The following is a 115,343-nucleotide window of genomic DNA, read 5'->3' as shown; positions in this document are numbered from 1 at the left end:
CCTGCACGCTCCCCTTGTTGAGGGTGATGTAGGACCAGACTTCTTCCGTATCCTGCCCTTTTTCCTTCAGAAGCTGCTGCAGGTGGCGGTTGCGCACCGTGAAGGAGCCGGAAAGGGTTTTCTGCAGGAACACGTTCGCGGCAATCGGTTCAATACCGGGGCTGGCATTGCCCGCGATAATGGAGATGGACGCGGTGGGGGCAATGGCCATCTTGTTTGAGAAGCGTTCCTGAATGCCATATTCGGCGGCATCCGGGCAGGCGCCGCGCAGGTCCGCCAGCTTGCGGGAGGCGGCATCGGCCTGCTCGCGAATATGCTTGAAAATCTTGCGATTCCAGACCTTTGCGACCACACCTTCAAACGGCACATTCTTGCTCTGCAGGAAGGAATGGAAGCCCATGACCCCAAGCCCGACAGACCGCTCCCGCATGGCGGCATAAGCCGCGCGCGCCATTTCCGGGGGAGCGCGGTCAATGAAGTCCTGAAGCACGTTATCCAGGAACAGCATCACGTCTTCAATAAACTGCGGGTTCTCTGACCACTGATCCCATGTCTCGAGATTCAGGGATGAGAGGCAGCACACCGCCGTCCGCTGCTTGCCGTGGTGATCAATCCCGGTCGGCAGGGTGATTTCCGAGCACAGGTTGGAGGTTTTCACCTCAAGCCCCGCCAGCTTGTGGTGTTCGGGACGGGCGTTGTTCACGTGGTCGGAATAGACGATGTAGGGTTCGCCCTGCTCCATGCGCGCTGTCAGGATACGAATCCACAGAGCGCGGGCCGAAACCTTGCGGATCACGGAATTATCCCGCGGGGAGAGCAGGCCCCATTCCTCATCCGCTTCCACAGCGCGCATGAAGGCATCAGACACCAGCACACCATGGTGCAGGTTCAGGGCCTTGCGGTTGGGGTCCCCCCCGGTGGGGCGGCGGATTTCCACAAATTCTTCAATTTCCGGGTGCCAGACCGGCAGATACACCGCAGCAGAGCCACGACGCAGGGAACCCTGGCTGATGGCCAGTGTCAGGCTGTCCATCACGCGGATGAACGGAATAACACCGGATGTCTTGCCATTACGGCCGACATTTTCCCCAATGGAGCGGAGGTTGCCCCAGTAGGAGCCAATGCCGCCGCCCTTGCTGGCCAGCCAGACATTCTCGTTCCACAGCCCCACAATGCCTTCCAGACTGTCACTTGCTTCGTTCAGGAAGCAGGAAATCGGCAGGCCGCGTGTTGTGCCGCCGTTGGAGAGCACCGGCGTTGCGGGCATGAACCAGTGTTGGCTCATATAGTCATAGATACGCTGTGCGTGCCCGGCATCCGCCCCGTAATAGGAGGCCACACGCCCGAAGAGATCCTGATAGCTCTCATCCGGCAGCAGGTAGCGGTTATCCAGCGTGGCCTTGCCAAACGGTGTCAGCAGGGCATCCCGCGTGCGGTCAACCCGCACCTGATGGTGGCCGGGCAGCTGCACCATGTCTTCCAGCTTGCCGGGCTCAAATAGGTCCGCTTCTTCCCCGGAGCCAGACATGGAACGACGGCTTTCATTTTCCTGAACGTCGATCAGACTCATGGTGACTTGCTCCGGTTTATGCATTGACGTGATCTGTCGTGAAGGGGCGAAGCCGCAGAAAACCGCGCTCCAAGTCGCGCCGCCTGCCTCTGGACCTCACTATATGTCGCGTTCTTGCGACATATATGCCCCCATATCTAGTGATTTTTTTACACCCTAACCTTTAAAAAAGGCTTGTGTTTGAAAAGATGGCAGTTTTTGCCGATCATAAATTGTTTCAGGCTCTCCGGGATTTTTTTCACCCTGCGTGAATCAGCCCGGACGCTTCCATACGGCGCCGTGATTCCGTGATGCCCTCCGCCACGGCCAGTGCGGCAGCCAGCGCCCGCCGCCCGGCGCGGGCATCCACCTTCACCGGGGCGCCATCCAGGCAGGACGCCACAAAAGCCTCATGCTCCGCAAAGAGAGAATCATGATCTTTCCATGAAATCGCCTCCCGGCGGAATCCTCCCGTGCCCGGCAGGGGCAGGCCTTTTTCCCGGCCGATCATGGTCAGTTCGCGTTTTCCGAAATCAGCAGAGAGATAGCCTTCCTCTGAAAACAGCCGCATCCGCCGCTCTGTCTTCAGGGAAATGCGGCTGGCGGTAATGGTCGCCACACAGCCGTTCTCAAAGCGCACACGGGCATTGGCTATATCTTCATACTCCGAGCTGACAGCCGCCCCCAGCGCATCAACCTGCGCAATGGGGCTGTCCACAATCGCCAGAACCAGATCGAGATCATGGATCATCAGATCCAGAATTACGGAAACATCCGTGCCACGCGGCTTGAAGGGGGCAATCCGCGTGGCCTCAATATAAAGCGGGCGGGTGATTCGCCGGGTAATTGCCTCGTGCTCCGCCGAGTAGCGCAGCAAATGCCCCACCTGACACACCAGACCGCTCTGCTCTGCCAGCGTGATCAGAAAATCCGCCTGCTCCAGCGTAGCCGCCACCGGCTTTTCCACCAGCACATGTCTGCCAGCCCGCAGGGCCTGCACAGCCAGCTCGAAATGATATTCCGCCGGGGCCGCCACAACCACAGCGTCACACACCGCCAGCAGTTCCTCCACTGAAGCCATGGCCGGGCACCCGGCTTCCCGCGCGACGTCTGCCGCCCGCCCTGCATCCGGGTCAAAGAGGCCAACCAGAGCCTCACGGGGCACATCTCTGACCTTGAGGGCATGATACCGGCCAAAATGCCCAGCCCCGATCACCCCAACCCGCAGAGTTCCATTCATCTTTCAGACCTTCCAGACCTGCTAGCGCACCATTGTCCGGCCAGCGGTAGCAGCCTCCCGCAGAAAACCCAAACCCTCTTCGCGTCAGCCCCGGGCAAAGCCGCACTCTGTAAAAAAACCATAAATTTTTCAGCCTCCGCCCGACTCCGTGCCCGAAAACCCGATACCCGTATATTTCGCCCTGCACGGCAGGGGTCAGGCCGGACGGCCCTTGCGGGAATGTGATGCAACCCCGCCACTCCGCCCCATCAAATCCCCCGCAATACGCCTGCATCTGGCCGGGAAGTGTTGCATCACGGGCCGGGGAACGGCATGGTCCGGGCGACAAAAATCGATTGATCAGGTGAGAATGTATTACAGCCGCCTCAAGATGGCCTCGGTACTGGGTGTGTGCCTTTTAGGGCTGCTGCTCTGCCTGCCCAATGGTCTGCGCAACCCCTTCCCCTCCATGCCATGGCGCCAGATTCATCTGGGGCTGGATCTGCGCGGCGGGTCCTACCTGCTCATGCAGGTTGATCTGCAAAGCCTGACGCATGACCGGTTGCAGACACTGGCAGACAGCACGCGGGAAGCCCTGCTGAAATCCCAGCTTGGCTACCGCAACATCACCACCAACGCAGAGGCTGGCACAGTCTCCTTCACACCGCGCGACCCTTCGGAAACCGAGGCGGACCTCGCGGCTCTGAACAAACTGCCGCGTGTGGTCCCTAACGAGTTTTCCGTTCAGAAACAGGATAGTGGCGGCATTGTCCTCACACTCTCGCCCGAGGCGCTGAAGGCGCGGGCACGGGAAGCTGTCACCCAGTCCATCGAGATTGTGCGCCGCCGTATTGACGCCACCGGCGCGGTGGACCCGGAAATCACCCGTCAGGGAGATGACCGCATTGTGGTTGAGCTGCCCGGCGTGAGTGACCCGGAACGGATCAAGACCCTGCTGGGCACCACCGCGAAAATGACCTTCCGTCTGGTGGACCCCAATCCGGCCCACGCAACGGCTGCTTCTCCGGGCGTCAGCCTGCTGCCCATGTCCTCAGAAGGAGATGGCCCGCCGCTCCCGGTTTATGACCATGTCGATGTGGATGGCACGGACCTGACCAATGCAGGTGCCGTCATTGATTCCCAGACCGGCGAATGGGCCGTGACCTTCACTTTCGATTCCGTTGGCACCCACGCCTTCTCCACGGTCACGCAGGCCAATGTGGGGCGGCGCTTCGCCATCGTGCTGGATAACAAGGTGATTGAAGCCCCGGTCATCCGCTCCCCCATTACGGGCGGAAACGGGCAGATTACCGGCGGGTTTGATGCCCAGAAAGCGACAGACCTCGCGCTCATGCTGCGTGCGGGCGCCCTGCCCGCTCCGCTGAGCGTGATAGAACAGCACACCATTGGCCCGTCTCTCGGCGCGGATTCCATCAAGGCCGGCATGCTCAGTCTGGCGGCAGGCTTCATGCTCGTCATCCTGTTCATGGCGCTGTTTTACGGTCGCTTCGGCTGGTATGCGAACATCGCACTGCTGGCCAACCTTGTGCTGATGGTCGCCATTCTCTCCCTCTTTGAAGCCACCCTGACCCTGCCGGGCATGGCCGGGATGCTGCTGACACTGGGGATGGCGGTGGACGCCAATATCCTTATCAATGAACGCATCCGGGAAGAGGTGGCACGGGGGCGCACTCCTCTGGCGGCCATGCAGGCCGGGTTCGAGCGCGCCACCTCCACCATTGTGGACAGTAACGCCACGGCCCTGCTGGCGCATGTCATGCTGTTTGTGTTCGGCACAGGCCCTGTGCGGGGTTTCGCGCTGACCATCACCATCGGAATCGTGACCACCCTGTTCACGACTCTCCTGCTTTCCCGACTGCTCATGGTCCGCTGGTATGCGCGCACGCGCCCGACCAGCCTGCCTGTCTGAGACGAGGCGCTTATGTTCGGACGTCCTCTCCTGCGTTTTGTACGCAAGGATACTCACATCAACTTCATGCGCGGGCGCTATGCGGGGCTGATTGTCTCCGCGGCGCTGTCTCTGCTCTCCGTTGTGCTGTTCCTGCATCCCGGCCTCACGCTGGGGCTGGATTTCCGCGGCGGCATTGTGGTGGAAGCCAAAACACCCGGCCCGGCGGACTTCGCCAAACTGCGTTCCGCGCTGGCCGCGCATAATGTTGCACACGCCTCCATCCAGTCCTTCGGCGCGCCGGATGACGTACTGATCCGTCTGGATGCGGGAGACGCGCAGAAAACCAACGCCATTGTGGACACCGTGCGCCACGCGGTGGCGGAAGCCCAACCCGGCACCACCGTTCTGCGGGCGGATGCCGTCGGGGCGTCTGTCTCTGCCGAACTGTTCCGGAATGGCATGCTGGCTCTGGGCCTGAGTCTGGCGATGATTCTGGGCTATATCTGGTTCCGCTTCGAGTGGGAGTTCGCCCTCAGCGCCGTGATCACGCTGGTGCTGGACCTGACCAAGACCATCGGCTTTCTGGTGATTACCGGCTTTGAGTTCGATCTGGTCATGGTGGCGGCCATCCTCACCATTCTGGGATATTCCACGAATGACAAGGTGGTGGTGTATGACCGCGTGCGTGAAAACCTGCGCAAATACCGCACCATGCCGCTGCGTGAACTCATTGATCTTTCCATCAACGAGACCCTGAACCGCACACTCGGCACCTCCTCCACCGTGTTTCTGGCCTCCCTGCCGCTGGCCCTGTTCGGGGGCACTACCCTCTCCGGCTTTGCATGGACCATGCTGTTCGGGATTGTGGTTGGCACATCCTCTTCCATTTTCATCGCAGCCCCGCTGCTGCTCTTTATGGGTGAAGGCCGCCTCAAGCGGGATGCCAAACCGCCGGCCAAGTAGTCGGCCGCACACCACATCCGCTCACACGAAAAAGCGTTCCGCACCCTCTGCTCGGAACGCTTTTTTATCGGTGGAGAATCGAAAAGCGGGAAAACGCCTCGTCAGGCCGCGTTCTGGAGAACCTCTAGCGCCGCACAACTGAAGGAGGCGCAGGATCTGGCTGCTCAATCACGGCCAGAAAATTTTCCATGGCCCGACCCGCATTCTGCATCCCTGCGCCGGACGGGCTCTGCTCCGCCGTCAGGATTGCCGCCAGAGCCGCACGATCCGCATCAACAAGCTGAAGCAGCCGCCCGGACGGCACACCGCCGGACATGACCTGCCCCCGGGCCATACCGTTGGCAATAATATAGCTGTACATCAGTGTGCGGGGGGTGGGGTTTATGGCCACCATGCCGGCGGAAGACTGGCAGCCTGCCAGAGCCACAAGGCCCGCAAGCCCGGCCACCAGACGAAAAAAAACCGGAAATCCAGATACGGGACGCGTCATGAAACGAGCCTACCCCATATCTGTCTTTCCGGGAAATCCCCTCAGCGCCCCAAAAAGCGCATCAGGGAGACCGCATCAGCTCTGGCCTGACGAACCAGACCAGCACTGCGCAGACTGGCTTTGACCAGACTGCTCAGCCAGAGCGCTGTCAGACCTTGCGGGCTGCCAGTTCATCACGGATCTGCTCAAGCAGGATTTCCGTTTTGGTGGGTTCCGGCGGTGCGGCAGGTGCTGCTTCCTGCTGTGTGTGCAGGCGGCTCAGAATCTTCACGAACCAGAAAATCACCAGCGCCATGATCAGGAACTGGATAACCGCATTGATGAACAGGCCAAGGTTCAGCGTGACGGCACCCGCTTTCTGGGCTTCCGCCAGAGTGGCGAAGTGTTCGCCCTTCAGCGTGATGAAAAGATTGGAAAAATCAATCCCGCCAATGATCAGGCCGAGCAGCGGGTTAAAAATATCCTTCACCAGACTGTTCACAATGGCCGTGAAAGCCGCACCGATGATGACACCAACGGCCAGATCAATAACATTGCCGCGCATGATAAACGCACGGAATTCGCCCACCCAGCCGGGGGTGTGCACATGAGATTTAATGTCGGCCATAAGTTGTCTTATCCTTATTCGCAGGCAGAATATCTGCTCTTTATCCAGTATGAACCCTTTTTAACAAGTCCAAACCGCAACGATTCGTGGTGATTCCTCACCAGACGTGCTTTTACAGCCGCATCAACGCAGATTTTGTGCCTGTTCAGACCAAAAGCGGCCCGGAAGACTGCATGAGTTGTTGATCCCTCCTGCACAGACGGCTATACGCACTCGCACGCATAGCCCGGTCGGTATCGGGACAGCCTTTTGAACGGAAAGACGCAACATATGAAACCCGGCATTCACCCTGACTACCACGAAATCACCGTCATCATGACCGATGGCACCGAATACAAAACCCGCTCCTGCACCGGCAAGGCTGGTGACACGCTCCGTCTGGACGTGGACACGAAGTCTCACCCGGCATGGACTGGCGTGCAGCGTATGATGGACACCGGGGGTCAGGTTGCGAAGTTCAACAAGCGCTTTGCTGGCATCGGCACGCGCGCAAAGGGCTGATCCCCCTTTCCCGGACTGACTTGATCAGACTGGTTGAAAAATCCGGAACCCCGCCCCTTGAAACAGGGGGCGGGGTTTTCCACGTTTAGCCCAGAGGCAAGTGCCCAATACCGGGGCTTTCCTCTTCACCCTGCCGCTGCAGCCCGCCTCAAGGGGGCGCATCACGGCAAGACCTTGCTGAACGAGGAGGTTTTTGAACCATGAGTTACGATTTTGCACCGCTGTTCCGCAGCGCCATCGGGTTTGACCGGCTGGCGCAGGTTATGGATACAGCCGCCCGCACCACCGCCAGCCCGAGCTACCCGCCTTACGATATCGCCAAAACGGGGAGCGACCGTTACGCGCTGACCATGGCTGTGGCGGGCTTTGGCCCCGATGATATTGAACTGGTTGTGCAGGATAACACGCTTGTCGTGTCCGGCCGGGTCAGTGAACCGCAGAACGAAGGGGAAATCCTGTATCGCGGGATTGCGCGCCGCGCCTTTGAACGCCGCTTTGCGCTGGCGGACCATGTGGAAGTAACCGGTGCCGACATGAATAACGGACTCCTGCGCATTTCTGTTCGCCAGATCGTGCCGGAAGCCCTCAAGCCCCGCCGTATCCCCGTATCCTCCAGCTCTTCCGGCACTCTCGCCGGCAGCTTCTCCGGGCCGGAGGCGCACACGGAGCGTTCCGGCACTCCGGGTGAGGCCATCCCGCCAACAGCCACCGGCACCCAGCCCGCCGCGGCCGCGGCGTAATCACGCGTTAAAGAGCGGGAAAAGGAGGAACCCCGGTTCCTCCTTTTTCCAATGAGCACATTTGCTGCTTGACCTGTGAGGGACGCTCCCCCCATATCGTCGCCACAGATGCGCGCCGGCAGGCACGCGGGCTTTCGGAATGGTTTCCGGACCGTCCAGTTTCTCCGGTGCCTGCGCAAGCGCCGACCGACCGACAGGATGGAAGCAATGACGACCTTACCGCTGATGCCCAAGGCCACCGCCGTGTGGCTGATTGAAAAAACCGCCCTGAGCTTTACTCAGATTGCCGAGTTTTGCGGCATGCACCCTCTGGAAGTGCAGGCTATTGCCGATGGTGAGGTTGCTCAGGGCATTGTGGGGTATGACCCCGTTGCCAACCACCAGCTCAAGCTGGAAGAAATTCACCGCTGCGAGGCCAACCCGGACGCACGGCTGAAAATTCTGGCTACCAGCAACCCGGTCAAGCGCCGCTCCAAGGGCGCACGCTATACGCCTGTTGCCAAACGGCATGATCGTCCGGATGGGATTGCGTTCCTGCTGCGCAACTTCCCGCAGCTGAATGATCTTCAGATTGTCAAACTGCTGGGCACCACGAAAGACACCATTGCCAAAGTGCGAGACAAGCAGCACTGGAACACGCCGAACATCAAACCGCGCGACCCGGTGACCATCGGCCTGTGCAGCCAGATGGACCTGAACGCCGCAGTCAATGCCGCCACGGCACGTCTGGAGCGCGACGGGCAGGAAATTCCTCAGCCGCCGCCGCTGGATATTGCGGATATGATGGGTGCGATGGAACACGCCGAAGGCGAAGAGTAATCCTCGCGCACTGGCCAGCCTTGCGCTGGCCAGTGTCCTTTTCAGGCCAGAATGATACTCACTTTTGTTGACCGCCTTTCTGGCAGTCTTTCCGGCGATTTTCGGAAACTCTCTTCGTCAGCAGAGAGGAGAGAAAGCCCGCCTTGCCCTGACACAGGGCCAAAAAGCGGGCCATGGCTCAGGCAGAAAGGCGCTCTATTTCTTCCTTGATGCGCAGCTTCTGCAATTTGAGACACATCAGAACACGTTCATCTGGCTTGGGTCGCCCACCTTCCGAAGAGATCTGCTTGTCGATCCGTGAGTGGCGGGACTTAAGACTCTCAATCCTGGACTGGTAGGTCATTGACTGCCTCCATTCGGTTGATGGTCTCCTCACGCTAGCGCACTCTCTCCGCGTTTTTTCATGTTATTTTCACAATCCCGACAATTCAGGCATGCATTCGAAACATATCTGAAATTTCTTTTTTTGCCGCTGGCCTCCGTGCCACGCATGCGCAAGACTGAAGGCCGCACGTTCTGGCAGGACTCTGGAGAAGCACACGGCAAACGCCGGTGCACAGCCGGTCCACCCGCCACGCAGGAGAGAGAAAGCACCATGCTGAAAGACCGCGATTCACTACTCGGCCAGCTCCATGAACTCCGCAGTGAACATCGTGATCTTGATACCATCATCAGTCGGCTGACCGATGGAAGCGTCCTGACAGACCAGTTACAGCTTCAAAGACTGAAAAAACGTAAATTACTGCTCCGTGACAGAATTACACGGCTTGAAAGCGAACTGATCCCCGACGATATTGCCTGACCTTTTTCTACAACCGGATAGTGCATCACCGTGAGCGAAACCGCCCCCCTGCCCTCCACCCCGATTCAGGACGCAAACCTTGCCCCGAAGGTCGGCATTATCATGGGCAGCCAGTCGGACTGGGAGACCATGCGCCATGCGGATGCCATCCTGACAGAAATGGGCATTGCCCATGAAACCCTGATTGTCTCCGCACACCGCACGCCGGACCGTCTGGCGGACTACGCCAGAACTGCCGCAGGCCGCGGCCTGTGCGTGATTATTGCAGGCGCTGGTGGGGCGGCCCATCTGCCCGGCATGTGCGCCGCATGGACACGCCTGCCCGTGCTGGGCGTGCCTGTTGAATCCCACGCCCTGAAAGGCATGGACAGCCTGCTCTCCATTGTCCAGATGCCCGGTGGTGTGCCCGTTGGCACACTGGCCATCGGGGCTGCGGGCGCGAAAAACGCCGCCCTTCTGGCCACCTCCATTCTGGCCTTGCAGGAACCGGAACTGGCCGCAAAGCTGGAGGCATGGCGCGCTGTGCAGACTGCTTCCGTCCCGAACGCCCCGCTTTCTGAAAAAAAGTAATGTCAGCCTCCTCTTCCCGCTCTTCTTCGTCCGGCCTCGGGCCGAACGCTGTTATTGGTATTGTCGGTGGTGGCCAGCTTGGCCGCATGTCCGCCATGGCGGCCGCCAGGCTCGGCTTTCGCACCCATATTCTCACGCAGGAGGCAAACGGCCCGGCCGCACAGGTTGCCCATGCCGTAACCCTCGGCGCGTATGAGGATCACACGGCGCTGGAAGCCTTTGCCCGCGCGGTGGATGTCGTCACATTTGAATTCGAGAATATCAGTGCTGACGCGCTGGATTGCCTCGCACAGCATTGCCCGGTGCACCCCTCCGGCGCCATTCTGCGCATCAGTCAGGACCGGCTGGCCGAAAAGACCTTCCTCTCGAGCGCGGAAATCCCGCTGGCGCCCTGGCATGCCGTGACAGACCACGCCTCCCTGCACGCCGCGGCAGAGGCGCTCGGTTTTCCCTTCATCCTGAAAACCACCCGCAACGGGTATGACGGCAAGGGACAGGCGCGGGTTTATGAGGCCGCCCAACTGGAAGAGGCTTTTGCCTCCCTCGCTCCGCACCCGCTGGTGGCGGAAGGCATGGTGGATTTCGCCTGCGAACTCAGCGTGATGGTGGTGCGCGGTACAGACGGCACGACTCGCTGCTTCGCCCCCGGCCTCAATCATCATCGGGACGGGATTCTGGATCTCACGCTGGCCCCGGCTCCCGTACCGCAGGAAACAGCGCAGCAGGCACAGGCCCTCGCCATCACCATTGCCGAAAAACTGGATCTTGTCGGCATTCTGGGTGTGGAAATGTTCCTGGACCGCTCCGGCGCCCTGCTGGTGAACGAAATGGCTCCGCGCCCGCATAACTCCGGCCACTGGACCATGGACGCCTGCCCGGCGGACCAGTTTGAAATGCATATCCGCGCCGTGGCGGGTCTGCCCCTGCCCCCCGCCATCCGGCATTCCGATGCCGTGATGAAGAACCTCGTCGGCCCGGATGATATGGCCCTGTGGCCCCAGATTCTGGCGACACCCGGCCTCCTCCCGCATTTATATGGCAAGGAAGAAGCCCGTGACGGCCGGAAAATGGGCCATGTGAACATCCTGTTCCCCTGTGGCAGCCTGCCCGGCGCATTGGGCATTCAGGATGCCCTCGGCCCGCTGGCCACCCGGGCGGAGGAAGAACAGGAAGAGGACTGCGCCTGAAAACCGCACCTGCGGGAACAACACCGGGCAGGCTTAAAACAGACCTTCCTCTTTCAGGCTCAAAAGCTGGCCGCCGCCGACAATCACGTGATCCCAGATGGTAATCCCCATAAGGGTGGCGGCCTGCGCAATGCGCTGTGTCATGAGAATATCATCCTGTGAGGGAGATGGGTCCCCACTGGGATGATTGTGCACCAGCACAAGAACCTCCGCCTGAAGTTCCAGAGCGCGCCGCACCACCTCCCGCGGGTAGACGGGAGTGTGGTCCACGGTCCCACGCCCCAGCATTTCATCCGCCAGCAGATGATGGCGGGCATCCAGAAACAGCACGCGCACCTGCTCCACCACCTCATGCGCCAGCATGGCGCTGAGATAGGCTTTCAACTGGGCACGGTCGGCCAGCACGCCTGTGCGCTTGAGCCGCACACGGTGCAGCCGCAGCCCGGCTTCCTGCACCAGCCGCAGCGCAACATGCAGGGCCGGAGCCTTTCCCAACACCTCCTGCATCTCCTGCTCAGACGCTGAGAGCAGGGCCGCCAGAGACCCGAAGCGCCGGAGCAGAGAGGCCGCCAGTGTGCCCGCATCGGGATGCCGGGGGGCCACCAGCGCAATCAGTCGGGCCAGAATGCTCTGGTCTTCCACCACATCGCCAATAAACAGCCCCACCTCCGCCAGACCAGACATCAGGGGCGGCATCGGCACAGAGTGCGCAGGCTGCGCATCCAGCGTGCTGAGCGTGAAGCCCGCCATATCGGCCAGCCCGGCCTCTGCTGTGCTCCGTTTTGCCTTTGAGCGGCGGCTTACCATCCCTGCTGCTCCAGATGCCGGAAGCTCCGCCAGCGGCGGCCTTTCAGCACCACATGATCATGCATGGTCACGGCCAGCAGGGGGGCGGAATGGAGCAACGCCTGCACCAGCGGCGCATCATGCAGGAGCTGGCGGTCAGGCTGCACATCCGCCCCGGCCAGCCGCACGGTAATCAGGGAACAGGCATGCAGCGCCAGCGCCCGCTGCATGATGGAGGAGACAAGCTGAGGCACGGGAATCCGCTCCTTTTCCAGCCCTACCTGAGCACCTCCCTGCACGCAGGCCGGTGGGGGCGCGCTCATCCCCTCAGGGGCCGGATTTCCCTCTGTTTCAAACCGCTCTCCCGTCTTGAAGCGTTCATCGGCCAGCAACTGGTTTCGGCTGTCCAGAAACAGCACATGCAGAAAGCTGGTGGGCGCATGGGCCAGATGCGCCGCGCAATAGGCCAGCAGCTTATCCCAGCTTCCAAGGTCAGTCCGCACGGGGGCCTTTGGGGCCGCCAGACGGTCCGCCGCCAGAGGCACAAGCTCCAGCAGTTCTGCATTGGCCCGTGTGGCCCCGGCCGCCTTCAGCGCCTCCGCAGGGGCTTCCAGCACGGCCGCCAGAGAGCCGAAATGGGTAATCAGCGCCTTGGCCAGCGGTTTTGTATCCCGCCGGGGCACGCCGGGGAAAAGCAGCATTTCCAGCAGTTCATAATCCGCCAGAGACCCCGCTCCGGCTGTCAGCACCCGCGTGCGCATCCGCTGCCGGTGCCCTGTTGGGCCGGTGGAGGAAAAGGATTGTTCCTCTCCCGTTCCAAAACGGGTCGGTTTTTCTCCTTTTACGGAGGACACCATGCCACTGCTCCGATTGGCCTCAGGCTTTCAAGACTATATAAGGGTGAAGTGAACATGTCCGAACACCCTTCCTCCGCGCTTTTTTCATCATCTCCTGATCAGGGCGAGTCCTATCTCGCACGCCTGAACCCTGAACAGCGCGCCGCCATTGAAACCACGGATGGCCCCCTGCTGGTTCTGGCCGGTGCGGGCACAGGCAAAACACGGGTGCTGACCACACGCTTTGCCCATATCCTGCTTACGGAACGCGCCAAACCCTGGCAGATTCTGGCCGTTACCTTTACCAACAAAGCCGCCAAGGAAATGCGTGAGCGTGTCTCCCTGCTGCTTGGCAGCCCGGCGGAAGGGTTATGGCTTGGCACCTTCCACGCCCTGTGCGCCCGGATGCTGCGCCGCCATGCCGATTATGTGGGCCTGAGCAGCAGCTTCACCATTCTGGACACGGATGACCAGCTCCGCCTGCTCAAGCAGGTGATGACACCCTGGCAGATTGACACCAAACGCTGGCCTGCTCCGGGCATTCTGGGCGTTATCCAGCGCTGGAAAGACCGGGGCCTGACACCCGAGCGCGTGACCGACGCCGAAGATTCCGATTTTGCGGATGGCCATGTGCGCGCCATCTACACCGCCTATCAGGCCCGGCTGATCCAGTTGAATGCGTGTGATTTTGGAGACCTGATGCTCCATGTCACGGAAATCCTGCGCACCCGCCCCGATGTTCTGGCCCAGTACCACCGCCTGTTCCGCTATATTCTGGTGGATGAGTATCAGGATACCAACACCATCCAGTATCTGTGGCTGCGGCTGCTGGCCCTCAGGCCGGGTGAGCCCTCCAACATCTGCTGCGTGGGGGATGATGACCAGTCCATCTACTCCTGGCGCGGGGCGGAAGTGGGCAATATCCTGCGGTTTGAGAAAGATTTCCCCGGTGCGCAGATTGTCCGGCTGGAACGCAACTACCGCTCCACCCGCCATATTCTGGGGGCCGCTGCCGGGCTGATTGCCCATAATGATGAACGGCTGGGCAAAACCCTGCGCTCCGGCCGGGATGATGCCAGCGGCGAGAAAGTGCTCGTGGTCGGCGTTGGGGATTCGGATGAAGAAGCCCGTGATGTCTGCGGTATGGCGCAGAAAATGCGGGCCGAAGGGCACTCCCTTTCGGAAATGGCCATCCTTGTCCGCGCCGGGTTCCAAACCCGCGCCTTTGAAGAAAAGCTGGTTCAGAGCGGCGTGCCCTACCGCATTGTGGGCGGGGTGCGATTCTATGAGCGCGCCGAAATCCGTGATGCGCTGGCCTATATGCGCGTTCTCAACCAGCCTTCGGATGATCTGGCGTTTGAACGCATTCTCAACACCCCAAAGCGCGGCATGGGGCCTGCGGGGGTGCAGAAGCTGCATGCCGCCGCCCGTAGCCGCCATATTCCCCTGACAGCCGCAACACAGGCCCTGCTGGCGGAAAAGGAACTGAAGGGCAAAACCGGTGATCTCGTCAGGGCGCTGATGACAGCACTGGACACCACGCGCGATATCCTTGCGCGTGAGGGGCATGTGGTGGCGGTGGAACACCTGCTGGAAGAAAGCGGCTATCTGGCCATGTGGCAGGCCGATACCTCACCGGAAGCGCCGGGGCGGCTGGAAAACCTGAAGGAACTGGTCCGCGCTCTGGCGGATTTCGGCACGCTGGGTGAATTTCTGGAACATGTCGCGCTGGTGATGGAGCATGACGAAAATGCCGGAGATGCCCGCATTTCCCTCATGACCCTGCACGGCGCGAAGGGGCTGGAATTTGATATTGTCTTCCTGCCCGGTTGGGAGGAAGGCGTGTTTCCCTCCCAGCGCACGCTGGATGAAGGCGGGCTGAAAGGGCTGGAGGAAGAGCGCAGGCTTGCCTATGTGGGCATTACCCGTGCGCGCAAACATGCCCTGATTTTCCATGCCGCCCGGCGGCGCATCTACGCAAACTGGCAGCCTTCCATGCCCAGCCGCTTTCTGGAGGAACTGCCGGACGAGCATGTTATCCGGCATGAAGCGCGGGACACCCTGCATCGCGCCCTGCGCTCCGCGGACTCGGTTTTTGCCGGGGGTGCGCCACTTGTCGCCCGCAGGCGGCGGGACCCTCTGGCTGAACAGGCCGCCTCCTTCCAACTGGGAGACCGCGTGCGCCACCCCAGATTTGGAGAGGGCATCATTGTCGCAGCCAATCATCATCATGTTGATGTCGCCTTTGAAAATGAAGACGGCATCAAACACCTCCAATCCACTTTTTTAGAGAAGCTTTAATGGCCGTTGCTCCCCGTCGTCACGCCTCCGCTCTGGAAACGGTTGCGGTCACCGTTCCGGAATCTGCTGTCGAATCCTATGAAAATGCCATCGGCAGCGTCTGCACCACGGTTGGTATTTTTGAAGCCAATCCGGAAGGCACCCTCTGGCGGGTAGAAGGCGTAAAAGACGTCGGGCACCGGGAAGATGATCTGGCCACAGCCCTTGTTCTGGCACAGCTCACCTCTGGCGTGAGCGCACCGCTCGAACGCAGCGCGACGGAGGCCGAAGGCTGGCTGGCCCGCACCTATGAATCCTTCCCCGAGCAGGATGTGGGGCAGCGTTTTGTTATCCGTGGCACCCACCTGCCCGATGCAAGGCACCCCACCCGCATCGCGCTGACGCTGGATGCCGGAGTGGCCTTCGGCTCGGGCGAACACGGTTCCACACGGGGCTGCCTGCGTGCGCTGGAACGCATTGCCTACCGCAACCCGCGCAACATTCTGGATCTGGGCTGCGGGTCAGGCATTCTGGCCATGGCCGCCGCGGCCCTGCTGCACAAAAAGGTGCTGGCGGTTGATATAGAACCCTGGTCCGTGCGCGTGGCCGCGCAGAATGCAGAGCGCAACGGGCTGGGCCGTGCCCTGACATGCCGACTGGGCAATGGCTGGAGAACCCCGGAAATTCGCCACACCGCGCCGTATGATCTGGTGTTTGCCAATATTCTGGCCCGCCCCCTGTGCCTGATGGCCAAAGATCTGGCCCATAATCTGGCCCCCGGCGGCACGGTCATTCTGGCGGGCCTGCTGCGCACCCAGATCCGCATGGTGCTGGCCGCGCACCGCAGGCTGGGGCTGGTGCTGGAACACACCTTTACGGAAGGGGACTGGGCCACACTGGTCCTGCGCCGCCCCTCCGCGCAAACACACTGAACCCGACGCCTGCATGACACCTCATGCAGGCGTTTTTTACAATTGCCTTTCCTCAAGACAGTATTTGTGAGGCCTGCCATGCCGTCCGCATCCGCCACCCGTCTTGCCGCCCTGCGTGCGCTCCTGAAACAGAATGGTCTGGATGGGCTGATTATCCCCCACAGTGATGAATTTCTGGGCGAATATACTCCCGCCTGTGCGGACCGTCTGGCCTGGCTGACGGGCTTTACCGGCAGCGCCGGCATGGCGCTGGTGCTGGCAGAGTCCGCCGCGGTTTTCTCGGATGGACGCTACATCACCCAGATGGACCAGCAGGTGGACAGCACCTGCTGGGAACGCCAGCACATCCACCAGACCCCACCCCCGGCATGGCTCGCCCGGAAGGCCCCCGCTCACGCCCGCATCGGGTATGACCCGCGTATCATGAGCAGTGCGGAGCTGCGGCCTTTCACGCATCTCTCCGGCATTGAACTGGTCCCCACCGCTGAAAACCTGACAGACGCCCTGTGGGCAGACCGCCCGGCCTTCCCCGCCGCCCCGGCCAGCATTCATCCGCTGGTTTATGCGGGCGAGAGCTCACACGACAAGCGCACCCGCCTCGGCCATGCTCTGGCTGAAGCCGGACAGGCCGCCGCTGTCTTGAGCGATTCAGCTTCCATCGCATGGCTGCTGAATATCCGGGGCACCGATCTTCCCTGCACTCCGGTCGTTCTGGCTTTTGCCGTGCTGCATGCCGATGCCTCGGTGGATCTGTTCATTCAGGCCAGCAAGATCCCGGCAGATGTGCGCGAATGGCTGGGCACGGATGTGCGCGTGCACGAGCCGGACACCATGGAAACCATACTGGCCACACTCGCCGGCAAGACCGTGGGAGTGGACCCGGCCAGCAATGCCATCTGGTTTACGGAGGTGCTCCGCCGCCACAGCGCCATCGTGCAGGAAAGCCCGGACCCGTGCCTGCTGCCCAAAGCCCGCAAGAACGCCACGGAGCAGGAAGGCGCCCGCAAGGCCCATCTGAAAGACGGCGTAGCCCTGTGCCGCTTCCTGCACTGGTTGAGCACGGAAGACGCGCGCGGCACGACAGAGCTTCAGGCCGCCAGCAAGCTGGACTCCTTCCGGGCGGAAGGGGCTGACTACCGTGGGGAATCCTTCCCCGCCATTTCCGGCGCGGGGCCGAATGGTGCCGTGATTCATTATCGCGTGACACCGGAGAGTGACCGCCCCCTGAATGCGGATGAAGTCTACCTGATTGACAGTGGCGGCCAGTATCCGGAAGGCACAACGGATGTCACCCGCACAGTCTGGACCGGCCCCAACACCCCGCCAGCCCGCCTGAAGGAAACCTTTACCCGCGTGCTGAAGGGCAACCTGCGCCTTGGCCGCGCCCGCTTCCCCACAGGCACCACCGGCCACGCGCTGGATGCCCTGGCGCGTTATGACCTGTGGCAGGTCGGGCTGGATTATGATCACGGCACCGGCCACGGCGTTGGCAGCTTTCTCTCCGTGCATGAAGGTCCGGCCCGGATCGCCAAAACCCCCTCCGCCATTGTGTTGCAGGACGGCATGATTCTCTCCAACGAACCCGGCTATTATGAACCGGGAGCCTACGGAATCCGGCTGGAAACGCTGGTGCTTGTGCGCGAGAGCGCCGGAGAGAACCGCCCCGGCCATGTGTTTGAGACGCTGACTCTCGCTCCTTTTGACAGAAACCTGATTGATCCGGCCCTTCTGGGGGAGGAAGATGCTCAGGTTCTGGATGCCTACCATGCACAAATCATGGCCCATATAGGCCCTCACCTGCCATCTGATGCCAGAAACTGGCTGAAAACCGCCTGTGCGCCTCTCAACAGAGCGTGAGAGAACCTGATTATCGCAACTGGTCACGCAATTGGGAATCGCTTGCCTGGCCGAAGAAGAGCAGAAAAGCTGCGAAGTGAAGGGAGCTTCCAGAATGACGACAGACAGCAAAACCATCCCCGCCACTCTTATTGCCGGTGACGGGATCGGGCCTGAAATTGTTGAATCAGTTACCGAACTTCTTGATGCCGTTGGCGCCCCGTTCCAGTGGGACCCCCAGCTTGCCGGCATGGCCGGGGTGGATGCGGTCAATGACCCGCTGCCCAAACAGACCATTGAGAGCATCCGCCGCACCGGCCTTGCTCTGAAAGGCCCCCTGACCACACCGGTGGGTGGCGGCTTCAAATCCATCAACGTCACACTGCGTCAGGAGTTCGGGCTGTTCGCCAACCTGCGCCCCACCAAGACGATTGTGCCCGGTGGCAAGTTCGACAAGATTGATCTGGTCCTGTTCCGTGAAAATCTTGAAGGCTATTACGCAGCCATGGAACATTATGTTCCGGTTGGGGATGACCCGAAGGGTATTGCGCTCAGCACCGGCTTCAACTCCCGTGCAGAGTGCCGTCGCATTGTGAGGTTTGCTTTTGAGTATGCGCTCAAGAACAACCGCAAGACGGTTACCATTGTTCACAAGGCGAACATCCTCAAACTGCTGACCGGCCTCTTCCTTGAGGAAGGCCGTAAGGTTGCCGAGGAATATAAAGGCCGCGTTGCGTTCAATGAACGGATTGTGGATGCCTGCGCCATGCAGCTCGTCATCAATCCGTGGCAGTTTGACGTGATTGTCACCACCAACCTGTTCGGTGACATCCTGTCTGACCTCACGGCTGGCCTTGTTGGCGGTCTGGGCATGGCTCCGGGTGCCAACATCGGTGAAAAAGCCGCTGTGTTCGAAGCCGTGCACGGCTCCGCACCCGACATTGCCGGGCAAGGCATTGCCAACCCTCTGGCCCTGCTGCTGGCCGCGGTGATGATGCTCCAGCATGTCGGCCGTCAGGATCTGGCAGACCGTATCGACCTCGCAATCAAGAAGGTCATTACGGAAGGCAACGTCCGCACGAAAGATCTGGGCGGCAATGCCTCTACCAAAGATCTGACCGCAGCCCTGAAACAGCAGCTCGTCTGAGCCGCCCTCAGGCCGACGGGAGGCCGGGTTTTACCCGCCTCCCGTTTTTTCTGGCGGTCCTGCCGCTCAGGCTACAGTTTTTTTCACACCTGTTCCCGTGCCGTGCGTATCATGGGCGGCATGATCCCGAGCTTTTCCGGCCACTGGCCTCTCCTGCCCCTCTCCCCCTCCTGCACACTCACCGTCACCACACATGCTCCACAGCATACGGCGGACATTGAGGCGGAGATCACACGCATCTGGGCGGCGGCCTGCCAGACAAATCCCTCCCTGTTCAACGGCTGCGTTTTTTCAGCAGACCGCGTGACCCGCACAGCCATCTCCGGCCACTGGACAGATTACCGCTCCGTTCTGGCGCAGATGAAAAACCCGGCCCTGTATCCGCACCTTCGGCTGCAACCGCTTGCCGTCATCGGCCTGCTGGAAACGCCTGAAGGCTACGTTCTGGGCAGGCGGCACCCTTCCTCCCTGTATCAGGGGAATTTCTGGCAAAGCCCCCCTGCGGGCAGCATTGAACGGCGCGGAGAAAGCACCGCCGTCAATCTCGCCGAACAGCTTCTGGCAGAAGCCGAGGAAGAACTTGGCCTGACCGCCGAAAGCCTGCATGTCGGCTCCCCGCGCCTGATTGCCCGCCACCCCGGCACCCGGATTCTGGATATCGGTATCCCCATGCGCACCCCGCTCTCTTTCAGTGCCGTAACCGCCTGCTGGGAAAGCTCGGCAAATCAGGAATATGACCAACTGGCGCTGGTTCCACCCGCCGAGATTGACGCGTGGCTGAACCGCACTGACCTGCTCCCTACTTCCCGTGCCTTACTGGATGCCACCCGTTCATGACATCACACCATCCGTCCACATCCAGCCGCCCTGTTAAACAGGCAGCCCCAAGCCCCGCACTTGTCCGGATTATCGCCGCGGCCTGCGGGCTGATCGTTGCAAATCTGTATTACGCCCAGCCGCTGGCTGGCCCCATCAGCACCGCACTGGCTCTCCCGCAAAGCCAGTCCGGCTTGATTGTCACCATCACCCAGCTTGGATACTGCCTCGGCCTTCTGCTGATTGTGCCGCTGGCCGATCTGCTGGAAAACCGCAGCCTGATTGTCTGGATGACACGCCTTGTCATGCTCGCCCTTCTGGCACTGCCGTTTGCACACCACCCGCTGCCCTTCCTGCTGGCCATCGGGTTGATCGGGGTTCTGTCTGTTGCTGTGCAGATTCTGGTGCCTCTGGCCGCCGGCCTCGCGCATGAAGGCATCCGGGGCCGTGTGGTGGGCAATGTCATGAGCGGCCTGATGCTGGGCATTATGATGGCCCGCCCCGTGTCCAGTTTTGTGACCCAGTTTTCGTCCTGGCACGCCATTTTCCTGATCTCAGCCGGGATCATGCTGGTGCTGTCCATCCTGTTGCAGCGCGTTCTGCCGCAGCACAGGCCAGCCACCAAAAAACACTATGGCGCGCTGCTCAGCTCAATGGTGGCGCTGCTGCTCACCACACGGGTGCTCCAGCGGCGGGCGTTCTATCATGCCTGCATGTTCGGTGCATTCAGCCTGTTCTGGACCGTAACGCCCCTGCTGCTGGCGGCCCCGCCGTTCCATTTTTCTCAGGGTCAGATTGCACTTTTTGCATTCGTTGGTGTGGCCGGAGCCATTGCAGCCCCCATTGCCGGGCGCATGGCCGATAAAGGCTGGACATGGCCTGCAACACTTGCCGCCATGGCGCTGGTCTGCCTTGCCTTTCTGGTCAGCCCGCTCATGCCGCAGTCCGTTTTTGTACTCATGCTGGCGCTGGCGGGTATTGTGATTGATTTCGGCGTAACCGCCAATCTGGTGCTCGGGCAACGCGCCCTGTTCATGCTGCCTGCGGAAAACCGCGCCCGCCTGAACGGGCTCTACATGGCGCTTTTCTTTCTGGGGGGAGCGGCGGGATCAGCCCTTGGAAGCTGGACCTATGCACGCGGCGGCTGGCCGCTGGCCGCCGCTGTGGGGGCAGCCCTCCCAGCCCTCGCGTTTGCCGTCTGCCTGACTGAACGGCGGCGGTAGAGGCTCTCAGGCTCGGGATTATTTAATCTCGAGCCCGATCTGCTTGATATCGTGGAACGTGATATCCGGGTTCTGTTCCTGTGTGCGGCGCATCATGAAGGCTGAAGAGGCGAGGAACACCGGATCATCATCCAGATCATCCGCCATGGCGGAGCGGTTCACCATGGAGAAGGTTTCAATTTTCTCACGCGGCCCCGTAACCCAGCGGGCCAGAGAAAACGGCACGGCATCAAACCCGATCGCCACCCCATATTCCGCCTTCAGGCGTGCCTGAAGCACGTCAAGCTGAAGTGTTCCCACCACACCCACAATCGGCTGTGCGCCATCCTGCGGCTTGAAGAGCTGCACCACGCCTTCTTCTGCAAGCTGGGTGAGCGCCTGTTTGAGCTTCTTGGCCTTCATCGCGTCATCCAGCCGCACGCGACGCAGAATTTCCGGCGCAAAATGCGGCACGCCGGTAAAATTGAGATCTTCATTTTCTGTCAGCGTATCGCCAATGCGCAGGGTGCCATGGTTGGGAATGCCCACCACGTCCCCCGCGAAGGCTTCCTCCGCCAACTGCCGGTCCCGCGCAAAAAAGAACTGCGGTGTATGCACGGCAAAGCTCTTGCCGGTGCGGCTGTGGCGCAGGCGCATGCCGCGCGTCAGCCTGCCGGAACATATCCGGGCGAACGCAATGCGGTCCCGATGGTTCGGGTCCATATTGGCCTGAATTTTAAAAACAAGCGCGGTCATCTCCGGCTCATCCGCCTTCACCGTGCGGGTTTCCGCAACCTGGTTCCGCGGAGAAGGCCCGAACGCCACCAGCGCATCGAGCAGGTCCGTCACGCCAATTTCCTTCATGGCGCTGCCGAAGAAAACCGGTGTCAGATGCCCGGCATCAAAAGACTCACGGTCGAAGCTGGGCAGGGCGGCTTCCGCCAGTTCCAGTTCCTCAAAAACCTGCACCACCCGTGGGTCGGACTGCGGCAGGGCGTCCTGCGTATGCAGTTCCTTTGTCCGCAGGTCGTACGTCCCCACAAACCCGGCGGCACGGCCAACCGGCCATGTGGCGGGGGCCGTATCCAGTGCGAGGGAGGAGGCAATTTCATCCATCAGCGCGAACGGGTCCTGCGCCTCACGGTCCATCTTGTTGATGAAGGTGACAATGGGGATATCGCGCAGGCGGCAGATTTCAAACAGCTTGCGTGTCCGGTCTTCAATACCCTTGGCGGCGTCAATCACCATGACGGCGGAGTCCACAGCCGTCAGGGTGCGGTAGGTATCTTCCGAGAAGTCTTCATGGCCCGGTGTATCAAGCAGGTTGAAAATACAGCCGCCATACTCAAAGGTCATAACGGAACTGACAACGGAAATCCCGCGCTCACGCTCAATGGACATCCAGTCAGACCGGGTACGCCGCCGCTCCCCCTTGGCCCGCACGTTCCCTGCAAGCTGAATAGCCCCACCGGCCCGCAGGATCCGTTCCGTAAGCGTGGTTTTACCAGCATCCGGGTGCGAGATGATCGCGAACGTACGGCGGCGGGCAATTTCCGTGCTGAGGTCAGGGGCGAGCGCTTCAGACATAACAGGCAATCCGGCTGGGAAAGAGACAGGTTAAAACGGCAAACGCCGGATGGAGAGAGAACCCTCCACCCGGCGCTGCACAAATCGGGCCGAAGCGCCGATTAACGAGAGTAGTATTCGACCACCAGGTTCGGTTCCATCTGCACCGGATACGGCACATCAGCAAACTTCGGACCACGCACGAACGTGCCCTTCATCTGGCGGTGATCAACGTCCATGTATTCCGGAACGTCGCGTTCACCCGTCTGGGTGGCATCCAGCACGATGGCCAGCTGCTTGGATTTTTCACGCACTTCGATCACATCACCATCACGCACGAGGAATGAGGGGATGTTCACTTTACGGCCGTTGACCAGAATATGGCCGTGGCTGATGAACTGACGTGCCGCGAACGGTGTGATCGCGAATTTCATGCGGTAGATCACCGCATCCAGACGACGCTCGAGCAGGTTGATCAGGTTTTCAGACGTATCGCCCTTACGACGCACGGCTTCCTGATAGTAGCGACGGAACTGCTTTTCGCTGATGTTACCGTAGTAACCCTTCAGCTTCTGCTTTGCCATCAGCTGCACAGAATAGTCAGACGGCTTGCCCTTGCGGCGCTGGCCATGCTGACCCGGGCCGTATTCACGACGGTTAACCGGAGACTTTGCACGGCCCCACAGGTTAACGCCAAGGCGGCGGTTAATCTTATATTTGCTCTCGAGGCGCTTGCTCATAAGGCGCTCTACTCTTCTCTGTCTGCGCGGGGCACGCTGATTTCTCAGCACCCCACCGTGGTGCCGGTAGTCTCTGTCCCCCACGGATCAGAGCGGGCGCAGTCCGTATCACCGGCAGGCGGGAGCATCTGTCCACCTGCATCGGCCGTCCTGTCCACATTCCCGGCAATGGGAGCAGCCATTACGGAAAGAGGGAGGGCGTGTCAACTCGGTTCCGCCCGCCGCCTGCCCCGCCTGCGGGATGCAAGACAGCTTTGGTGCAGGTTTTCACGCACAGCACCCCCATCTTTACAGAGAGTATTCCCGTCTTTACAGATAGTATTTCTTAATTTTGAGCTTTAGACCATGCGTTTTTTTCTACAGAAAACCGCGAAAAACAAGGAAAACTCACATGCCATCCTCTAAACAATGGGCATTGTTTGTTGCACTCGGCGTTGCGCTGATTGTTCTGGGCTTTATTGCCTGTGTGGATGCCATTTCCGTTACATTGGTCAGCACAATTTTCATTGGTGTTCTGATGATCATTGCCGGAGCCATGCAGTGCGCTCATGGTTTTGCCGTGCGGGACTGGGGCGGCTTCCTGTTCTCACTGCTGTTCGGCCTGCTTTATATAGCCGCCGGGGCCATGATTATTGAAGAACCCATCACCGGTTCTGTCATCATCACGCTTTTTGTTGCTGCCTGCTTTGTTGTGGTGGGTATCATGCGCTGCATTCTGGCCATCCAGTATCGCAGCCTGCCCGGCTGGAGCCTTGTGCTGGCGGGTGGGGTGATCAGCCTTGCCGTTGGGCTGTGCCTGTATTGGACCCTCCCCTGGTCCGGCCTGTGGCTGATCGGCACGTTCGTGGGGATTGAACTGATTGCCAGCGGCTTCGGCTGGCTTCAGTTCGGTCTGGCTCTCCGCCAGCCCGCAGGGCAGAACACGGCTCCGGCCCGGAACCCGTAACCACCTGCCATGGAAGGGGGGGCTCTCTCCCCGTCCTCACAAAAAAGGAGCCGCTCTGCTGTGATGCAGGCCGGCTCTTTTTTTAAGTCAGCGCCCAGAGTTTTTAAGTCAGAGCCCAGAGCCTCGGGATCAGGATCATCCGGCCAGAGCGTGCAGACATTCCCGCTCGTTCCTTTCACAAAGACTTCTGAAAAGTCCGACCGTCAGTCTTGAACCGAAGCGCCCCACCCGGCTCCGCCTTCCCGCCTCAGCCTTGCTGGGAAGAGGGGGCATCCGGGCTCTCCGGGGTATTCTGCCCGCCTGCCGAAGCCTCCGGGGAAGAAGGAAGCAGAGACGTTTTCTTATCCAGCATCAGCAGGTGCTGCGCAGCCAGACCGGGGCGCTCACCGGCTTTTGTGGCAGGTGCCGCACCGGGCACCAGCTTGACGGCCCTCTCCCCTTCTTCCCGCTTGCGCCGCAGTTTTTCGATATTTTCCAGCACCAGCGGATAATCTTCCACCAGCCGCCGGAAGCGTGATGCGCTGATCACCATGAAGTGCCCGAACTGCACAGCCCGGACAGTGGCGGGGCACCGCTCGTTATTCAGGGCGGACAGTGCGCTGATCAAGTCCCCTGCGCCGTAGAGAATATCCCGCTCGGCCACATGGGCCTCCGCCAGACCCGCGCTGATGAAATAGACATGCCTGATGGTTCTGCCCCGGCGGCAGATAAGCTCCTGCGGCGCTACAAACCGCAGGGAGGTTGTTGTTGCCAGGTCATGCAGTTCCGCATTGGGCAGCCCCCGGAAAACAGCCGCATGCTTCAGGCGGCTTTCAATCCCGCTGCGCAGGTCAAAGCTCAGCGGTTTGTCCAGCCGGCGGCGGCGGCGCTCAAGCTCTTTCAGCAGCTCACGATTCAGCTCTTCACTGATCAGGGATTCCGCCATAAGCGTATCATATTCCTCGCCTTCCAGCCGCAGCACGATCTGCCGGAAAATCCGGTTTTCCAGAGCTTCTGAATAGCCATGATAATGCAGGCGCAGGGTTTCAAGCGCTTCATCCAGCATTTTTCTCTGCCGCTGAAGCACCTCCGCCACCACCTCACCAATACGGCTGCCCAGGGTGGGCTCCAGCCGCTCACTCATGAAGCGAGTGAGCGCAATGGACACGAAATGCGCCACCATCAGCATTTCAAAGCGCTCGGCCATGCACAGCATCAGGGGCCGGTCGATGCGCAGATGCTGGTGAACCCACTGCGCGACCTTGAACCGCAGGGAGGGGCTCAGGCGGCGGCGCAAGGCCCGCACGTAGCCCAGCCGCCCTTCCAGCCGCGCACCATCAATGGCGGCCTCGGAAGAGCGCAGCAATGTTTCCATCACCCGGCGGGTAAGACCCTGAATACGGAACAGGTCCAGCAGAACAGACCGTTCCTGACTGGCGATGATAAGCAGCGCGAGGTTCACGCGCTGTGTATCGCCCAGTGCCGTATCGAACGAATTGGCGGCTTGTTCCTCATTCGCGCGGCGGTTCAGCTGCTCAATGACGGTACATGTGGCATCCGTGGAAAAGCCCAGATCATCAGCTACTTTTTCCGAGCGTTCCTTCACATTCTCAAGCCCGATGCTCAGCACCTGATGCCGCATGGCTTCATCAATGGGAGAGAGCTTGTCGAGCCGCAGGAACAGCACAAGAGAGCGCAGCGTGGTGCCGTTCAGCAGCAGCGTGATCAGCACGAAGCCTGTCGCGATAATACCGATAAAGTGCGCAACAGGCGTGGAAACCCGTTCGTTCTCCGTCACGGCCAGCGCCAGCGCCAGCGTAATGGCCCCGCGCAGGCCACCCCAGACCATGGTGATCTTGAATGGAGTAGGCACAGGGGGAGCCAGCTTGGTCATGGCGAGGAGCGGGAGCAGGCCAAACACCACCGCGCCACGGGCCAGCAGCCCGGCAACACTGGCAATCAGGATCAGCACGCAGTCCCACCGCGTCATCCCCACAAGCAGATGCGGCACCAGCATGGATGCCAGCACGAACACCAGAGACCCCGCCCAGAACACAAGCTGCTGCCAGAGCTGGGTGAGGAACAGCCATGTCTGGGGCCGGACTGTGGAGGGACCATACACAGAGAGCGTCAGCCCCGCCGCCGCCGTGGCCACCACGCCTGACACCCCGAGGAATTCGTCGGAAACAATATAGGCCACATAGGGCAGCGCCACGGTAAGCGTGATTTCCGCGGCGGCGGAGCCGCTCAGGGCCGTAATCATCATCAGGGTCAACTGGCCGAACACCACCCCGGCAATCAGCGCCCCGACAAATGAGATGACGAACGAGACCACAGCCTCGCCCGGATGAATGGCATGATGCAGGGTGACGGAAGGCAGCAGAATGGAGAAGATGGAAATAGCCGCCGCGTCATTCAGCAGGGCCTCCCCTTCCACAAGGCGGGTGAGCCGGGTTGCCGCCCCGATATCCCGGAAAATTCCGGCCACGGCAGAAGGGTCCGTTGTAGCCACAATCGCGCCCAGAAGCAGGCAGACCACAAGCGGCATCTGCGCAAACGGCAGCAGCGCCAGCCCGATGGCCCCGGTGGACACCACAACCGCCACCACCGCCAGCAGCAGCACGGTTGCGGCCTCATGCGCCAGGCGGCGCACATCAATGGCCAGAGCCCCCTGAAACACCAGCACGGGCAGGAAAATCAGCAGGAAGGCTTCACTGTTGATCGGGAAATCCAGCAGTGTTTCCGCTATGCCGTTCAGGGCGGACGTATGCGTTGTCCGCAGGGCGAAATCGGCCAGACTACCAATGATAATGCCGACAATAGCCAGCAGGACGGTTTCCGAAAGTTCCAGCCTGCGCGCAATGGGCTGAACCGTGCTGACAATGACCAGAAGAAGAGCAATGGCAAGCAGTACCGCAGCCAGACCCGTTACCGCCATACCCTTTTTGCTCCTCCAGCCAGCTTTTTCCGCACCCGATTTCGATCTGTTTCTATCTATCTCATGGTGTTAAGGCAGCAGAAAGGCAAATGTTCCGGATGATCTGTTGTCTTTAACACACCTGGTGGACGAACAACCACTCCGGCCCGATGTTTCCTGTCCCGCAAGACGGTTATGCCTCTGGCCGGAGCCTCGCCGTAATGTGATTGCCGTCCGGGGAGCACCTGCCGCGTGACACCCCATATGAGGGAGAGAGCGCTGCCCCGGCCCTGCTGGCCGTGCGTGTCAGACACCACCACTCAGGATGCACCCCTATGAGCACACCCCCTCTCCTCACCGAGTGTCCTGTTGGCCTTGCGGCGGAGGGGTTCCGGATAGAGCGGGACTCTCTGGGCGAGATCAGGGTGCCCGCCGACAAATACTGGGGTGCCCAGACACAGCGCAGCCTTGTGCATTTCTCCATTGGGGAGGAGCACATGCCCCTGCCCCTCTGCCATGCCTATGCGGTGGTCAAGAAAGCCGCCGCTCTGGTGAACGCGGCTGAAGGCCGCCTGCCGCAGTGGAAAGCTGACCTGATAGCCCGCGTGGCGGATGAAATCTGCGCAGGCAAGCTGGACGCCCATTTCCCGCTCTACGTCTGGCAGACAGGCTCCGGCACCCAGACAAACATGAATCTGAACGAGGTGATTGCCAACCGGGCCATTCAGCTTGCCGGGGGTGTTGTGGGTTCCAAAAACCCGATTCATCCAAATGATGATGTCAATATGGGGCAGTCGAGCAATGACTCCTTCCCCACGGCCATGCATATCGTCACGCTGCTGGAGATTGAAAACCGGTTGATCCCGTCTGTGGAAGCGCTCAGTGAGAGCCTCCACGCGAAGGCCGAGCAATGGGAGAATGTCGTCAAGATCGGCCGTACGCACCTTCAGGATGCCGTCCCTCTCACCGTCGGGCAGGAGTGGTCCGGCTGGGCCTGCATGCTGGATGATACGCTGGACAGCCTGCGCACGGCGCGGGAGGGCCTGCTTCAGCTTGCCGCCGGGGGCACGGCTGTGGGCACGGGGCTGAATGCGCCTCCGGGCTTCAGCAAGGCCATTGCCAGCAAGATTGCTGAACTGACAGGCCGCCCCTTTGTGACCGCCCCCAACAAATTCACGGCTCTGAGCGGACAGGACGCCATGGTGCGCGCCTCCGCCGGACTGCGCGGGCTGGCGGTGCCTCTGCTGAAAATTGCCAATGACATGCGCCTGCTGGCCTCCGGCCCCCGCTGCGGGCTGGGGGAACTGCGCCTGCCCGAGAATGAACCCGGTTCCTCCATCATGCCCGGCAAGGTCAACCCCACCCAGTGTGAAGCGATGGTGATGATTGCGACCCAGGTTCTGGGGAACGATGCCACCGTGGCCTTTGCCGCCAGCCAGGGCCAGCTGGACCTGAACGTGATGCGGCCGGTCATTCTGGCAAACTGCCTGCAAAGTATCCGTATCCTTGCAGATGGCTGCCGGAATTTCAGGGTTTTTTCGGTGGAAAAAACGGAACTCAATGAGGCCCGCCTCGCGCAGTATGTGAACGGCTCTGTCATGCTTGTCACCGCCCTCAGCCCTGCCATCGGGTATGACAAGGCGGCGGATATCGCCCATCGCGCCATGGAGCAGGACATCAGCCTGCGGGAGGCAGCCGTGCAGTCAGGCTATCTGGACGGGGAGAGCTTTGACAGGCTGGTAAACCCGCTGGATATGGTGGGCAATGGCGTGGGCGGGGCCTGAGCACTGATCCCTTTCGTTCCGCCTGAAACCCCGGTATAGTCGTTTTATGAAACGTTTTTCCATGTGTGCCCGGCTGCTGCCCGGCATTTTCCTGCTGGGCCTGCTGGGCCTGAATGCCTGCGCGGATGATGACCAGACATCCCGGCATTATTATCACCCCCGGCAGCATCATGGCCAACGCAACCCAAGCTGGTATCGCCCGCCCGCAAACACGCAGCAGTAAGGAACCATACGACCATGGAAGGTAAACTCCTGCGGTTCGGCCTGATTATCGTGACACTTGCTCTGGGCATGTTTCTGATCAGCTCCCTCTACAGAAACTTCACGCATCTTGTGACCCCGCCCGCCGGGCAGGCCTCCCAGCCCGTAACCAGCAGCGCACCCGCCCCGCAACCCTGAGGGACATGGCACGGATGCGCGCCTTCGGCCCCGCGCGCCACCAGAAAGCGCGCCATCAGCGGGTGCTTCACCAAGGAGCGCTTCACCGGAGCAGCTTTCTCCGGTGTGTGCACCAGTTGTGTGCCAGCCTGCATCCGCGCCTGCCCGTGCTCTTCCGGGCGGCACCCCTGCCGGATGCGCCGCGCCATGGCCTTGCCGTGGCTTTGCTGGGTAGCCTGAGCCTGTCAGCCTGCCTGCTCCCCCCTCCCGCCATGGCGCAAGAACCCACGCCGGAGAAACACGGTGCGGCTGCGTCCGGGCATCGCGGGGGCACCCTGCGGCTGGTGGCCGCGGCATCCGGCGGCACGCTGGACCCGCAGATCAATTACACCGCCAAATACATCAACCTCTACGCCGTGGTGTATGACGGGCTGACAACCTTCCGCAAAGTCACCGGCCCCGGCGGGAATGATGTGGTGGCCGATCTGGCCGAAACTCTCCCCACCCCGCAGGATGGCGGGCTGACATACGTTTTCACCCTCCGCCCTGACCTTCATTTTTCAAACGGGCAGCCAGTGACAACAGCGGATGTGGTGGCCTCTTTCCGCCGGATTTTCCGTGTCGGCTCTCCCACGGCGGGGTCTTTTTACTCCGCCATTGCCGGTGCCGACGCCTGCCTGAACAGCCCGGCCACCTGCACGCTGAAAGAGGGGCTGACAGAAGACCCCGCACACCGGACCATAACGTTTCACCTTGCGCGCCCGGATACGGAGTTTCTGCAAAAGCTGGCTTTTACCCATGCCGTCATTCTGCCCGCCAGCACACCCGACCATGATATAGGCAACACCCCCGCCCCCGGTACCGGCCCATACCGGGTAGTGGCCTATGACCCCAACAAATACCTGAATCTGGACCGCAATCCCGCCTTTCATGTGTGGGATGCGCAAGCCCAGCCGGAAGGCTTTCCGGATCGTATCGAATATACCTTCGGCATTCCGGATGAAGCCGCTGTTACCGCTGTTGAAAATGGTCAGTATGACTGGATGGCCGATGCTGTGCCCATGGACAGGCTGGGCGAACTGGGGAGCCGCTTTACGGCCCAGACGCATGTTGCCCGCCATCCGGCCATGTATTTCATCCCGACGAACGTGAACCTGCCGCCCTTCAACCAGCTTAAAGCCCGGCAGGCGGTGAATTATGCCCTGAACCGCAAGGCCATGGTCATCCTGTATGGCGGCCCCGGCATTGCCCGCCCGCTTTGCGGTATGCTGCCCTCCTCCTTCCCCGTGGCCTCTGACCAGTGCTTCTACACCCGCGGAGCCTCACCCTCCGCCCCGGCGGCGCAATGGTCCGCACCCGATCTGGAAAAGGCCCGCGCCCTGGTGCGTGAGAGCGGCACCGCCGGGCAGCGTGTCACGCTTGTAACCGCCAATACGAGCCTTGATTACGCTATGGGAACATGGCTGCGGGACATGCTGCAAAACATTGGCTATCAGGCCACGCTACGCCCGCTGAGCAGTTCCATGGCGTTCAATTACATGCAGAACTCCGCCAACCATGTGCAGATTGCGCTGAAGGACTGGTCCGCTGACTACCCCTCCCCCTCCAATTTTCTGGATGACCTGCTGGGCTGCGAGAACTTCCATCCGAATTCGGACAGCTCCATCAACATTCCCGGCTTTTGTGACAAACGCGTTCAAGCTCTGATGGACCGCGCCAAGACAGACGTCTCCCTCACGCGGCAGCAAACGGATGACCTCTGGCGGCAGGCGGAACACCTCATCATGGAGCAGGCGCCCATAGCCCCTGCCATTGAGAAGGATGATGTGATTATCACATCCCCCCGCATGAAGAACTTCTTTTACACGCAGGTTAACAAGCTATTTTTCTCACAGGTCTGGCTGCGTTAGGGCAGCTCCCGCTCAAAGGGAGGCCTCTAAACGGGAGCCGAGACCTGTGGAAACGATCACGGGAAAAGCTTGCCGCTGAACCGGAGTTTAGTGGGAAGTCTCTGGCACAGGTGTTGCATGCTCCAACTGGTCCAGACGGCCCAGCGCCATGTTCCGGACCCGCTCGGGAATAGCCACATAATCAAGCTTGCTGCTGGACGGGCGGCCATTTGTCAGTCCCCAGCGGAAAAAGACCCGTACGGCCTGCCCGTGCGGCGTTCCGGCAGAATGCTGAGGCACCAGAACATAGGTGGTGGTGACAATCGGCCAGGCCCCCTCCCCCTTTGTGTCTGAAAGGACGGCTGTCAGGGTCTTTTCATCCCACACCGCGGACTCTGCCGCCTTCCCGAAGCTCTCGGCCGAGGGCGCGACAAAATCCCCCGCCTTGTTCTGCAACTGCACCATTGGAAGATGGTTGCGCTCCGCATAGGCATATTCCACGTAGCCTATGCTGCCTTCCGTATTGGCAACGTAGGAGGCAATGCCGTCATTCCCGCGGGTTCCGGAGCCCACAGGCCAGTCCACAGAAGCGCCCCGCCCGACATTGGTGCTCCACAAGGGGGAAACCCGGCCCAGATAATCCGTGAAAACAAACGTCGTGCCGGACCCGTCTGCCCGATGCAGCGGGGCAACGGCCAGATCGGGGAGTGTCAGGCCCGGATTGAGTGCCACAACACGCGGGTCATTCCACACGCTGATGCTGCCATCATACAGTGCTGCCAGCACGGGGCCGGTCAGGCGCAAGGCCCCATCCGGCACGCCGGGCACGTTCACAATCACCACAATGCCACCAATAGCCGTGGGGAACTGCATCAGATGCGCGGCTTCCAGCTTTTCAGGGCCCATAGGCGCATCAGATGCCCCGAAATCCACCGTACCCGCCAGCGCCATGTTCTGCCCGGCGCTGGAACCGATGGTCTGATAATTCACCGTCACGCCCGTGCTGGCGGATGATGCCGCCGACCACGCCTGATACAGCGGCGCCGCGAAGCTGGACCCGGTGCCCGTGATGTCTTCCGCCCATCCGGTCCGGGGGGCGAGCAGAAGCAGCGGGGCAACGAGCAGCGCCAGTCGTGCCCCCTGCTTCAGGAGGTATGTCTGGTCTCTCATGCCCGTTGCTCCGCTCTTGCCTTTGAGTTCCACCAGCCGCCCCGCCTAGCGCAGGGTTGCCCCTGTTGCCTTGGCCACAGCGGCCACAATGCGTTCGGACACGGCATCCAGTTCCGCATCTGTCAGGCTTTTTTCCACGGGTTGCAGGGTCACTTCCACCCCCATGGACCGATAACCTTCCGGCACATGCTCGCCTTCATACAGGTCAAAAAGGCTGACATCGGCCACCAGAGTGCGGTCCGCACCCTTTACAGCCTTCAGCAGCTTTTCACCCGGCACATCACGCGCAACCACAAAAGCAAAATCACGGCGGACAGGCTGGAAGGCTGAAAGCCTGGGCGCTGCCTTGCGGCGCTTCTTCGGCTCCGGCACCGCATCCAGCAGGATTTCAAAGCCGACAACCGGCACATCAATCCCTTCCGCCTGAAGCAGAGACGGATGCAGTTCACCAAAATACCCCAGCACCATTTTCGGTCCCTGACGCAGCACGCCAGACCGGCCCGGGTGATACCAGGACGGTGCATCCGGCGTTGTGCTCAACCCATCAGCCACCACACCAAGCTGCGCAAGCAACTCCAGCGCATCCGCCCGGGCGGACCACAGAGAGACAGGCGTGCTGGCCTGCCCCGGGTACCGCGGCGTGTGGCCACACCGCACCCCGGCGGCAATCAACTGCTGCCCCTCTTCAGAGAACCCGGCTCCGATTTCAAACAGGCCAATATCCGCCCAGCCACGCGCGGCATTCCGATGGCTGGCCGCAACCAGATTGACCATGGGGGTCGGGCGCATCTGGTCCAGATCAGACGCAATGGGGTTCAGCAGACGCAAGGCTTCCGGCGCTCCGCCGAAGCGCAGGGCATCTTCGTGCGAGACAAAAGAAAACCCGACTGTTTCCACCAGCCCGCGCGCGGCCAGCACCCGGCGGGCTTGGGCCGTGCGCACCTGCCGGGGGGTGAGCGCCACACCCGGCACCACGCTTACGGGCGGCAGCGGCACCGGCGGCACCGCATCCAGCCCCTTCAGGCGCAGCACTTCTTCCACCAGATCACTCTCAGCTTCACTCTGCGCAACGCCTTCAGCCGCACGGGCGGCCTGATCAGCCGGCAGATCCCGCCCTTGAGCCAGAACCGGGGTCTGGGCAATGTCATTTCGCCAAGAGGGCACACTGGCCCGCACGAAGGTGTCTGTCTGTTCCTGAACCTCAAACCCCAGCTTTTCCAGCAGGGAAACACTTTCCCGCGCAGGCACAGCCAGGCCACCCAGATCCTGCACCCGGCTGAACCGCAGCACGGCTTCCCGCTGCCAGGCTGGCTGGGCACCGGCGGAAACCACCTCACTCGCCTCACCCCCGCACAGATCAAGAATCATGCGGGTTGCCGCCTCCATGGCCGCAACCGGCAAAGCCGGGTCCACTCCGCGTTCAAACCGATAGCTGGAGTCAGATGACATCCCCAGACGGCGGCTGCTCAGCGCAATCAGCACAGGGTCAAACAGCGCGCATTCAATGAACACATCCGTCGTGCCCTCATCCGCGCCGGAAGCTGCTCCGCCCATGATCCCTGCAACGGACTGCACGCCATTGGCATCGGTAATCACACACTCTTCAGGGGTGACTGTGTATTCCTGCCCGTCCAGTGCTGTGAACGTTTCCCCAGCCCCGCGGCAGAGGGTCAGACGGCCACCGGAAAGCTTTTTAACATCAAAGACATGCAGCGGCCTGCCCAGATCAAAGCAGAAGTAATTGGTAATATCCACCAGCGTGGAAATGGAACGCAGGCCAACGCTTTCCAGCTTGCGGCGAAGCCATTCCGGGCTGGGGCCGTTCTTCACGCCCCGCACCGTGCGGCCCAGCACCCAGGGGCAGGCTTCCGGGTACGTGTTTTCCCAGATCACGGGAGAGGCAAATGTTCCCTCCACAGTCTCAGCCATCCATGGGCGCAGTGTCCCAAGTCCGGCGGCGGCAAGGTCACGCGCAATGCCCCGCACACTCAGGGCATCACCCCGGTTAGGGGTGACGGCAATTTCAATCACCACATCGTCCAGCCCCGCGAAATCCGCGTAGGACTGGCCGGGCAGCGTGTCCTCAGGCAGTTCAGCAATGCCGCCGGTGTCCTCACCCAGCCCCAACTCACGCAGGGAGCACAGCATGCCGCCGCTGGCCTCTCCGCGGATCTTGCCTTCCTTGATGGTGATATCCAGCCCCGGCACATACGTGCCCGGCTTTGCAAAAATAACGGACAGCCCCGCCCGCGCGTTGGGCGCACCACACACAACCTGCACATCCGTCATGCCCGGCCCGGCATCCACACGGCAGACCTGAAGGCGGTCTGCATTCGGGTGCTGGGTGGCTTCCAGAATACGGGCGGTCAGAAACGGCTCCAGCGCCGCGCCGGGTTTTTCAACCCCTTCCACCTCAAGGCCAATCTGGTTCAGCCGCGCACAGATTTCCTCAACCGTGGCCGAGGTTTCCAGATGGTCATACAGCCATGAAAGCGTAAATTTCATTTTCTCACACCCCCTCGTGCAGCAGTGCGGGCGCAAGCGGGTCAGACCCGTAATGGCGCAGCCAGCGGATATCACTCTCATAAAACGAACGCAGATCCGGAATGCCGTTCTTCAGCATGGCCAGACGTTCAATACCCATCCCGAAGGCAAAGCCCTGCCATTCACGCGGGTCCAGCCCGCAGTTTGCCAGCACGCGGGCATGCACCATGCCGGACCCCAGCACTTCCAGCCAGTCTTCTCCGCCGCCAATTTCCCCCGTGCGGCGGGACCAGCCGATATCCACTTCCATGGACGGCTCGGTAAACGGGAAATAGGAGGAGCGGAAACGCACCGGCAGATCCGGCTTGTCAAAAAACACCCGCAGGAATTCGATCAGGCAGCCTTTCAGGTGCCCCAGCGTAACCCCCTTCCCCACAACCAGACCTTCACACTGATGGAACATGGGGGAGTGCGTTGCGTCATGGTCCGCACGATAGGTGCGACCGGGGCAGATCACCCGGAAGGGCGGCTTCTGGCTCAGCATGGTGCGGATCTGCACACCGGATGTCTGGGTGCGCAGCACACGCGCAACATCCAGCCCCGGCACGGGCGGCAGATAGAACGTATCATGGTCTGTCCGGGCCGGGTGGTGGGCCGGCGTGTTCAGGGCGGAAAAATTGTGCCAGTCCGTCTCGATATCCGGCCCTTCCGCCACACTGAAGCCCATGGCCCCGAAAATGGCGGTCATTTCCTCCATGGCCCGGCTGATAGGATGAATAGCCCCCTGCACCTGCGCGGGCGGCGGCAAGGTGACATCCACCCGCTCGGCCACCAGACGCGCTTCCAGAGCCGCGGCTTCCAGAGCCTGCCCACGGCTTTCAATCGCCCGTGTCAGATCATCACGCAGGCGGTTCAGCGCCACGCCACGTACCTTGCGTTCCTCCGGCTCCATTTTCCCCAGAGCCTTGAGCAACGCCGTCAGGCGGCCTGATTTACCCAGAGTGCCCACACGCACGGCATCCCATGCCCGCATATCGGCCGCACCAGCCAGTTCCGACAGAACATCCTGCCGGAGAATCTCAAGATCGTCGCTCATGAAACCTCACACGAGAGGGGGAAACGCTATGGGGCGGATAGCCTCTCCGCAGCGCAGAGAAAACCCCTTAGCCGGAAAAACAACCCGCAAAACAAAAAAGGCCGCCCTTGCGGACGGCCTCTTCGGGGCAAATCGGCCAGAAGCCTCAGGCAGCCAGAGCGGCCTGGGCTTTCTTCACGATTTCCGCAAACGTCACGGCGTCATCATAAGCGATGGCGGCCAGAACCTTACGGTCGATTTCAATGCCAGCCTTGGCCAGACCGTTGATGAAACGGCTGTAGGTCAGGCCATGCTCACGCACGGCGGCATTGATACGCTGGATCCACAGAGCGCGGAATTCGCGCTTCTTGTTCCGGCGGTCGCGGTATGCGTACTGGAGAGACTTTTCAAGGCGTTCCAGCGCAATGCGATAGTTTGTGGAAGACCGGCCACGGAAGCCCTTGGACATGTCCAGAACTTTTTTGTGGCGGGCATGGGTGGTTACACCGCGTTTTACACGTGCCATATCTCAGATGCTCCTCAAACCAGCCCGTAGGGTGCCCACTGCTTGACGGTACGACCGTCCTGCGGTGTCATCACCTGTGCGCCACGGTTGGTGCGCTTCATTTTCTGCGGACGCTTGATCATGCCGTGGCGTTTACCGCACGGACCTGAGAGCACCTTGCCGGTCGCGGTGATTTTGAACCGCTTCTTGACCGACGATTTGGTCTTCATCTTGGGCATTTCTTTACTCCTGAAAGCTCGAACCGCGCCTCTCTGTCACCAGAGCTGCAAAACACGGCCAGGCATGCCCCACAAGCCCGGACGCGTGTAGCGAAGGGGCTCACATAAAGGAAACCCCCCGGACTTTCAAGCGGCATCTGGCCAGGATTTTTCGGGCAGACGCATGACAGACCCCATTACCACATCTTCACCAAACCTTGCGGAACTGGAAAATCGCGCCTGAACACGCCCCTCCATTACGCTGCTGGCGCATGGCATTCATGCAAAACAGCCCCTGTCCGTATATAGAAAAATACACTCAAAAGAGAAAATCGGCTATTTTGCGTCACATTCTCGTGTTCCAAATAAATCTTATTCAGATTTTACCGCTTCCCGCAAAGGCCTATGCGTTTATTTGCAGGCCAAATCCAGATAGGTTTCGTCCTATATGAAATAGCAGGCCTTCCGACGGTAGATTCAGGGCCTTCCCCATGGAGGGAGCTGAATGTTTCAGCCTAACAGCTCCGGCTGGCTGTCGTGCGCACAGGATTGGGGGTAGAGTGATCAAACGTCTCTTAGCAGGAGCAGTCGGGGCTGGTGTCCTGGGTGGACTCGGGTTTCTATATTATGCGTGGTATCCGCCAATTGCTCCGATAGAGCGGCCGGCGGCCAGCAGCTTCTCGGCCGAACAGATCGAGCGAGGCCGCATTGTTGCGGCGGAAGGCTACTGCGCGGAATGCCATACCCGCACAGACAATGGCGGCGGCCCGGAACTCGCCGGGGATTACCGGATGGACACCCCGTTCGGGGCCATTTACTCCTCCAACATCACCCCGGACCCGGAAATGGGCATTGGCACATGGTCTGAAGACGCCCTGCGCCGCTCCCTGCGCCTTGGTGTCTCCCGCAAGGGCGTGCATCTCATCCCCGCCTTCCCCTACGATCATTTCACAAAAATGACGGATCAGGACATTTCTGATCTGTATGCCTACCTGATGACACGGCCCGCTGTGCATATGCCCCGCCGCCCGAATGAACTGCCCTTCCCCCTCAGCCTGCGTATTTTCCAGGCTGGCTGGAAGCTGATGTTCTTCACACCCGGTGTCTATAAACCCGACCCCAGCCATGACGCGCTGTGGAACCGCGGAGCCTATCTGGCCGAAGGCAATGCGCACTGCGGCGCGTGCCACACGCCCCGCAACATCATGGGCGCTGAAAAGAAGGGCTCCATGTATGACGGCGCGGTTGTGGATGCCTGGATTGCCCCTCCGCTGAACGAGAAGAACCCCACCCCGACCACCTGGACGGAAGACGAGCTTTACCAGTACCTGCGCTTTGGCGTGGCACCGCTGCATGGCCCGGCTGGTGGCCCGATGTCTCCCGTGCCCCACCGCTTCCTCTCTCAGGTGCCTGAGTATGATGTGCATGCCATTGCCCATTATTTTGCGGACGTAGACCACGCAGCAGAACGCCAGGGGCATGACAAGGCCGCCCTTGCCCGCGCCATGGAGCAGTCAAAAACAGATCTGGTCGGCCCGAACACGCTGGACCCGGATGCCCGCCTGTATCAGGGCGCATGTGGCGCATGCCATTACAACGCAGCCCCCACACCCGTTCTGGGCCGCCCGGAACTGGCGCTGAACAATGCCCTGTGGCTGGATGAACCGACAAACCTCTTTCAGGTCATGCTGCACGGCCTGACGGCTGAAGAAGGCCAGTCCGGCGTGGCCATGCCCAGCTTCTATAACGCCCTGTCCGATGCGGACATGGCCCGTATTGCCGCTTATCTGCGCCGCACGCGTACAACGCTGCCGCCATGGAAAGATCTTGAGAAGAAAGCTGCGGACATTCGCAAAACCGTCAAAACCATCCCCGTCAATTCTTCTCACTAAGACGGCACACGGAGCCACTCATGATCAAGTTCAAACTCAATGGCCGTGACGTTTCCGTCGATGTGCCAGACGATACCCCCCTGCTCTGGGCCCTGCGTGATGAGCTGGACCAGACCGGCACCAAGTTCGGGTGCGGCGTGGGCCAATGCGGGGCGTGCACGGTGCATGTGGGGGGCCGCGCCACCCGCTCCTGCATTACCCCCGTCAGCGCCATTGAAGGCGCTGAAATCACCACCATTGAAGGGCTGCACCCCGAGGGTGAGCACCCCGTGCAGCAGGCATGGCGGGATATTCAGGTACCACAGTGTGGCTACTGCCAGTCCGGCCAGATCATGCAGGCCGTAAGCCTGCTGAAAGACTATCCGGACCCGACGGATGAGGAAATTGATGGCGTGATGGGCGGCAGCCTGTGCCGCTGCATGACCTATATCCGCATCCGCAAGGCCATCAAGAAAGCCGCCGCCGCCATGCGTGAGGAGAAGTCCAATGGGTAAACTTGAACGCATTGCGGCGCGGCAGGACCGCGCGGCAGGCCGAGGCCTTTCCCGCCGTGGTGTTCTGCTGACGGGCCTCGGCTCGGCCCTCATGTTCGGTTTCACGCGTGAAGCTGGCGCGGCCCAGACCTTCCCGCAGAACGCCAGCCTGCCCGGCAATGGCGCGTTTGAACCCACCATCTGGTGCGCCATCGGGCCGGATGGGGTGGTGAACGTCAACATCATCCGCGCGGAAATGGGCCAGCATGTCGGCACCGCCCTCGCCCGTATCATTGCGGACGAAATGGAAGCCGACTGGGACAAAGTCCGCATCACCTATGTGGATACAGACCCCAAATGGGGCCTGATGGTTACCGGTGGATCATGGTCCGTGTGGATGACATGGGACATCTTCCGTCAGGCCGGAGCCGCGGCCCGCACCGTGCTGGTGGAAGAAGGCGCCAAACTGCTTGGCACCTCCCCCGCCAACTGCATTGCGCGCAATGGCCGCGTGATTGCCGGAAGCCGCTCCATCTCCTTTGGCGATATTGTCAGCCACGCCCGCCCCACCCGCGCCTTCAGCCCGGAGGAGATGGCAAAGCTGCCGCTCAAGCCTGCGTCCGAACGCCGCCTGATCGGCAAGGAAGTCAAGGCGCTGGATATTCCGGCCAAAACCACTGGCGCTGCCATTTACGGCATTGATGCCAAGCTGGACGGTATGGTCTATGCACGACCCAAAATGCCGCCCACCCGCTATGGCTCCAAGGTTGTTTCGGTGGACGATACGGACGCCAAAAAGATCAAGGGCTATCTGCGCTATATCGTTCTGGAAGATCCGTCCGAAACCGTGCCGGGCTGGGTTGCCGTACTGGCCTCGTCCTACCCTGCCGCCATCCGCGCGACAGATGCGCTGAAAGTCGTCTGGACACCGGGCGAGACGGCTCATGTTTCGGAAAAAGACATTATCGAACATGGCCGCAAGCAGATTGCCGAGAAAACCGGCGGCTCCTGCGTATTCAATGATGAAGGCGTGGATGCCGCCTTCAGCAGTGCCAAACAGGTGTTCGAGCGCACCTATACCTGCGCCTCCGTGCTGCATTACCAGCTTGAGCCCCTGAACGCTCTGGCTCGCCTGCAGGATGGCAAATGGGAAATCCATTGCGGGAACCAGTGGCAGTCTCTTTTCCTGCCTGTTATCGCCAAGGCGCTTCAGGTCAAGGAAACAGATGTTGTCATGCGCACCTACCTGCTGGGTGGCGGCTTCGGCCGACGCCTGAATGGAGACTACGCAGTACCCGCCGCGCTGATTTCCAAGGCGCTGGATGGCAAGCCTGTCAAACTAATCCTGACCCGCTCGGATGATGTGCAGTTTGACTCCCTCCGCTCCCCATCCATCCAGACCGTGCGCGTGGCTCTGGATGAGCAGAAAAATCTCAAGGGTTGGCAGCACCATGCCTCGGCAGGCTGGCCCACCCGCGTGATGGCTGCGGCCTTCATGGAAAAAGGCGCCGACGGCAAGCCGTATGATCAGTTCGCCATTGCTGGCGCTGACCATTGGTATGATGTTGGCCCGATGCGCGTTCGCGCACTAGATAATGATCTGGCCGATGCTACTTTCCGCCCCGGCTGGCTGCGTTCCGTAAGTTCCGGCTGGACACCCTGGGCACTTGAAGCGTTTATGGATGAGCTGGCACATGAGTTGGGGCATGACCCCGTTGACTTCCGCCTCTCCCTGCTGACCGCCAAAGGCCGCAATGCAGGCAAGGCCCCGGACTCCGTGGGTGGCGCAAGCCGACAGGCTAATGTGCTCAAGCGTCTGGTTGAAAAATGCGGATACGGCAAAACGCAACTGCCCGCGGATACGGCCATTGGCATTGCCACCACCTTCGGGCAGGAACGCGCCATGCCGACATGGACGGCAGGCGCGGTACAGGTGCATGTTGACCGCAAGACGGGTGCTGTAACCTGCCAGAAAATCTGGCTGGTGCTGGATGCCGGGACCATTGTAGACCCGGATGGCGCCATGGCCCAGACGGAAGGCGGCGCTCTGTGGGGCCTGAGCATGGCGCTGTTTGAGAACACCGAAATCGAAAACGGCATGGTGCGGGACCGCAATCTGAACACCTACACACCGCTGCGCCTTCCCGACACCCCGGATATGGATATCGAGTTTGTTGCAAGCACCGAAAAGCCCATGGGGCTGGGTGAGCCCGGTGTGACCACCATTGGTGCGGCCATTGCCAATGCCGTGTTCAATGCCGTGGGTGTCCGTGTGCGCCACCAGCCCATCCGCCCCGCGGATGTCCTGAAAGGTCTTTCTGAGAAAACACCCGCATAAAGCAGGTTTTTTCCTGAACGGATAAACGGGTTACAAAAACCGGCGCGCTGTTTTCAGCCGCCGGTTTTTTCTGTTCACCCTCTGCTTTGGAAACGATTGTTTGCCCCGTAACCCACAGGGATATTTATCCACAGGGATATTTATTACGCCTCACTCCCTTTGACTTGAGCCTGATGTAGTGGCGCACACTACAATACGGGCCCCGGATGCCTACGTATAAGAAGAGTTTGGAATGACACTATCCAGTTGGCAGCAGAGCCATAATCAGCATATTGACCGAGCGGTTAGAGCAATACGCAATTTTACTCGACATCATTTTGATTGATAGAATTCCTGATCCTGCCTTGAAGGATCGTAAAACCTTGATCACTCTCCACTGGAAACCGCGCGCGAGAATCCTGCGCTGGCCCGGTTTATGCCTGGGTGCCGTCGTTATGAGCTATTTCGGGGTGCTTTCTTATCCGCAGCCCGCTTTCGCATATCATACCAGCTACCGGCAATTTGACGTCTGGTCCGATCGACCGATTGATGCCGGAATTTCGACCGTGCTGGACGATGCGACGCGACGGATGAGCACGTCGGAATTATATTCCTCAGACCAGAAATTTCGAGTTTTCTTTTGCAATGCGACTTGGCGGTTGGGGCTTTATGCCCTTTTCCAAACCAAAGTAGGCGGCATGGTCTATTCGTGGCTCACACCCAATATCTATATCCGTAACTCTGTTATTGCGGAAAACAGGATTGTTTCCCCACGCAAAGGACCAATGCGGGACGCAGCGCATCGCCCCCTTTCTTACTTCATCGCTCATGAAGCAACGCACGTAATGCAGGCGAGAGCTTTCGGTCGCTTTTACCTCCCGTTCTACCCGACATGGCTGAATGAAGGATACGCAGACTATGTCGGCAAAGCTGGCGATTTTGACATCGCGGACAATATAAGACTCTTGAAAGCCAATGATCCTGCACTCGATTATCAACAAAGCAGACTATACAGAGGCTATCATCTTGATGTTGCATGGCTGATGGATACATGCGGGATGTCGATCCGCTCTATCTACGCTCATCCCCCATCGGAAAAAGAAATTATCAAGGTTTTGAAAACAGAAAACCCTAACTGTGCGTTAGCCAGAACGAACTGAGTGATTTCAGAAGTTTACGACTGATAGGTTTGCTGCAACTTGATGAGAGCATCATGGTTCGGACTGAAACCACCCGCATGCAATGCAGAAAACCGGAAGGACATGCGCTGGACAACCTCACGCACGCAATCCGCAGGTGAATAGTTTCATGTCTGTTGCAGAATTTTGAATGCTATCAGAATTTCTCAGAGTAATTCTGAAAATATGTAGTATTCACAAGAGGGCATTCTCCATGGAAAAGAACACCCCCTTATGAAAGCCTCCCAACAATACTGAGGCATCGCAAAAAAAATGCGATGCCTCCTGTCTCAGGCTGTCTGCGCTGCCGCTGCTGAGCGGATTGCGCGTGCCATGGCTTCCACGCCGTTTCCACGGTTGGTGGAGAGCGCCTGAACCAGACCAAGATCCCGTAAAAACTTCGGGTCTGTATTCATGATTTCAGCACAAGATCGCCCTGAATAGACACGCAACAGGAGTGCTACCAGACCGCAGACAATAGCGGCATCGGAAAGCCCGGCGAAGTAGAGCTTGCCGCCTTCCTCCCGTGCTTCCAGCCACACCTGACTCTGGCAGCCCGGCACCCGATGCGCATCATCACACCATTCCGGCGGGAAGGGCGGCAGCTTGCGGCCCATTTCAATGATGTACTGGTAGCGTTCCATCCAGTCATCAAAAACATCCAGCTCATCACGAATAGCGTCAATGGCTTCGGAAGCGGTTGCTTCCTCGGGAATTACGAAAGGAGCGTCCATTACAGAATAAACCGGCTGAGATCACCCTTACGGGCCAAAGGAGCAACTTTTTCGTGAACCAGAGAGGCTTCGACGTGAATGGTCTCGCCCGTGCGGTCAGAGGCCGTGAAGGAAATTTCCTCCAGCAGCTTTTCCAGAACGGTCGCCAGACGCCGCGCGCCAATATTTTCCACGCGCTCGTTAATGTCGGTCGCCAGATCCGCCAGCGCTTCCACCGCGCCATCAGAGAAGGTCAGCGCGACATGTTCCGCGCCAAGCAGCGCCGTATATTGCTTGAGCAGAGAATGTTCAGGGTCTGTCAGAATACGCCGCATATCCTCACGGGAGAGCGGCTGAAGCTCAACCCGGATTGGCAGACGCCCCTGCAGTTCCGGCAGCAGGTCGGACGGTTTGGCCAGATGGAACGCACCGGAGGCAATGAACAGGATATGGTCTGTCTTGACCGGACCATATTTGGTGGAAACCGTTGTTCCTTCAATCAGCGGCAGCAGGTCTCGCTGAACCCCCTCGCGCGAGACATCCCCACTGCGGCCACCGCCTTCGGCCGTACGCCCACAGACCTTGTCAATTTCATCCAGAAAAACAATGCCGTTATCCTGCGCATGCGCCACGGCTTCGCGTGTCAGCGCTTCCGTATCAAGCATCTTGTCGGCTTCTTCACGCTCCAGATACTCGCGCGCGGCGGCCACTTTCAGGCGGCGCTGCTGCGGAGCACGGTTCATGAGGTTTTTCATCATCTCGCCAAAATTGATGACCTGACCCGGCATAACCCCCGGCATCTCGCCACCGCCAGAGGGCGTGGCATCGACCACCGCAATCTCTACGTCCTTGTCTTCCAGTTCTCCCGCACGCAGCATGGTGCGGAACTTGTTTTTGGTCTCGGCGGCAGCCCCGGCACCCACCAGCGCTTCCACAAGGCGGTCTTCCGCAGCCTGAGCGGCACGGGTTGCCACATCCTTGCGTTTGACATCCCGCAGCATGGTGATGGAGGCTTCCACCAGATCCCGCACAATGCTTTCCACATCACGCCCCACATAGCCCACTTCCGTGAACTTGGTGGCTTCCACTTTCAGGAACGGCGCCTGCGCAAGTTTTGCGAGCCTGCGGGCAATTTCGGTTTTACCGCAGCCTGTTGGCCCGATCATCAGAATATTTCTGGGCACAACCTCTTCACGCAGAGCCTCCGGCAACTGCGCCCGCCGCCAGCGGTTGCGCAACGCAATGGCCACCGCCCGCTTGGCGTCCGCCTGCCCGATAATAAAACGATCAAGCTCCGAGACAATTTCCCTCGGAGAAAAAGTCGGCACATCCATCACAAAGAGTCCTTACCGGTCAGGGAAGACGCCTCAAGCGTTTCAACCGTCACGGAATAATTTGTATACACACAGATATCACCAGCGATTTTCATGGAACGCCGGACAATCTCCTCTGCATCCAACTCCTCGACTGTCAGCAGGGCACGCGCTGCGGAGAGCGCAAAGTTTCCGCCAGACCCGATGGCAATCACACCATCTTCCGGTTCCAGCACATCGCCGTTCCCGGTCAGGGTGTAGGAGTGTTCGGCGTCCGCCACGGCCATCATGGCTTCAAGGCGGCGCAGGTAGCGGTCTGTCCGCCAGTCCTTCGCCAGTTCGACACAGGCGCGCTCAAGCTGGTTGGGGTACCGCTCCAGCTTGGCCTCCAGCCGCTCCAGCAGGGTGAAGGCATCTGCCGTTGCACCGGCAAATCCGGCCAGAATGGAGCCGGAAGGGCCAATCCGCCGCACCTTGCGGGCGTTGCCCTTGATGACGGTCTGGCCGAGCGTCACCTGACCATCTCCGGCCATGGCCACTTTCGGGCCTCGCCGGACACAGAGGATTGTTGTCCCGTGCCATCCGACGGGATCATGCGAAGAGGGGGATGTCTGAAAGCTTTGCATAGTCACAAAGAGATAAGCGTTCCTGCCGCCAGCACAAGGGGTAACCCGCAGGAAGTCCTCCGCCCGCTGGCATGCCCCCTCATGCTGCCAGCATGGCGCTCACATCCCCCAGCAGAGCATCCCGCGTGTAGGGCTTGTGCAGCACCGTAACGCCCGCCGGGAGCAAGGCCCTGTCCGAATAGCCGGTAACAAACAGCACGGGCAGCTCGGGGCGCACATCATGCAGGCGGCGGGCCACTTCATCCCCATTCATGCCGGGCATCATCACATCCAGGACCACCAGAGCAATATCTCTCCTGTCTGCAATCACCCCCAGAGCTTCCAGCCCGCTGGCGGCTTCCAGCACATCATACCCCGCCCGGCGCAGGAACCCGGCTGTCACGGCCCGGACACCGGGTTCATCATCCACCACAAGAATGCTCTGCCCGTGCACGGCAGGAGAGCGGAGCGGCTGCCCCGCCTGAACCCGCAGCGGTGTGGCGGGTTTGGTTGGTGCCCGCTCTTCCGTCATGGCGGGCAACCAGAGTTCAATGGAGGTGCCACCCCCCGGAACGCTTTCCACCCGGACCTCACCCCCGCAATGGCTGATAAAGCCATAGATCATGGAGAGACCAAGACCCGTCCCCTGCCCGATATCCTTTGTTGTAAAGAACGGATCAAAAATACGGGCCTGCATTTCCTCTGTCATGCCCACACCGCGGTCCATCACCTGCACCACCACCCAGGCTTCTCCATGGGGGGCGCTGCCGGTCCGGCCCAGCGGCCGCGCGGCCTGCCGCACGGAAACGGTGGTCGCCCCGCCTTCCGGCTGCGCATCCAGCGCGTTCACGCACAGATTGAACACCGCCAGTTCAAGCTGCGTGGCATCCGTCCACACAACCGGCAGCGGAGCCTCCGGCAGGTCAAACCGCACGGTGCTGATGCGGCTGCCGGAGAAAACGGCCTCAGCCCCCAGTACTGCCTGAATTTCATCCGGCACCCGGCCCTGTGTCATGAAACTTTGCAGGGAGGCCATCAGGGCGCGCAAATCCACCTGCTGGCACATCAGGTGGCGGGGGCGGCTGAAATCGAGCAGTTTCTGCGTCAGAGCCCCCCCACGCCGGGCCGCTTCCAGCGCGTTATGGAACAAGCGCGCCACGCCGGGCTCCTTAGGAGGCTCAAGGTCCATCACCAGTTCAAGAGACCCCAGAATGGCTGTCAGCAGATTATTGAAATCATGCGCAATGCCACCAGCCAGTGTCCCGATGGCCTGCATTTTTTCCGCCTGCCGCAACCGCTGCTCTATGGTGAGCAGATCCGTCACGTCCCGATCAATCAGGATGGAGTAATTTTCCAGACCGGAGGCATCTCCGGGCTTGCTCCCATCCGGGGTGCTGTCCAGCCGCACGCGTGTCAGATCATGCCAGCGGCTCTGGCCGCTCTTATCTGTCAGTTGCAAAACCTGCTGATCGCGCCCGGATGTCTCAAGAACTACTCGCGCATCCCGCAGGCTTTCCAGCCGGGAGGCATCAACCAGTTCTTCTTCCGTACGGCCCACGCAGGCATCCACACTCCGGCCAAACTGCTCCGCCATCTGCCTGTTCAGGCGGATAAACCGGCCGGACTGCTCCTTGAACCCCAGACCAAACGGCAGGTTATCGAGCAGGCCGCGCAGCAAAAGCTGTTCACACTCCAGCTCTTTTTCCAAACGGTAGCGTGAGGCCGCCTGCCCGACCATGGAGAGCAGGGTTTCATCATCCCACGGCTTGTACGCAAAAAAGGAAATCTGCCCCTTGTTCAGGGCGGCTTCCACAGCGGAAATATCCGCATAGCCCGTCAGCAGGAGAGCACCGGCGGAGGACAGCATTCTGGCGCGCGCCAGAAACACGTCTCCCGTCATGCCGGGCATCCGCTGGTCTGAAATAATCACGGCAATATCAGGCCGCCCCCGCAGCACGGCCAGCCCGGCCTCACCCGACGATGCGGAGAGCACATCATACGTGTCTTCAAACAGATCCGTCAGGGCAACCAGAATTTCCGGTTCATCATCCACAATCAGGATAACGGCGCGTTTGTCAGGGTCAGGCAGCATTGGTCCGCTTCTCTTCTTCAGCCCGATAGGGCACGCGCAAAATAAAGCAGGCCCCACCATTCTCCTGCGCGTCTGTCACAACAATACTTCCATCATGAGCCTGCACAACACCATACGCCGTTGCCAGACCAAGGCCGGTCCCTGAGCCTACAGGTTTCGTTGTAAAGAAGGGTTCAAAAACGCGTTCCTGAAGGCTTTTGGGTACACCCGGCCCTGTATCACTGATCGTGATCACGTAATCCTGCCCACCCCGCGCAGGAGCAGGCTCCAGGCAAGAGGTGATTTCAATCCGGTCTTCCGTGCCTGCAGTCAGCACGGCACTCTCGTTCTCACGCCGCTTTTCCATAATGGCATCTGCCGCATTACTCACGATGTTCATGACAACCTGATTAACCAGCGCCGCCTGACAGAACAGTTCCGGTGGAGCTTCCAGCGCGCACACCACCCTGATTTCCTGCCCGAGCTTAGGAGCCAGCAGTGTCAGGACCATGGCAATGGCCTCCGGCACATCCAGCCTGCTGAACTCCCCTTCCTCCAGCCGTGAAAACCGCCGCAGGCTCACCACCAGATCCCGCATGCGGGTAAGCCCAAGCAGGGAGGATGTCAGGCGCTCGCTACTTTTTGCCAGAGCCTGTTCCGCCGCCAGCGTATCCCCTTCCCGCACGGCCTGCAGGGCGCGGGTAATACCCCTGTTCACCGTATTTTCATGCGCGAGCACAAACGCCAGCGGGTTGTTGAACTCGTGCGCAATGCCGGCGGCGAGTTCACCCAGTGAGGCCATTTTGGCGGACTGCACCAGTTTGGCCTGTGCCTCTATCAGTTTACGGTTGGCCGCGGCCAGATCTGCATTCACCCGCCGCAGGGCATCCGCAAGGGCCATACGGGCCCGGGCGCTTTCAATATGCGCCTCTTCCCGCCGGGTTTCGTCCTGCAACATCTTGCGGCGCACAAGGCTCCCCACCCGCGCCACGAGGAGGCTTGGCGCGATATCCGCATCCACCAGATCATCCACCCCGGCGCTGAAGGCCACACTGGCCATCTGGCCGGATACCTGCCCGCTTTCCGCCATGCCCAGCACCCGCAGGCATTGCCGCGTCCGGCGGCGCATGGCCACCACAGTGCGGGCAAAAGCAAACCCGTCAAACCGCGGGCAGCCGAGGTCCACCACCAGACAGTCCGGCTGTGGCCGCCCTGATGGCCAGTCCGCAAGGTCAAACCGTTCCGGATCATCAATCAGGGTGACAACATCCCCCTGCCGCCGCAGCAGGTCAGGCAGCACAGGTGGCACTTCCCGCCCCTCACCCTGCCAGGCCCACAGGAGGCCTCCCGGCGCTGTCACCACAGCCACGCTGGGCTGACGAAACGCCGCACCCCCGCGGGAAATGACATCCTCATCATATTCCCGCAGCAGGGCACAGATACGAAACATCAGGAAAACAGGGTCTGCCTGACTGTAAAAACAGGCATCGGCCCCCTGCTCCAGAATCATCTGCTCCAGGTCCGCATCCGGTGTGTCCGTAACCACCACAACCGGAATACCGCGCGTGGCCGCGTTCAGCCGCATCCGCTGGCACAGCTGCCCGGCGGACATATCAGGCAGAGTGGCAGGCACCAGCAGGAGATCCGGCAGGTGCGCCTCAAACCCTTCAAAGGCCTGCCTGCCGTTCTCCACCGCCTTGACCTGAAACCCGCGCTGGCTCAGGAGCGCTGAAAAATCCTCACATCTGATGGCATCCAGCCCCACCAGCAAAATGTTACATGAGAGGATATTCATGAAAGTCCCGCGTTCCCCACCGGTTGTTCCCAAGCATGCTTCACGTTTTCAGGCGTCCTGTTTCCTGTGTTCCCGCCTTACTACAGCAAGCCCACGCAGGACGATCACAGGTGGCCCATGTTCATGAGCGTGAATTCATCTAACCAAATCCCGCCCGCCTCGTCTGCTCGCGAATGCGTTACCAACGGACAGCCGAAGGCCTGCCTCCCTTCATGCGGAACGGAGTCCCATAGCGGGAAAGCCACACCCGCCACCTTTTGAGCAGTGCGGCGTGTGCCGAAGGCGGCACTTGTGTATAATCCCGGCTAACTTCGTGCGCGCTTTGGATGTCTGATTGCGCCACACCCACGCCTTGCAAGATTTTTGAGGGAACCCGCACTTATGGACCAGACACCTTATCGCGCTGATACGCATCGGCCTCTTTCCTTCTCATCCGTCTCACAAGGGTCTTCCCCCATGGTGATGAAACTGGCGCGTACCGGCCTCTGGTCAGTCTGCTACTTTGCATTCTATTTCATTCAGCAACTGGCGGAATTGTTTGCCCCGCTGCTGCTGATTGCCGGTGTGGCATGGAAGGCCCTGCCTGCGCTGATTGGCGCAGTCTCGCACGTCAGCGCCTCGGCCGACCCTCAGGCGCGGGACGCCATTGCCAATGTCGCGTCCGCCATTCCCACGCAGATTACCATCGCCGGTCATACACTGACAGCCGGCGGCATGGTCTGGGATGGCATCCTGATGATGGGTCTGGCCGCCGCTGGCGCAACACTGGCCACTCTGGCCGGACGCAATATCTGATCAGATCCTGCGGCGGCATCTGGCGCGTCCGAAGCCGCATGCCTGCCCTCCGGCAGGCAATATGACGTTTAAAGCCCGCTAGCCGGGCTGATGCAGGCGGGCTGCGGCTGGCCACAGCCGGACAAGCCCATGCCACCAGTGGGCCCCGGCCAGCAGCACCAGAACAGCCAGCACCAGACTGACAATCCACGCCCAACGCCAGAACACCTCTGTCAGCATCAGCTCGCGCAGGCTGCCAATCTCCTGCACGCGCCCGCCCAGTTCCGAACCCTTTGCCGCCACCTGCCTGTACGCCGCCACAGCACCAACTTTGGCTGTCTGCGCCACGTCCTGCGCGATTTTCTGGCCTGCTTTCCATCCGGCCTGCACGCGGCTTTCCGGCTCAGGCGCTGCCTCGGCAACTGGACGCCCCGTGGAAGGGTGGCCATGCGGGGTTGCGCCCGTGCTGCGGGCATACGCCGTAAACTGGAAAGGCTGGCTCTGGCTGCTCGGCTCCTCCTGCACAACAGGCCGGGGCGGTTCCGGGTTCAGCGAAGACGATGCCGCAACCCCGCTGAGCGGCGCGGAAACCCGGCTGGTCTCATGATCCGCCGCTAAATCCCCATCTCCCGTGCCCTCTGACGCAGGATGCGAAACGTGCTCCGCCTCAACCGGAGCAGGCTGCTCCGGTTCTTCATGGTGCGGTTGCGCAGAAGTATTTTCCGCATAAACATCTGCCGTTTCATGCCCCTCTGGCGCAGAAACCGGCGTGGCAGGGTGCGCCTGTTCCGGCTCGACCTGTTCTACAACAGGCAGACCGGAATGGGTTTCAGCTTCCAACCCGACAGGCTGCTCTGCCGGAGCATGTTCCGCATGCTCATATACAGCGTGCCCCTGCTCTGCCGGTTCAGCGTCCACCGGTTCGCCAACAGCCGGTTCATGGTCGGCATGTTCCGGTTCGCCTTCCGTCTGCCCGTGTTCGGACGGCTCCTGCTCATATCCGGTCTCGTGCCCGGCCTCCTCATGCGCATCGTGCGCAGCGGCGGCAGCTTCCGCCGTTTCAGGTTCCTGCCCGGCATCAGGTTCCTGCCCGGCAAGAGCAGGCTCGGGTTCGGCTTCATCTACCCCGGAAGGTACATGGCTCTCCGGCTGTGCCGATGCCTGCTGCGCAGCAGGTTCATCATCCCAGCGGGAGCCTGTTTCCGGATCGGCCGACAGGAAATCCGAGACATGGAGAGACGGCTGAACGGGAGCCTGCGCCTGCGGTTGCTCGGCGGCAGGGGCTTCAGCAGGAGGTTGCAGGCGCCATTTGACGCCGCAAGCAGAACATTTGAGGACATGCCGCTTTTCAAGAAGAGCCGCAGGGACCTGATAGGCAACGCCACATGACGGGCAGACAATTCTCATCAGCATTCTCTTGATACGGCGCTTCTTGCTGTCACACATTATGCCAAGCCCCCTTATGTACACGCATAATGGCCCTGACAAACCACCTCTTAACACAAGAGACCCACAAGCGCGCCAGAGCGGAACCGGGAACGAGGCATTTTACCGGTTTTTTACGGTCAGATTCCCCCGATTTTTCGAAATTTCCACCCCGTCTCCCTATCGCTTGTGATCGACAGCCCGGCCCTCCCTCCGCTACACTCGGGCCATGCGTAGCCCCTTTCTCCTTTTTTCGCGACCTGCCCGCGGAAGCGTGCCGATCTCATGATTCGCCTCAAAGCTGTCTCATGGCGCAGGGAGCGCAGGGAAGGCGCTCCCGTGCTCTCCAACCTGTCCTTCGATGTGCCGCAGGGGGGCTTCCGCTGGCTGCTCGGCCCGTCTGGCGCGGGGAAAACCAGCCTGCTCAGCCTCCTGCATCTGGAAAACCTGCCAACCGACGGCACCCTGTGCCTGCTGGATAAAGATGTCACGGCGCAGACCCCGCGCGCCGTTCTGGTCCGTCTTCGCCAGCGAATCGGCATGGTCCATCAGGATTTCCGGCTGATGCCGGACCTCTCCGTGGCAGATAACGTGGCCCTGCCCCTCCGCCTGCAACACCGCCCGGAAGATGAAATAACGGATGAGGTCCACGCCATCCTGAAATGGGTGGGGCTTGGTGAGTGCATCGGGGTGCGGGCCTCCCGCCTTTCCGGTGGGGAGCAGCAGAGAACCGCCATTGCCCGCGCCATTGTGCATCGCCCCGGCCTGATTCTGGCGGATGAACCCACCAACGCGCTGGAAGAACCACAGGCCCACAAGCTGCTGGACCTGTTTGGAGAACTGAGCAGCATGGGCACCACCGTTATTGTTGCCACCCATAACGAGGCACTGGTCCGCCGCCTGCCCCGCCCGGCTCTGGTGCTGGAACGCGGCCGCCTTGTGCAGGACGGAGCCTGAGCCGTGGCCCTTCCTTTCTCCGGCCGCAAGGACGGTCTTTCCCTCTCCGAGGCCCTGCCGGACAGAAGCCTGTTCGTGCTGGTTGCCATGATGAGCTTTCTGGCGGCCCTGACGCTGACAGGTGCGACAGGAGCCCGCACCCTTTCCACCCGCTGGGCGGGTGGGGCGGCACAATTGCTGACCATTCAGGTCTCCGAGCCTGATCAGCCCCTCATTGCCTCGGGCAAAACCGGCAAAACCACAACACAGCAGACCCGGGCGGACACCGTGCTGGCTGATCTTGCAACACTACCCTCCGGCACGCAGGTTCATCGCCTGACGCAGGAAGAACTGGCCAGACTGCTCACCCCGTGGCTGGGCGAGGCAGGCAAGACAGCGCTCCCCCTGCCTGCGGTTATTGAAGTGCGTCTGGCAGAAGGGCAGGAAGCCCCGGCGGACCTCGAGCAGACCCTGAGCACCCATGTTCCCGGCACGGTTGTGGAACATAATGCGGAATGGAGCACCCGCCTGCGCGCACTGGCGGAAAGCCTGCTGGCCTGCGCGGCGCTGGCTCTGGCCACCGTGGGCGGTATTGCCACCCTGATTACGGCGCTCTCCACCCGCGCGGGCCTCTCCACCCGCCGCGATATTATTGAAATTCTGCACGGGCTGGGTGCAACGGACAGCTATATTGCCGGGCGTTTTGCCTGGCGCACCGGAGGGCTGGCCTTTGGCGGCGGCCTTCTGGGAACAGTGCTGGCCATGGCTCCCCTGCTTCTGCTTTTCAGAATGGCTGCCCCCTTTGCGGCCTCCACCCTTCAGGCCAGCAGCACCGCCATGCCGGACTGGCGCACCCTGCCCGACCTCCTGCCCGGTGACATGCTGGCCGGGCTGGCCGCGCTGCCGTTTGTCGCGGCCTTTATCGGCTGGGCGACAACACAGTTCATGGTCCGGGTCTGGCTGCGACGGATGCCATGATGCGCGAGGCCGCCCGTCCCTACCGCCCCTCACGCCTGCATCGTTTTGTTGTCTGGTGGTTCAAGGTCGGATTACTGGTAAGCCTTGCGCTGTGCGGCGCTTTTGGCTGGTTTGTCTATGATGCGCTCAGGCCCGCCCCCGCCATCACACCGCATACGGATGGCATTGTGGCCCTGACAGGCGGCCAGGGCCGGGTGGACATGTCCCTGCGCCTGCTGATGCAGAATCGGGGGGACAAACTGCTGATCTCCGGGGTGGACCCACAGGCCAGCCAGCAGGACCTGCTCCCACCGCGCCTGCCGGATACCCTCAAAGACCGTGTGACACTCGGCTATCTGGCCCGCTCCACCATTGAAAATGCCAGTGAGACCGCCGCATGGGTGGCGGATAACCATATCCACACCCTTACAGTGGTTACGGCCGGATATCATATGCGCAGGGCACTGGTGGAACTGCGCCGCACCCTGCCGGGCGTGACACTCTATGCCTACCCGGTTATTCCCCCGGCTCTGGAACACCCTTTCCACAAGCCAACTCTCCGCCTTCTCCTGCGCGAATTTGCCAAATGGCTTGGCGCACTGGCGGGCTTTGTCCGCAATCCCTCACACAGCGCGGGCTGAGGAGTAATCCTGACCTGTCATCCGGCAGGCGAACGCAAGCAACCGTCTCGCGCTGAGAGGAACGGTCGATAAGCAGACGGACGGGTGCTCCGAAAACAGAGAGATTTCGCTGCCATCTTTCAAAACACCGCCGGCCACTCAACGTGACATAAACCTGCACAGGTCCTCATCATTTTTCAGCTTTTGTCCACGGAACCGCGTATGACCAAATTGACACGCAGATCTCTTCTGGCCGCTGCGCCGGCGGTACTCCTCTCAACTATCCCCACCCTCTCAATGGCGGATGAACCACCATTGGACGCAATCGAAAACCGTTACGGCGGCCGCCTGGGTGTTTTTGCTCAGGACACGGCATCAGGACGAACGCTGATGCATCGCCCGGACGAGCGTTTCACAATGTGCAGTACCTTCAAGGGCCTGCTCGCGGCGCAAGTTCTCTGGAAAATCGAACGCGGCCAGGAACAGTTTTCACGGCTGATACACTACACCGCCCGTGATCTGAAGGATGCCGGACACCCGAACTTTGCATGCCCGGTCACGGCCGCCAACGTCCAGCGGGGGGCCTTAACAGTTGAAGCCCTGTGTCAGGCAATGGTGGAAATGAGTGACAACCTTGCTGCGATCCTCCTCATGCGCAGCATAGGCGGCCCATCAAGCCTTACGGCCTTTGTGCGGTCCCTCGGCGACACTGTCACCCGGTCGGATCGCTATGAGCCCTTCTCCAACACTTACGATGGGCTGCTGGATACCACGACCCCACGCGCCATTGCCAAAACCGCAGGAACAATCCTGCTCGGATCGACACTCCAACAGGACACCCGTGACCTGCTGACACGCTGGATGATCAACACAAAACCGGGACTGCAACGCCTGCGTGCGTCTTTTCCCGGCGACTGGGTGAGTGCAGACAGGCCCGGAACATCAGGACCAGACGAGACCAATGACTACGCAGTCGTCTGGCCCCCAGGGCGAAAGGCGATCCTGATGGCGGCATATTATCACGCTCCCCACATAAGCATGGATGGGCGGGAAGCCGTTCTCCGGCACGTTGGCTCTGTCATCAGAGATTGGGTTGAAAGCTGAAGAAAACCGGAGTGCCGGGGCGGCGCTTCAGGAGAAGAGTCTTACGAAACAGACACATGAGCAACTTGGGACGAATTGGTTATACTCTAAACCGTTCATCACGAGATGGAAAACAGTCTTCAATTTCCGCCCTGTGATAAATCTCATTTCGCTCTGATGATACTTTATTTTTATATCCAAACTTAATCTGTCAGGAAATCACGTGATCACATCGAAATTTTCCCACGCCATCAAAGGTTTCTCACTCGCCGCCTCATATCTCCTCCTCTCCACAGCCTTGATTTTCTCAATTCATGTACCGAAACTCTGGAGCGCAAGCCCGAAAGATATTTCGAACGCCGCATTAAAAAACGTGATCTATCTATTGAATGCCAACACAAGTGAGTTGGTAATGCTTCTAATCATTGCTGGCCTGACAGCGCTATTTGCGACCATTGAGAGAAAAGACGCAGATTTTTGTGGGGTGCCTCTGAGCAGAGTGTCACTTCGACGTTTCTTGCAAGGCTGTTTCTTATCGCTGCTCGGCTCCGCACTCCTCACCCTCTTTGAATATTGTTATGGTGGCTTTCGTATAATCGGGTTGGTTTGGCCTCCCGCCACGACAGCCATGGTTGCGCTTCTTTCCACAACCTGGTTGCTGGTTTTAGGCGTGACTGAGGAATTATGGTTTAGAGGGTACGCGCTCAAAAGGCTTGAAGAGAACTTTGGGTGGTGGCCCGCAGCGATCATGACGTCCATGGCATTCGCGATGTGCCACCTACACAATCAAGGCGAGAACTTCGTCGAGGTCGCGCTCCTGTTCCTGTCAGGAATGATACTCTGCAGCCTGAGGCGCGTGTCTGGCTCTCTGTGGCTCGGTATCGGGGCCCATACTGTCGCCGATTTGGCCGGAAGCATTCTGGGCTCACCCGGATCAGATTTGTCACACAGCCCCACCCAGATCGTCTATCTATCGGTAAAAGGGTCTCCCTTGATCAACGGCGGTGACAACGGCGTCATGTTTTCATTACCTGGAATCGCGATGCAGTTTCTGTTACTTCTCTTACCCATCACGTTTTTCAGCATGAAGCCTGCAAAAGCAGCGGTGTGAACGGTGGCACGTGTTGAGGCCAAGCATTCATAGTCCTTTACCCGCTCCCCGCATCGTATCGCCCATAAAAACTCCGGTGGCGCGATGGGCGCATGCTCCTGTTTCAAATGGGCAATTCTTCACCGGCATGCGCCGCTCTTACCCTGGCAATGAACAGAACCGGTCGGCGGACAATTGGGTTCCTCCCCCGTCTGACCATCTGCAATCCAGTCGCGCTTGGCGCGCAAATACTCAGCCATTATCGCCAGATCCTGAGCTTTGTCTTCAATCGCTCGAAGTTGCGTATCCATGATCTCAACCGCGCGCTCACGGGTTAGACCCTTTTCCTGCATCTCATCATTAATCCTGGCGATATCGGCCAGAGACATGCCGAGAGATTGTCCAAAACGGATCATGGCAGCTCTCTGCACGTCCCGCTCGGTAAACTGCGCATAGGGATTGCGCCCGCCCTTTCGTCCGCTTTCCGGAGAAAGCAGCCGCTTGCGGACATAAAACCGGATTGTCGCAGGGCTGAGGCCTGTGCGCTGTGAAAAATGTCCGATCAACATGAGTGTTCGTGTCCTTGACCATGAACCATGGTTCACACTTATAGAAGAATGCTCCTTCTCATGGAGCCTCGAACATGGATACACTTTCTTCACCCCGAACGCAGAGAGCTTTCGTGACCGGAGCGACCGGCTTGCTGGGGAACAATCTGGTCCGCGCACTACTGAAGCAGGGATTTCACGTGCGGGCGCTGGCGCGCTCACCCGAGAAAGCAAAAGCGCAATTCGGCGACCTTAACGTCGAGATCGTAACCGGAGACATGCTGGACGTAAACGACTTTGCAGACTCCCTGCGTGACGTTGACGTCGTTTTCCATACGGCGGCCTATTTCCGTGATTCCTATACCGGCGGCAGCCATTGGCCCGAACTGCATGCCGCCAACGTTCTGGGGACACGCGCACTGCTGGAGCATGCTTATGCTGCTGGTGTGCGCCGTTTCATGCATGTGAGTTCGATTGCCGTCCTGCGCGGGAAACGCGGTCAGGTGGTGGACGAAACCATGCTGCGCGACGAGCGCGATGCTGATGATTATTATCGCAGCAAGATCCTTGCTGATCGGGAACTCCTGAAATTTCTAGAGCATCACCCCGATGCCTGGGGCGCCATGGTGCTCCCGGGCTGGATGCACGGCCCCGGAGATATGGGGCCAACCTCCGCTGGGCAGACCATTCTCGACGTGGCACGCGGCAAGGTACCGGGAATACCGCCCGGCTCGGTCTGTCTGGTCGATGCCCGGGATGTGGCGAACGCCCTGATCATGGCCAACCATCAAGGCCGCCGAGGCGAGCGCTATCTGGCGGCGGGCCGACATTTCACCATGGCGGAACTCATGCCGCTGATAGGCCGGGCGCTGGGCGTGAAAGTACCTGAACGCCGTATCCCGCTGGCGCTCCTCTATGTCTTCGCAGCTATCAGTGAAGCCAAGGCACGGCTTACCGGGCGACCGGTTCTGTTCAGCTGGGCCACCGTGCGCGCGCTCACAACCGAAAATGAACGCTCCCGTTTCAGTGCCGCGAAAAGCGAGCGCGAACTCGGTTTGGTCTTTCGGCCTGTCGAGGAAACACTGCATGACGAAGTCGCCTGGTTTCGAGCACGGGGATGGCTGCCCGAAGCAAGCAAACCGGTCCGTTCGTAAAATCGTCTTCAAAACACGGGAAAGATTTTCGAAACGGTTCCTCTCAGACACGATTTTCTCACGCGCAAAGTCTTCTTATCGTGCCTCATCCTACAACGGGCCAGCCTGCCGCACTGGAGGCGGCAGGCTGGCACGCCTCCATGAAGACCTGAAACCATGAAAGCTTCCTTGCCGGAAGGAAACTTTCTGAAAGTTACCAGGCATTACCGAGCAAATGGATAATCGGTATAGCCTTCTGGTCCCCGCGAATACCAGGTCTGGATATTATCCTTATTCAGGGGAAGATTATCTTCCAGACGATGCACCAGATCCGGATTGGCAAGGAAAGGCCGACCGAATGCAATGGCGTCAGCCACACCGGTTGCAACCGTTGCAATCGCTTCTTCCCGTGTATAATCCTGATTCAGAACCAATGGGTTCGTGAAAACTTCGCGGATCAGACCATGCAGTTTCGGCTGATCCGTCTTGCCGAATGTGCCGTTGGGTCCGGGCTCGCGCAATTCGAGAAAAGCAATACCGAGATCGTTCAGAAGCTTTGCCGCGGGCACAAAAACCTGCTCGGGGTGGCTATCGATACACCCTTGTGTGTCGCCATTGGGTGAAAGTCGCACTGAGGTCCTGCCTGCGCCAACTGTGGCGATCACCCGTTCCGTGACTTCACGCAGAAAACGAATGCGGTTTTCAGGAGAGCCGCCATACTCGTCGGAACGATGGTTGGTGCCGTCCCGCAGGAATTCATCAATCAGATAGCCATTGGCCGCATGAATCTGGACACCGTCAAAGCCGGCTTCCAGAGCATTGCGGGCGGCCTTTTCGTAATCATTCAGGATACGGGCGATATCCTCCCTGGTCAGGGGGCGGGCAACCTCGGGGGCCTGCTTGCCATCATAAGTATGAAGTGGCGCAGGCGCTTCTGTCGCCGAGGAGGATACAGGCTGCTGGCCCGTCACGCTAGAATGCACCATGCGGCCCATGTGCCAGAGCTGCGCCACGATCTTTCCGCCCTTTGCGTGCACGGCCGCGATAACCGGCTTCCAGGCCTCCACCTGCTCCTGTGACCACAAACCGGGTGCATAGGGCCACCCAAGCCCTTCCCGACTGATACCAGTTGCTTCAGAGATGATCAGACCCGCTGTGGCGCGCTGCGCGTAATACTCGGCCATGATGGGAGTCGGAACATGCTGGCGGGTGGCTCTGCCGCGCGTCAGCGGTGCCATGAGAATTCTGTTTCTGGCGTAAATGCTTCCCAGTTCAATCGATTCAAACAGGCTCGGCATAGCAGATCCTTCCTAAAAAACGCGGTTCCTATGAGATGGGGAAGACATACACCGATTACAACAGGAGACCTGTCTCTGCGCTCTGGGCTGGAGAGAGTCCGGGGTGTGGTTCCGGGCCCCCCATCAGGCCGTCACCATCAGGCCGTCACCCCGAGCCGGGCGCACAGAAACTGGGCGTTCACCCCTGCCCCGCCTCCCCCAGATGCTCCCGCATCCATTGAGCGTCCTCACTGGGGCTGCGTTGAAAATGGCGTTTGAAATCGCGGCTGAACTGGGCAGCGCTGGCATAGCCGACTTCGGCGGCAATAGCGGCAATCGAGCCCCTGCGCTGCGCGATTTTCACTCTGGCCTCATGTAAGCGCATGGCCTTGATGTATTGGATCGGTGTATTCCCGGTAAGGGATTTAAAACCGGCATGATAGGAAGGAACACTCATACCGGCCATCGCTGCGACTTCCGTTACCGATAAGGCGGCAGTGTAGCGTTCGCGGATCAGCATCAGGCTCTGCACGATCCTGCCTGTCGCGTTATTGCGATGCAGTGCCGCCATCAGCGGTCCCCCCTGAGGCCCCACCAGAACGCGATAATGCAACTCGCGCAGCAGCCCCGGGCCGAGAACGGTAAGTTCCCGCGGATGATGGAGAGCATGAAGCAGGCGTTGAAGCACGTCAACAATCGAGGGCACCATCGGGCTTGAAACAAGGCTTCTGGCCCGCGCCCTCTCGTCATGATCGATCTGCCCCTCCAGTATGCTCACGATTTCAGCAGCAAGATGCAGGTCAAAATCGACGTAGATAGCAAGCAGAGGGTGTTCTGGGTCGGCCTGCGACGCCATCCGGAACGGAACAGGGACGGAAACGGCAAGATAATGGTCGGCGTCATAATGGTAGACCTCGCCATTGAGGAAGCCCTGCTTAGCCCCCTGCAAAACGAAGACCACACCAGGCCTATAAAGAACGGGAACATCTTCAAGAACGGTTTCGGAACGCAGGATGCGAATGCCCTGCATAGGCGTGGTGTTGTAGCCATGCCGCGGTGCAAGTTTGGCCGCCAACGCAATGAGGTGAGACCGCGCGGAGAAAGAATTCATAGGATTGAGCAAAACAATCAGAGGAAGTGAGATAGAGGACGCGCCAATATGATAGTATTGGTCAAAGCATGAATGCAATCAGACAGAGCAGAGCCATGCCAGAGCAGACTTTTTTCATCACGGGTGCAAATTCAGGATTTGGGTTAGCCATTGCTCAGGCCGCTCTTGAGGCAGGGCATCGCGTGATTGGTGCGGTCCGCTCGCAAACCGCAAAAACCTCATTGGAGGCGCAACTGCCGGATGTCCGCACGGTCCTGTGTGATGTCACCGAATTCGACCGCATTCCCGCCATCGTCGCACAGACTGAGGAAGACCACGGGCCGGTCGATGTTCTCATCAACAATGCAGGCTATGGGCATGAGGGGGTTCTGGAGGAATCCTCTCTTGAGGAAATGCGCCGCCAGTTCGATGTCAATGTCTTCGGAGCTGTTGCAATCGCCAAAGCCTTTCTGCCGCATTTTCGCGAACGCCGCAGGGGGTTTATCGTGAACGTGACATCAATGGGTGGTCTGATCACCATGCCGGGCATAGCGTATTACTGTGGAAGCAAATTCGCCTTGCAGGGCATTTCAGACGTCATGCGCGCAGAAATGGCGCACTTCGGAGTTCATGTCACGGCACTTTGCCCCGGGTCATTCCGCACAGACTGGGCCGGACGCTCTATGGTCAGGAGCGAGCGTTCAATTGCGGACTACGATGCACTGTTCGATCCGATCCGCACCGCACGCCGCGAGAAAGACGGCAAGCAGTTGGGAGACCCTGCCAAACTTGCGGCGGCGGTGCTGCATCTGGTTGCATCGGATACGCCACCACCACAACTTCTCCTTGGAAGTGATGCTCTGCGTCTGGTTCGTGAGCGCCTTTCCCGCTTGGAACGCGAAATTGCTGATTGGGAGGAGTTAACCCGATCAACAGACAACTGAACGTCCTGAGGACTATTGAAGGCCTGCCACACGCCGGAAATCATGTGTATGACACGAAGCATAAACCTGTAGAGGGAATCGGAAAACCGCTTTTTCACAAATGAAAAATCTTGTCAGACAACGGTTGCCTGCCTGCTCCATGCACCGCAGACAGGCTCCGCTGGGGGTTATACAGGAGATGCCTCCTGCATGGCCCGTATGACCCGGCTCCAGCATAGGGAAGATGGCACAGTTATGGTGCCTCTTCCGGTTAAGCTCTTACTCCTTGATGGGCGTTACTGTCGCAACTTCTATGAAGTAGCCCCCTTTCGCCTTCAGATAAAACGCCCAGGCGCCATGGGTAGTGCATGGGGGCTGAACGTCCCACCCATCAGCAATCAGGCGAGCGTACAGGTCATCCACCTCCTGCCGGGTCTCCTGAAGGAAGCCGATATGCAGAATGTCTACTTCCTTCGGATAGTCGAAACCATGAAGCGCGCTATCAAAATGATTGACGAGCAATATAAGGCCGTCATCATCCTGCATGATTGCCATCTTCTTTCCGCGAACAACCAGAGTTCGCAGGCCGAAGTAACGCTCGAACATAGCTTGATCAGCCGCGACATCGTGGCTGTAAAGATTGATGTGATTGAGTTTCATAATCGTGCCTTTCCGCTGTCTGTGCAACGGACACGGATCGGCAGCGGAGACATGGAGCCAGCCACAACCGACCACACGGGAGGGGAAACCCCTCACGGTGTCCGGCCATGGCCAAGAGCAGGCTTCCCCACTCAAGCGTGACTGTCTCAAAGAGACCGCAGGTTCTCACCATACCTGCATCGCTGTCTTTTTAGGCGTTGTGATTTTGCCAAAAACTGTGCGATCCAGTCAAGTTTTCTCTATGACTGCCAGCTTCGTGGCGACCCCTGAAACGAACGAGATGTTCGGGATGCAGGCGAACCATGGTTTTCCTCCCCGCCCCTCCGCTAAGAACCGGCATGAAGCGCATGTTTGTGCGCATCAGTATGCTCGCATTGTCTTGCTGATCATGGTGTCCCCTTAGACAGCATAAATTGCAGCTTAATCCGGCTTGAGCGGCACATCACTGTCATGCAGCTGACGGTCACGAAGGATCAACCGCGTTCCGACCTCCACAATGGATTGAATCGCCGGCAGCAATTCTTCTCCGAGCGAGGTGAGCTCGTATTCGACCGTTGGGGGTGATGTCGGAATTACGCTGCGGCTTAGAACGCCACGCCGTTCAAGATCACGCAGCCGCCCTGTCAGAACCTTGGCCGAAATCCCGGGAATATTGCGGCGAATTTCCGAGAATCTCCGTGCCCCCTTACTGAGCGACCAGATGATCTCCGGAGACCATAAGCCGCTCAGCAGAGACATGCACTGTGACATGGGGCAGCCCGGAAGCGCTTTCACTGCGGTCCGCATTCTCAGAACCATAACCATTCCCTCACCTGGTTTCCGACAGGTTACTGAAAAGCGACGATAACCTCAAGATATATAGTTACCAGTAGAAACTGTTGTTCTTATATGGGTGTTGTCCCGGTGAGAGACCCCACCCGGCCACAACAAAACAACAGGCTCCAAGCCTCCTGATGAAAGAATATGACCATGTATGCTATTACCGGCGCTTCGGGCCAGCTTGGCCGTCTTGTCATTGAAACACTGTTGAAATCCGTTCCCGCAGGCCAGATCATCGCCGCTGTCCGCAATCCGGCCAAGGCGCAGGATCTCGCGGCACTCGGCGTCGTGGTGCGCGAGGCGGATTACGACCGCCCCGAGACACTGCCTGCCGCGCTGAACGGGGTGAAGAAACTCCTGCTGATCTCATCCACCGAAATTTCAGGTCGTACGACGCAACATCGTGCCGTGATCGACGCAGCGCGCGCGGCGGGCGTGTCCCTGCTTGCCTATACCAGCATGCTGCATGCAGATACCTCTCCGGCGCAACTCGCCATCGAACACCGGCAAACGGAGGAGGCGATTGCCGCATCCGGCCTTCCCGCCGTCATCCTGCGGAACGGCTGGTACATGGAAAATCACCTCATGGCTCTGCCTGCAGTTCTTGAGCACGGCGCGTTCATCGGCGCAGCAAAAGAGGGGCGTTTTTCGTCAGCAACCCGCCGTGATTACGCAGAGGCTGCTGCCCGGGTTCTGAAGACGGATGATCACGTCGGCAAGATTTACGAACTCGCTGCGGACGAGGCCTTCACACTGGCTGATCTTGCAGCAACGGTATCAAAACATGCAGCGCGCACAATCGTCTATAATGATCTCTCCGAAGACGGTTATGCCAGGGCACTCGAAGATGCAGGCCTGCCCGCACCTTTTGCCACACTCCTGGCTGACGCGGACGTGGCAGCATCGCAGGGAGCATTGTTCGATGACAGCCATACTCTCTCGCGCCTTATCGGTCATCCGACAACGCCGCTCGATACAGTGATTACGACTGCATTATAATATTCAATACCAGAGCGACCATGAATTAACACCAACGCCATGATCTGCGACGAGCGACCTTGTTCAGAAAACACCATAAGCGCCCGATATGTCTCTGCAACGCAGGCGAAAGCGATCAATCCGCGACGCGTTGAGCACATTCAGGGTCTTGCCGAGTTTTCGTCCCCAATGGTTGTCACGCAGATCATGCCGATGCGCCCTGAAAATGGAATGACGCCTTCAATACGGAAGATACGTCATGCCTGAGAAGAACGCTCACCCCGACGCACTAATGGCAGGAAGATATCGTCGACAATCTCCCGGATGGTGTCATCCGATAAAGTCTGGAATGTCATCATAATTTCATGACGAGCAAGGTCGAGAGGAAGGGATGCAATGCGAGGCGTGATACGGACCGGATCGATCTCGCCCCGTTCAATAGCCCTTCCCATAACGGCATGAAACTGGCTCCCGTCCACAATGCGCGCCCGTATGTCGGCAAAGCTCGACCGCTCGGCCACGAGATCCTTCTGCATATCGAAAAACAACTGCAGGTCCTTCGAACCCGCGCGATCCGACATACATTTGAGAAGATAGCAGAGTTCATCACGCAAACTGCCCATATCGGGGATGATGATATTCGACCGCGCGAATTGTTGCGCCAGTGCTGCCGTTGCAAGCGCCGTGCGGCTGGGCCAGCGTCGATGCAGCACCGTGCGGCTGGTTTCCGCACGGCGGGCGACGTTTTCCATCGTCAAACCCGCATAACCGTGTTCTGCCAGTTCTACCCATGTCGCTTCCAGGATCGCCTCTTCCAAAGCCACACCGCGCCTTCGTGTCTGTTTTTGAGCTTTCATGACTCTCCATTAAGATACAAAATGAATCTTATTGCCTTTTGATGCGCACAAGATAAGATACTCCACGAATCTTATTTTGAGTAAATATCATGAACATCCCGATGGTTCCAGCACAACGCCGTTCCGTACTCATCTCCGGTGCCAGCATCGCAGGTCCAGCGCTCGCCTTCTGGCTCGACCGTTATGGGTTCGATGTAACGGTGGTCGAACGCGCGCCGATCATCCGGACTGGCGGATACCCGATCGACGTACGCGGCACGGCCATTGACGTGGTCGAGCGCATGGGCCTGCTGCCTCAGATCCGGGCAGCCCATATAGCATCCCGCACCATGACCTTCGTGGATAAAGCAGGTCAGATCATCGGCAGCCTACCGATCTACGAGGCGATCGGCAGCGAAGCCGAGCGTGATGTCGAACTCCCGCGCGGAACCCTGACAACCCTGCTCTATGACGCGACCCGCAACAGCGGGATAGATTACCGTTTCAATGACTCAATCGACACGCTCCATGATGACGGTAAGGGCGTTGATATCGGATTCACCAGCGGTCAGCGGGCACGATATGATATCGTCATCGGTGCAGACGGGTTACACTCGCGGGTCCGCAATCTGGTTTTCGGTCCCGAGGCCCTGTTTAACCATTCCCTCGGCTTCCGATTCAATCTTTTCTCCATGCCAAATGACAAAAGCCTTTCACATGCCGGCATCTTTCACGCCGAACCAGGACGCACAGCCGGAATCTGGGCGGTTCAGGATAACCCGAAGGTTTTCGGTTTCCTTGCTTTTGCAACAGATGAAGTCGCTAGCGCCTCCTGTCGCAATGCGGAAGAACAGATCCGACGTACACAAACCGTGTTCTCAGGCATGCGCTGGGAAGTTCCGAATCTGCTTGATGCCATGGTAAAAGCCGACGATCTGTATTTCGATACGGTCAGTCAGATCCGGATGCCCCACTGGTCAAAGGGACGCGTGGCGCTGGTCGGGGATGCGGCGTTTGCCCCTTCTTTCCGATCAGGTCAGGGGACCAGTCTGGCGTTGGTTGGCGCCTATGTGCTGGCAGGTGAGCTGGCTACTCATAACGCTCCGGAAGAGGCGTTTACGGCCTACGAGCATCTCACGCGGCCGTTTGTCGAGGCAAACCAGGCACTGGCGACCGATGATAACGGGGCTTTCTTCCTGCCCAGAACACAGAAGGACATTGAGACGCGTGACCGCATCCTTGCCGAAATCGCGCGGAACGGAACGGCGGGCATATTTGATGGGACCAGAGCGAGGGTGCATGATTCGCTACGTCTGTCAGACTATTGAGGTAAGCCGCATTTCTGCACAGGATAATAAGCACGGCCTGATCTGAGCGAAACAGCACGCCCCCCTGAAAGAACCTGCCCCGCTTGATATAATTCCATAAATCATTAAACGTTGATATATGGATACAGAAGCAGCCCTCCTCGCGTTCAGCGCGCTCTCGCAATCGACCCGGCTGGAAATCTTCCGCCTTCTTGTGCGCCACGAACCTGATGGTCTCCCGGCCGGAGAGGTCGCACGCGCGCTTGAACTGCCGCAAAACACCATCTCCGTGCATCTCGCTGTGCTGGCCCGTGCGGGGTTGCTCACATCCCAACGCCAAAGCCGCCTTATTATCTACCGCGCCAGTCTGGAGCGTTTGCAGGACCTAACCCTGTTTCTGATCGAGGGTTGCTGCGCGGGGCGCCCGGACTTGAGCGCCCCTCTGTTTGCCGAACTCGCATCCAGCTGTTGCCGAGGAAAAACCACCTCATGAATATCACCCTTTATCACAACCCGGATTGCGGTACATCGCGCAACGTGCTGGCGCTGATCCGCAACGCCGGGATCGAGCCCATCATCATCGAGTATCTGAAAACCCCGCCTTCACGTGCGGAGTTACGCGCGCTGATCGACAGCATGGGTATTTCCGTGCGTGACCTTTTGCGCCGCAAAGGCACGCCTTATGATGACCTGCAACTCGACACCCCCGCGATGACAGACGCTTACCTGATTGACGCGATGATGGCGCATCCGATCCTGATCAATCGGCCCATCGTCGTCTCGCCTCTGGGTACAAAACTGTGCCGCCCGTCCGAAACTGTTCTCGATATTCTGCCTGCCCCGCAACAAGGCGCGTTCTTCAAGGAAGACGGTGAGCAGGTCGTGGATGAAAACGGAAAGCGGAATATCTGATGCTAGCGCTTGCGATTTTCATCATCACGCTGGTTTTTGTCATCTGGCAGCCCAAAGGGTTGGGGATCGGCTGGAGCGCACTCGCCGGAGCAGGCATAGCTCTTGCAACAGGTGTCATCCATCTTCAGGACATCCCTATCGTCTGGCATATCGTCTGGGATGCGACTTTCACCTTCATTGCCCTGATCGTCATTTCTCTTCTGCTTGACAAGGCAGGATTCTTTCAGTGGGCCGCCCTGCATGTTGCGCGCTGGGGCAAAGGGCGCGGTGGCATCCTGTTCCCGCTGATTATCGTTCTCGGCGCGGCAATCGCAGCGGTTTTTGCCAACGATGGAGCGGCCCTCCTGCTGACACCCATCGTGATTGCCCTTCTGGCGCAATTACGCCTGCCGCAGGCCGCCTCACTGGCTATTATTATCGCCACCGGCTTCGTGGCCGATACAACCAGTCTTCCACTGGTGATTTCCAATCTGGTCAACATCGTCAGCGCCAATTTCTTTGGCATTTCCTTCAACCGTTATGCCGCTGTCATGATCCCTGTCGATCTGGTGGCGCTGGCAGGCACATTGGCCGTCCTGTGGGGTTACTACCGGCGCGAAATACCAGGAACCTACGGCATTACTGCACTACCGGAACCAGCCTCCGCCATTCAGGACCGGCAGGTGTTCAAGGCCGCCTTTCCGCTGCTTGCCGCTCTGCTGATGGCCTATTTCGTAACAGCACCTTTCCATATTCCCGTCTGCATCGTGGCCTGTGTTGCGGCCGCCATTCTGCTCGCCATCGCCTTGCGCGTGGCGTCCGGAGGGCGCGGACGGGTGATTGCGGTGGGTGAGGTTCTCAAGGGAGCGCCGTGGCAGATCGTTCTCTTCAGCCTTGGCATGTATCTGGTAGTCTATGGGCTGCGAAACGCTGGCCTGACCGAGTACGTGGCCGATGTTCTGGTGTGGCTTGGTCATCATGGGCCATGGGCGGCGGCGGTCGGCACCGGCTTTCTTACCGCCATCCTGTCCTCCATCATGAACAATATGCCGAGTGTCCTGATCGGAGCGTTGTCGATCCAGCAGGCGCATGACATTGCACCCGTGACACGTGACATCATGATCTATGCCAACATTATCGGCTGTGACCTCGGGCCTAAATTCACACCTATTGGCAGCCTCGCCACACTGCTCTGGCTGCATGTGCTCGCGGCCAGAAATTACAAAATCACATGGCTGCACTATATGCGCGTCGGCCTTCTGATCACGCCGCCGGTACTACTGATAACCCTGACCATGCTCGCCTTCTGGCTTCCGCTTATCGGCACCGGCTGAGAGAGAGAGCGAGACGATGCCAGTCTACCACCAAGTCATGGAAGAGGCGGAGTGCCAGTTCAACATCCATTACATGCAGACCCTGCGCCCAACGAATGACACAGACGAAGCAGAGAAGGCACCCCAAGCATGAACCATACCCCGGACACCATATTGCCTCTTTTGAATCAGGATTATCTCGACCCGCTCGACCTGGGGAAACTGGAGCCGAGCCAGCGCCTGACTCATCCCCCTCGTATTCTGCTGCTCTATGGCTCGTTACGCCCTCGCTCCTTCAGTCGGCTGCTTGTGCTGGAAGCTGAACGCATTCTCAACTGCCTCGGGGCTGAAACCCGCGTGTTTGACCCCAGAGATTTGCCGCTTGCAGAGTCCGTGCCCGCAACCCACCCCAAGGTGCAGGAACTCAGGGAACTCTCGCTTTGGTCCGAAGGGCAGGTCTGGTGCAGTCCGGAGCGCCACGGCAACATAACCGCCGTTTTCAAAAACCAGATTGACTGGCTTCCTCTCTCTGAAGGCTCACTGCGCCCCACGCAGGGGCGTACACTCGCGATAATGCAGGTTTCCGGCGGCTCACAGAGCTTCAATTCCGTGAACGCGCTGCGTGTGCTCGGGCGCTGGATGCGCATGTTCACCATCCCCAATCAGTCCAGTGTGCCAATGGCCTACAAGGAGTTTGGTGAGGACGACCGCATGAAGCCCTCAGCGCTGTATGACCGTGTGGTGGATGTCATGGAGGAACTGATGAAATTCACTGTGCTCATCAGAGATCGTGCGGACTATCTCGTAGACCGCTACAGCGAGCGCAAGGCCACATTCACATTACCTGAATCTCTGTAAGGCAAACACCTGCAGGCAGCACGCTGCTAAGCCGCCGGCCAGGCCTGCATTCCGATCCGTGCGATTTCCAGCAGTCTCTCTCGTGGTGTGCCATCTCGCGCCTGCACGGCCATGCCGCGCAGCAGGGAGCTATAGAACGCCGCCAGAGCCTCGACGTCCGTAGTAGCTGGCAGATCGCCCGCCTCCACCCCCTTGCGCAGCCGTGCCCCCATTACCCGTTCAGACTGGGTGCGCTGGCTGGCCAGAAGCTCCCGCAAGCGAGCCTGTGCGGGGGAACACTGGGTTGCCGCGGTTGAAACCATACATCCCGCAGGCAGGTCATCCCGCGTGAACTCCGTAGCGGCGGTCGTTATCAGGTCATGAAAGACCGTGCGTGTATCAGCGTCTTCATTCAGAACAGCCAGAAACCACCCGCCAGCGACAGCCATATAGACTTCAATCGCTTCATGGTACAGCGCTTCCTTGCTCCCGAACGCGTTATAGAAGCTGGATGCACTGATCCCCATAGCCGAGATCAGGTCATCAAAACTTGTTCCATCATATCCCCGGTCCCAAAACAACCGCATGGCTGTGCATAGAGCCTGCTGCCTGTTGAAAGACTGTGGCCGCCCCCGACCACGCCGCTCTGTGCGTGTTTTTTCTGATACCATCGCTCCACAAATCCTTGAATACGCCGGGACACGCCATATATCCCTAATGTTGGAGTGACCGCTCCATATTTTAACCCATCGGTTTTCGCAAACCGGGCATGAGGCTTACACGCACGTCCCAGCCCATACAGACAGGATCATATCCATGAGCAAGCTTTCCGGAAAAGTCGCAATCGTGACAGGCGCTTCCAAAGGGATTGGCGCTGGCATAGCCAAGGCACTTGCGGCGGAAGGGGCGGCTGTCGTCGTCAATTATGCGTCCAGCAGTTCTGGGGCGGATGCCGTGGTTACGGAAATCACGGGCAGCGGTGGCAAAGCCATTGCCGTTCAGGGCGATGTCTCACGCAAGAGCGATGCTCAGGCTATTGTTGATGCTGCAATCAGCCAGTTCGGGCGGCTGGACATTCTGGTCAATAACGCAGGTGTGTATCAATTTTCGTCCATTGAAGAGATCACCGAGGAGCTCTTCCACCGCCACTTCAACATCAATGTGCTGGGCACCCTGCTGATGACACAGGCTGCTTTCAAGCATCTGGGAAGCGGCGCCAGTATTATCAACATCAGCTCCATTGCCTCGCGCATCACACCGGCCAATACCGCCGTCTATTCGGGAACAAAAGGCGCGGTGGACGCAATAACCGGCTCTCTCGCACGCGAGTTCGGGCCAAAGCAGATCCGGGTCAACGCGATCAATCCGGGCGTGGTCGAAACCGAAGGCACGAAAACCATTGATGCTGCCGCTGCAGAAATGATCAAGCAGTCCGTTATCGCGCAGACACCGCTGGGCCGCATCGGGCAGGTGCAGGATATCGCGCCGCTCGCGGTCTTCCTTGCCTCTGACGATTCACGCTGGCTGACGGGTGGGACAATGCTCGCCTCCGGTGGCCTGCGCTGATTTCAGAAACACACCCCGCAAACGCTCCTGCCGGAAAGCCTGCCTGCGTCTTCTGATAACGGTGGACTTGTGGCCCGGAAGAACGGCCTGACTTCTGGCGGTCTCTCCATAGAACGTGCGCCCACGCCCTCTTTTGGGCGCACGTTTCCCGGTTTTCTATCTCCGGGACGTCATTCCCTTCCCTGATACCCTTGCTGCCTACCGGCTTCCTCGTTCTCTTCCAGCGGTTTCATGGGACCTGCAAGTAAGCCTGCAAGTAAGTGAGTACTTACTAATAGTCTCCAAGGAGACCCCATGCCCCCACGAAGCGCAAGACTGCCCGCATCTGACCGCAAGCAGGCAATTTTATCGGCAGCCGCCCCCGTTTTTGCCTAGCTCGGGCGAGAAGGCGCAACGACGAAGGAAATCGCCAAAGCCGCAGGCGTATCCGAGGCCCTCCTCTACCGGCATTTTGCGGGCAAGGAGGCTCTGTATGCCGAACTCGAAGCCCATTGCGTTGCGGCAAATGCGGTCGGCAGCCGCCTTCTCGCCGAGGCTACGCCATAGAACGGCATTACAACCCGGAAAAACTCAAGATGATCTTGACCTCAATCGGAAAGGAAAGCGCATGAGACCCATCAGAAAAATTGGCATTTTCGGTGCGACAGGCCGCCTTGGGGCACCGGTTGCCACGGAACTGGCAAAAACCTTCGCGGTGCGGGCGATTGTCCGTTCTCCAGAGACGGCCAGACAAATGCTTCCGGCCTCGATCGAGATCGTTCAGGGAGATTTACGGAACGTTTCAGGCCTGCGCGCCGCCCTTGAGGGGTGGATGCGCTCTACCTCAATCTTGCGACCGAAACGGCAGACCTGAGCCTCCCTTTTTACGAAGAACGGGAGGGGGTGCGAAACCTGATAACCGCCGCGCAAGGGCTGGACATTCAGTATATTGCCAAGATCGGGGCGCTGGGAGTCTACCCTCCGGCACTGAAGAGCATCAGGAAGAACATGGTGCCGAACATGATCAACGGACGCGCTCTCCAGTGGATCGGAAATACAAAGGTCAGGATTTACTGGATCAGCGTGACCGATTACGCGCAGATGGTGGTCAAGGCCTTTCAAAATCCCGGCACTATGACCCCACACTTAAAATTCGCGTGGCCCCTCTCTGGGTGATCCGGATGATCGGCCTTTTCAGTCCGAAAATGAAATTCATCGTGCATCTGTTTTCCTATTTCGGGAATCATGAAGATTCGTTCCATGCGGGACAGACATGGAAAGAGCTTGGGAAACCGGAAATAAGTCTCGAGATGTTTTCAAAATCTCTTCACTAGGGCAGAATACCCGGATAAAGCCCCGGCCAACGCCAGCCGAACCAAAAGCCAGCCGAGCGGCTCTCACCTGCCCCGAATCAGGAGACCTGCAACGTATAACATCAGGTCTCATGAAACTGTGCACACCAGTCCGATGCTTCTGCACGGAGTGCGCGGCCTGAGAGGCTAAACGTGCTCGCATTGCCCGCACACCCGGCGCAGGCGGCGCACCCGATGCAGAGCCGTGCCGGTGCCTCCTGCCGGGCTGCACAGTTTTCGGGGGATGCCGCGCCTCCTATCCGTGCTATATGCGCATCTGTGCTATACAGTTTGCAGGCAGGGCTGGCCGCCTTGCCTGCGCCGTCCGGCGCCAGTGCTTCACGGTCGGGGCGTTGCTCCGCCCACCAGAGAGAACGGAGATTGAAGAGATGATCGTTGACCAGAGGATCGGCCTGCGCATCATCACGAAAGAAATTGTCGGTGTTATCCTGCTCATGACTGCGTGGGATTTCATCGTGGTCATCCTGTTTCAGGTCTTCCATCAGGAATGGATGGAGCAGCCAAGCCTGCCCACATCCCTGATCGGCTCCGCCCTTGCCCTGTTCATGGGCTTCCGCAGCAACAGCGCCTATGCCCGCTGGTGGGAGGCCCGCACCCTGTGGGGGGCCATTACCAACAACAGCCGTTCCTTTGCCCGTCAGGTGGGCACCCTGCTCGGCGGCAGGCCGGACCTCATCAAAGGTATTGCCGCCTATCCGTACGCGCTGCGGGGGGCCTTGGGCAATGTTGATGTCTCGACAGATGTGAATCGCCTGCTGCCGCCGGAAATGGCACAGGCCATTGCAGGGGCGCGCAACCAGCCCAATGCCATTCTCTATCAGCTTGGACTTGGCGTGAGTGAGGAAGTTGCCAAAAAAGGGATTGATGGCGCGGTGCATGGCCAGATTGACCGCATCCTCTCCGATCTCGCCAATGCGCAGGGCGGGCTTGAGCGCATTCGCAACACCCCGCTGCCCATGCAGTTTTCCGCCCTGCCGCGTGCTCTGGTGAATGTTTTCTGCATTGTTCTGCCCCTTTCCATGGTGCAGACACTGGAGTGGATCACACCTCTGGGTTCATCACTGGTTGGCATTCTGTTTCTGGTGCTCGACAAAAGTGCGAGTGACCTTCAGGAGCCTTTTGCCAACACACCGCACGCGCTGCCCATGGCCACTATGGCCCGCGCCATTGAAATCGATGTCATGCAGCCCACCGGCCTGCCCGCGCCGCCGCCCATCACGGCGGTAAACGGCATCCAGCCCTGAGCATACATCTGGCCCGCTTCATCTGGCATCAAAGCCTGCCTGCCGTTTTGCAAGACAGGCTGAGGAAAATGTGGTATAAGCATCAGCTATGAGCACATTCAGAACAACTCCGAAAGGCGGCGTGACAGACGCAATGGCACGCACTGCCGCCGCAACAACCGCAGCACAGGCCAAAACCAGAATTAAAGACGACGACCCCTTCCAGGAAGGAGACGCCATTGTCTATGCCGCCCACGGCGTGGGGCGTGTGGACCGTATTGGCATTGATGAGATTGCCGGCACGAAACTGGAAGTGATCCAGATTTCCTTCCCCGGCAACCAGATGACCCTGCGTATCCCGCTGACAAAGGCCCGCAAGGCTGGTCTGCGCAAAATCGTCTCGCGCGAGATTGTGGATAAGGCCATGGCCATCATCAAAGGCAAGCCGCATGTCAGCAAGGGCATGTGGGCACGGCGCGCTGTGGCTTATCAGGAAAAGATCAACTCGGGTGATCTGGTCCAGATTGCCGAGGTGCTGCGTGACCTGCGCCGCAATGTGGACAGTCTGGATGGCAGCTTCAGTGAACGGAAGCTGTTTGAAGCAGCACAGGAACGGTTTGTGGCTGAAGTAGCGGTTCTTGAGAAAAAAGACCCTACCGAAGTTCTGGAATCCCTCACGGCAGTCATGAAGGCCGCCTGAGGCGCCTGCTCCTGAAAGCCTGATCCCGACTGACAGAAAAAACCCGGTCCGGCCCACGCTGCACCGGGTTTTTTCATGGCTGCTGCTGTTTTGCTTTTCAGGCCTGCGGGAGCGGGATACATATGTAGTCCATGACGCGCAAAGCTTCCCCCTCCCCGGCCTCATCCCCCGCCTCATCCCCTGCGGCTTCAGTTCCCGTCCGGCCAGATCCCTCCACGCTGCGCCGCGCACTGGGCGAGATCAAGGCAGGGCATTTTGAAACAACTCTGGCCGCTCTGAGCCCTTATATCGGGTCCGGGGAACAGAAGGCCGCCCTTCTGTACGCCTTCTGTCTGGCAGGGCTGCACCAGCCGGAAAAAGCCGCGCACATCCTGTGTGAGGTTGCCGGGGAAAATCCGGCGGGGGTTCACCCGTTACAGGAGCTGAGCGATATTCTGGCGGAACTGGACCGCAGGCCGGATGCTGTCGCAACCTGCCGTGCGGCACTGCATCTCGCCCCGCAGGATGCCCGGATTTATGATGTTCTGGCCAACGTGCTGACACAGATGGGGCAGTTTGATGAAGCCGTGGAGTTGCTCCGGCACTCCACCACCCTGCGCCCCAACGCAACCTATTCCTACAATCTGCTGGCCATGGCCCTGGCGGAACGCGGAGACATGGCGGAAGCACTCGCCGTGCTGGAAGGCGTGCTGGCGGCGCACCCGGAGCATGCGGGCTCGCTCTCCAACATCGGCTGTATCCTTGCCGGAGAAGGCCGGTTTGAAGAGGCGCTGGATTTCTACCGCCGTGCGATCTTCTACCGCCCGACAGATGCCCAGATCCGGCTGAACCACTCCATCACGCTGCTCAAGGCCGGGCGCTTCGCGCAGGGCTGGGCGGAACATGAATGGCGGCTCAAGCTGCCGGGCCACAGCAGCCTGCCGCAGGACCGCCTGCTCCCCTCCCTCGGCCCCGATACAGACCTTTCAGGCCAGCGCGTTCTGGTCACGCAGGAGGAGGGGCTGGGCGATACGCTCATGTATCTGCGCTATGTGGAGCCTCTGGCCCGCCGGGGGGCGCATGTGCATCTGTGGGTGCCGGACACGCTGGAGCAGATCTGCCGCCGCGTTGAAGGGGCGGGCACCGTGCAGGTTGGGGGGGATGTCCCGCCTTATGACTGGCACTGCCCCTTTATCAGCCTTCCGCGCGTTTTTGCCGCGACGGCTGATGCCATGGGCGCTCCCGTTCCGTATCTGAAAGCAGGCCCTGAGAAGGTCCGGGCTTTTGCCAGACTGCTGCCTGACAATCACAAGCTGAATGTCGGGCTGATCTGGGGGGGCGCACCGCGCCCCAATCTGATCGGCCCGCACATGGTGGACCGCAGACGCTCCATGAGCCTGCAAACACTGGAGCCGCTGGGCAGTATTCCGGGCATCAATCTCATCAGCATGCAGAAAGGCCCTTACGCGGAGCAGATGCTGGACCCGCCGCGCAACATGACGCTGTATGACCCCACGGATGAACTCCATACCATGGATGATACGGCCTCACTCATGATGTCGCTGGATGTGATTGTCTCGGTAGATACGTCCTCTGTCCATCTGGCGGGTGGCCTTGGCAAGGCCGTGCTGCTGATGGACCGCTACGATAACTGCTGGCGCTGGCAGCATGGACGGGAAGACAGCCCCTGGTACCCCACCCTGCGTATCATCCGCCAGACCACACCCCGGAAGTGGGAAGATGTGGTCGGGAAAGTAGCGGATCGACTCCGCACCATGGCGGCATACCGGGCCTGAACGGGGCCTGCGCGGGCAAAAAGCCCGCACATCTGGAAAGCCTATAAAAAAACGGGGCAGCCGGAATTTTCTCCAGCTGCCCCCCGCCTGCCCTTTTCAGGTTTCAGGCTTCAGCCCGAAACAGCACTTTTGGTGGAAGCCGGAACAATCAGTTTGGCACCGCCACCGTTCCCCAACACCTCAAACACGCCCAGCGCACGGCGCGCACGACCATCCGGAAGCAGGGTGAAGGGGCCATTAACACCCGCAAACCCTTGCTGACGGGTCAGCACATCGACCGGATACCCATGCGGAGCCACACGGGCCACCGTGGTTGCGACTGTCGCGGCATCATAGGACAGATCAGCCAGCGGGCGCGGCATATGGTGGTTCCGCGCCATGAAGCGGGTCACAAAACTCTGACGGGACGAAGGGTCCGGCGCGGCGTACCATGCGCCCTTCAGCGCCCCCAGCTTGCTGGCAAATGCCGCCCACAGCCCCGGCCCCATGACCCGCACACTGGCGGAGGACACCTGACTATCGCCAAGCGCCGCGATCACGTTTTTCAGGCCAAGGCCGGTATCCCCCAGCAGCAGCGCATCAAACGGCGGGGGAGCGAGAGTGGTTTTCCCTGCCCCCTGCCCCGATGCCTGTGCCGCCGCACCGGAAGAGGATGCCCCGGCGGCATCGCGCCCGCTGTTGAGAGCTGCTGCCAGATCGGACGGCAGGTCCTTGTCCGCGCCATTCGCAGCCGTATCCGCCGCAGGCGGCGCTGCCGGGTCTGCTGCGGTGCCGGAGGGGGCTGCCCCTGCATCGGATTTCGCATCCGCCACGCGGGTATCATAGGCGGAAAGCTCCCGCATCATCTGCGTGATGCTGGCCGTGCTGGCTGTGTGATACACAATAGTGGGCGGCGTCAGGCCCTGATCCCGGCAGGAGGCCAGCAAACCATTCCCCAGAGCATGACCAAGCGGGTTATCCGGCAGGAAGGCAGCAAAGCGATGGCGCCCTTCCTTGCGGGCCATATCCACCAGGCGCTCCACTTGATCTTCCGGGGTAATGCCCATAACCCACACACCGGGGCGGGCCTGATTGACATCGCTGGTAAAAGCAAGAACCGGCATGCTGGCAGCCTGTGCTGCGGGAGCAGCGGCGGCGGTATCCACTGCGGTCAGCGGCCCGAGAATAATGCCATCCCCCGCCTGTGCTGCGGCCGTTGCGGCAGCAGCGGCACCGCCTGCGGCAGCCGTGTCATGCACATCCATCTGGAGGCCTGCGGCCTGCCCCTGTGCTGTGGCCGCCCCTGTTGTGGCCTCTGAAATGGCCAGTTGCGCACCAGACAGGAGTTCACGCCCCAAGGCCGCATTCGGCCCGCTGAGCGGCAGCAGAACGCCAATTTTATGGCTGTTCGCCGCCTTCGGCTCAGAAGGAACCGCAGCCCCCCCCGTGCCGGACTGGTCCGCACAGCCAGCAAGCGCCAAACCAACCGCACCCAAAACCACCATTCCGGCCTTGCGTCCTGCGCCATTTCCGGCCAGACCTCGCGTGGAGGCCCCTGACAGGAAAGAATATGTGCGCGTCACCATCCAGATCGTCCTCCGCAAACAACCGGCCTGATGAAGCTTATGACCGGACCTCCCCACTCCATAGCGAAGGAAAGGCTCCGCGTCATGCCCTCTCTTCTTCCGGTGATACGGGCGGCCTAACACTCGTCGCGACCCCAATCGGGAATCTGGGGGATTTCAGCATACGCGGAGCGGAAGCTCTGGCCGAAGCTGACCTCGTTCTGTGCGAGGATACCCGCATGACAGCCCGCCTGCTGTCTGACCGCAACATCAGCACCCGCACGGAAGCCCTGCACGAGCATAACGAACGCCAGCGCGTTCCGGCCCTGATTGAGCGTATGCAGGGGGGCGCACGCATGGCGCTGGTTTCAGACGCAGGCATGCCGCTGATGTCCGACCCCGGCTTCCGGCTGGTACGGGCCGTGATTGATGCGGACCTGCCGCTGACGGTGATCCCCGGCCCCAATGCGGCCCTCACCGCGCTGGTGCTCTCCGGCCTGCCGCCGCATCCGTTCCTGTTTATCGGCTTCCCGCCGCCACGCTCCGCCGCGCGCAAGGAGGCTTTTGCCAAACTGCGCGCCGCGGAACGGGCAGGCCTTAGCAGCACCCTGATCTGGCATGAAGCCCCGCACCGTCTGGCGGACACGCTGGCCGACATGGCGGAAATTTTTGGGGAAGACCGCCCTTGCGCCGTAGCGCGGGAGCTCACCAAACGCTTTGAGGAAGTCAAACGCGGGCCGGTTGGCTCACTTGCCGCATTCTATGCCGAAACCCCGCCCCGGGGTGAAATCACCCTGCTTCTCGGCCCGGCGGAATCGGAAGAAAGCAGCGCGGATGATCTGGACACCACCCTGCGCACCCTGCTGGGCACGCACTCGGTGAAAGATGCCGCAGCCCTTGCCGCCACCGCCATCGGGCTGCCGCGCCGCACGGTTTATGCCCGCGCACTGGAACTGGCGGCAGACCAGCAAGATGCGGACTGAACCAGGCTAAGCCGCACTTGCCCCCAATGCTTCCCCTGCCGCGTGGCCACTGGCCCACGCCCAGTGGAAGTTATAGCCACCCAGCCAGCCGGTGACATCCGCCGCTTCACCAATCACATACAGGTTTGGCACGGTGTTCGCTTCCATGGTTTTGGAAGAGAGCGCGTGCGTATCCACGCCGCCGCGCGTCACTTCAGCCTTGGCAAAGCCTTCCGTCCCGGTAGGGTGCAGGTCCAGCCGGTGAACACGGTCCGCCAGTGCACGCAGTGTGCGGTCTGGCCATTCCACCACGGGGCGGTCTTCCGGCGCGCCCTGCCGGGCAAGTTCCTGCGCCAGCCGCTGCGGCAGCCAGCGGCTGAGGGCAGCGGGGCCTTTCATCTGCCCCTTGGCTTTTTTCAACCCGGCGAGAAGCGCGTTCAGGTCTTCACCCGGCAACAGATTGATCCGCACCGGCTCGCCAGGCTGCCAGTAAGAGGAAATCTGCAGGAGCGCCGGGCCGGACAGCCCCCGGTGCGTAAACAGCAGGGCTTCATCAAACCCCACCTTTCCGCAGGAGGCCCGCACCGGGAGCGAGACACCGGCCAGTGTCTGCACCCAGCTTTCCTGCGCCTGCCCGAAAACCAGCGGCACAAGTGCTGGCTCCGGGGAGATAACTGGCAGACCAAATGAACGGGCAATCGTATAACTGAAGCTGGTTGCTCCAAGTTTTGGAATGGACAGGCCGCCCGTGGCCAGCACCAGAGCCTTGCTGGTGAATGTCCCCGCAGAGGTTTCCACATGGAAATCCAGCGGCTTTTTGACATCCGTGATGCGCACATCCGTCAGGATAGTCACATGCGCCGCCGCACATTCAGCCAGCAGCATCTGCACGATATCCCGCGCGGAATGATCGCAAAACAACTGCCCCAGCTTCTTTTCGTGCCAGGGGATGTTATGCGCGGCCAGCAGCTCCAGAAACTGCGCGGGTTTGTAACGGCTCAGCGCAGAACGGGCAAAATGCCGGTTTTGGGAAATAAAGCGCTCGGGGCGCATATCCAGATTGGTAAAATTACAGCGCCCACCACCGGAAATCAGGATCTTGCGCCCCACCTCCGGTGCGTGGTCCAGCACCACCACACGCCGCCCGCGCCGGGCCGCCGTGAACGCGGCCATCAGCCCGGCGGCACCCGCCCCGATAATCAGGACATCAGGCGCACGCCGCGCGGCATCGCCGCCTTTATGAAACGTCACGCTGCTCAGAAATCCAGATTGGCGTAATAATCCGGCGGCGTAATGCCGGACACACGATCCCCCAGAAGCGGGCGGAAGCAGGGGCGGGATTTCATGCGGGCATACCAGTCTCGCACCGCCGGGGCCTTGGACCAGTCAATATCACCAATAAAATCAAGACAGGAGAGGTGAGCGGCGGCGGCAAAATCGGCCAGAGAAAGGAAGTTCCCTGCCAGCCAGTTCCGGTTTTCCGCCAGAAAATTGATATATTTGAGGTGCGGCTTCATGGCGGCATAGCCTTCACGCAGCACAGTGCCATCCGGATTCCCGCGACCACTGATGCGCTTCATCACACGCTCGCCAATAAAGCGGCCGGACACATCCTGCGCAAAGCGTTCGTCAAACCATGCAACCAGCCGCCGCACTTCCACCCGTTCGGCCAGCGTACGGCCCAGCAGCGGCGTATCGGAATAGGCTTCTTCCAGATACTCGCAGATCACGGAGGAATCCGGCACAATCAGCCCGTTATCTTCCACCAGAACCGGCACTTCACCTGCCGGATTCATAGCCAGGAATTCCGGGCGCTCTTCCCACACCCGTTCCACAACAGCTTCAAACGGCAGACGTTTTTCACCCAGAACCAGACGGATTTTTCGGCTGTAGGGCGAGAGAGGGAGATGATAAAGCGTACGCATCAGACAAATTTATGACATTGTCCGCGAACGCGCCAGAGGGAAAAAAGGCCGTAAGAGATCACTTCTCAAAAAGGCACCCGCAGGGTCTGTACAGATGCTCGACAGACAGGCCGTCAAGCGTGTACCACTGCGTTTCGCATTCCAGTCCGACCCTACGCTAGCGAGATCTCACGTCCTTGTCCGCCACGACACCCCCCCTGCCCCGTATCCGCATTTCCGGCCGATCTTTTCTGGCACTCACCCTGACGCCGGAAGCCCCGCTGGAAGACTGGTTGAACGCACTGGACCACCAGATTGCCCGTTCCGCCGGTTTTTTCGCGGGCAAGCCGATCATTCTTGATCTGGGCACACTGACTGAGGAAACGCCGCATCTGGCCGACCTTCTGCCTGCCTTGAAAGAACGCGGCATTCGCGTGATCGGTATTGAGGGAGGAGACCGCTCCTGGCCTGCTGTGGAAGGCTGGGACTGGCCTGAAGGCTTTGTCGGGGGCCGCGCCTCTGGCGAGATGGCGGTGCCGGAAGAAGAAGCGCCGGAAGCCCCTGTCTCCCGCACCCTGATTGTTGAAAACCCGGTTCGTTCCGGCCAACATGTGGTCTGGCCGGATGGTGATGTGGTGATTCTTGGCGCTGTGGCGTCTGGCGCTGAAGTCTCCGCGGGTGGCTCCATCCATGTTTATGGCGCCCTGCGCGGGCGGGCCATTGCCGGCATTGGTGGCCATGCGGATGCCCGTATCTTCACCCGCGCACTGGAAGCCGAGCTGGTTGCTATTGACGGTTTTTACGCAACAGCCGAAGAAATGGACGCAAGCCAGACAAGTAAACCCACTCAGGTTGCCCTTTCCGGAGAAACACTTGCTTTTTTTCCTCTGATCTAACACTTCGGGGGAAAAGAATTCACCTCAGGTGAATATTCTGCGTTTCATTTCTGACAACAGATTGTAAGGTTGCGCACAGATACCGCTGTCATGAAGTTGATGATGGCAAACGCAGCCTTAAGACCAAATGAGGAATAATACGGATGTCAAAGGTTCTGGTCGTCACGTCCGGAAAAGGTGGCGTAGGCAAGACCACCACCTCCGCAGCACTGGGTGCAGCACTGGCCAAAAACGGACAGACTGTTGCACTGGTTGATTTCGATGTCGGCTTGCGGAACCTCGATCTGGTCATGGGTGCGGAACGCCGCGTGGTGTTTGACCTCATCAACGTCATTCAGGGCGATGCCAATCTGGCTCAGGCGCTCATCAAGGACAAACGCGTTCCCTCCCTTTCCCTCCTGCCCGCCTCCCAGACGCGGGACAAGGATGCCCTGACGGCTGAGGGTGTTGCGAAAGTTATTGATGAACTGCGCAAGAAGTTTGACTGGGTGATCTGTGACAGCCCTGCCGGGATTGAGCGCGGCGCGCAGATGGCCATGTATCATGCCGATGTGGCCGTGATTGTCACAAACCCGGAAGTCTCTTCCGTGCGTGACAGTGACCGGATTATCGGCATGCTGGACAGCACGACCGAGAAAGCCAAGAAAGGGGAGAAGATGGACAAGCATCTCCTCCTCACCCGGTATGACCCGCAGCGCGCTTCTCGCGGTGACATGCTGGGCACAGACGATGTGCTCGAAATTCTTTCCATCCCGCTTCTGGGCATCATCCCGGAAAGCGGCGACGTGCTGCGGGCCTCAAACGTGGGAGCCCCGGTTACGATAGCTGAGCCCGAAAGTGCTGCGGCACGCGCCTATAACGATGCCGCACGGCGTCTGGCGGGTGAGAAGCTGGAAGTCACCATTCCCACGGAACGCAAAGGCCTGTTCGACTGGCTGTTTAAACGGAGAGTCGCATGACCTTCCTCTCCACGCTTTTCAAGCGTCGCTCCTCCGCCCCCGTCGCGCGGGACCGTTTGCAGATCCTTCTTGCCCATGAGCGGATTTCCAGCGGTGATGGCAAGGATGACCTCCTGGCCCAGCTTCACCGCGAGATCATGGAAGTCATCAAACGGCATGTCACGGTGGATCAGGACAAGGTCCAGATCAAGCTTGATCGCGGCGCGCACTGCTCCACGCTCGAAATTGATGTGGAAGTGCCGGGCCTGACCGACATCAAACCGGGCGCAACCCTGGCCGCCCGCACGGCCGAAGCGGATGCCGCGCTTGAGGCCAAAAAGGCCTGAAGCCTTCCGGCTCCGCCGCATAAAAAACCCGGCCCGCCATCTGGCGCGCCGGGTTTTTCTTTCTCTCACACAGAAAAATCCAGAAATCCCTCAGGCGGGCAGAAGCGGCTCCAGCCAGAACTGCGCCTGCTTGAAATCTTCCCGGATAGCGTCCACAGCAGCCCCGGCATCCCGCCGGCGGAACGCCTCCAGCAGCTTCATGTGGGGGTGCTCCACTTCCACCGGGCTGATAAGCGGCAGCCCGTTGGTGCCCGCGTAAAACGGGCCAATACGCGCCCACAGCCGGTGCATGATGCCCGCCGTAATGCTCAGGCTGGAAAAATCGGCAATCGCGCTGTGAAACGCCGCGTTCCCGACCGCAGACTGGTGCGGGTCTCCCGCCAGATAGCCGTCAATAAAGGCCTGATGCCGGGCCTCCAGCACGGCAATCTGCTCGGGAAGAATGCGCTCCGCCACATTGCGCGTCAGCCGTTCTTCCAGATCTCCGCGCAAGGTGTGCACTTCCAGAAAAGTTTCACGCGAGAGCGCCGGCACGCGGGCGGTGTTCCGGTCATCCAGCTCCAGCGCCTGTTCGGACACCAGACGCAGCAATGCCTCCCGCACGGGAGTCGGGCTGAGCTTGAGGGATGCCGCCAGCGGACGCAGCACCAGACGTTCTCCGCCTTTATAGGTGCTCAGAATCAGGCGCTCCCTGATCTGCTGATAGGCATAAGCGGCCAGCGCGCCCTTGGCCGCCGGGCGGTCTGTTTCCAGACCGGATGCATCATCATGCAACATCATTCGTATGGGTTACCTGCTTGTTCAGAAAATTCCTGTAGGGGCCGTTCTGCTGTTCGAGCTGGCCAGGCGCACCATCCTCTACAATCCGACCGTCCTGCATCACAACAATTCTATCAAAATTCTGCAAGGTTGAAAGCCGGTGCGCCACAGCAATGACAGTGCGGCCAACCATAAGCCGCTCAAGGGCTTTTTGCACATGGGCCTCGCTTTCCGTGTCCAGCGCGCTGGTGGCTTCGTCCAGAACAAGAATGGGCGCATTGCGCAGGAAGGCCCGCGCAATGGCAATCCGCTGCCGCTGGCCACCGGAAAGCTTGACCCCACGGTCCCCCACCAGAGTCTGGAACCCCTGCGGCATGGCTTCAATAAACTCCACGCAGCCTGCGGCCATCGCGGCGGCGTATACGGCCTCATCCGGTGCATCCGGGCGGCCGTAGCGAATATTCTCCATCACGGTGCGGTGCAGCAGGGAAACATCCTGCGGCACAATGGAAAGGCAGGCCCGCAGACCATCATCCGTCAGATCACGAATATCCTCTCCATCAATCAGAATACGGCCTTCCTGAACAAAGCGCAGGCGCTGCAACAGGGCCAGAACCGTACTTTTGCCTGACCCGGAACGACCCACCAGCCCGACCCGGCTCCCGGCGGTGATATGCAGGTTAAATCCATCCAGCACCCGTGCCCCGCCCGGATAGGCGAAGCCGACATTCTCAAACACAATATCCCCGCGCACAGGGCCGGGGTGCGGTACGGCGTCATCCCGATCAGGCATGTCATGCGGGACCAGCAGGGAAGACAGCACTTCAGAAAGCCGCGCATTGTGCTGAATGGTTTCCACCAGCGCCATCGCCAGATCCCGCGTGCCGTGCAGGATGGCAAACCCCAGGGTGATGACCATGACCACCTCCCCCACACTTGCCTCCCCACGCTGCCAGAGCAGCACAGCCCAGATCAGCAGACCGGCTGTCAGCACCGCTGTCAGCACCGCATGCACCATCCGCAGCTTTTCCATGTAGCGCAGGGAGCGAAGCCGCTCGCCCATTTCCCGGCCCGCCAGCGTGTTGAAGCGCTGGCGCTCCTGCGTGCGCATCCCGAAGGCCCGCACCAGAGCGATATTGCCCATCACATCCAGAGTTTCGCCCTCAAGCCCCGCAGCCGCCGCGGCATATTCCCCGTGCAGGGCGCGGCCGCGTACGGCCAGACGGAACATCAGCAGGCAGAGTGCCGCGGCCAGAACAACCGTAACGCCCCCCATCAGCCAGCTTACGGAGAGCATGAGCGTTACGGAGAGAAGCACGTTCAACGCAGGCGGCAGAACGCTCCATGCCAGAAGATTTTCAATGGTGAAGCAGACATTGCCCGCCGTGGCGATGCGCGCGGCCAGAGAGGTCGGCATCCGCTCGGAAAAATAGGCCGGGGAATGGCCAGTGAGAAACCGGAACAGGTCACGCCGGATATCGCCGGTCATTTCAATAAAAGTGCGGGAGGCAAACCAGCCCGCAATCCGCCAGCCCAGATTATCCATGGCAATCAGGCCCGCCAGAACAGCCACAGCCTGCCAGACCGCCGCCACCGGGCCATCATGCGCGGTGGCTGTCATGATATCCACCAGATGCCGCACGGCGTAGGACGACAGGACAGCACAGCCAATGGCCAGTCCGACCGAGCCGAACACCATGGCGTGCCCCACCGTGCGGTTACGCATATATCGTAGCAGAAACGCCACGGGCCGCCCTGCATACACATGCAGTTCCCGGTCCGGCACCACACTCGTTTTGTCTTCTTCCACTGCGCCTTTTCTCCACGTTACCGCGCCTGTCTTCCGCCCCCTTTCCCTCTTGAAGACGGCGTCATCATGGCACTCTTCCACAGAAGCCCGGAAAGATTAAAAAAGCTTTTTTTTGCATGCTGGTAGCGTCTGACGCTTGCCTCTTGCGCCCAAGCCTGCTTGCTCATGGACTCATGCAGACGTCACCGCAGAAAACCAGCTGGTTTCCCATCATGCTTCGCTTGGACGAAGCCCGTGTTCTCGTGATTGGTGGCGGAAATGTTGCCGCCAATAAAGTGCGCCTGCTGGTGCCTGCCGGAGCACGGATTGAACTCCTGGCCCCCACACTCTGCCCTGAACTCCGGCAGATGGCCGATGATGGCGTTCTGACACATGTGCAGGGGCTGGTTTCTGAAGAGGATGTGCGCCTCCGCCTGCCCGGCTGCCGTCTGGTCTATCTCGCAACCAATGATCCCACCTTGAACCGCAGCCTCGCGGAGCTGTGCCAGCAGCACAACGTACCGGTCTGCTCGGTGGATGACCCGGCCAATTCCAGCTTTATCACCCCCGCACTGAGCACGCGTGGCGCGGTGCAGGTGGCCGTCTCCACAGGGGGCGCTGCCCCGGTTCTGGCCCGCCGCCTGCGGGCGAAAATTGAGGAAATCCTGCCTGCGGGGCTGCATCTGCTGGCGGATTTCATGCAAAAAGCCCGCCTGCCCCTGCGTGAACGCCTGCCGGACCCGTCTGACCGGCGGCAGGTGTGGGAACGGTTTCTGGATGGCTCTGGCGGCTCACTGGCCATGAGCGGGCAGACAGAGGCGGCAGACAGGGAACTGAACCGCCTGCTGGAAGGCCATACCCGGCAGGGAGAAGTCTGGCTGGTAGGGGCCGGGCCGGGAGACCCGAATCTGCTGACCCTCGCCGCCCTGCGCCTGATGCAGGATGCCGATACCGTTCTGTATGATAATCTGGTCGGGCCGGACATCCTCAATTATGTGCGCCGGGATGCTGAACTGATTTTTGTTGGCAAACAGCGTAACCGGCACACCCTGCCGCAGGATGAGATCAATGCCGAGCTGGTGCGCCGCGCCAGAGCCGGGGAACGTGTCCTGCGCCTGAAGGGAGGAGATCCCTTCATTTTCGGTCGTGGCGGGGAAGAAATTGAAACCCTGACAGAGGCCGGGATTCCCTTCCGCATCATCCCCGGCATTTCCGCCGCCAACGGATGCGCGGCCTATGCCGGTATCCCCCTCACACATCGGGACTGCGCGCAGGCCTGCCTGTTTATTACCGGCCATGCCCGTGCGGATGGCACGCTGGATCTGGCATGGGAAACCATCGCCCTGCGCAGCCAGACCGTGGTGATCTATATGGGGCTGGCCATGCTGCCGCTGCTCTGCGCCCAGCTCGTAACGCACGGCCTGCCGGCGGACTGGCCCGCCGCCATTGTGGAACGCGGCACCACCCCCCAACAGCGTGTTCTGACCGGCACCCTCACAACACTGCCCGAACAGGCTGCCGCAGCCCATGTGAGCAGCCCTGCCCTTGTCATCATCGGTGAGGTTGTGCGGCATCGGGTGCTTCCACTGCCTTCCGGCTCATAACAACTGCGTGACCTTAGTTAGCATTTTGCTGCGTTTGACAGGGGCCGGATCAGGGGGTTTTCAAATTTTCCCGACCTGACACGCCTTATCCGGACAGACCTCTTTTCACCCTGATGAGGGGCTTGTAGCCGGTCTTTCCGGAAATTATTTCGCCTGAATATCGTTATAACAGGACAGGCACTCCCCCGTAACAGTCTGATAACAAAACGAAATTACGCGCACGCCTTTTTGCGACCCTCCGCCCGTGCCGCACGCATGCGCTCGGCGCAAGCCTGATCCGAGCCGCCATAGCGCCCCCTGCCCGCCCGCATACGGCCCGCCGCCCTGCCGCCCCGGCCCGCTTTTCCCGCTCTGTTGCATGCCAGAAAACCACTCTCATCAGGTGTTGACGGAGAGAAGCCCGATCTCCCAGAGATATGCGGAAGACGTGAAGGAGCAGACTTTTATGGCATTGAGAAAACGGGCACTTTTTTTACCGGCTGTTGTAACAGCCGCTGCCTGTGCGCCATTCATAACCGCACCCTCTGCTCTGGCTGATGACTACAGTGACCTGCTGGACATCCTGCAAGCCAAAGGCAGCCTGACAAAGCATGAACACGACACCCTTCTGGCCAAACATCTGAGCCGTGCAGCCTCCGCCGCGGCGGCTGCGCCATCCGGCGCCACGCGCGCGGCCTCGCGCTCCGTGCGCACGGCCAGTGCCTCTGTCACGCGCCATGCGGCGCAGGGGCGGCATGCTGTCGGCTCAGGCTATGAGGATGGTATCCGGTTTGACCCCGGCGCACCGGAGGATGCCTCCACCCGCGCCCAGATGGCGGCAGACCGTGCGGAAGCCAGTGCCCGCTCCGCTCAGGAGGCCATGCTCTCCACCAAAAATGCGCTGGACAGCGCCAGCGTTGTCCGGGTTGCCAAATATGTTCCGGGCAAGGGGCTGACGTTCAAGGCCGGGCCGATCGACATCAATTTCTCCGGCTTTGTGAACGGCTTTTACACATATAACAGCCCCGCCGGCGGCCGCCCCGTGGCGGGTGGTGTCTCGACAGGCTCCAGCGGGTTCGATTCCTCATCCGTGCGCAACGGCCTCCTGCCCGCAGGCTTCATTCTCAAGCTGAGCACCACCCAGTCCGGCATTGATATGTCTGCCGTGCTGGGCATGTATCCGGGTGTGGACAACGCCAAGAACGGCGCCTTCAACGCCAATACCGGCGGCAGCCCCGTCGGGCTTGGCACGGCGGGTATCGATCTGCGTCAGGTTTATGTCACGGTCGGCACCAAAAGCTTCGGCACGGTCAAGATCGGGCGTGACCTCGCCATTTTCGGCAGCGATGCCATCCTGAACGACGCCACCCTGCTCAGCGTTGGGTCCACTGGCAGCAATGCCTCACCGGGCAACACATCACTGGGCCGTATTGGTGTCGGGTATGTCTATGCGGACTGGATTCCGCAGATTTCCTATATGTCTCCGGTCTATCATGGCCTTCAGGGGTCTGTGGGCGTCTTCCAGCCGCTTGATGAATTCAATTTTGCCGGGGGCGATTCCTCGGGGCGGCCGCTTTCCGCCTCCTCCTCCCAGCATTCCTCCCCCATGGTGCAGGGCAAGGGCACATACGATTTCAACATCGGGGGTGTTCAGACCCGCATCTGGGCCAGCTTCCTCGTGCAGCACCAGCAGGCCCTCACCAGCCCGGATCTGGATGCCTCCAGCCGCCGCAGCGCCATGGTGGAAGCCGGAGAAATCGGCACCAAAATCACCTACAAAGGCTTTCAGGGTGTCGCCTACTACTACCGTGGCAGCGGGCTGGGCACCACGGGCCTGTTCTTTGACGGGATTGCCAACAATGGCCGCAAACGCGCGTCTGAAGGCTATTACGTGCAGGCCATGTATAATTTCACCAAGAAATTCAAACTGGTCGGCAGCTATGGTGTCAGTAATCTCTATCAGGCTCCGGGGGAAAACAGCACGCTGCTGGTCCGCCGCAACCAGTCTGAAGTCGGGGCGGCCTACTATAGCCTGACCGACTGGCTGAACCTTGTTGCCGAATATGCCCACACGGAATCCGCTGCCCACGGGCCGAACAAGGAAAGTGATAACTCAGCCTCCGGCGGTGTCATCCTGCTCTTCTGAAGACTGGTTGCCTGCTGAAACATTCCGGCGGCCAGAGCGTTGTGCAAAAAACCGCCCTGCCTTCACCCCTCACGGGCCTGAAGGCAGGGCGGCGGGTCTGTTTCCGGCAGCGTTCAAGGAGTACGCCCCCATGTCCACCGCTCCCCTTCTGACTCTGAATGATGGGTACAAAATTCCTGCCATGGGGTTTGGCACATACCCCATGAATGATCAGGACGCAGAAACAGCGGTACAGGCCGCGCTGCTCACCGGCTACCGGCTGATTGATACCGCCGCCAGCTACGGAAACGAGACAGGGGTTGGCCACGCCCTGAAAACCTCTGAGATCGAACGGGAAGATATTTTTCTGACCACCAAGCTCCGCGGGGCTGAGCAGGGGTATGACGCCGCCCTCAAAGGGCTGGACGCAAGCCTTCGGCGGCTGAATGTGGACTATGTGGATCTCTACCTCATCCACTGGCCGCTGCCGGAAAAAGACCTTTATGTGGAAAGCTGGAAAGCCATGATTGCCGCGCAGAAAGACGGCAGGGTGCGCTCCATTGGCGTTTCAAATTTTCAGCCCGCGCATCTGGAGCGCCTGATTCAGGAAACGGGCGTGGCGCCTGCCGTCAACCAGATTGAACTTCATGCCGACTTCCAGCAGGCCGAGCTCCGCCGCATCCACGCGCGGCACGGTATTCTCACCGAGGGCTGGAGGCCGCTGGGCAAGGGGCTGATGGACAACCCCGTTATCATGGCGCTGGCGGAAAAGCATAACCGCACCCCCGCCCAGATCATACTGCGCTGGTTTATCCAGAACACCATCATCCCCATCCCCAAATCAGGCAATCCGGACCGGATGGCGGCCAACCTGAGTGTTTTTGATTTCCAACTGGACGAGGCGGACCTCGCGGCCTTCGCACGCCTCGAAGCCGGAAACCGTCTGGGGGGCAACCCGGACACTCACAGTGAAGAATAAATTTTTATTCGCCTGATTTCCCCCGCTTCCATGCCCCCTGCCAGCAGGCCGCAGCCCGGCCTGTAGCGCTTTTCCGCCATATCAGTGACGCATGACCACGCCATGTGATACGTCTCGCATGGGTTCACCCGGCTGCCGGGGAGTTGCCCTTGTCGGGAGAGGGGGTAGATAAGGCAGATATGACCGTCCGTTCATCTCCATCATGGCTGAAGTCATACCTGTCGACTCTAGACCGGTACGTGTTCCATCAGCTTCTGATTGCGCTGCTGGCCACCACAGGGGGGCTGGCCGCCCTTATCTGGCTGATGCAATCCCTGCGCTTTGTGTCGCTGGTGGTGGATCGCGGGCTGTCCCTGCGGGTCTTTATTGAGCTGACCAGCCTGCTGATTCCCTCCTTTGTCGCGGTGGTGCTGCCCATCACGACTTTTGTGGTGAGCCTGTTCGTGTATCAGCGTCTGGCAGGAGACCGCGAACTGACCGTGATGCGCGCCGCAGGACTTTCCCCGCTCGCGCTGGCGCGGCCCGGGCTGGCCTGCGCCGTCATGGCCTCCCTTCTCGGCTTCATGCTCAACCTGTGGATCGTGCCGACCTCCTACCACCATTTCCGGCAGTTCGAATTCCAGATCAGGAACAAGATGGCCGCGTTCATGCTTCAGGAAGGTGTCTTCACTAAAGTCTCTGATGTCATGACTGTCTATATCCGTGAACGCAGCCACGATGGCACCCTGCATGGCATTGTGGTGGAAGATGACCGGCAGCCCAACAACCGCGCCACCATTCTGGCTGAGCGCGGCACGATGATGATTGTCAACGACACACCCCGCGTCATCCTGTATGACGGCTCCCGTCAGGTGATTGACCATAAAACGGGGCGTCTCGACATGCTGGTCTTTCAACAGGATTCGATGGATCTCTCCTCCACCCATCAGGAGGATGCGCGCTTCCGCGATGCGGCGGAAATGTCCTTGCATGAACTGCTGAACCCGGACCCGAAAGAGGTCTCCTCCCGTGATACCGGCAAGTTCAAGGTGGAAGGCTGGCGCAGGCTGACATCCCCCCTCACCTGCTTCTCCTTCGCCATGGTCGGACTGTTTGCCGTGCTGCGCGGCGTGTTCTCCCGCCACGGCAATATCAAGCGGCCGCTGGCGGCCGTGCTCAGCGTGGTGGGGCTGCTGGCCGTCAATCTGCTGCTGCAAAACCTTGCCAGCCGGAATATGGTACTCATTCCGCTCATCCCGCTGGTGGCGCTGCTGCCGGGTGTGGTCTGTGCGGCCATTCTATTTGTGCCGGAACTTCTTCCGGGCACACGTGCCCGCACGGCCTGAGGAAGAACGCCCCGCCGATGGTTGTCTCCGTTACGCTCTCGCTCTACATCGCCCGCCAGTTCGTGTTTTCCGTGCTGGCCATGATTGCCTCTCTCACCGGCATTGTGTGCCTGTTCGATTTCATTGACCTGCTGCGCCGCGTGGCCACCCGGCCCGATGTCTCCACCAATGTGGTGACAGAAATTGCCGGGCTGCATATCCCGTATTTTGCCGTGGAAATCCTGCCCTTCGGCATTCTGCTGGGGGGCATTATCTGCTTCTGGCGGCTCACCCGCTCTTCAGAGCTGATTGTGGCGCGGGCCGCCGGTATTTCCGCCTGGCAGTTTCTGGCCGGCCCGCTGGCCTGCGCCATGCTGATCGGCACCATTGCCACCACACTGGTCTCGCCTCTTTCCTCCGCCATGTATCGCCGGGCGGAAGAACTGGACCAGCAATATCTGCGCACCGGGGGCGGGCCACTCAGCCTGTCCAGCGGCTCCCTCTGGCTGCGGCAGTCCGACACCCAGTATGACCCCAAGGGTGTGGCCATCCTGCATGCCCGTGGCGTGCAGCTTGAGAAGGGCGTTCTGCATATTCATGACATCAGCATCTTCCGGCTGGATCATGATGCCAAGCTGATGATACGAATCGAATCTCCGGAAGGCGTGCTGGGTGACCATGTCTGGTTGCTGGAAAACACCCAGACAGTCCGCCCCAATGAACTTCTGCGCCCGGCGGGGCAGATGACTATCCCCACAGATCTGACCGTGAGCCGGGTGCAGGAAAGTTTTTCTTCACCCGAGACTCTCTCGGTCTGGGCGCTGCCCAGCTTTATCGCGCTGCTGGACCGTTCAGGATTTTCTTCCGTCCGGCACCGGATTCACTTCCAGTCTCTGCTTGCACTCCCTATGCTGGCGGGCACAATGGCTCTGGTGGCGGCAGGTTTTTCCATGCGTCCAACGCGGCGCGGCGGCGTGGCCCAGATGATCGGGTCTGGCGTTGCGGCGGGATTTCTGCTTTTCACGGTGTCAAAAGTTGCGGAGCAGTTTGGTAACTCCGGCGCCCTTCCCCCCGTTCTGGCGGCATGGGCTCCCACCGTTGCCGGGCTTTGCCTCGCCATTTCGCTGCTTCTTCACCTGGAGGATGGCTGATTGACCGTGGCCTCTCGGCCTTCCCGTATCCGGCGTCCACATCGCCGGCGCACCCTTGTTGCCGCCACGGCACTGGGGGGCATGACTGCGTGCATTCTGGTTGCCCCGCCGCGTGCGGCGCATGCCCAGTTCCGGCCGCAGCCCATGCACCTGAATACAGGCAGCAAAACCTCACCGGATGAGCCCGCAACCTTCCAGGCGGACAGCGTTGATTATGATGATCACGCCAACACCGTAACCTGGACCGGCAATGTGCAGGTCTGGCAGGGTGATCACGTCATGCGGGCGGACAAGATTGTGTACGACCGCGACACCGGCATTGTGGCGGCCCGCGGCAATGTCGCGACAGTCCAGCCCGATGGCTCGGTGCTGTACGCCAATTATGCGGAACTGACCGGCAACATGCGTGATGGCATTATGCTGCACGTGAACGCCACCCTGCCGGAAAACGCCAAGCTTGCCGCCAACGGCATGCGGCGCACGGGCGGCAAGGTCAACGTCATGAGCCGCGCTGTCTATACAGCCTGCGAAATCTGCGAAAAGGACAAGACACGCGCCCCGTTCTGGCAGTTCCGTGCGTATGATGCCACGCAGGATCTGGAGCATGAGCGCATTGATTTCCGGGATACCTATATCGATATCTTGGGCGTTCCGGTCCTGTATCTGCCCTACTTCTCCATGACGGACCCCTCCTCCAAACGGCACAGCGGGTTCCTGATGCCCGGCATCACGCCGCATGACCGCTATCTGGGCACGTATCTCACCATCCCCTACTACTGGGTGCTGGATGACAGTTCAGACGTTACGGTGCAGGCGCTGTTTTCCACCAAGACCGGCCCGCAGCTCAGCGCGCAGTACAGAAAGCTCTTCAACTTCGGCATGCTGAATGTTCAGGGTGGTATCGCTTATGATACGCACCGCTCTGAAAGCTACACCAACGGCTTTGGTGATCCTGTCGGGCGTGGCAATGGCCACGGCATGCAGGGCTATATTTTTGCCAATGGCCGGTTCTCCATCAACAAATACTGGCGCGTGGGGGCCAATATCAATCTGGCCACCTCGGCGGATTACATGCGCGATTACCGCGTGCAGGGCTATGGTTCGGAAACCCTGAATTCCAATGTCTATCTGGAAGGCTTTGGCACCGGGGCCTACAGCCGTGTGGATGCGCAGTATTATCAGGGGCTGAACCAGGGCGTTATCCGCAACAGTGACCTGCCCTTCGTGCTGCCGCGTTACAGCTACAGCTTCCTCGGCCAGCCAGATGCCCTGGGCGGCCGCTTTGGCATGTCCACCACGGATTTCAACGTCCGCCGCACCAACGGCACGTCCGACATCCGCGGGCAGCTTGCCCTGAACTGGGACCGCCCCTTCACGAACCGTCTGGGCCAGCAGTTCCTGCTGACGCTGCATCTGGATTCCATGATCTATCAGGCGCGCAAGCTCTACCAGCAGCCCAACTACTACAAGACCGGCCTGACAAAGGTGAGCGGGCAGGTTCTGCCCACCATCGCCCTGAAAACCAACTGGCCGTTTGTGCGTATGTTCCAACATGGGCGCGGCACGCAGATTATCGAACCCATCGTGCAGGCCATTTATGCGCCCAATACCGGTGCCGGCATGAACGCCTTCATGCCGAATGAAGACAGCCTTGCCTATGAGTTCACGGACTCAACACTGTTCTCGCTCAACCGCTATCAGGGGACGGACAGGTTGGACGGCGGCCTGCGCGGCAATGTGGGCCTCCACGCAAACTGGACATGGAACGGGCACGAAGTTGACCTTCTGGCCGGTGAAAGCTTCCAGGAGCATATTACCCATGATCGCCTGCCCTACTCGGGCCTGACGCATCATGCGTCAGACGTGGTGGCCCGCGCCCGCGTTGCCCCCAACCAGTATTTTGACTTCACGGCCCGTATGCGCCTTGACCCCTATACCTCCCAATTCAACTTCGGGGATGCGCTCTTCAGCGCCGGGGTGCCGCACTTCCGTATCCGCGGCGGGTATGTGTATGAACCCGTGACACCCTACTACTACTACGCAACGGATTATCGCTCTTACGGCCCGACCCAGCTTTATTCCGTCCGCACCAACGAACTGAGCGGCGGTTTCTCGACAGACTGGGCCAACTGGCACCTGTCCGGCTTTGCCCGCCGCAGCCTCTCCCGCAAGGAATTCGTCTCCATGGGGGGCGATATCGGCTATAGCAACGACTGCTTCGGCCTTGATTTCATGTATCTCAAACAATACACGTCCATTGGTGGCCAGCAGCGTAACTCCACCTACCTGTTCACCATCAGCTTCAAAACGCTGGGGGCGTTTGGCCTGAAATGAGAACTGCTTCAAAAATTGCGCCGTCTCCGGTATCAGAGACTGTTCTCCTTCTCCGGCCGAAAGCTGAAAGACTGTCCTGCATGCGTCTGCGCTCTCTTACCCTGGCCTGCTCCCTTACGGCTCTTGCCCTGTCTCCAGCAGTGCAGGCAGCCTCTCACAAGGCGCATGAGGCCTCTTCCGCCTCCCAGTCCGCGGCCAAGGCTCCAGAACCGGATGACATGATTATCGCCGTGGTCAACGGCATCCCGCTGACAAAGCGTGATGTGGATAACCGCGGCAAGCTCTTCGCCCTCTCCACCGGGCTGCCGGTCAGCCCCGAGCTGATGAAGCGCCTGCGCCCGCAGATTATCCGCCAGTTGATTGATGAACGCCTGCGCACGCAGGAAATCCTGACACGCCACATCAACATCTCGCCCGAACAGATTGCCGCAGCCATTGCCGGGATCGAGCGCCGGAACGGTATGCCGGAAAACGCCCTGCGCAACCGCCTGGCTCAGGATGGCGTCTCCCTGACCACGCTGATCGACCAGCTCCGCGTGCAGATTGGCTGGGTTCAGGTTCTGCGGCAGGATCTCGGCTCGCATGGCCGTGTTTCCGCCAAAGAAATCGCACAGCGTGAAGAGGCGCTGAAACGGCAGGATGGCCGCACGGAATACAATCTGAGCGAAGTGTTCGTGAAGGTTGAAGACCCGCGCCACGCTGAAGAAGAGCTGGATTTTACCAACACCATTATTCAGGAACTGCGCAAGGGCGCGCCGTTCCCGATTGTTGCCGCCCAGTTCTCCCAGAGCCAGACCGCGCTTGACGGTGGCTCCATGGGCTGGGTGCAGGAAGATGAGCTGGACCCCGCCGTGATTGCCATGGTCCGGCAGATGCCTGTAGGGATCGGGGCCATTTCCAACCCCATCAGGGTTCCGGGCGGCTTTGTGATCATCACGGTCAACGGCAAGCGCGTTATCGGGCACCAGCCGGGGCACCTCATTACGGTCCGGCAGGCATTCCTGCCGTTTGAAACACCGCTCAACCCGCAGCAGGTCACACCGCAGCAGCAGCAGACCCTGCAGAAAGCCATCAAGATCTCCCAAACCGTCCATTCCTGTGACGAGATGAGCGAGATCAACAAGCAGAACGGTGAAAAGCGCCCGTCTGATCCGGGCGAGCTTCAGCTCGAACGCATGAACGAGCAGATGCGCACCCTGCTGGCTGATCTCCCGCTGAACAAGGTTTCCCGCCCGCTGGTTTCCACTGACGGCATTGACCTGATCATGGTCTGCTCCAAGAAGGAAAAGAACTTTGCGGACCGCGCGCCGAGCGAAATTGCCGACCAGTTGATGAATGAGCGCGTGGAACAGACCGCCCGCCAGCTGGATAGCGACCTGCACCGCAAGGCCATGATTGACATGCGCATCAAGCTGAAGGGCGTATGACGCTCCTCTCCGGCCTTGAAAGCCTGCGGGACGTTATCAGCCGCCATGGTCTGGATGCCCGCAAGGCTCTTGGCCAGCACTTCCTGCTTGACCCTGACATCACCAACCGCATTGCCGCACTGGCAGGCCCGCTTGACGGACGGCATGTGGTGGAGGTCGGCCCCGGCCCCGGCGGGCTGACGCGCGCCTTGCTGGGCACACAGGCGGCATCTGTCACCGCTGTGGAGCTGGACCCGCGTGCGGCTGAAATCATCCGTGAGCTGATTTCATTTTTTCCAGACCGCCTGCGTCTGGTGGAAGATGATGCCCTCAAACAGGATCTGACAGCACTCTGCCCTGCCCCCCGCCATATCGTGGCCAACCTGCCCTATAACGTGGCCACTCCCCTGCTGGTGGGCTGGCTGCGTCAGGGCGCGGCGTGGGAACGACTGACCCTGATGTTTCAGCTCGAGGTGGCGGAGCGGATCTGCGCACAGCCAGACACCTCCCATTACGGGCGTCTGGGTGTTCTGGCCCAGTGGTGCGCCCGGTGCGATATTGTCATGAAACTGCCGCCGGGGGCCTTTTCTCCGCCTCCTGCCGTCTGGTCCGCCGTTGCCAGCCTGACCCCGCACCCGGAACAGCCGAGCCCTGCCCTGTTCAAGGCCATGGAGCGCGTGACCGCTGCCGCCTTCGGCCAGCGCCGCAAAATGCTGCGTGGCTCGTTGAAAAGCCTGCAAGGCGAGCGCCTGCTGGCTGAAACCGGCATTGACGGCACCCGCCGCGCTGAAACCCTCAGCATTGCAGAGTTCGACAGCCTCGCCCGGACGCATCTGGCGCTCTCCACCAAGGGCTGAAAGCCCCCCCCCCCCGACATTCATTTCAGGCTTTCAGGCTCACGGCTCACGGCTCACGGCTCACGGCTCACGGCTCAAAAAAGTAGCCTCCCAACAAAAAGCACCCTCTTCCTCCCGGAAAGGGTGCTTTTTTTATACCCGCGGAGCTACTCCGCGCGCCGGGTGGGCAGATACGCCGTCAGGCCGGTCCTTCCGCTTCCGCCATGTAGTCCCGCGTGAGCGGCACGGCCTCAAGAGAGCGGGTGATCTGAAGCTGGAAATTCATGTGGCCCTGCACACGGAAGGAGAGTTCTGCTGCATCCAGATAGAATTCGAACATCCGTGCAAAGCGTTCATCATACAGCGCCACAGCCTTGGCGCGGTTTGCCGCGAACCGCTCCCGCCAGATGGCAATCGTCTTCGCGTAATGCAGGCGCAGGATTTCGCAGTCCGTCACCCACAGGCCGGAGCGTTCCACCGCCGCGAATGTCTCGCTCAGTGAAGGGGAATACCCACCGGGGAAAATATATTTATTGATCCACGGATTGGTGGTGCCGGGCCCGTCATTCCGCCCGATGGAGTGCAGAACCGCCACGCCATCGTCCGCCAGACTGTTTTTGAGCACCTCGAAAAACTGATGATAATGATGCACGCCCACATGCTCGAACATGCCGACGGAAACAATCCGGTCAAAGCGCCGCTGGAGGTTCCGGTAGTCGAGCATTTCAAAACGCACGCGCCCTTCAAGCCCTTCCTCCTGCGCGCGGCGGCGCGCAATGGTCAGTTGTTCTTCGGAAAGCGTAATACCGGTGACAATCGCGCCGTAGTCCCGCGCCAGAGTCAGCGCCATACCGCCCCAGCCGCAGCCGATATCCAGCACTTCCAGCCCCGGCCGGTTCAGCAGCAGCTTGGCTGCAATATGCTTTTTCTTGGCGGCCTGAGCCTCATCCAGCGTTTCATCCCCGCGCCGGAAGTAGGCACAGGAATACTGCTTGTCCTTATCCAGAAACAGATCATACAGGCGGCTATCAAGATCATAATGATGCGCCACATTCTGGCGGGCCCGTTTGACCGGGTTGAACTGAATCCAGCTCCGGCAGGCATAGCGGATAGTGCTGGCAATCTGCTCCGGCAGATGGCCGGGAGACATGGCATTGCGCATCAGCAGGTCCAGCAGCGCATACAGCGTGCAGTCCTTGGGCTGGATGCCGCCAGCCATATAGCCTTCGCCAAAGGCCAGCCCCGGATTAAGCGCCAGAGCCCGCACGCTGGCGTTATCCACCAGCCTCATCCCGGCTTCAGGGCCAGACGCGCTGCCATTATACTGCGTCTGGCTGCCATCAGGCCAGACGACATGCAGCCGCCCGGTGGAAATAAAGTGCCTTAATATCCGGTCAAGAATTCGGTTCATGCGTGCACTCCATCATGGCCCTGAGAAAACCTGATGATAAAACACAAAAAAGGGCCCGGAAATACTTCCCGGACCCTTTTAAAAGCATGACAGAAAAAAGACGACGATTACGCGTCGGCTTTATTGTCCTCTGCTGCCGGTGCATCCGCATCTTCAGCGACAATTTCGCCTTCGATCACGGCTTCATCACCAGCCACATCTGCTTCTTCAACGCTCACGGCTTCACCGCGTGCCTGACGTTCTGCTTCTTCAGCGGAACGGGCAACGTTGACGATAACCGGCACAACCACTTCCGGGTGCAGCGCAACCTTGACTTCATACAGACCAAGAGACTTGATCGGATGAGCCAGGAAGACCTGCTGACGGGAGATGGTGAAACCAGCTTCGGTCACAACCTGTGCAACGTCACGGGTGGAAACGGAGCCATAGAGGCTGCCGCTGTCACCAGCCTGGCGGATCAGCACAACAGCCAGACCGTCCAGACGTTCGGAGAGGCGCTCGGCTTCTTCACGACGTTTGATGTTCTGCGCCTCAAGCTGGGCCCGTTCGCGGTCAAACCGTGCACGGTTGGCTTCGTTTGCACGAATAGCCTTGCCCTGGGGCAGCAGGAAGTTACGGGCATAACCCGGACGAACCTTCACCACATCGCCCATCTGACCCAGATGTTCAACGCGCTGAAGCAGGATCACTTCTGTAGCAGCCATGATCGCCCTCTCAGCTCATCACGTAGGGAAGCAGAGCAAGGAAGCGGGCGCGCTTGATAGCCTGGGCCAGCTCACGCTGCTTCTTTGCGGAAACCGCCGTAATACGGCTGGGCACGATCTTGCCACGTTCGGACAGGAAACGGCTCAGAAGACGCACGTCCTTGTAGTCGATCTTCGGCGCATTCGGGCCGGAGAACGGGCAGGACTTGCGGCGACGGTAGAACGGACGACGGGCCCCTACGGCCGGACGACGTGCGGCGGGATTGATTTCGGTCGTTTCAGACATTCTGCTCACTCCGCTTCCATGCCAGCGATATCAGCCGGTTTATCATCACGGGCGCGATATTCTTCACGGTCTTCGGAAGAACGGCGGCCACGGCCGCTTTCAAAGCGTCCGGTCGGCTTCGGGCCACGGAAACCACGTTCGCCGCGATCATCACCCTTGCGGGACAGAACGGGGGACGGAGCTTCGTCAATTTCATCAACGCGCAGCGCCAGCAGACGCAGGACGTCTTCATTGATGGAAAGCTGACGTTCGATTTCCTTGAGCATTTCAGCCTTCATATCAAGACCGAGCAGGACATAGTGGCCCTTGCGGTTCTTCTTGATACGGTAAGCCAGAGTGCGCAGGCCCCAGTATTCACGCTTCTTGACGGAACCGCCATCAGCTTCAACCTGAGCGATAATGCCATCAATGATGGCATCAACCTGCTGCTGCGAAATATCATTACGTGCAATAAGCACGGTCTCGTAAAGTGGCATGGGTACTCCCTTCGGATCGTATCAACCCGACTGCGCCAGACCGTTCCGGCAAACAGCGCCCTGCACAGAGCAGAGCAAGATGGGTATAGCCGGAGCGATGCCGCGCACCCGGCAGGGAAGATCGCGTGTCAACCACACTTCCCGCCAGAAAGCAAGAGCTTTCAGACCAGAAACTGCTCGGGAATGGTCAATCCGAGCCGGTCGGGCACATCCCAGATTTCTTCCACCGTGCGAACCGGCTCAAACCCCATCTGCTCATAAAGGGGTAAGGCCCGGGGGTGGTCCGCCGTGCAGGTGTTCACCCGCACGCTCAGCGGGGCCAGAGACCACGCATGCCGCACCGCGCTATCCAGAAACGCACGCCCCACGCCCTGCCCGATCGCTTCCGGGAACAGGCCGAAATAGGACAGATTGATATCCTGCGGGGCCGCGATGTTCAGCTCATAAAACCCCCGCAGCGCCTCACCCTGCCGCAGCAGGCCGATACACACGGGGCCACGTGCCAGAAAGCGCGCCAGAACCGCATCAGACGCCGCCTGACGCATCCACCAGCAATAAGGCCGCCCCACCCGGTCCTGCAACATGCGATAGGTTGCAAGGTCGGGCCGCACGTCTTTCTCAATCCACCACCCTTCCGGCAGGGCAAGCCCCTCTCCGCTCGGGGGGGTAAGCATGCGCATGAATGTGACATCCACCTTCATGCGCGTTGTCGGCTCAGCCTGCTGGATGGAAACCTCAGTTATCATCCAGGAAGGACCGGAGCTTACGGCTGCGGCTGGGGTGCTTGAGCTTGCGCAGCGCCTTCGCCTCGATCTGGCGGATACGTTCACGAGTCACGTTGAACTGCTGGCCAACTTCTTCCAGCGTGTGATCCGTGTTCATACCGATACCAAAACGCATGCGCAGCACACGTTCCTCACGCGGGGTGAGTGAGGCCAGAACGCGGGTTGTGGCTTCGCGCAGGTTGGTCTGAATGGCGGCATCCAGCGGGATAATCGCCGTTTTATCTTCAATGAAGTCACCCAGATGGCTGTCTTCCTCATCCCCGATCGGGGTTTCCAGAGAAATCGGCTCTTTGGCGATCTTGAGGACTTTCCGCACTTTTTCCAGCGGCATTCCCAGCTTTTCAGCCAGTTCTTCAGGCGCTGGTTCCCGACCGATTTCATGCAGCATCTGGCGCGAAGTCCGCACCAGCTTGTTGATGGTCTCGATCATATGCACCGGAATACGGATGGTGCGCGCCTGATCCGCAATGGAGCGGGTGATGGCCTGCCTGATCCACCAGGTTGCGTAGGTGGAGAACTTGTAGCCGCGACGATACTCGAATTTGTCCACGGCCTTCATCAGGCCGATATTGCCTTCCTGAATCAGGTCAAGGAACTGAAGGCCACGGTTGGTGTATTTCTTGGCAATGGAAATCACCAGCCGCAGGTTGGCTTCAATCATTTCCTTCTTGGCGCGGGCGGAATCCCGCTCGCCGCGGGCAACCGTGGCGTACACACGACGGAATTCACCAATCGGCAGCCCGGTATCCTGCGCCAGTTGCGCAACCTGGTTCCGCAGTTCGATCACCGCGTCCGAATGTTTGGCGACAAAGTTTTTCCAGGACTTGCCCGGCAGGGCGGAAACCATGTCCATCCAGGCCGGGTCCAGCTCGTGCCCACGATATTTGAGCAGGAAGTCCTCACGCGAGACACGGCAGCTTTCTGCCAGACGCAGCATACGGCCTTCCAGCACGTTCAGGGTGCGGAACAGTTCCTTGAGCTGCACAACCAGATCTTCAATCCGGTTGTTATGCAGATGCACCTGCTCCACCTTGCCCACCAGCTCATCACGCAGGGTGGCGTAGATTTTCTCGGAGCGGTCGAGCACTTCCTCACCGGTGGTCAGCACATCAATGCGCTTCACCTGAAGCTTGCGCAGCTTTTCGTAAAGCGGCTCGATTTCTTCAAAATGCGCGAGAATTTCCGGCTTCAGCTTTTCTTCCAGCGCGGAAAGGGAAAGGCCGCTGCCTTCTCCCTCGCCTTCACCTTCAACTTCGTTTTCCGGCTCGTCCGCGTCCTCACCTTCGTTTTCGGTGCCTTCAAACGCGTCTCCGCTGCCGTCCTCCCCCATCGGGTTGGTGGCTGCCTGCATGGCTTCCAGATCCACAATGTCACGCAGAAGCATTTCATTGTTACGGATCTTCTCATGCCAGGAGATAATGGCGCGGAAGGTCAGCGGGCTTTCGCACAGGCCGCCAATCATTTCATCGCGGCCAGCCTCAATGCGCTTGGCAATGGCGATCTCGCCCTCACGGGAGAGCAGTTCCACCGTGCCCATCTCGCGCAGATACATGCGGACGGGGTCATCCGTGCGGCCAAGATTTTCCGCGTTGACGTTGCCGCTGACGGTTTCGCCCTCGGCTTCTTCCGCTTCTTCCTCGGCTTCTTCTTCATCCTCAGGCGTGTCAGCCTTCTGGGACTCGGAGTCGTCGTTCTCTTCGTTTTCGACGACCTGAATTCCCATTTCGGACAGCATCGCCATGATGTCCTCAATCTGCTCGGAGGACATCTTGTCCTGAGGCAGCACGGCATTCAGCTCGTCAAACGTGATATATCCGCGCTCACGCCCCTTCGCGATCAGCTTTTTAACCGCAGTAGACTGCGTATCCAGGGTGGCTGTATCGCCATCCTGTTCAGCTGCGTGCGCTCCGTTACCCGATGCTGTCTTTGTTGCCATGCCAGACCTGCTCCTCACCCGCCTGCATTCTGACAAGATGCAGAACGACCAGCTCAACACAAATTGTTCAGTTTTCCAGGCGGGCAGGACGTGGGATATACTGCCCGCGAAGTCAAGAGGAACGGGGGCTGAACATTTCCCGCGCCTCATACCACCCTACTCGTCCATCTCCCCACGCCGCAGCGCCGCCAGAGCCTCAAGCCTAGGCTGCAACCGCTTCCATTCTGCCATATCTGCGCCATCCTGCGCAAAGCGCGCAACCTCTTGCGCAACGTCCTGCTGAAATTGGCCGAAATTCAGTAGCCCGTAAAAATGCCACCATTGTGTTCTGATGGCCACAGCCAGTGACGTATCTTTTTCTTCCATATTCAAAGGCAAGGCTCCTTCAGAGAGCACGCCGCGCACCAGCCCCTCTTCTTCCCGCCCGGCCAGAGCCTCCAGCAGGCTCCTGCCATCTTCCGGCAACATGCCTTCTGCCGAGAGATCAAGCAGCAGCGCCCGCACCTCGGAATAGTCTTCCGGCAGAGTGAGGCGGCACAGGGCTTCCTCTACCTCCGGCACCAGATCCGGGTAACGCAGCAGCAGACCCAGCAGAATGCGCTGCCGCTCCCGCACCGGGTCCACCCGTGCGGGCTGGATGTCCTGCGGCACGCGGCTGCCGCTCCCGCCGCCGCCAGCACCACGCGCGCCCCCTGCAAATCCGCCCCCCTTCTTGCGGCGGAAGGTTTCAAAAAACCTGTCCAGCAGCGTGGAGCGATATTCCGCGGCCAGAGTCCGCTCGGGAATCTGGGCCGCCGCATCCACCAGCTTGCGCCGCAGGGCCGCACGCTCTTCGGGCCCCGGATTACTCACCCCTCCGGCCAGAAGATCAAACAACACATCAGAAAGCGGGCTGGCGGACGCAAACAGTGCCCCCACAGCCTCCGCCCCGCGTGTGCGCACCAGACTGTCCGGGTCTTCGCCCTCCGGCAGCAGGCACAGGCGGAGCGAGCGCTCTTCCTTGAGCAGGGGCAGAGCTACCTCCGCTGCACGGGCGGCGGCACGACGCCCGGCGGCATCACCATCAAAACACAGCACAGGAGCCCGATCGACCTGCCACAGCACGTCAAGCTGCTCCGGTGTCAGCGCCGTTCCCAAAGGGGCCACAGCACCGTTAAATCCGGCCTGATGCAGGGCAATCACGTCCATATAGCCCTCCACTACCACCAGATCCGTCACGGGTGCGCCTTTAGGGCGTGGCGCCCGGACCGCAGCACGCGCGCGGTCCAGCCCGAACAGCAGGCGGCGCTTGGAAAACAGGGCCGTTTCCGGGCCGTTCAGATATTTGGGCTGACCATCCCCCAGAATGCGCCCGCCGAAGGAGACAAGCCGCCCCTTGCGGTCCCGGATGGGAAAGGTGACACGCCCCCAGAACAGTTCCCCCTTGGGCCGCCCCTCCTCATCCAGCCGCATGAGCCCGGCTTCGGCCATCATCTCCGGGGGCACACCTCTGGCCGCGAGGGCCGAGGTCAAGCTTCCGCGCCCGTCTCCAGCCCAGCCCAGCCCGAAGGACTCAATGGTCTGGCGAGTCAGACCGCGCCCCAGAAGATAGTCCAGCCCCGCCCGCCCGGAAGGCGTAAAGAGTGCGGAAGACCAGATCTGCTGCACAAGCTCCAGCACATCTCCCAACGAGCGTGTGCGGGCTACATCCTCCTGAGAGCGGCGGTCATCCTTGGGCACATCCAGCCCGGCGGCGGATGCCAGCTCCTCCACCGCTTCCGGAAAGCTCTTGCCTTCCATCTGCATGACAAAGGAGATGACATCCCCATGCACGCCGCAGCCAAAGCAGTGGAAGTGATCATCATAAACGTAAAAGGATGGGGTTTTTTCACCATGGAAGGGGCAGCAGCCCTTCCAGTTCCGGCCCGAGCGCGCGAGCTTGACCCTCCGCCCCACCACTGAAAACAGCGGGGTACGGGCACGCAGCTCATCCAGAAACCCTGACTCAATTGCCATCCGGGCCTGTTATCATATCACAGGAAATATCGGGAACATTACAGCGCAGGAAAATACGCCCTGCAAGACCCACGCCGGGCACCGTCCGCATTTCTCGCTGATGGGGCAAGCAAACTTTGCAACACACAACACCGGACCAAGCCCGTATCATTTTTTCAGATCATGCTTGCGGGCCTCTGGCGTGCAAGGAACATCCCCACACACGCCAGCCCTCCCACCCCACCCGATAGGCGGGGCGGCAGACGTCAGGTCAGATGCGCCTTCACCACCGCGTTGGCGCGGCCCATATCAAGCCCGGCCCCGAATTTCGCCTTCAGTTCCGCCATCACCTTGCCCATATCCTTCATGGAGGTGGCACCGCTGGCGGAGACTGCGTCCTTCACCGCGGCGTCCAGCGCGGCATCATCCATTTCCTGCGGCAGATAACCACGGATAACGGCAATTTCCGCCTCTTCCTTCTCGGCCAGTTCAGGACGACCGGCATCACGATACAGGGCGGCCGATTCGGCGCGGGTCTTGACCATTCCGCGCAGCGCGGAAACCCCTTCCTCCTCGCTCAGCCCTTCACTGCCCTTGGCGCGGCCTGCAATCTCAACATCCTTGAGTTTGGCCGTAATCATGCGGATCGTGCCCACACGCGCACTTTCCCCGGCTTTCATTGCTGTCTTGAGATCAGCCATCAGGCGCTCACGCAGGGACATAATCACTCACTCCATCTTGCTCTGCATCAGAGGCCACGCCACACTGGCGTGGCATAAAATCATCAGGTGGGAAGAAATTTCCCACCGGGGATTAAAACCGGCATACCGGAGTGGGAAATTTCTTCCCACCCACTCCGCAGGCTGCTAGATCATGCAGCACGGGAGGCACAGTTTTACCTCATGCCCATTTCAATCGATACCATCATTGCCCGACTTGGCGGGCCGGATGCAACAGCACGCCTGACCGGCGTTGGCACGGAAGCTATCCGCAAATGGCGGCAGGCTCAGGCCATTCCATCCCGCCACTGGCCTGTTATCGCACGGGCCACCGGTCTTTCCCTGACAGACCTGGACCCCGCAAGCCCCACATCCCCAGATCAGTCCTCCCCGGCGCCGGGAGGCAGCAAAACAGGAATACCCATGCCAGACGCCCGCCCGGACGGCGCAACAGCCGCCCTTGTCCTTGCAGACGGAACCATTCTGTGGGGAAAAGGCTTTGGCGCCTTCACGCAGAAGCCCGCCCTTGGTGAAATCTGCTTTTCCACCGGCATGACAGGCTATCAGGAAACACTGACGGACCCGTCCTTCGCTGGCCAGATCATTACCTTCACATTCCCGCATATCGGGAATGTCGGCACCACCGCGGAAGATGATGAAGCACAGCGCGTTTCAGCTCTCGGCCTTGTCACCAAGGAAGACCTGACGGAACCAGCCAACTGGCGCGCCACGGAAAGTCTGGACGCATGGCTGAAAACGCAGGGCGTTGCGGGGATTGCCGGGGTTGATACCCGCTCCCTCACCCTGAAAATCCGTGACCACGGCCCACAGACGGCGGCTCTGTATTTCCCTGAAAACGGGCAGTTTGATCTGCCCGCCCTGCAGGAGGCCACCCGCGCATGGCCGGGGCTGGAAGGCATGGATCTGGCAAAGGTCGTGACCTGCAAAGCGCCCTACACATGGAGCGAAAGCGTCTGGGAATGGCCGAAAGGCACCCGCCCCGCCCCGGAAAACCGCCGCAAGGTTGTGGCGGTGGATTACGGTGCGAAGCGCAACATCCTGCGCTGCCTGGTGGCCGCGGGCTGTGATGTCACTGTTGTGCCCGCCACCACCACGGCGGAAGAAATTCTGGCTCTTGGCCCGGCCGGCGTCTTTCTCTCCAACGGCCCCGGAGACCCGGCCGCCACGGCGGAATACGCCGTTCCCGCCATTCAGGGCGTGCTGAATGCCGGTCTGCCGCTGTTTGGCATCTGCCTTGGCCACCAGCTTCTGGCCCTTGCTCTGGGTGGCAAGACCTACAAGCTCGCCCGCGGGCACCGCGGCGCCAACCAGCCGGTGAAGGATCTGGCCACGGGCCGCGTGGAAATCACCAGCCAGAATCACGGCTTTGCGGTGGATGCACAAAGCCTTCCGGCGGATGCGCACGTTACACATGTCAGCCTGTTTGATGGCTCTAACGAAGGTCTGGCCTCTGACCGTTTCCCGGCCTTCTCCGTGCAGTATCACCCGGAAGCCAGCCCCGGCCCGTCTGACAGTTTCTATCTCTTTGAACGGTTTGTCGCGCTGATTGATGCGCACGCACGCAAGGACTGAACGCATCATGCCGAAACGGACAGATCTCCGCTCCATCCTCATTATTGGCGCTGGTCCCATTGTCATCGGGCAGGCCTGTGAGTTCGACTATTCCGGCGCGCAGGCCTGCAAGGCCCTGCGGGAGGAAGGCTACCGGGTTATTCTGGTCAACTCGAACCCCGCCACCATCATGACGGACCCCGGCCTTGCGGATGCCACCTATGTGGAGCCCATTACGCCGGAATGCGTTGAGCGCATTATTCTCAAAGAAAAGCCGGACGCCATCCTGCCCACCATGGGCGGCCAGACCGCGCTGAACACCGCCATGGCGCTGGATGCCTCCGGCTTCCTGCAAAAGCATGGTGTGGAGCTGATCGGCGCGAAGGCCGATGTGATTGACCGCGCGGAAGACCGCCAGAAATTCCGTGAAGCCATGGACGCCATCGGCATTGAAAGCCCGCGCAGCTTCATTGCCCACAACATGGAAGAGGCACGGGAAGCGTTCAAGAAAATCGGCTTCCCCACCATTATTCGCCCCTCCTTCACCATGGGTGGGTCCGGCGGCGGTATTGCCTATAACCGCGAAGAATTTGAGCAGATCGTCGCCTCCGGGCTGGATGCTTCCCCCACCACGGAAGTGCTGATTGAAGAATCCCTGCTCGGGTGGAAAGAATATGAGATGGAAGTTGTGCGCGATACCGCGGACAACTGCATCATCGTCTGCTCCATCGAAAATATTGACCCGATGGGTGTGCATACCGGGGATTCCATTACTGTCGCGCCATCCCTGACGCTGACGGACAAGGAATTCCAGCGGATGCGCGATGCCTCCATTGCGTGCCTGCGCGCCATTGGCGTGGAAACCGGGGGATCGAACGTGCAGTTCGGCGTGAACCCGGCTGACGGACGCATGGTGGTGATTGAAATGAACCCCCGCGTCTCCCGCTCTTCCGCACTGGCCTCCAAGGCCACCGGGTTCCCCATTGCCAAGATCGCCGCCAAGCTGGCTGTGGGCTACACGCTGGATGAACTGAAGAACGACATTACCGGTTCCACCCCGGCCTCGTTCGAGCCGACCATTGACTATGTGGTTGTCAAAATCCCGCGCTTCACGTTTGAAAAATTCCCCGGCGCTCCGGCCCTGCTCTCCACCTCCATGAAATCCGTGGGCGAAGCCATGGCCATTGGCCGGTCTTTCCCGGAAGCGCTGCAAAAGGGCCTACGCTCCATGGAAACCGGCCTGCATGGGCTGGACCCGGTGGACGTGCCGGGTGATGGCGGGGAAGATGCCTTCCGCGCAGCACTCTCCCAGCCGCGCCCGGAACGCATCCTCATGGCCGCACAGGCGCTGCGTGCTGGCCTTTCCGTGGAAGACATCAACGAAGCCTGCCGCTTTGAGCCGTGGTTCCTGCGCGAGCTTGAAAAAATCGTGCACGCCGAACGCGCTGTGGAAACCCACGGCCTGCCGCGGGACGCACAGGGCCTGCGCCGCCTGAAAGCCATGGGCTTTTCCGACATCCAGCTTGCACGGCTCTCCGGCCTTCAGGCGGAGGAGGTCTCGGCCCTGCGTGATCAGGTCGGGGTCAATGCCGTCTACAAGCGCATTGATACCTGCGCGGGCGAATTCGCATCCAGCACGCCCTATATGTATTCCACCTACGAAGGGGTGTTTGCCCCTCCGGCCTGTGAATCCGCGCCGACAGACCGCGAGAAGGTCATTATTCTCGGCGGTGGCCCGAACCGGATCGGTCAGGGTATCGAATTCGACTATTGCTGTGTGCACGCCGCCTATGCGCTGCGTGAAGCCGGGTTTGAGGCCATTATGGTCAACTGCAACCCGGAAACAGTCTCGACCGATTATGATACGTCCGACCGCCTGTATTTCGAACCGCTGACGGCTGAGGATGTCATCGCGCTGATCCGCCGGGAACAGCAGAACGGCACCGTCAAGGGCTGCATCGTGCAGTATGGCGGCCAGACTCCGCTCAAGCTCTCGCACGCGCTGGAAAAAGCGGGCATCCCGCTGCTGGGCACCCCGGCGGATGCCATTGACTGCGCGGAAGACCGCGAGCGTTTTCAGGCCCTGCTGCACAAGCTCGGCCTGCGTCAGCCCGCCAACGGCATTGCCCGCTCCCTGACGGAAGCCGAGGACATTGCGGAACGCATCGGCTACCCGGTTGTGGTGCGTCCGTCCTACGTGCTGGGCGGCCGGGCCATGGAAATCGTGTATGACCGTGCGGGCCTCCAGCGCTATATGCGCGGCGCCCTTCAGCTTGCCGGGCATGACATTGCCTCCGGCCCCGTGCTGATTGACCATTACCTGAACGAAGCCATTGAAGCGGACGTGGACTGCATTGCAGACGGCACGGATGTCTATGTGGCCGGTGTGATGGAACACATTGAAGAAGCGGGCATTCACTCTGGTGACAGCGCCTGCGCCCTGCCGCCCTACACCCTCTCCCCCGCCATTGTGACGGAGCTGAAGGCGCAGACCGAAGCCATGGCGCGTGAGCTGGGCATTGTCGGGCTGATGAACGTGCAATACGCCATCAAGGATCAGGAAATCTTTGTCCTTGAGGTCAACCCGCGCGCATCCCGCACCGTGCCGTTCGTGGCGAAGGCCACGGGTGTTCCGGTGGCCAAGATTGGCGCACGTGTGATGGCCGGAGCCAGACTGAGCAGCTTCAATCTGGATGACCGCGCCGTGGTGCCGCATGTAGCCGTGAAGGAAGCCGTGTTCCCCTTCAACCGCTTTGCGGAAGTGGACATCATTCTGGGGCCGGAAATGCGCTCCACGGGTGAAGTCATGGGGCTGGACACCTCCTTCGAGCGGGCCTTTGCCAAATCCCAGCTTGGCGCTGGCGTGCGCCTGCCCACCTCCGGCACGGTTTTCCTCTCCGTGCGGGAGAGTGACAAGGCCCAGCTTCCGGCGCTGGGCCGGCAGCTTGCCGCCATGGGGCTGAAAATTCTGGCCACACGCGGCACAGCCAAAAAGCTGCGCGATGCCGGGATTGAGGTGGATGTTGTGAACAAGGTGCTGGAAGGCCGCCCGCATTGTGTGGACGCCATCCGCTCGGGCGAAGTGCAGATGGTCATCAACACGGCCCGTGGCGCACAGTCCGTGGCGGACAGCTTTGATATCCGCCGTTCCGCGCTGGTGCTGGGCATTCCGCACTACACCACAATGGCAGGGGCGCGGGCCGCAACATATGCAATTGCGGCAATGCGTGAAGGACCGCTTGAAGTTGCGCCGCTTCAGTCATATTTTAGTGGATCGTTCTGAACAGGGCGGGCAGGCCGCAAGGCCTGCCTGATGCGTTCCACGGGGAAAGCGGCCATGCCTGAGGTATGGCCGCCTGTACCCGCGTCTTTTATAACTTCCATGCCGGTCTGATCGTCCGGCAGATTTATTCTGGGGACATGTCTTGCAGAAAACTCCGATGACGGACAAGGGCTTGAAGCGGCTCGAAGATGAACTGCGTAGACTGAAATCTGTAGAGCGCCCGGCCATTATCCGCGCCATTGCGGAAGCCCGCAGCCATGGTGACCTTTCGGAAAACGCGGAATACCATGCCGCGCGGGAACGCCAGTCCTTTACCGAAGGCCGCGTTCTTGAGCTGGAAAGCATCATCTCCACCGCTGAGGTGATTGACCCTGCAACCCTCTCTGGTGATCAGGTCAAGTTCGGCGCGACCATCACGGTTGTGGATGAAGATACGGACAAGGAAGCCACCTACCAGATCGTGGGTGTGCATGAGGCGGACATCAAGCAGAACCTGCTGTCCATTTCCTCCCCGCTCGCCAAATCCCTGATTGGCAAGCATGAGGGTGATACCGTTTCCGTTCCCGCCCCGGGTGGGGATCGGACGTATGAGATCCTGTCTGTGAAATTTATCTGAGATGCTGAAATTTGAGGATATCACCGCTGCTGCGGCGCGGATCCGCGGCAATGTGCTCCGCACACCCACGATTTCCTCTCAGTCTCTCTCCAAGGCGACCGGTGCCGACATTACCCTGAAGCTGGAAAATCTTCAGGCGGTCGGCTCCTTCAAGGAGCGCGGCGCGGCAAACAAGCTCGCCCTGCTCTCCGAGGATGAGCGCAAGCGCGGCGTGATTGCCGTCTCCGCGGGCAATCATGCGCAGGGTGTTGCCCGGCATGCCAGCCTGCTGGGGATTGACGCCGTTATCGTGATGCCCAGATTCACCCCGGCCGCCAAGGTCGTGCGCACCCGCAACTGGGGGGCGCGCGTTATTCTGGAAGGTGAAAACTTTGCGGAAGCCCTGCTGTTCGCGCAGGATCTTCAGGCCCGCGAAGGCCGCACCTTCATTCACCCGTATGATGATGTCGCGATCATGGCGGGTCAGGGCACCTGCGCGCTCGAACTGTTTGAAGATGCCGGGCCGCTCGATATGCTTGTCGTCCCCATTGGCGGCGGCGGCCTGCTGGGCGGCTGCTCTGTGGCGGCAAAGGCCATGCGCCCGGATGTGGAGCTGATTGGCGTGCAGGTGGAAAGCTATAATTCGCTCTCTGCCTTTCCCGGCCCGGCCACGCATCCCTCCGGCGGATCGACCATTGCCGAAGGCATTGCCGTGATGCAGATCGGCCTGCGCCCGGATGAAATCCTCCGCAGGCAGCTCTCCCGTGTTCTGGTGGTGCCGGAATGCGCGGTGGAAACCGCCATCACCCTGCTGGCCGAAGGTGCCAAACAGGTGAGCGAGGGGGCCGGGGCTGTCGGGCTTGCAGCCGTACTGACCTACCCCGACCTGTTCCGGGACAAGAAAGTGGCGCTGCCCATCTCCGGCGGCAATATCGACAGCCGCATTCTGGCCAACACGCTTCTGCGCGCCATGCTGCGGGATGGCCGTATCCTCCGCCTGATCATGGAAATTCCGGACCGCCCCGGCGTGCTGGCGGATATTTCCAAAACCATTGGCGAAGCTGGCGGCAATATTATCGAAGTCTCTCACCAGAGACTGTTCGCGGCCCCCTCCGTTCAGGCCGCGGAACTGGAAGTGATGATTGAGGCACGTGACCCGGAACACGCGGCCCTTATCACCAGGGCACTGGGCGAGCGCTACATCGTTCGCCGCGCCTGAGGCACACTGGAACCATGCTGCCCCGCCCCTTTGTATGGGGCGATATTGGTGGCATAATCATGCCCTAAAACAACAAGAAGGCATGGTTCCATGAGCGCTTCCACACCGTCTCAGACAAAACGCCCTGTTATGCTGGTTATTCTCGATGGCTTTGGCTGGCGGGAAGACTCGTCGGACAACGCTGTACGGCTGGCCAACACCCCGGTTTTTGATGCGCTGTGGGCCCACGGCCCGCGCAGCTTTCTGCGCACCAGCGGAGAGGATGTGGGGCTGCCGGACGGCCAGATGGGCAATTCCGAAGTTGGCCATCTCAACATCGGGGCCGGGCGCGTGGTCATGCAGGAACTGCCACGCATTACCAACGCCATTCGGGATGGCAGCGTGGCCCGCAGTAGCGCCATGACCCGCTTTATCGAAACGCTGAAGAAAACCGGTGGCACCTGCCATCTGATGGGCCTTGTCTCTCCCGGTGGCGTGCATGCGCATCAGGACCATGCCGCAGCGCTTGCCCACATTGTGGCGGATGCCGGTGTACCTGTGGTGTTCCATGTCTTTACCGATGGCCGTGACACCCCGCCCCGTTCCGCCGCTGATTTTCTGGGCACCCTGTGCGCCGCCCTGCCCGCCAGCGTAAAGCTGGGCACCGTGTCCGGCCGCTATTACGCCATGGACCGCGACAAACGCTGGGACCGGGTGGAAAAAGCCTATAACGCGCTGGTCAGCGCGGAAGGACCGAAAGCCGCAACCGCGCAGGATGTCATCACACAGGCCTATCAGGCCGATATTTCCGACGAATTTATCGTCCCCACCGTGCTGGAGGGCTATACCGGCATGAAGGATGGCGATGGCCTGCTCTCCTTCAATTTCCGCGCAGACCGCATCCGCCAGCTTCTGGATGCCATGCTTGAGCCGGGCTTTGACGGATTTGCCCGCCACAAGGTTGTGCAGTTTTCCACCGTTCTTGGCATGACCCATTACAGTGACACACTGGCCGAACGCCTGACGGTGCTGTTTCCGCCCGAAACGCTGCACAACATTCTGGGCGAGGTTGTCTCCCACGCTGGCCGCACGCAACTCCGCATGGCCGAGACGGAAAAATATCCGCACGTCACCTACTTCCTCAATGGCGGCCGCGAAAAGCTGTTTGAAGGGGAAGACCGCATCATGGTGCCCTCCCCCAAGGTGGCCACCTATGATCTTCAGCCTGAAATGTCCGCGCCGGAACTGACGGACAAAGCCGTGGCCGCCATTGAAAGCGGGAAATATGACCTCATTGTCCTGAACTTTGCCAATCCGGACATGGTGGGGCACACCGGCATTCTGCAGGCGGCCATCAAGGCGGTTGAAACCGTGGATACCGGCACTGGCCGGATTGTCGATGCCCTGAAAAAGCAGAACGGCTCCCTGCTGGTCACGGCGGACCACGGCAACTGTGAAACCATGAAAGACCCGGATACAGGCGCCCCGCACACAGCGCATACGGTTAACGTGGTGCCGCTGGTCGCCTTTGGTGTGGGCAACAAAAAGCTGAAAGACGGACGTCTGGCTGATCTGGCTCCCACGCTGCTGGATATGATGGGTTTACCCAAACCTGATGACATGACCGGAACTTCCCTGCTAACGGACTGAATGCCCTTCGCCTTGCGTCCTGCCCGGCTTCCTTTTTCTCTGCCCGCCACACCCGGGTGGAGAGAGCGAAGCTGTGAGGCATCCCCTCACGGGGTATTTCCCGTCCGGCTGCTCGCAGCCGGAATACTGGCCGCACTGGCCTGTGCGCCACAGGCTCAGGCAGCCTCAAACCGCAAAAGCACGGGCCACAGCCACCACAGCGCTCCAAAAAGTGGCGCGCACCGGTCCTCGGGCCACGCGACAGGCGCACACAGGAGCTCCAGTTCCGGCACCCGGACCTCCACCACGCAGGCTGAGGCGGAGGCTGAACGCTCCGTCAGGCAGGCGCAGGCGGCTCTCGCCGCCACACAGGCCCAGCGGGCGGCCATGGACCGGCAAAAAGCCGCGCAGGCCGCCGCCGTAACCGCCTCCCGCGCTAAAAACGAGGCTGCTCAGGCCATTGCCGTCCAGAGCGCGGCCAAGGCGTCCGCGCTTTCCGCCGCCACAGTTTCGGCCACAGCCCAGCTCCAGACAACGGAACAGCAGGTTTCAGACCTCGATTCCCGCATTGCGGACCTCCGCAAGGAGCAGGCCAGCCTGCAGGCCGCCCTGAGGGAGGATGCCAAAGCTCTGGCCCCCATCCTGCCGCTGGCCGAACGCCTTTCGCTGTATCCGTCCGATACGCTGCTGGCCGCCCCCGTGCCGCAGGGAGAAGCCGTGACCGGTTTTCTGGTTCTGCGCGGGCTCTCCCGCAGTGTGGAACATCAGGCGGAGGATATGCGGGACCGGCAGGAAAAGCTGACCGCACTGGATGCGGAGCTAACCGCCAAACTCGCCAAACTCGGCCAGCTTGAAGAAACACAGAGCCACCAGCGGGATCAGGTTCGGCAGCAGGCGCTGAAAGCCCGCACCGCGCAGGTGCAGGCCAATGCCGCCGCCCGGGCTGCCGCACGGCAGCTTGAAAATGCCACCAAACGGGCCTCCAGCCTTCAGGATGCCGTCTCCCGGCTGGATGCCCTGCAGGCCGGGGCGGAAGCCGCCCTGCAAAAAGAAATTGCCGCCGCCGAAAAAGCCCATCAGGCCGCGCGGGATGAAGAAGCCAGACGCCGCGCGCAGGAACGGGCTGATGCTGCCCGGCGCAAGATGGCGGCCATGGCCTCCGCCGCCGGTCCCGGCCTGTCAGACCACCCGCCACCGGGCGGTGGCACGCGCCCCGTGGCGGGCACGCTTGTCAGCGGATGGGGGAGTGCCACCGAATCTGGACCCGCCACGGGCCTGACCTACCGCACCCCGCCGGGTGCCAGCGTGCGCACCCCGTGTGCGGGCCACGTTGATTTTGCAGGTCCGTTCCGCACCTACGGGCAGATGGTCATTCTCAACTGCGGGCAGCATTACCGCTTTATCATGGCAGGGTTTTCAGCGCTGGATGTGGCAACGGGGCAAGGTGTGTCCAAAGGTGCGCCTGTGGGGCATATGACCTCTTCCGCCAGTTCCGGCACCCTGTTCATTCAGCTGCGGCACGGGCAGAAAGCGGTCAACCCGGCACCTTTCCTGTAAGGAAACGTCAAGAGACAGTTTTCCTGTCCGGCGGAAGCGGCTACTCTCCTTTTTCCGCATGACGGACAGAAGCCGATCTTCCCTTTACAAGACCGGGTTTGGACGTACGCTGCACCATTCGACAGGACACGCCCGCACGGGGCCTTACCCGGCGACAGGAGACGAGATCGCATGAAGTTCCGCACAGGTCTGATGCTTGGCGCCACTTTCCTGGCAGGCCTTGCCATGGCCTCCCACCCCGGAGTGCTGCCTGGCGCAGGCATGCTCGCCTCCCCCGCCATGGCGGAAACAGCTCCGGATGCCTCCCCCACCAGCAACCATGCCGAAACCTATCGCCTGCTCACCCTGTTCGGCACCGTGCTGGACCTCGTGCGCGCTGATTATGTTGAGCCGGTTTCCGATAAAGACCTGATCACCAATGCCCTGAACGGCATGCTGACCGGTCTGGACCCGCACAGCTCCTACATGACCGAAAAACAGTATGCGGACATGATGGTGCAGATGAAGGGCGAGTTCGGCGGCCTTGGTCTGGAATTGCAGCAACAGGACGGGCACATCCGCGTGGTCTCCCCTGTGGATGGCACCCCGGGCTTCCGCGCCGGGATCAAGCCGGGTGATTACATCATCGCGGTGGATGGCCACCCCGTGGATGGCACGCCGCTGGATGAAGCCGTGAAGAAAATGCGCGGCAAGCCCAACACCAAGATCACGCTCACGCTGGTGCGTGAGAAAACGCCAAAACCGATTATCCTGACGCTCACGCGCGAGATCATCCATATCGAGGTGATCAAATCCGCGCTGTATGACCGGATTGGCTATATCCGCATTGCCCAGTTCAATGAGGAAACGGAAAAAGGGCTGCTCAAGGCCTATAACCAGCTCAAGCAGCAGGCAGGCGGCAAGCTGGCCGGGCTGGTGCTGGACCTGCGGAATGACCCCGGCGGCCTGCTCAATCAGGCCATTGATGTCTCATCCAGCTTTATCCGCTCCGGTGAGATTGTCTCCACCCGTGCCCGCCACCCCAAGGACAGCCAGCGCTGGGATGC

The 115,343-nt window shown here is 60.2% G+C and carries 103 protein-coding genes and 1 pseudogene (2 of these 104 running past the window's edge); 63 read left to right on the top strand and 41 right to left on the bottom strand.

Annotation, left to right across the window (positions count from 1 at the left end):
• Positions 1-1,570, bottom strand: the 5' portion of a protein-coding gene (locus tag GOB82_RS02335) for a ribonucleoside-diphosphate reductase subunit alpha (RefSeq protein WP_194300303.1). It extends 368 nt beyond the left edge of the window; only the first 1,570 of its 1,938 coding nucleotides appear in the window; the start codon lies at positions 1,568-1,570; its stop codon lies beyond the left edge, outside the window.
• Between the two features lie 238 nt (positions 1,571-1,808).
• Complete coding sequence (locus GOB82_RS02330; RefSeq protein ID WP_166119076.1) at positions 1,809-2,789, bottom strand: Gfo/Idh/MocA family protein; 981 nt, start codon at positions 2,787-2,789, stop codon at positions 1,809-1,811.
• Positions 2,790-3,132: 343 nt separating this feature from the next.
• On the opposite strand from GOB82_RS02330, the gene secD reads away from it, so the two are divergent.
• Entirely contained in the window at positions 3,133-4,698 is a 1,566-nt protein-coding gene (secD, locus tag GOB82_RS02325; RefSeq protein ID WP_265794094.1) for a protein translocase subunit SecD, read from the top strand.
• Positions 4,699-4,710: 12 nt separating this feature from the next.
• Positions 4,711-5,643 carry a protein translocase subunit SecF gene (secF, locus tag GOB82_RS02320; RefSeq protein ID WP_166119074.1) on the top strand — a complete coding sequence of 311 codons (933 nt, stop codon included), beginning with the start codon at positions 4,711-4,713 and terminating at the stop codon, positions 5,641-5,643.
• Positions 5,644-5,767: 124 nt separating this feature from the next.
• Here secF and GOB82_RS02315 read toward each other — a convergent pair whose 3' ends face one another.
• Both GOB82_RS02315 and mscL read right to left on the bottom strand, forming a co-directional pair.
• Complete coding sequence (locus tag GOB82_RS02315; RefSeq protein ID WP_166119073.1) at positions 5,768-6,133, bottom strand: hypothetical protein; 366 nt, start codon at positions 6,131-6,133, stop codon at positions 5,768-5,770.
• Positions 6,134-6,281: 148 nt separating this feature from the next.
• A complete protein-coding gene (mscL, locus tag GOB82_RS02310) occupies positions 6,282-6,740 on the bottom strand; it encodes a large conductance mechanosensitive channel protein MscL (protein ID WP_166119071.1) in 459 nt (152 codons plus the stop codon).
• 270 nt (positions 6,741-7,010) lie between these two features.
• Here mscL and rpmE point away from each other — a divergent pair, with 270 nt between their 5' ends.
• From rpmE to GOB82_RS02295, 3 genes are all read left to right on the top strand, one after another.
• Complete coding sequence (gene rpmE / locus GOB82_RS02305; protein ID WP_166119070.1) at positions 7,011-7,241, top strand: 50S ribosomal protein L31; 231 nt, start codon at positions 7,011-7,013, stop codon at positions 7,239-7,241.
• A 200-nt stretch (positions 7,242-7,441) separates the two neighbouring features.
• The gene (locus GOB82_RS02300) at positions 7,442-7,981 is read left to right on the top strand and encodes an Hsp20 family protein (RefSeq protein ID WP_242007147.1); all 540 of its coding nucleotides are present in this window, start codon (positions 7,442-7,444) and stop codon (positions 7,979-7,981) included.
• Positions 7,982-8,188: 207 nt separating this feature from the next.
• Positions 8,189-8,800, top strand: a complete 612-nt coding sequence (locus GOB82_RS02295) for a DUF1013 domain-containing protein (RefSeq protein ID WP_166119068.1) — start codon at positions 8,189-8,191, stop codon at positions 8,798-8,800.
• Positions 8,801-8,978: 178 nt separating this feature from the next.
• Here GOB82_RS02295 and GOB82_RS02290 read toward each other — a convergent pair whose 3' ends face one another.
• Positions 8,979-9,143 carry a YdcH family protein gene (locus GOB82_RS02290; protein WP_166119067.1) on the bottom strand — a complete coding sequence of 55 codons (165 nt, stop codon included), beginning with the start codon at positions 9,141-9,143 and terminating at the stop codon, positions 8,979-8,981.
• A gap of 252 nt (positions 9,144-9,395) precedes the next feature.
• Between GOB82_RS02290 and GOB82_RS02285 the strand changes: the two genes are divergently transcribed.
• Genes GOB82_RS02285 through GOB82_RS02275 form a run of 3 tightly spaced genes read left to right on the top strand, consistent with a single transcriptional unit; the run spans position 9,396 to position 11,359 of the window.
• Positions 9,396-9,602: a DUF465 domain-containing protein gene (locus GOB82_RS02285; RefSeq protein ID WP_166119671.1), complete on the top strand. Its 207-nt coding sequence runs from the start codon at positions 9,396-9,398 to the stop codon at positions 9,600-9,602.
• Positions 9,603-9,632: 30 nt separating this feature from the next.
• Complete coding sequence (gene purE, locus GOB82_RS02280) at positions 9,633-10,172, top strand: 5-(carboxyamino)imidazole ribonucleotide mutase (RefSeq protein WP_166119065.1); 540 nt, start codon at positions 9,633-9,635, stop codon at positions 10,170-10,172.
• Positions 10,172-11,359, top strand: a complete 1,188-nt coding sequence (locus GOB82_RS02275; protein WP_166119064.1) for a 5-(carboxyamino)imidazole ribonucleotide synthase — start codon at positions 10,172-10,174, stop codon at positions 11,357-11,359. The genes purE and GOB82_RS02275 overlap by 1 nt, the downstream gene beginning before the upstream one ends.
• Before the next feature lie 33 nt (positions 11,360-11,392).
• Here GOB82_RS02275 and radC read toward each other — a convergent pair whose 3' ends face one another.
• A complete protein-coding gene (gene radC, locus GOB82_RS02270) occupies positions 11,393-12,166 on the bottom strand; it encodes a RadC family protein (protein ID WP_242007146.1) in 774 nt (257 codons plus the stop codon).
• Positions 12,160-13,002, bottom strand: coding sequence for a JAB domain-containing protein (locus GOB82_RS02265; protein ID WP_166119062.1), 843 nt, complete (start codon positions 13,000-13,002; stop codon positions 12,160-12,162). Before GOB82_RS02265 ends, radC begins: the two co-directional genes overlap by 7 nt.
• A gap of 54 nt (positions 13,003-13,056) precedes the next feature.
• On the opposite strand from GOB82_RS02265, the gene GOB82_RS02260 reads away from it, so the two are divergent.
• The 6 genes from GOB82_RS02260 to GOB82_RS02235 all read left to right on the top strand — a co-directional run bounded on the left by GOB82_RS02260 (position 13,057) and on the right by GOB82_RS02235 (position 21,215).
• Positions 13,057-15,282, top strand: coding sequence for an ATP-dependent helicase (locus GOB82_RS02260; protein ID WP_166119060.1), 2,226 nt, complete (start codon positions 13,057-13,059; stop codon positions 15,280-15,282).
• On the top strand, positions 15,282-16,193 hold the full coding sequence (locus tag GOB82_RS02255) for a 50S ribosomal protein L11 methyltransferase (protein ID WP_166119057.1): 912 nt from the start codon (positions 15,282-15,284) through the stop codon (positions 16,191-16,193). The genes GOB82_RS02260 and GOB82_RS02255 overlap by 1 nt, the downstream gene beginning before the upstream one ends.
• Before the next feature lie 78 nt (positions 16,194-16,271).
• On the top strand, positions 16,272-18,050 hold the full coding sequence (locus GOB82_RS02250) for an aminopeptidase P family protein (RefSeq protein WP_166119055.1): 1,779 nt from the start codon (positions 16,272-16,274) through the stop codon (positions 18,048-18,050).
• A gap of 94 nt (positions 18,051-18,144) precedes the next feature.
• Positions 18,145-19,176, top strand: a complete 1,032-nt coding sequence (locus GOB82_RS02245) for an isocitrate/isopropylmalate dehydrogenase family protein (RefSeq protein ID WP_166119052.1) — start codon at positions 18,145-18,147, stop codon at positions 19,174-19,176.
• 120 nt (positions 19,177-19,296) lie between these two features.
• Positions 19,297-20,013, top strand: a complete 717-nt coding sequence (locus tag GOB82_RS02240; RefSeq protein WP_166119050.1) for an NUDIX hydrolase — start codon at positions 19,297-19,299, stop codon at positions 20,011-20,013.
• Complete coding sequence (locus tag GOB82_RS02235; RefSeq protein ID WP_166119048.1) at positions 20,010-21,215, top strand: MFS transporter; 1,206 nt, start codon at positions 20,010-20,012, stop codon at positions 21,213-21,215. Before GOB82_RS02240 ends, GOB82_RS02235 begins: the two co-directional genes overlap by 4 nt.
• A gap of 18 nt (positions 21,216-21,233) precedes the next feature.
• Here GOB82_RS02235 and GOB82_RS02230 read toward each other — a convergent pair whose 3' ends face one another.
• Both GOB82_RS02230 and rpsD read right to left on the bottom strand, forming a co-directional pair.
• Positions 21,234-22,781, bottom strand: a complete 1,548-nt coding sequence (locus GOB82_RS02230; RefSeq protein WP_166119046.1) for a peptide chain release factor 3 — start codon at positions 22,779-22,781, stop codon at positions 21,234-21,236.
• Positions 22,782-22,882: 101 nt separating this feature from the next.
• Complete coding sequence (rpsD, locus tag GOB82_RS02225) at positions 22,883-23,500, bottom strand: 30S ribosomal protein S4 (RefSeq protein ID WP_166119043.1); 618 nt, start codon at positions 23,498-23,500, stop codon at positions 22,883-22,885.
• Between the two features lie 391 nt (positions 23,501-23,891).
• On the opposite strand from rpsD, the gene GOB82_RS02220 reads away from it, so the two are divergent.
• Positions 23,892-24,446 carry an HdeD family acid-resistance protein gene (locus GOB82_RS02220; RefSeq protein WP_166119040.1) on the top strand — a complete coding sequence of 185 codons (555 nt, stop codon included), beginning with the start codon at positions 23,892-23,894 and terminating at the stop codon, positions 24,444-24,446.
• 247 nt (positions 24,447-24,693) lie between these two features.
• On the opposite strand, the gene GOB82_RS02215 is transcribed toward GOB82_RS02220, so the two are convergent.
• Complete coding sequence (locus GOB82_RS02215) at positions 24,694-27,363, bottom strand: cation:proton antiporter (RefSeq protein WP_166119038.1); 2,670 nt, start codon at positions 27,361-27,363, stop codon at positions 24,694-24,696.
• A gap of 314 nt (positions 27,364-27,677) precedes the next feature.
• Between GOB82_RS02215 and fumC the strand changes: the two genes are divergently transcribed.
• From fumC to GOB82_RS02195, 4 genes are all read left to right on the top strand, one after another.
• On the top strand, positions 27,678-29,126 hold the full coding sequence (gene fumC / locus GOB82_RS02210) for a class II fumarate hydratase (RefSeq protein ID WP_166119036.1): 1,449 nt from the start codon (positions 27,678-27,680) through the stop codon (positions 29,124-29,126).
• A gap of 46 nt (positions 29,127-29,172) precedes the next feature.
• Positions 29,173-29,349 carry a hypothetical protein gene (locus tag GOB82_RS02205; protein WP_166119034.1) on the top strand — a complete coding sequence of 59 codons (177 nt, stop codon included), beginning with the start codon at positions 29,173-29,175 and terminating at the stop codon, positions 29,347-29,349.
• A gap of 14 nt (positions 29,350-29,363) precedes the next feature.
• Positions 29,364-29,525, top strand: a complete 162-nt coding sequence (locus GOB82_RS02200; protein ID WP_166119031.1) for a hypothetical protein — start codon at positions 29,364-29,366, stop codon at positions 29,523-29,525.
• 251 nt (positions 29,526-29,776) lie between these two features.
• A complete protein-coding gene (locus GOB82_RS02195; protein WP_166119667.1) occupies positions 29,777-31,414 on the top strand; it encodes an ABC transporter substrate-binding protein in 1,638 nt (545 codons plus the stop codon).
• 87 nt (positions 31,415-31,501) lie between these two features.
• Here GOB82_RS02195 and pstS read toward each other — a convergent pair whose 3' ends face one another.
• The 5 genes from pstS to rpmI form a co-directional block, all read right to left on the bottom strand.
• Positions 31,502-32,563, bottom strand: a complete 1,062-nt coding sequence (pstS, locus tag GOB82_RS02190; protein ID WP_166119029.1) for a phosphate ABC transporter substrate-binding protein PstS — start codon at positions 32,561-32,563, stop codon at positions 31,502-31,504.
• Positions 32,564-32,608: 45 nt separating this feature from the next.
• A complete protein-coding gene (gene pheT, locus GOB82_RS02185; RefSeq protein ID WP_166119026.1) occupies positions 32,609-35,068 on the bottom strand; it encodes a phenylalanine--tRNA ligase subunit beta in 2,460 nt (819 codons plus the stop codon).
• Between the two features lie 4 nt (positions 35,069-35,072).
• Positions 35,073-36,143, bottom strand: coding sequence for a phenylalanine--tRNA ligase subunit alpha (gene pheS / locus GOB82_RS02180; RefSeq protein WP_166119023.1), 1,071 nt, complete (start codon positions 36,141-36,143; stop codon positions 35,073-35,075).
• Positions 36,144-36,288: 145 nt separating this feature from the next.
• Positions 36,289-36,648 (bottom strand): 50S ribosomal protein L20, encoded by a 360-nt coding sequence (gene rplT / locus GOB82_RS02175; RefSeq protein ID WP_166119021.1) that lies wholly within the window; start codon positions 36,646-36,648, stop codon positions 36,289-36,291.
• Between the two features lie 14 nt (positions 36,649-36,662).
• Positions 36,663-36,866, bottom strand: coding sequence for a 50S ribosomal protein L35 (gene rpmI, locus GOB82_RS02170; RefSeq protein ID WP_006557067.1), 204 nt, complete (start codon positions 36,864-36,866; stop codon positions 36,663-36,665).
• Between the two features lie 539 nt (positions 36,867-37,405).
• Here rpmI and GOB82_RS02165 point away from each other — a divergent pair.
• The 4 genes from GOB82_RS02165 (at position 37,406) to GOB82_RS02150 (ending at position 42,687) form a co-directional block, all read left to right on the top strand.
• On the top strand, positions 37,406-38,737 hold the full coding sequence (locus tag GOB82_RS02165) for a c-type cytochrome (RefSeq protein ID WP_166119019.1): 1,332 nt from the start codon (positions 37,406-37,408) through the stop codon (positions 38,735-38,737).
• 20 nt (positions 38,738-38,757) lie between these two features.
• A complete protein-coding gene (locus GOB82_RS02160) occupies positions 38,758-39,231 on the top strand; it encodes a (2Fe-2S)-binding protein (protein ID WP_166119016.1) in 474 nt (157 codons plus the stop codon).
• Positions 39,224-41,548, top strand: a complete 2,325-nt coding sequence (locus tag GOB82_RS02155; RefSeq protein ID WP_166119014.1) for a xanthine dehydrogenase family protein molybdopterin-binding subunit — start codon at positions 39,224-39,226, stop codon at positions 41,546-41,548. Before GOB82_RS02160 ends, GOB82_RS02155 begins: the two co-directional genes overlap by 8 nt.
• Before the next feature lie 272 nt (positions 41,549-41,820).
• On the top strand, positions 41,821-42,687 hold the full coding sequence (locus GOB82_RS02150) for a hypothetical protein (protein WP_166119011.1): 867 nt from the start codon (positions 41,821-41,823) through the stop codon (positions 42,685-42,687).
• Positions 42,688-42,995: 308 nt separating this feature from the next.
• Here GOB82_RS02150 and GOB82_RS02145 read toward each other — a convergent pair whose 3' ends face one another.
• From GOB82_RS02145 to GOB82_RS02125, 5 genes are all read right to left on the bottom strand, one after another.
• A complete protein-coding gene (locus GOB82_RS02145; protein WP_166119009.1) occupies positions 42,996-43,439 on the bottom strand; it encodes a SufE family protein in 444 nt (147 codons plus the stop codon).
• The gene (gene hslU / locus GOB82_RS02140; protein WP_166119006.1) at positions 43,439-44,752 is read right to left on the bottom strand and encodes an ATP-dependent protease ATPase subunit HslU; all 1,314 of its coding nucleotides are present in this window, start codon (positions 44,750-44,752) and stop codon (positions 43,439-43,441) included. The genes GOB82_RS02145 and hslU overlap by 1 nt, the downstream gene beginning before the upstream one ends.
• A complete protein-coding gene (gene hslV / locus GOB82_RS02135) occupies positions 44,752-45,357 on the bottom strand; it encodes an ATP-dependent protease subunit HslV (protein WP_166119665.1) in 606 nt (201 codons plus the stop codon). Before hslV ends, hslU begins: the two co-directional genes overlap by 1 nt.
• Positions 45,358-45,436: 79 nt before the next feature.
• Positions 45,437-47,428 carry a response regulator gene (locus GOB82_RS02130; protein WP_166119004.1) on the bottom strand — a complete coding sequence of 664 codons (1,992 nt, stop codon included), beginning with the start codon at positions 47,426-47,428 and terminating at the stop codon, positions 45,437-45,439.
• Entirely contained in the window at positions 47,418-49,202 is a 1,785-nt protein-coding gene (locus GOB82_RS02125; RefSeq protein ID WP_166119002.1) for an ATP-binding protein, read from the bottom strand. Before GOB82_RS02125 ends, GOB82_RS02130 begins: the two co-directional genes overlap by 11 nt.
• Before the next feature lie 381 nt (positions 49,203-49,583).
• Between GOB82_RS02125 and GOB82_RS02120 the strand changes: the two genes are divergently transcribed.
• Positions 49,584-49,997 (top strand): hypothetical protein, encoded by a 414-nt coding sequence (locus GOB82_RS02120; protein ID WP_166119000.1) that lies wholly within the window; start codon positions 49,584-49,586, stop codon positions 49,995-49,997.
• 78 nt (positions 49,998-50,075) lie between these two features.
• Here the strand turns inward: GOB82_RS02120 and GOB82_RS02115 are convergent, their stop codons facing one another.
• Positions 50,076-51,383 (bottom strand): zinc ribbon domain-containing protein, encoded by a 1,308-nt coding sequence (locus GOB82_RS02115; RefSeq protein WP_166118998.1) that lies wholly within the window; start codon positions 51,381-51,383, stop codon positions 50,076-50,078.
• 303 nt (positions 51,384-51,686) lie between these two features.
• On the opposite strand from GOB82_RS02115, the gene GOB82_RS02110 reads away from it, so the two are divergent.
• From GOB82_RS02110 to GOB82_RS13580, 5 genes are all read left to right on the top strand, one after another.
• Positions 51,687-52,358, top strand: coding sequence for a cell division ATP-binding protein FtsE (locus GOB82_RS02110; RefSeq protein WP_166118995.1), 672 nt, complete (start codon positions 51,687-51,689; stop codon positions 52,356-52,358).
• A 3-nt stretch (positions 52,359-52,361) separates the two neighbouring features.
• Positions 52,362-53,315: a cell division FtsX domain-containing protein gene (locus tag GOB82_RS02105; RefSeq protein ID WP_166118993.1), complete on the top strand. Its 954-nt coding sequence runs from the start codon at positions 52,362-52,364 to the stop codon at positions 53,313-53,315.
• The gene (locus GOB82_RS02100; protein WP_242007143.1) at positions 53,312-53,935 is read left to right on the top strand and encodes a YdcF family protein; all 624 of its coding nucleotides are present in this window, start codon (positions 53,312-53,314) and stop codon (positions 53,933-53,935) included. The genes GOB82_RS02105 and GOB82_RS02100 overlap by 4 nt, the downstream gene beginning before the upstream one ends.
• 201 nt (positions 53,936-54,136) lie before the next feature.
• On the top strand, positions 54,137-55,018 hold the full coding sequence (bla, locus tag GOB82_RS02095; protein ID WP_166118991.1) for a class A beta-lactamase: 882 nt from the start codon (positions 54,137-54,139) through the stop codon (positions 55,016-55,018).
• A gap of 202 nt (positions 55,019-55,220) precedes the next feature.
• The gene (locus tag GOB82_RS13580; protein WP_166118989.1) at positions 55,221-56,108 is read left to right on the top strand and encodes a CPBP family glutamic-type intramembrane protease; all 888 of its coding nucleotides are present in this window, start codon (positions 55,221-55,223) and stop codon (positions 56,106-56,108) included.
• A 119-nt stretch (positions 56,109-56,227) separates the two neighbouring features.
• Here the strand turns inward: GOB82_RS13580 and GOB82_RS02085 are convergent, their stop codons facing one another.
• A complete protein-coding gene (locus GOB82_RS02085; protein ID WP_166118987.1) occupies positions 56,228-56,656 on the bottom strand; it encodes a helix-turn-helix domain-containing protein in 429 nt (142 codons plus the stop codon).
• A 74-nt stretch (positions 56,657-56,730) separates the two neighbouring features.
• On the opposite strand from GOB82_RS02085, the gene GOB82_RS02080 reads away from it, so the two are divergent.
• Positions 56,731-57,789: an SDR family oxidoreductase gene (locus GOB82_RS02080; RefSeq protein WP_166118984.1), complete on the top strand. Its 1,059-nt coding sequence runs from the start codon at positions 56,731-56,733 to the stop codon at positions 57,787-57,789.
• Between the two features lie 203 nt (positions 57,790-57,992).
• Here GOB82_RS02080 and GOB82_RS02075 read toward each other — a convergent pair whose 3' ends face one another.
• Positions 57,993-59,066 (bottom strand): alkene reductase, encoded by a 1,074-nt coding sequence (locus GOB82_RS02075; RefSeq protein WP_166118982.1) that lies wholly within the window; start codon positions 59,064-59,066, stop codon positions 57,993-57,995.
• A gap of 178 nt (positions 59,067-59,244) precedes the next feature.
• Entirely contained in the window at positions 59,245-60,075 is an 831-nt protein-coding gene (locus tag GOB82_RS02070) for an AraC family transcriptional regulator (RefSeq protein WP_242007142.1), read from the bottom strand.
• A 176-nt stretch (positions 60,076-60,251) separates the two neighbouring features.
• Here GOB82_RS02070 and GOB82_RS02065 point away from each other — a divergent pair, with 176 nt between their 5' ends.
• Positions 60,252-61,079, top strand: a complete 828-nt coding sequence (locus GOB82_RS02065) for an oxidoreductase (protein WP_166118977.1) — start codon at positions 60,252-60,254, stop codon at positions 61,077-61,079.
• A 258-nt stretch (positions 61,080-61,337) separates the two neighbouring features.
• Here the strand turns inward: GOB82_RS02065 and GOB82_RS02060 are convergent, their stop codons facing one another.
• Both GOB82_RS02060 and GOB82_RS02055 read right to left on the bottom strand, forming a co-directional pair.
• On the bottom strand, positions 61,338-61,718 hold the full coding sequence (locus GOB82_RS02060; RefSeq protein WP_166118974.1) for a VOC family protein: 381 nt from the start codon (positions 61,716-61,718) through the stop codon (positions 61,338-61,340).
• Positions 61,719-62,138: 420 nt separating this feature from the next.
• Positions 62,139-62,456: a winged helix-turn-helix transcriptional regulator gene (locus GOB82_RS02055; protein WP_198911944.1), complete on the bottom strand. Its 318-nt coding sequence runs from the start codon at positions 62,454-62,456 to the stop codon at positions 62,139-62,141.
• Positions 62,457-62,681: 225 nt separating this feature from the next.
• Here GOB82_RS02055 and GOB82_RS02050 point away from each other — a divergent pair, with 225 nt between their 5' ends.
• Positions 62,682-63,536 (top strand): SDR family oxidoreductase, encoded by an 855-nt coding sequence (locus GOB82_RS02050; RefSeq protein ID WP_276510280.1) that lies wholly within the window; start codon positions 62,682-62,684, stop codon positions 63,534-63,536.
• 236 nt (positions 63,537-63,772) lie between these two features.
• Here GOB82_RS02050 and GOB82_RS02045 read toward each other — a convergent pair whose 3' ends face one another.
• Positions 63,773-64,372 carry a TetR/AcrR family transcriptional regulator gene (locus GOB82_RS02045; protein WP_166118969.1) on the bottom strand — a complete coding sequence of 200 codons (600 nt, stop codon included), beginning with the start codon at positions 64,370-64,372 and terminating at the stop codon, positions 63,773-63,775.
• Between the two features lie 89 nt (positions 64,373-64,461).
• Here GOB82_RS02045 and GOB82_RS02040 point away from each other — a divergent pair, with 89 nt between their 5' ends.
• From GOB82_RS02040 to arsH, 5 genes are all read left to right on the top strand, one after another.
• Entirely contained in the window at positions 64,462-65,679 is a 1,218-nt protein-coding gene (locus GOB82_RS02040) for an FAD-dependent monooxygenase (protein WP_166118967.1), read from the top strand.
• A gap of 118 nt (positions 65,680-65,797) precedes the next feature.
• Positions 65,798-66,151, top strand: a complete 354-nt coding sequence (locus GOB82_RS02035) for an ArsR/SmtB family transcription factor (RefSeq protein WP_166118965.1) — start codon at positions 65,798-65,800, stop codon at positions 66,149-66,151.
• Positions 66,148-66,570 (top strand): arsenate reductase (glutaredoxin), encoded by a 423-nt coding sequence (gene arsC / locus GOB82_RS02030; RefSeq protein WP_166118962.1) that lies wholly within the window; start codon positions 66,148-66,150, stop codon positions 66,568-66,570. Before GOB82_RS02035 ends, arsC begins: the two co-directional genes overlap by 4 nt.
• On the top strand, positions 66,570-67,883 hold the full coding sequence (locus tag GOB82_RS02025) for an arsenic transporter (protein ID WP_166118960.1): 1,314 nt from the start codon (positions 66,570-66,572) through the stop codon (positions 67,881-67,883). The genes arsC and GOB82_RS02025 overlap by 1 nt, the downstream gene beginning before the upstream one ends.
• Positions 67,884-68,012: 129 nt before the next feature.
• On the top strand, positions 68,013-68,720 hold the full coding sequence (gene arsH, locus GOB82_RS02020; RefSeq protein WP_166118958.1) for an arsenical resistance protein ArsH: 708 nt from the start codon (positions 68,013-68,015) through the stop codon (positions 68,718-68,720).
• A 26-nt stretch (positions 68,721-68,746) separates the two neighbouring features.
• Here arsH and GOB82_RS02015 read toward each other — a convergent pair whose 3' ends face one another.
• On the bottom strand, positions 68,747-69,286 hold the full coding sequence (locus GOB82_RS02015; RefSeq protein WP_166118955.1) for a TetR/AcrR family transcriptional regulator: 540 nt from the start codon (positions 69,284-69,286) through the stop codon (positions 68,747-68,749).
• A gap of 229 nt (positions 69,287-69,515) precedes the next feature.
• Here GOB82_RS02015 and GOB82_RS02010 point away from each other — a divergent pair, with 229 nt between their 5' ends.
• The 7 genes and pseudogenes from GOB82_RS02010 to GOB82_RS01980 all read left to right on the top strand — a co-directional run bounded on the left by GOB82_RS02010 (position 69,516) and on the right by GOB82_RS01980 (position 75,315).
• The gene (locus tag GOB82_RS02010; protein ID WP_166118953.1) at positions 69,516-70,265 is read left to right on the top strand and encodes a glucose 1-dehydrogenase; all 750 of its coding nucleotides are present in this window, start codon (positions 69,516-69,518) and stop codon (positions 70,263-70,265) included.
• A 396-nt stretch (positions 70,266-70,661) separates the two neighbouring features.
• A pseudogene (locus GOB82_RS13620) lies at positions 70,662-70,811 on the top strand (helix-turn-helix domain-containing protein); the annotation flags it as partial.
• A 61-nt stretch (positions 70,812-70,872) separates the two neighbouring features.
• Positions 70,873-71,118 (top strand): SDR family oxidoreductase, encoded by a 246-nt coding sequence (locus tag GOB82_RS02000; protein ID WP_166118950.1) that lies wholly within the window; start codon positions 70,873-70,875, stop codon positions 71,116-71,118.
• Positions 71,119-71,147: 29 nt separating this feature from the next.
• The gene (locus tag GOB82_RS01995) at positions 71,148-71,420 is read left to right on the top strand and encodes a hypothetical protein (protein ID WP_166118948.1); all 273 of its coding nucleotides are present in this window, start codon (positions 71,148-71,150) and stop codon (positions 71,418-71,420) included.
• 565 nt (positions 71,421-71,985) lie between these two features.
• A complete protein-coding gene (locus tag GOB82_RS01990) occupies positions 71,986-72,861 on the top strand; it encodes a bestrophin family protein (protein ID WP_166118945.1) in 876 nt (291 codons plus the stop codon).
• A gap of 88 nt (positions 72,862-72,949) precedes the next feature.
• Positions 72,950-73,540, top strand: coding sequence for a CarD family transcriptional regulator (locus tag GOB82_RS01985; protein ID WP_166118942.1), 591 nt, complete (start codon positions 72,950-72,952; stop codon positions 73,538-73,540).
• Positions 73,541-73,671: 131 nt separating this feature from the next.
• Positions 73,672-75,315: a tetratricopeptide repeat protein gene (locus GOB82_RS01980; RefSeq protein ID WP_166118940.1), complete on the top strand. Its 1,644-nt coding sequence runs from the start codon at positions 73,672-73,674 to the stop codon at positions 75,313-75,315.
• Positions 75,316-75,425: 110 nt separating this feature from the next.
• Here GOB82_RS01980 and GOB82_RS01975 read toward each other — a convergent pair whose 3' ends face one another.
• Positions 75,426-76,877: a penicillin-binding protein activator gene (locus tag GOB82_RS01975; protein WP_166119654.1), complete on the bottom strand. Its 1,452-nt coding sequence runs from the start codon at positions 76,875-76,877 to the stop codon at positions 75,426-75,428.
• Here GOB82_RS01975 and rsmI point away from each other — a divergent pair.
• Complete coding sequence (gene rsmI, locus GOB82_RS01970) at positions 76,865-77,842, top strand: 16S rRNA (cytidine(1402)-2'-O)-methyltransferase (RefSeq protein ID WP_166118937.1); 978 nt, start codon at positions 76,865-76,867, stop codon at positions 77,840-77,842. The two genes, GOB82_RS01975 and rsmI, sit on opposite strands and share 13 nt — an antisense overlap.
• A 6-nt stretch (positions 77,843-77,848) precedes the next feature.
• On the opposite strand, the gene GOB82_RS01965 is transcribed toward rsmI, so the two are convergent.
• Positions 77,849-79,072: a BaiN/RdsA family NAD(P)/FAD-dependent oxidoreductase gene (locus GOB82_RS01965; RefSeq protein WP_265793872.1), complete on the bottom strand. Its 1,224-nt coding sequence runs from the start codon at positions 79,070-79,072 to the stop codon at positions 77,849-77,851.
• Between the two features lie 5 nt (positions 79,073-79,077).
• Entirely contained in the window at positions 79,078-79,746 is a 669-nt protein-coding gene (gene fzlA, locus GOB82_RS01960) for an FtsZ-binding protein FzlA (RefSeq protein ID WP_166118935.1), read from the bottom strand.
• 176 nt (positions 79,747-79,922) lie between these two features.
• On the opposite strand from fzlA, the gene minC reads away from it, so the two are divergent.
• The 3 genes from minC (at position 79,923) to minE (ending at position 81,906) form a co-directional block, all read left to right on the top strand.
• Positions 79,923-80,621 carry a septum site-determining protein MinC gene (minC, locus tag GOB82_RS01955; protein WP_166118933.1) on the top strand — a complete coding sequence of 233 codons (699 nt, stop codon included), beginning with the start codon at positions 79,923-79,925 and terminating at the stop codon, positions 80,619-80,621.
• Positions 80,622-80,764: 143 nt separating this feature from the next.
• On the top strand, positions 80,765-81,580 hold the full coding sequence (gene minD, locus GOB82_RS01950) for a septum site-determining protein MinD (protein WP_166118930.1): 816 nt from the start codon (positions 80,765-80,767) through the stop codon (positions 81,578-81,580).
• On the top strand, positions 81,577-81,906 hold the full coding sequence (minE, locus tag GOB82_RS01945; protein ID WP_166118928.1) for a cell division topological specificity factor MinE: 330 nt from the start codon (positions 81,577-81,579) through the stop codon (positions 81,904-81,906). The genes minD and minE overlap by 4 nt, the downstream gene beginning before the upstream one ends.
• Positions 81,907-81,996: 90 nt before the next feature.
• Here minE and GOB82_RS01940 read toward each other — a convergent pair whose 3' ends face one another.
• Together GOB82_RS01940 and GOB82_RS01935 are read right to left on the bottom strand one after the other, a co-directional pair.
• On the bottom strand, positions 81,997-82,686 hold the full coding sequence (locus GOB82_RS01940) for a GntR family transcriptional regulator (RefSeq protein ID WP_166118926.1): 690 nt from the start codon (positions 82,684-82,686) through the stop codon (positions 81,997-81,999).
• A complete protein-coding gene (locus GOB82_RS01935) occupies positions 82,673-84,475 on the bottom strand; it encodes an ABC transporter ATP-binding protein (RefSeq protein ID WP_265793867.1) in 1,803 nt (600 codons plus the stop codon). The genes GOB82_RS01940 and GOB82_RS01935 overlap by 14 nt, the downstream gene beginning before the upstream one ends.
• 173 nt (positions 84,476-84,648) lie before the next feature.
• On the opposite strand from GOB82_RS01935, the gene cysG reads away from it, so the two are divergent.
• From cysG to rsmA, 8 genes are all read left to right on the top strand, one after another.
• On the top strand, positions 84,649-86,058 hold the full coding sequence (cysG, locus tag GOB82_RS01930) for a siroheme synthase CysG (protein ID WP_166118924.1): 1,410 nt from the start codon (positions 84,649-84,651) through the stop codon (positions 86,056-86,058).
• Positions 86,059-86,503: 445 nt separating this feature from the next.
• Complete coding sequence (locus tag GOB82_RS01925) at positions 86,504-88,183, top strand: porin (protein ID WP_166118921.1); 1,680 nt, start codon at positions 86,504-86,506, stop codon at positions 88,181-88,183.
• 130 nt (positions 88,184-88,313) lie between these two features.
• Positions 88,314-89,141 (top strand): aldo/keto reductase, encoded by an 828-nt coding sequence (locus tag GOB82_RS01920; protein WP_166118919.1) that lies wholly within the window; start codon positions 88,314-88,316, stop codon positions 89,139-89,141.
• Positions 89,142-89,320: 179 nt separating this feature from the next.
• Positions 89,321-90,466, top strand: coding sequence for an LPS export ABC transporter permease LptF (lptF, locus tag GOB82_RS01915; RefSeq protein ID WP_166118917.1), 1,146 nt, complete (start codon positions 89,321-89,323; stop codon positions 90,464-90,466).
• A 17-nt stretch (positions 90,467-90,483) separates the two neighbouring features.
• Positions 90,484-91,596, top strand: coding sequence for an LPS export ABC transporter permease LptG (gene lptG / locus GOB82_RS01910; protein WP_166118916.1), 1,113 nt, complete (start codon positions 90,484-90,486; stop codon positions 91,594-91,596).
• Between the two features lie 6 nt (positions 91,597-91,602).
• Positions 91,603-93,930 carry an LPS-assembly protein LptD gene (locus GOB82_RS01905; protein WP_377792165.1) on the top strand — a complete coding sequence of 776 codons (2,328 nt, stop codon included), beginning with the start codon at positions 91,603-91,605 and terminating at the stop codon, positions 93,928-93,930.
• A gap of 80 nt (positions 93,931-94,010) precedes the next feature.
• Complete coding sequence (locus GOB82_RS01900) at positions 94,011-95,357, top strand: peptidylprolyl isomerase (protein WP_166118913.1); 1,347 nt, start codon at positions 94,011-94,013, stop codon at positions 95,355-95,357.
• Positions 95,354-96,193 carry a 16S rRNA (adenine(1518)-N(6)/adenine(1519)-N(6))-dimethyltransferase RsmA gene (gene rsmA, locus GOB82_RS01895; RefSeq protein ID WP_166118911.1) on the top strand — a complete coding sequence of 280 codons (840 nt, stop codon included), beginning with the start codon at positions 95,354-95,356 and terminating at the stop codon, positions 96,191-96,193. Before GOB82_RS01900 ends, rsmA begins: the two co-directional genes overlap by 4 nt.
• A gap of 178 nt (positions 96,194-96,371) precedes the next feature.
• Here rsmA and GOB82_RS01890 read toward each other — a convergent pair whose 3' ends face one another.
• The 8 genes from GOB82_RS01890 to GOB82_RS01855 form a co-directional block, all read right to left on the bottom strand.
• Positions 96,372-97,583: an SAM-dependent methyltransferase gene (locus GOB82_RS01890; RefSeq protein ID WP_166118908.1), complete on the bottom strand. Its 1,212-nt coding sequence runs from the start codon at positions 97,581-97,583 to the stop codon at positions 96,372-96,374.
• A 107-nt stretch (positions 97,584-97,690) separates the two neighbouring features.
• Positions 97,691-98,287 carry a 50S ribosomal protein L9 gene (rplI, locus tag GOB82_RS01885; RefSeq protein WP_166118906.1) on the bottom strand — a complete coding sequence of 199 codons (597 nt, stop codon included), beginning with the start codon at positions 98,285-98,287 and terminating at the stop codon, positions 97,691-97,693.
• 10 nt (positions 98,288-98,297) lie between these two features.
• On the bottom strand, positions 98,298-98,573 hold the full coding sequence (gene rpsR, locus GOB82_RS01880) for a 30S ribosomal protein S18 (RefSeq protein WP_025827993.1): 276 nt from the start codon (positions 98,571-98,573) through the stop codon (positions 98,298-98,300).
• A gap of 5 nt (positions 98,574-98,578) precedes the next feature.
• On the bottom strand, positions 98,579-99,049 hold the full coding sequence (gene rpsF / locus GOB82_RS01875) for a 30S ribosomal protein S6 (protein WP_166118903.1): 471 nt from the start codon (positions 99,047-99,049) through the stop codon (positions 98,579-98,581).
• A gap of 161 nt (positions 99,050-99,210) precedes the next feature.
• On the bottom strand, positions 99,211-99,795 hold the full coding sequence (locus tag GOB82_RS01870; RefSeq protein WP_166118901.1) for a GNAT family N-acetyltransferase: 585 nt from the start codon (positions 99,793-99,795) through the stop codon (positions 99,211-99,213).
• Positions 99,785-101,770 carry an RNA polymerase sigma factor RpoD gene (gene rpoD / locus GOB82_RS01865; RefSeq protein ID WP_166118899.1) on the bottom strand — a complete coding sequence of 662 codons (1,986 nt, stop codon included), beginning with the start codon at positions 101,768-101,770 and terminating at the stop codon, positions 99,785-99,787. Before rpoD ends, GOB82_RS01870 begins: the two co-directional genes overlap by 11 nt.
• A gap of 156 nt (positions 101,771-101,926) precedes the next feature.
• Entirely contained in the window at positions 101,927-103,765 is a 1,839-nt protein-coding gene (dnaG, locus tag GOB82_RS01860) for a DNA primase (protein ID WP_166118897.1), read from the bottom strand.
• Positions 103,766-104,010: 245 nt separating this feature from the next.
• Positions 104,011-104,466, bottom strand: a complete 456-nt coding sequence (locus GOB82_RS01855) for a GatB/YqeY domain-containing protein (RefSeq protein WP_166118894.1) — start codon at positions 104,464-104,466, stop codon at positions 104,011-104,013.
• Between the two features lie 180 nt (positions 104,467-104,646).
• On the opposite strand from GOB82_RS01855, the gene carA reads away from it, so the two are divergent.
• The 7 genes from carA to GOB82_RS01820 all read left to right on the top strand — a co-directional run.
• Positions 104,647-106,056, top strand: coding sequence for a glutamine-hydrolyzing carbamoyl-phosphate synthase small subunit (gene carA / locus GOB82_RS01850; protein WP_166118891.1), 1,410 nt, complete (start codon positions 104,647-104,649; stop codon positions 106,054-106,056).
• 7 nt (positions 106,057-106,063) lie between these two features.
• On the top strand, positions 106,064-109,318 hold the full coding sequence (gene carB / locus GOB82_RS01845; protein ID WP_166118889.1) for a carbamoyl-phosphate synthase large subunit: 3,255 nt from the start codon (positions 106,064-106,066) through the stop codon (positions 109,316-109,318).
• A 142-nt stretch (positions 109,319-109,460) separates the two neighbouring features.
• Complete coding sequence (gene greA / locus GOB82_RS01840; protein WP_166118887.1) at positions 109,461-109,934, top strand: transcription elongation factor GreA; 474 nt, start codon at positions 109,461-109,463, stop codon at positions 109,932-109,934.
• 1 nt (position 109,935) lies between these two features.
• Entirely contained in the window at positions 109,936-111,132 is a 1,197-nt protein-coding gene (locus GOB82_RS01835) for a threonine ammonia-lyase (RefSeq protein WP_166118884.1), read from the top strand.
• Positions 111,133-111,222: 90 nt separating this feature from the next.
• Complete coding sequence (gpmI, locus tag GOB82_RS01830) at positions 111,223-112,761, top strand: 2,3-bisphosphoglycerate-independent phosphoglycerate mutase (RefSeq protein ID WP_166118882.1); 1,539 nt, start codon at positions 111,223-111,225, stop codon at positions 112,759-112,761.
• Positions 112,762-114,297 (top strand): murein hydrolase activator EnvC family protein, encoded by a 1,536-nt coding sequence (locus GOB82_RS01825; RefSeq protein ID WP_166118879.1) that lies wholly within the window; start codon positions 112,762-112,764, stop codon positions 114,295-114,297.
• Positions 114,298-114,468: 171 nt separating this feature from the next.
• On the top strand, positions 114,469-115,343 hold the 5' portion of the coding sequence (locus tag GOB82_RS01820) for a S41 family peptidase (RefSeq protein ID WP_166118877.1). The gene runs 574 nt beyond the window's last position; only the first 875 of its 1,449 coding nucleotides appear in the window; it begins with the start codon at positions 114,469-114,471; its stop codon lies off the right edge, out of view.

This window comes from Acetobacter farinalis, assembly GCF_011516935.1.
Taxonomy (GTDB): Bacteria; Pseudomonadota; Alphaproteobacteria; order Acetobacterales; family Acetobacteraceae; genus Acetobacter; species Acetobacter farinalis.
The sequence above is the reverse complement of the archived record's forward strand: the minus strand, read 5'-3'. Positions and strand labels throughout refer to the sequence as shown.

Excerpts from the sequence above, each read along its gene's own strand:
- GOB82_RS02330 (WP_166119076.1), bottom strand. The coding sequence starts at position 2,789 with ATGAATGGAACTCTGCGGGTTGGGGTGATCGGGGCTGGGCATTTTGGC.
- secF (WP_166119074.1), top strand. The coding sequence starts at position 4,711 with ATGTTCGGACGTCCTCTCCTGCGTTTTGTACGCAAGGATACTCACATC.
- GOB82_RS02315 (WP_166119073.1), bottom strand. The coding sequence starts at position 6,133 with ATGACGCGTCCCGTATCTGGATTTCCGGTTTTTTTTCGTCTGGTGGCC.
- mscL (WP_166119071.1), bottom strand. The coding sequence starts at position 6,740 with ATGGCCGACATTAAATCTCATGTGCACACCCCCGGCTGGGTGGGCGAA.
- rpmE (WP_166119070.1), top strand. The coding sequence starts at position 7,011 with ATGAAACCCGGCATTCACCCTGACTACCACGAAATCACCGTCATCATG.
- GOB82_RS02300 (WP_242007147.1), top strand. The coding sequence starts at position 7,442 with ATGAGTTACGATTTTGCACCGCTGTTCCGCAGCGCCATCGGGTTTGAC.
- GOB82_RS02295 (WP_166119068.1), top strand. The coding sequence starts at position 8,189 with ATGACGACCTTACCGCTGATGCCCAAGGCCACCGCCGTGTGGCTGATT.
- GOB82_RS02290 (WP_166119067.1), bottom strand. The coding sequence starts at position 9,143 with ATGACCTACCAGTCCAGGATTGAGAGTCTTAAGTCCCGCCACTCACGG.
- GOB82_RS02285 (WP_166119671.1), top strand. The coding sequence starts at position 9,396 with ATGCTGAAAGACCGCGATTCACTACTCGGCCAGCTCCATGAACTCCGC.
- GOB82_RS02275 (WP_166119064.1), top strand. The coding sequence starts at position 10,172 with ATGTCAGCCTCCTCTTCCCGCTCTTCTTCGTCCGGCCTCGGGCCGAAC.
- radC (WP_242007146.1), bottom strand. The coding sequence starts at position 12,166 with ATGGTAAGCCGCCGCTCAAAGGCAAAACGGAGCACAGCAGAGGCCGGG.
- GOB82_RS02265 (WP_166119062.1), bottom strand. The coding sequence starts at position 13,002 with ATGGTGTCCTCCGTAAAAGGAGAAAAACCGACCCGTTTTGGAACGGGA.
- GOB82_RS02260 (WP_166119060.1), top strand. The coding sequence starts at position 13,057 with ATGTCCGAACACCCTTCCTCCGCGCTTTTTTCATCATCTCCTGATCAG.
- GOB82_RS02255 (WP_166119057.1), top strand. The coding sequence starts at position 15,282 with ATGGCCGTTGCTCCCCGTCGTCACGCCTCCGCTCTGGAAACGGTTGCG.
- GOB82_RS02250 (WP_166119055.1), top strand. The coding sequence starts at position 16,272 with ATGCCGTCCGCATCCGCCACCCGTCTTGCCGCCCTGCGTGCGCTCCTG.
- GOB82_RS02245 (WP_166119052.1), top strand. The coding sequence starts at position 18,145 with ATGACGACAGACAGCAAAACCATCCCCGCCACTCTTATTGCCGGTGAC.
- GOB82_RS02240 (WP_166119050.1), top strand. The coding sequence starts at position 19,297 with ATGATCCCGAGCTTTTCCGGCCACTGGCCTCTCCTGCCCCTCTCCCCC.
- GOB82_RS02235 (WP_166119048.1), top strand. The coding sequence starts at position 20,010 with ATGACATCACACCATCCGTCCACATCCAGCCGCCCTGTTAAACAGGCA.
- GOB82_RS02230 (WP_166119046.1), bottom strand. The coding sequence starts at position 22,781 with ATGTCTGAAGCGCTCGCCCCTGACCTCAGCACGGAAATTGCCCGCCGC.
- rpsD (WP_166119043.1), bottom strand. The coding sequence starts at position 23,500 with ATGAGCAAGCGCCTCGAGAGCAAATATAAGATTAACCGCCGCCTTGGC.
- GOB82_RS02220 (WP_166119040.1), top strand. The coding sequence starts at position 23,892 with ATGCCATCCTCTAAACAATGGGCATTGTTTGTTGCACTCGGCGTTGCG.
- GOB82_RS02215 (WP_166119038.1), bottom strand. The coding sequence starts at position 27,363 with ATGGCGGTAACGGGTCTGGCTGCGGTACTGCTTGCCATTGCTCTTCTT.
- fumC (WP_166119036.1), top strand. The coding sequence starts at position 27,678 with ATGAGCACACCCCCTCTCCTCACCGAGTGTCCTGTTGGCCTTGCGGCG.
- GOB82_RS02205 (WP_166119034.1), top strand. The coding sequence starts at position 29,173 with ATGAAACGTTTTTCCATGTGTGCCCGGCTGCTGCCCGGCATTTTCCTG.
- GOB82_RS02200 (WP_166119031.1), top strand. The coding sequence starts at position 29,364 with ATGGAAGGTAAACTCCTGCGGTTCGGCCTGATTATCGTGACACTTGCT.
- GOB82_RS02195 (WP_166119667.1), top strand. The coding sequence starts at position 29,777 with ATGGCGCAAGAACCCACGCCGGAGAAACACGGTGCGGCTGCGTCCGGG.
- pstS (WP_166119029.1), bottom strand. The coding sequence starts at position 32,563 with ATGAGAGACCAGACATACCTCCTGAAGCAGGGGGCACGACTGGCGCTG.
- pheT (WP_166119026.1), bottom strand. The coding sequence starts at position 35,068 with ATGAAATTTACGCTTTCATGGCTGTATGACCATCTGGAAACCTCGGCC.
- pheS (WP_166119023.1), bottom strand. The coding sequence starts at position 36,143 with ATGAGCGACGATCTTGAGATTCTCCGGCAGGATGTTCTGTCGGAACTG.
- rplT (WP_166119021.1), bottom strand. The coding sequence starts at position 36,648 with ATGGCACGTGTAAAACGCGGTGTAACCACCCATGCCCGCCACAAAAAA.
- rpmI (WP_006557067.1), bottom strand. The coding sequence starts at position 36,866 with ATGCCCAAGATGAAGACCAAATCGTCGGTCAAGAAGCGGTTCAAAATC.
- GOB82_RS02160 (WP_166119016.1), top strand. The coding sequence starts at position 38,758 with ATGATCAAGTTCAAACTCAATGGCCGTGACGTTTCCGTCGATGTGCCA.
- GOB82_RS02155 (WP_166119014.1), top strand. The coding sequence starts at position 39,224 with ATGGGTAAACTTGAACGCATTGCGGCGCGGCAGGACCGCGCGGCAGGC.
- GOB82_RS02145 (WP_166119009.1), bottom strand. The coding sequence starts at position 43,439 with ATGGACGCTCCTTTCGTAATTCCCGAGGAAGCAACCGCTTCCGAAGCC.
- hslU (WP_166119006.1), bottom strand. The coding sequence starts at position 44,752 with ATGGATGTGCCGACTTTTTCTCCGAGGGAAATTGTCTCGGAGCTTGAT.
- hslV (WP_166119665.1), bottom strand. The coding sequence starts at position 45,357 with ATGCAAAGCTTTCAGACATCCCCCTCTTCGCATGATCCCGTCGGATGG.
- GOB82_RS02130 (WP_166119004.1), bottom strand. The coding sequence starts at position 47,428 with ATGCTGCCTGACCCTGACAAACGCGCCGTTATCCTGATTGTGGATGAT.
- GOB82_RS02125 (WP_166119002.1), bottom strand. The coding sequence starts at position 49,202 with ATGAATATCCTCTCATGTAACATTTTGCTGGTGGGGCTGGATGCCATC.
- GOB82_RS02120 (WP_166119000.1), top strand. The coding sequence starts at position 49,584 with ATGGACCAGACACCTTATCGCGCTGATACGCATCGGCCTCTTTCCTTC.
- GOB82_RS02115 (WP_166118998.1), bottom strand. The coding sequence starts at position 51,383 with ATGAGAATTGTCTGCCCGTCATGTGGCGTTGCCTATCAGGTCCCTGCG.
- GOB82_RS02110 (WP_166118995.1), top strand. The coding sequence starts at position 51,687 with ATGATTCGCCTCAAAGCTGTCTCATGGCGCAGGGAGCGCAGGGAAGGC.
- GOB82_RS02100 (WP_242007143.1), top strand. The coding sequence starts at position 53,312 with ATGATGCGCGAGGCCGCCCGTCCCTACCGCCCCTCACGCCTGCATCGT.
- bla (WP_166118991.1), top strand. The coding sequence starts at position 54,137 with ATGACCAAATTGACACGCAGATCTCTTCTGGCCGCTGCGCCGGCGGTA.
- GOB82_RS02085 (WP_166118987.1), bottom strand. The coding sequence starts at position 56,656 with ATGTTGATCGGACATTTTTCACAGCGCACAGGCCTCAGCCCTGCGACA.
- GOB82_RS02080 (WP_166118984.1), top strand. The coding sequence starts at position 56,731 with ATGGATACACTTTCTTCACCCCGAACGCAGAGAGCTTTCGTGACCGGA.
- GOB82_RS02075 (WP_166118982.1), bottom strand. The coding sequence starts at position 59,066 with ATGCCGAGCCTGTTTGAATCGATTGAACTGGGAAGCATTTACGCCAGA.
- GOB82_RS02070 (WP_242007142.1), bottom strand. The coding sequence starts at position 60,075 with ATGCAGGGCATTCGCATCCTGCGTTCCGAAACCGTTCTTGAAGATGTT.
- GOB82_RS02065 (WP_166118977.1), top strand. The coding sequence starts at position 60,252 with ATGCCAGAGCAGACTTTTTTCATCACGGGTGCAAATTCAGGATTTGGG.
- GOB82_RS02060 (WP_166118974.1), bottom strand. The coding sequence starts at position 61,718 with ATGAAACTCAATCACATCAATCTTTACAGCCACGATGTCGCGGCTGAT.
- GOB82_RS02055 (WP_198911944.1), bottom strand. The coding sequence starts at position 62,456 with ATGTCTCTGCTGAGCGGCTTATGGTCTCCGGAGATCATCTGGTCGCTC.
- GOB82_RS02050 (WP_276510280.1), top strand. The coding sequence starts at position 62,682 with ATGACCATGTATGCTATTACCGGCGCTTCGGGCCAGCTTGGCCGTCTT.
- GOB82_RS02045 (WP_166118969.1), bottom strand. The coding sequence starts at position 64,372 with ATGAAAGCTCAAAAACAGACACGAAGGCGCGGTGTGGCTTTGGAAGAG.
- GOB82_RS02040 (WP_166118967.1), top strand. The coding sequence starts at position 64,462 with ATGAACATCCCGATGGTTCCAGCACAACGCCGTTCCGTACTCATCTCC.
- GOB82_RS02035 (WP_166118965.1), top strand. The coding sequence starts at position 65,798 with ATGGATACAGAAGCAGCCCTCCTCGCGTTCAGCGCGCTCTCGCAATCG.
- arsC (WP_166118962.1), top strand. The coding sequence starts at position 66,148 with ATGAATATCACCCTTTATCACAACCCGGATTGCGGTACATCGCGCAAC.
- GOB82_RS02025 (WP_166118960.1), top strand. The coding sequence starts at position 66,570 with ATGCTAGCGCTTGCGATTTTCATCATCACGCTGGTTTTTGTCATCTGG.
- arsH (WP_166118958.1), top strand. The coding sequence starts at position 68,013 with ATGAACCATACCCCGGACACCATATTGCCTCTTTTGAATCAGGATTAT.
- GOB82_RS02015 (WP_166118955.1), bottom strand. The coding sequence starts at position 69,286 with ATGCGGTTGTTTTGGGACCGGGGATATGATGGAACAAGTTTTGATGAC.
- GOB82_RS02010 (WP_166118953.1), top strand. The coding sequence starts at position 69,516 with ATGAGCAAGCTTTCCGGAAAAGTCGCAATCGTGACAGGCGCTTCCAAA.
- GOB82_RS02000 (WP_166118950.1), top strand. The coding sequence starts at position 70,873 with ATGAGACCCATCAGAAAAATTGGCATTTTCGGTGCGACAGGCCGCCTT.
- GOB82_RS01990 (WP_166118945.1), top strand. The coding sequence starts at position 71,986 with ATGATCGTTGACCAGAGGATCGGCCTGCGCATCATCACGAAAGAAATT.
- GOB82_RS01985 (WP_166118942.1), top strand. The coding sequence starts at position 72,950 with ATGAGCACATTCAGAACAACTCCGAAAGGCGGCGTGACAGACGCAATG.
- GOB82_RS01980 (WP_166118940.1), top strand. The coding sequence starts at position 73,672 with ATGACGCGCAAAGCTTCCCCCTCCCCGGCCTCATCCCCCGCCTCATCC.
- rsmI (WP_166118937.1), top strand. The coding sequence starts at position 76,865 with ATGTGCGCGTCACCATCCAGATCGTCCTCCGCAAACAACCGGCCTGAT.
- fzlA (WP_166118935.1), bottom strand. The coding sequence starts at position 79,746 with ATGCGTACGCTTTATCATCTCCCTCTCTCGCCCTACAGCCGAAAAATC.
- minD (WP_166118930.1), top strand. The coding sequence starts at position 80,765 with ATGTCAAAGGTTCTGGTCGTCACGTCCGGAAAAGGTGGCGTAGGCAAG.
- minE (WP_166118928.1), top strand. The coding sequence starts at position 81,577 with ATGACCTTCCTCTCCACGCTTTTCAAGCGTCGCTCCTCCGCCCCCGTC.
- GOB82_RS01940 (WP_166118926.1), bottom strand. The coding sequence starts at position 82,686 with ATGATGTTGCATGATGATGCATCCGGTCTGGAAACAGACCGCCCGGCG.
- cysG (WP_166118924.1), top strand. The coding sequence starts at position 84,649 with ATGCAGACGTCACCGCAGAAAACCAGCTGGTTTCCCATCATGCTTCGC.
- GOB82_RS01925 (WP_166118921.1), top strand. The coding sequence starts at position 86,504 with ATGGCATTGAGAAAACGGGCACTTTTTTTACCGGCTGTTGTAACAGCC.
- GOB82_RS01920 (WP_166118919.1), top strand. The coding sequence starts at position 88,314 with ATGTCCACCGCTCCCCTTCTGACTCTGAATGATGGGTACAAAATTCCT.
- lptF (WP_166118917.1), top strand. The coding sequence starts at position 89,321 with ATGACCGTCCGTTCATCTCCATCATGGCTGAAGTCATACCTGTCGACT.
- lptG (WP_166118916.1), top strand. The coding sequence starts at position 90,484 with ATGGTTGTCTCCGTTACGCTCTCGCTCTACATCGCCCGCCAGTTCGTG.
- GOB82_RS01900 (WP_166118913.1), top strand. The coding sequence starts at position 94,011 with ATGCGTCTGCGCTCTCTTACCCTGGCCTGCTCCCTTACGGCTCTTGCC.
- rsmA (WP_166118911.1), top strand. The coding sequence starts at position 95,354 with ATGACGCTCCTCTCCGGCCTTGAAAGCCTGCGGGACGTTATCAGCCGC.
- GOB82_RS01890 (WP_166118908.1), bottom strand. The coding sequence starts at position 97,583 with ATGAACCGAATTCTTGACCGGATATTAAGGCACTTTATTTCCACCGGG.
- rplI (WP_166118906.1), bottom strand. The coding sequence starts at position 98,287 with ATGGCTGCTACAGAAGTGATCCTGCTTCAGCGCGTTGAACATCTGGGT.
- rpsR (WP_025827993.1), bottom strand. The coding sequence starts at position 98,573 with ATGTCTGAAACGACCGAAATCAATCCCGCCGCACGTCGTCCGGCCGTA.
- rpsF (WP_166118903.1), bottom strand. The coding sequence starts at position 99,049 with ATGCCACTTTACGAGACCGTGCTTATTGCACGTAATGATATTTCGCAG.
- GOB82_RS01870 (WP_166118901.1), bottom strand. The coding sequence starts at position 99,795 with ATGATAACTGAGGTTTCCATCCAGCAGGCTGAGCCGACAACGCGCATG.
- rpoD (WP_166118899.1), bottom strand. The coding sequence starts at position 101,770 with ATGGCAACAAAGACAGCATCGGGTAACGGAGCGCACGCAGCTGAACAG.
- dnaG (WP_166118897.1), bottom strand. The coding sequence starts at position 103,765 with ATGGCAATTGAGTCAGGGTTTCTGGATGAGCTGCGTGCCCGTACCCCG.
- GOB82_RS01855 (WP_166118894.1), bottom strand. The coding sequence starts at position 104,466 with ATGTCCCTGCGTGAGCGCCTGATGGCTGATCTCAAGACAGCAATGAAA.
- carA (WP_166118891.1), top strand. The coding sequence starts at position 104,647 with ATGCCCATTTCAATCGATACCATCATTGCCCGACTTGGCGGGCCGGAT.
- carB (WP_166118889.1), top strand. The coding sequence starts at position 106,064 with ATGCCGAAACGGACAGATCTCCGCTCCATCCTCATTATTGGCGCTGGT.
- GOB82_RS01835 (WP_166118884.1), top strand. The coding sequence starts at position 109,936 with ATGCTGAAATTTGAGGATATCACCGCTGCTGCGGCGCGGATCCGCGGC.
- gpmI (WP_166118882.1), top strand. The coding sequence starts at position 111,223 with ATGAGCGCTTCCACACCGTCTCAGACAAAACGCCCTGTTATGCTGGTT.
- GOB82_RS01825 (WP_166118879.1), top strand. The coding sequence starts at position 112,762 with ATGCCCTTCGCCTTGCGTCCTGCCCGGCTTCCTTTTTCTCTGCCCGCC.